This is a genomic window from Anaerobiospirillum sp. NML120511, from assembly GCF_023050955.1.
Taxonomy (GTDB): Bacteria; Pseudomonadota; Gammaproteobacteria; order Enterobacterales; family Succinivibrionaceae; genus Anaerobiospirillum.
In genome coordinates this window covers 57,672-150,168 of record NZ_JALKIK010000006.1, presented here as the reverse complement: position 1 = coordinate 150,168, position 92,497 = coordinate 57,672, and the positions used below count along the sequence as shown (strand labels likewise).

Here is a 92,497-nt window from a genome sequence, read left to right as displayed (position 1 = left end):
GTAGAAGTTTTATAAAGAAGATACGATTTCGTGGAGGGAGTAATCACTACTTTATATATAAGGTAGGTCGTTTGGTTGCTATTAGCTAATATAAGTAGTGATTACTTGGAAGTGATGATTAGTGTGAGAGGGGAACCACCCCTACTCGATTTCAGGCATCTGCAGCATTCATGTGAAGCATGACTGAAGCTGTCATGTGCAAGATGCTTTATAAGCTGGTTTATACAATGCCAAGATCGTGCTTGAGATCCTTGATGGCGGCCTGCAGAGTAATGGACAGGGCGCGCAGATAGGCAATACGCTCAGGGTCAGAGTTTGGAGCCTCAATAATGATGGCATTTTTTAATGATGCCAGGTGAGCAAGTGAGCGCTTGTAGCAGAAGATTTTGGCGCGCATCAGACGACGTTCACGCTTCTTGCGGGCAATCTTGATACCCAGAAGACCGAGAATGGCAATAGGGGCTGCCAGCACAAAAATACCGGTTGTGGCGCCGCCGCCTACAATAGCGCCGGCAGTACTCAGAGCACTGGCAACACCGGCTGCGCTGACGCCAATAACGCTGCCGCTCAAATATAGAGCAGCAAAGCTCAGCGCACTTCCTGAGCCAATACCAAGTGCTGTTGCCAGAACCTCAGGCATGGATGAGGTATCAATGGTACGGCTCTTATTGCCCAGACCCTGGTCTATTTCAGCAATAACGTGTTCAACAGTCTTAAGTGCATTAACATTTTGAAAGAGCATGTCTTTCTTGCGGGTGATATAGGTTTTTCTGAGCATATGTACCCTCCTGACTGTGAACATGTGGTGTGCCCAAGGCACTGAAAAAGGAATATAACTGAGGTCATCATGTCTTATGCAGTTCTCTGGCTCAGGGGCAGGGTGGTTCAACCGACCTTCAACCTAACAGATGGTATTTGCTGCAGACATGGCTGTCCTTAACCCATGAACACGAAGATACACTAATCCTGGTGAACTTGAGATAGAACATCTGGACACAAAGTTATGGGGAAAAATGACCCGGAGCGGGCGTTTGAAAGGCGACAGGGCAGGAGCAGGGCAACAGATAATGCAAAAAGCTGAAATTGCCTGCAGCGGTGGCTTCAGACTGAACTACTGAGCCGGAAATAAGAGAACTGCCTTGCGCTGTATCTTATTAATCTTAACAAAGCTGATCCCCTGCAACAATAAGAAAAAGCTGCTGAGATGCAAAAAAATATATCACCTGTCAAGTGTGCCCATTAAACCTCTCAACCCCGCTGCCTGTGCAGTTGCTGATGCAGCATCAGGTGTACATGAAAGAGTCTGAAATGACAGACACTATGACATCAGCCTGAGCCAGCACCGGTACTGTGGTGCATCTTCGCTACATATTAGGATTATGGATTATGCCCAGTGGACTGTCCTGGTCAGGCACAAACAGAAAGGGGCGCAGCTGTAATTGAGCTGCGCCCCTTTCAATATTCAGTACTGCAGGAGCTGCCTGACCGTGGTTATGGTCTGAGCATTATGCAGTACTGCTGTGCAACAGATAATGACCTGCCTATACAGTGTCCTGATGCTTGCTGACAAAGTCAGGATCGGACATCAGTTTGGTAGCAAGCTTTAGGGCCTCATCGAAATTGGTAGTAAAGGCCACTTCCTTGTCACGGGACAGACCGGCGCGATAGAGCATATCCATTGGCTGCTTGCGCATGCCGGCAAAGATGATATAGCTGTGGTGCTGATGACAGATTTTCAGAATTTCCTCAATTGAGGCCTCACCTGAGGCATCAAGGTAAGGCATGAAGCGCATACGCAGAATCAGAATACGAGGAATGGTGATGAGGTTCTGCATGCGATCGCACAGCTCGCTTGCTACACCAAAGAACAGAGGTCCGTTAATCTGGAAAGCAGCTACACCCTCAGGAACCTCGACCTCATTGCGTACGGCGCGGGCTGAGGCAGCGGCATCGTCACCATCGCCATCATCAGCATCATACTGGGTAAGACGCATATGAGGCTGAATCTCGATGGACTTGGACATGTGGCGCATGAACAGCAGGGAGGCCAGAGTAACACCAATACCAATGGCTACAGTAAGGTCTACCAGAACAGTAAGACCAAAGGTCATAAAGAGAATGGTGCGGTCAGATGGTGATATACGGGAAATCTGCAGGAAGTGCTTAATATCACTCATGCCCCAGGCAACCATGAAGAGCACGGCTGCAAGTCCGGCCATAGGGATATAGGCCAGAATATCCATAATGGTATAGAGGAATACCAGCAGGAAAAGGGCATGGAAAATACCTGACATAGGAGTTTTACCACCAGACTTGATGTTGGTTGCTGTACGGGCAATAGCACCTGTAGCTGGCAGACCGCCGAAAAAGCCTGAAGCGATATTGGCAACACCCTGACCTACCAGCTCCTGGTTTAAGGAGTGCTTAGTACCGATCATGGAGTCGGCAACCACGGCAGAGAGCAGAGCTTCAATACCGGCAAGGAAAGCAATGGTAAAGGCTGAAGGAATCAGATCACGAACTTCCTCAAGGGTAAGGGCCGGCAGTGTAGGGACAGGCAGACCTGTAGGCATGTCCGGGAAGCGTGAGCCTATAGTCTCCACTGGCATGTTCATGACCCATGAGAGCAGAGATACCAGAGCGATGGAAACAAGGTAGGCCGGGATTTTGGCGCTGATCTTCTTACAGATCAGGATAATTGCCAGAGCCAGCAGTCCAAGGCCTACAGCATAAACTGAGGTGGTATTGAGATTGGTAAAGTAGGCCATCCATTTTTCGATGAATTCGGCCGGTACGTTATCAATCTCCATACCAAGGAAGTCCTTGACCTGAGATGAGGCAATAATTACGGCAATACCGGTAGTAAAGCCTGTAATTACCGGATAAGGAATATATTTGATGAGCTTGCCCATATGAGCATAGCCGGCAATGATAAGAATAATACCGGCCATTACCGATGCCACAATCAGACCATCAAGACCATAGCGGGCAATAACGTCAAAGATTACTACAACAAAAGCGCCGGTAGGGCCACCGATCTGTACACGTGATCCGCCCAGGAAAGAGATAAAAAAGCCTGCAACCACTGAAGTTACCAGACCTTTATCAGGTGAGGCACCTGAGGCTACGGCCATGGCCATGGCAAGCGGGAGGGCCACAATTGCTACTGTGAGACCTGCAATCATGTCAGAGCGCAGGGTGCTCAGTGAGTAGCCTTCTTTAAAGCACATAAACAGTGCCGGGATCAGACGATCGGAGTTTGGCTTTTGCATGGTGTTTGTCAAAAAGGTTTAATGCCCGGGGGCTCATACACAGGAAAATGCATAGTGCAGCATATTATGTCCGGTACCAGAATAAGACCACTTCAGGCGGACACGAAGGTGCTGTTATGCTCTTAATCCGGGATCCGCTCAGCAGCTCCCTGAAACTTGCAGCCTGAGCTGCAGCGCAGTTCCAGGTGCCTTGCTGCACGGGGCTGCAGCACAGTTCCAAGTGCCTTGCTGCACGGGGCTGCAGCACAGTTCCAAGTGCCTTGCTGCACGAAGCTGCAGCGCAGCTCCGGGTGCCTTGCTGCACGAAGCTGCAGCGCTGTTCCAGGTGCCTTGTTGCACGAAGCTGCAGCGCAGCTCCAAAGGATTTTGCGACCAGATGCTGCTGGGCAGGACCAGGTGCCTGATAAAGACTTATAAAAACCAAATGGGCAATGCACCAGCTGATTTCAGTGGTGACATAGTCATTGGCTAAAGGAAAGTCTTGAAGAGGCAGCCATACACAGTAATGGTGCCGGAGGAAATGACTGCTTAATGTGCAGGTCAGATCGGCTTTGCAGCTCAGAGGATCTTACCGTCAGGCGGGGCTGCGTTAAGTTTCAAATGGGGGTGAAAAGACGCAGGCAGCGGGTGAGGAAGTGTCAATTGCACAAAAAGATGAAACAGTCACTGCAAAGTGCAGGCAAATTATAGGGCGAACCCGACTGTGATTCAAGAAAAACCGATTGAACATCCCATAAATCAGCCACTCTCCCCAAATCGGTGATGTATCAATCACTGACAGACTGACAATGGGGTAATTTCGCTTTATAAATTATTATGTTGAAGCTGCCAAATCTGTACCCAGCACAGCTTACAGACATACAGAATGCTGGCTCCGAAGCTCTGGTTGGCGGTACTCATAGCAGGTATCGGACGCTGGTGTCCAGGCAGGGGCGTGCTGCTGTTCAGAGTCAGTCTAACGCTGCGATTCAATGTCAGTTTTTAACAATGGTGACTAAAGGCAGACTCAACGCTGTGGCAAATCATGTGTTCAACGGCAGTGTCTTAAGATGGGGGCAACGCTTGGGGTAATACAGGTGTTCAAATCATGTGTTCAATGGTGGGGGCAATGCTGGAGGAAACGCTTGGGGTAAAACAGGTGCTCAAATCATGTGTTCAATGGTGGGGGCAATGCTGGAGGAAACGCGTGGGGTAATACAGGTGTTCAAATCATGTGTTCAATGGTGGGGGCAATGCTGGAGGAAACGCTTGGGGTAATACAGGTGTTCAAATCATGTGTTCAACGGTGGGGGGCAATGCTGAGGAAACGCCGGGACAACGTTAGTTTTCAACATCAATATTCATTGCAGAGCTCAACGCTGATACAGGGCGCAGCTGGTCAACGCTGGTGTCTGACGCTGGTACTGGACAGTGTAGCCGGGGCGGTCCTGGATGCCCGGTCAGCTTAATGCGCGCTCAGGTCAATGCGGATCTTTGCATAAAAAAGGGCCGGTCTGTGACCGGCCCCTGGTTCAAAAAAGTATGCAAGGAAAATTAGAAGTCTTTGTGCAGCCACTTGCCACGTAAGAGAACGCCTCTGAGATTGAGTTCTCTGTCGAGAACCAGTAAGGAGGCAATCTTGCCAGGCTCGATGGAGCCATAGTTGTCCAGAACCTTAATGGAGCGGGCAGGGTTGTAGGAAGCGCAGCGTACTGCATCCTCAAGCGGGATACCCATCTTCAGGTGGGCAATCTTCATGCAGTCAAAGAGATTGGTGGCAGAGCCTGCGATGGTGCCGGAAGCCAGGGTAGCACGACGATCCTTTACAAATACCTTCTGACCACCCAGCTCATAGGTGCCGTCAGCAAGGCCTACAGCCATCATGGAGTCAGAAATAAAAATCATGCGCTCAGCGCCAAGCAGACGGAAAGCGTTACGTACGGCAGCTGGGTGAATGTGGATGCCGTCACAGATAATTTCGGCCTCACACCACAGGGCATCAGCTGCAGCAGCGATTGGGCCCGGATCACGGTGGTGGAGAGGTGGCATGGCGTTGTAAAGGTGAGTCAGGTGAGTTGCACCGCTGTTAATAGCCTCCTTGGCCAGATTGTAGTTGGCGGTGGTGTGAGCAATGGAGCACAGAACCTCATCCTTAACAGCCTTGATGGTATCCATGGCGTTCTCAACCTCTGGGGAGATTGCCATAAGCTTAATCTTGTTGCCGGATGCCTTGTTGCAGCGACGGAAGAACTCGGCATCAGGTAAGTGCAGATACTCAGGGTTCTGAGCGCCTACCTTGTCAGGAGAAAGGAAAGGACCTTCCATGTTTATGCCTACAACATCAGCAGCATCGTCCTTTAATGGATAGTCACGAACGTTTTCACAGGCCTTGACTATGTCAGCCTCTGGCATGGTCATGGTGGCTGGACAGATAGCGGTTACACCAACAGAAGCCTGGTACTTGGCAATGGCGTCCAGAGCCTCTTCTGTACCCTCCATAAGGTCATGACCCATGGAGCCGTGGAAGTGCGTGTCAAGCAGACCTGGAATAACCATCAGGCCCTTGAGATCGACCCAGTCATCAGTTGGGCAGGCGTTCTGGCAGCACTCTGGCAGCGGCTGGCCACCCTCGAGAATGCGTTGAATACGATCACCTTCGATCTTGATCTTGCTGTCAGGAGCAAAACGAAAATCTTTGGTATACATGGTGACATTATTAAGGATCATAGCAATCTCCATAGACAGAGTTTGGGGCTGGCCCATATGACCTGCCGCATCAGCTGCTTAACGTGCTCAGACAGCCTGATGATTTCTTGGCTGGCAGGGTCAAAATAAACTGGTTTTTTTTCAGCTGCAGGTATCAATTATGGTCAGCTTATTTACTGCAGCTGTACTGAACGGCTGGAATGGTCAACAGCTGCAGTGCTCAGTGCAGCTCCTGTCAGCCGGTTACACGGCACAGGGCGAAGTATTCGGGAAGATGGAAGTTGGGAGCAGGGACATCGACTCTGTTATAGGCAATGTAGTGCTCTGTTTCTCTGCTTTCAGAAATCTTGTACAGATTAAAGGCCCATACATGGTCAGGACTGAAAGCATCATAGTGAGCAAGTTCCCTGATCAGGTGACGTGGCACGGTAAGTTCAACTGACCAGCGGTCACTTTCGCGTTCGGCCCTGATCTTCAGGGAGGCTATCTGCTCAGGGGTAAAAGCCGTACGGTTTTTGCGGCTGTGGCCATGCTTTGCATAACAGATACCCTGAGAGTTGATTTCTATATTCAGATACAGACAGTGCTCAAGCTCAGGTTTGAAGTTCTGATCATGCTCATCATCAGGAAAAGCAAGGAACAGTTCTACTGCGCTGTCCTGACATACCATGAGCATTGGCTCCTGCTGGGTCATGGCTGTGGTCAGAGGATTTGACTCCAGGACCTCAAAACGGACTTTGAGTCCTTCGTCATCAAGGGACATATCCGCATGGGTCTGTGGTTTTACCGTACAGTTCCAGAGGTAATTTTCCAGAGCCAGTCTGTGACCAGGACCACCTGAAGGTAAGCAAAGCATGGGGTTACTCCATTTGCCGTCCGGACAGTGAGCAGCAGGGATAAACATCTGCTCCGTACAGTCGGTATTCCGGCTTGAGTGTGTGGATATTATAGCGCTTTTTGTGGCGATTTAGAAAAATTCTCCAAATTTTCTCAATAATTTTGTAAAAATGTGAAATAAAATTCCAAATCGCATAAATAAGCGGTAAAACAGAAGAATGTTCACGAACACAGCCCGCCCTGGATAAAAGAAAGAAAAAGGTGACCGGGGGAGATACTGTCAGGTGAAAAGTATTGAAACAGTGATGAAATAAGAGCGCAAAATGAGGAGGGCAGCCGGTGCAAAAGAGCGCCATTAACAGCATCAGGCAGCTCAAGGCGAGCCTGATTACTGTTTATTATGAGCCCGCATTGCATATCACTGTCGGGCTGTGCATTTGATTTTACTGATGGGGCTGATTAAGACAGCTGATACACCACTGCGTAGAAAATGGTGTGTGCCATCAGCACCATGGACCATGGTGCGCAGCATACAGGTAATACTCATGCCGCCAGACAACTGCCGTGAGCCGGTCAGGCATGACCAGTGCTGTCATGAGCGGGCGCTGACAACAGACAAGGGCATGAATATCTGATGAGGCTCAACATGCAGGATACAGGTCCATTGAGGTCTCAAAGCGCTTATGCGCTGACTGCTCGAAGTACAAATAAACTGCAGCTGGAAGCTGCAGTCGGGATACCTTTCATTGAAAGCTATCACTTTCCTGACGGAGGGCAAACACTGGTCCTCAGGTAGGGCACATTGGCCTTTGGATCGGGCACAGTGGATTTTGTGTCGACCAGGATGCATGCATTCATGCGTGCATTGCCATCGTGGCCGGTATGCCGGTCAGGCATGCATTACTGCATTGCCGTCGTGGCCAGTATGCCGGTCAGGCATGCATTACTGCATGGCCGCCATGGGCTGTATGAGTGCCTGTCAGGTTGTGGGGAAGCAAAGGTAAACTTTGCATCACCTTATGGCCACTTCAACTGCCGGCGCGGGCTAACCATAATGTCAGGGCAACGTGTCTGCCCTGGCATGCAATGCGCCAGGTGGACGTGCAGCAGGGCTGGCAGCCATGCTGGTCGTGAGTGCCGCTGAAGCTGTGGTTTTCAGGGGCCATATATGAAAAACGGTACCCTGAGGTACCGTTTTAAAAGACCGGCTCCGGCATAGCCGGAGCGGCCTGAATCGGGGATTCAGCAAGAGGCTTACTTGAGAAGCTTCTTTAACTCGTCTACTACAAACTGAACCTGTGTACCTACAATTACCTGTACGGTGGTGTCAGATGGGTGGAGAACGCCCTTGGCACCGGCTGACTTCAGGATTTCATCATTAACCTTGGAGCGGTCAACAATGTCACAGCGGATACGGGTAATGCAGTTATCAACAGAAGCGATGTTTTCCTTGCCGCCCAGACCCTCAAGAACCTTCTCAGCGTAGGCAACGAAAGCAGAGTCACCCTTTAGGTCGGTGGTAACTGGAGTGTCGTCATCTTCACGACCTGGGGTCTTGAAGTTAAACTTGACGATGGCAATACGGAATACCAGGTAGTAAACAACAGCGGTAACCAGACCTACTACAATGATCAGCCATGGGTTCTGAGCCAGTGGAGTCTGAGAGGAGAAGAACAGGTCAAGGAAACCGGCGGAGAAAGAGAAGCCTGCACGGATTGGCAGCATTACGGTAATGGCGGCGGTAATACCGGTCATTACAGCGTAAAGCACGTAGAGGCCTGGGGCCAGGAACATGAAGGCGAACTCTAAAGGCTCGGTAACGCCAGTAAAGAAGGAACAGAAAGCAGCGGATGCCAGTAAGCCTAAAACGGCCTTCTTGCGCTCTGGACGGGCGCACTGGTACATGGCGAAAGCGGCAGCTGGCAGACCGAACATCATGACTGGGAAGAAGCCGGTCATGTACATACCGGTTACACCATACTCACCGGTACCGGACCAGAACTTGGTCAGGTCGGAGATGCCGGCTACGTCGAACCAGAATACTGCGTTCAGAGCGTGGTGCATGCCGATAGGGATTAATAAACGGTTTAAGAAAGCGTAGATACCGGCACCTACAGCACCAAGGGAAATGATGGACTCGCCAAGCAGAACCAGTGCATTGTAGATGAGAGGCCATACGAAGAAGAGGATGGCGGCCAGTACGATGGATACCAGAGCGGTAACGATAGCTACGGAACGCTTGCCAGAGAAGAAGGCAAGGAAGTCAGGCAGCTTGGTGCCGCTGAAGCGGTTATAACAGGTAGCACCCACAATACCGGACATAATACCGATAAACTGGTTATTTACCTTGTTAAAGGCAGCATCAACTTCACCACCTGTCAGTACACCTACGAAGCCAGGGCTTAACAGAGTCTGAATAACGAACCAGGCAACGATACCGGCAAGAGCTGGGGTACCGTCCTGCTCCTTGGCCATGCCTACAGCAACACCGATGGCAAAGAGCACTGACATATTGTCGATAATGGCAGCGCCGGCCTTAACGAAGAAAGTACCGAGAATTAAGACAGCTGAGGACTCGGCATCACCACCTTGCATGGTGGTAGGAGCCAGCAGATAACCTAAACCCATGAGAATGCCTGCTACAGGCAAACATGCGACAGGCAGCATCAGGGATTTGCCGAGTCGCTGAAGATATTTCATCATAGCGCGTTCATCCAACCAAAAGTGACATCCGAAAGCAGGGAGCTGTATTAGCTTTACTGCAGTACGGGTCCGGCCTTTTCCGGGAGGTCAGAAAATCAGAGCTGTCCTGAAGGGCAGGATTGATGTGTTCTGGCATCGGAAGTGCGCAGACGGGCATAATTTCAGAGGGTATCAGAGTAAGGCTGATATGCTCCGGCTGCACGAACAGCCCTGACCATACACGGCCTGCTCTTCTTTTGATGTCATTACCCTTTCTGAAAACCTGGAAGCATGTGAGATCTGATCTTTTAACCCGTGCCACTGGCAGACAGAACACGGCCTGATGACAGGTCTTGCTTGCTGGCAGACCACGTGTCAGGCAAAAAGAGCAGGTCTCAAATTGAGACTCTCTTTATAAGCATGTGACAACTGACAACTATCTGCAGGCTCTCTCAGGCCCATGACTTCGTAATGAAAATCAAGGTATTTAAATGGGACAAAGCCGATGTATGTGCCTGTGTTTACGTTTTCACGAACCCTGCAAATAAAAGGCAGCCCTGCTCAAAGCCAGGTGTGCCCCTGTACTGGAAATCTGAGAGCTTTCAGCTTCAGAGCTTTTCCTGTGAGTGTTTTGGGCGCATTGACAGCACCCTATCCACGTAAGTTGATTATCTAATAGCTGTGACCATGGGGCAAAACTTATGCTTTGAAAGTGTGCTCTACAGCACAAATTGAAATAAGTTTTCACAGCGGTAATATGCAGATCACAAAAAAGAATTTTTTTCATATTGATGCTACGTATGTAGCTCAGATCAAAAGGTTCCAAAAATCCCATAATAATGCGGAAATATTTATAAAACAGCCATAATACGGTCAAAAACGACCGACAGGAAATACCATAACAGTATGCCAGGACGGCATCGCACCAGTCACTCCATGAAATAAAGTTTCATCACTAGAATCGTCTCAAAAACGGCTGTTTTATACGCTTTTTCGGCTGCTAATCAGCGTAAATGCAGCTTGCTTCAGCCATGCCATGTAAAGATTTGCTCTTAACACGCTCTACATGAGTAATATCTATCATATGGCTGCCTTAAAGCACGCATTGAATTAACTTACAAAGCGAAATGTATAAATGATATGGCCTGGCAGCTGCCATCCCTCATGGCCAGAAGCGGTTCAGACATGGCCTGTGCGACGTGCCCGAAATAGCGCTATGGACACAGTCCACATCATTTGTCAGCTCTGTTGATGCAGCTGACTGTTACTTGCTCCTGAGCATGGGGCCTTGCTCAGCCCAAATCCATCCTCTTTGCCTTCCATAGTCCTGACCAGCAGGCATTCCGCAGTTCTGGCCTCCACAAGGGCAGATGCTGAGCTGTATGTCTTCGCCAAGGATAGCCAGCAGCTAAAAGCTCTGGTGATTGCAAACGACATTCGGCTTTTCATTTCAATGGCATAAGATCTTTAGCTGCATGACATGAAGCTCATGGATAGCGGGTAAGAAAGGGGACATTATAGGCTTCAGGGATAGCAGGAACAGAAAGGGCGGACGGGACAGCTGGGACAGAAAACACAGGGGATGTGCTGGGGGATGGACTATTAGTAGCGTAAAGTAGTGGAGCTCAGTCTGGGGATAAGAATGGCGTATCTGTAAGTGCGATGGTCAGTGCTTACGCCAGTATATGATGCAATGCTGATGGGGGCGAGCATCTGACAGGCAGTAGTGGGTGAGGGCGGTTATGTGGATGTTTATAATTTACAGATTATTTTATAAAGTATCGGTGCAGGAAAACTGTAATTCTATATGGTCATAAAATACAGAAGCGGGCTGCCCGCAGGGCAGTCCGCTTCCGTATAATCTTTTCTCAGGTAACTGAGAGCCCACAGGGCGTAAAAGATGAAGAACTAGAGGTTCTCCTTTAAGAACTGCTCGGTAGCAGATGCAGCCTGCTCTTCATCTTCACCTTCAAACTGCAGCACCATGGTGTCACCCTGCTGCATGGCCAGCTTCATAACAGCCAGAAGACGCTTGCCGTCGATGAGCTCGCCTTCCTTGCCAAGCTGACAGGCAGACTTGAAGCCTGAAACCAGCTTAACCAGCTGACCGGCTGGACGGGCGTGAATACCACGTGGATCGGTGATTACATACTCAATTTTCTTCATAGAACTTAGTCATCCTGAAGCATGATGCGGCCCATCATAGTGTCATGAAGCCTGTCAGTGCTTAACAGCAGTAGTGCTGTTTTCCTGGCGGCTGCTTTACAGCATGATGCAGCAATTTGAATCAGGACGCTCCTCCTGAAAAGTAAATAAGAAATGCCTTAGCATCCCAGGCAGATACTGTCCTGTCTATGGAGTTTGCGGTACAGATCCTGTCTGAGCTTGTTTTGGACGTATGTTTTCCAAATGCAGCTGTTTGCTTATAGCTCATGGTGCTTTGGACCATGGAGGCATAATGCAACGGATGTGTCCGGCTGCAAATTAACCTGACTGCAGATCAGATGCGGCTGACCTTGTCAAAGCTGGTACGGCTGTTCTTAAGTTCGTTCTTGCAGACAGCCTTTGAGTTGCGTACACGCTCACGAAGAGCAAGTACGGCACCTGGGGACACTGATAGCTCATCATAGCCCATTTCAATGAACAGATCGGTAAGCTCAGGGTCGGCAGCCAGCTCGCCACAGATACCGGCTGGAATGCCGGCCTTATGAGCGTTAACAGCAATGATACGCAATAACTCCAGTACAGCTTCATGATGAGGATCATAAAAGTCACCCAGATCCTGATTCTGACGGTCACAGGCTGTAGTGTACTGGTTGAGATCATTGGTTCCTACGGAGAAAAAGTCGACATGCTGAGCCAGGGATTCAGAGAGAATGGCTGCAGCTGGAGTCTCGATCATGACGCCCATCTTAGGTACTGAATATTCAGTTCCGGCGGCCTTAAGCTCATTTTCCACTTCTGTGCACAGAGCACGTGTCTGCTCTACTTCCTTTAGTCTGGTAACCATTGGAAGCATCATGGCAATGTTGCCACGGGCAGCAGCGCGGTAAATTGCACGCAGCTGAGTCTTGAACAGCTCAGGACGGGTAAGACAGATGCGCAGTGCTCTCATGCCCAGAGCAGGATTATCCTCCTCCGGCAGATTGAAGTAGCCTACCTTCTTGTCAGCGCCAATATCCATGGTGCGGATAATGACCAGACGACCGTTCATGGTAGAGGCTACCTTGGCATAGGCACGGTACTGCTCTTCCTCATCAGGCGGGGTGGTGCGGCCCAGATAGAGGAACTCGGAGCGGAACAGGCCAATGCCCTCACCGTCATTTTCCAGTACCTGTTCAACATCATCAGGCTGACCGATGTTGGCAAAGGTGTGGACACGGTGACCATCAGGAGTTACACCTGGCAGACCGCGCAGAGCCAGCTGACGCATGCGCTGCTGCTCAAATACATCTTTGTCCTGCTTGAGCTTTTCAAGGGTGGCTTCATCAGGATCAATATAGAACACGCCCTTAACAGCATTGAGAGCAATGTTGTGGCCATTAAGATCCATGGCCGGCTCACCATTACCGGCAGCACGTCCTTCGCCCTCAAGAGCTGCAGGCAGAGTGCTGTGAATGATGAGAGGGATGTTCATGGTGCGGGCCAGGATTGAGGCATGCGAGTTCTGGGTGCCCTTGCGCAGGACAAAGCCCAGAATCCTGGAGCGATCCATGGCCACGGTCTGAGATGGCTGGAGATCATCGGCGATGATAACGCAGCTTTCAGTCAGAGTAACTGACTGACCGCCTCGCAGAATGCGGGCCAGACGGCCGGTTACATCTCTGATGTCAGCTGAGCGCTCTTTCATGTAGTCATCATCAAGAGCCTCGAATGCCTGAGCCTGCTCTTCGCCTACATCAATACATGCCTGAGCTGCAGAAATTCCGCCTTTGCCAATGGCATCACGGATATTGTCCACAATATCCGGGTCTTCAAGCATCATGCGGTGAATTTCAAAAATTTCTGCCTGCTCATCACCAATTTCCTGGCGGGCCTTTTCAATAAGGCCGTCAAGCTCAATCTGAGCCTTGTTTAGAGCAAGATCAAAACGGGCCAGCTCTTTGTCAGCCGGCTGGATGGTGTCCTGAGCGGCAGCAGCCTGCTCAGACTTGATGTGCAGAATTTTGCCGAAAGTTATACCGGCGCAGGCGCAACGGCCGCTTCCCTGATACATGAACTACTGCTCCAGTGGCTGTACAGTGCAGATCTGGTCGCCAACAGCAACCTTGCCTGGCTGTGCGAAAGTTACATCTTTGAAATCAGAGGCATTACAGATAACTACAGGAATAAGGTTGGACAGGCCTGCATTGGCGATGATCTGCTGATCAAACTTGATTAATGGCTGACCGGCCTTGACCTCGTCGTCATCCTTTACAAAAGCCTGGAAGCCCTCACCCTTGAGGTCAACAGTGTTGATGCCGATATGAATAAGCAGCTCAACCTTGTCTTTAGAGGTAATGGTTACGGCATGAGCAGTTTTGAAAATCTGAGTAATGACGCCATCACATGGAGCGTAGACGGTGCCGTCCTCACCTGGGCGGAAAGCTGCGGTAGGGCCAAGAACACACTCGGCAAAGGTAGGGTCCGGAACTTCACTGAGCTCGATAATGTCGCCATTAACAGGGGACTTGATTACGATCTCCTCGGCCTTCTTGCCGCCGAATAACTTATCAAATAAACCCATTCGTAACTCCTGAAATCCTTCTTGTGCTGCACAGAGCCTGAACCATGGAATAGTTGCGCTGTTGTCATGTCTCTGTCAGGACGGCCATGTACAGAAGAGCTTCTGCACATGAATAAATGGTTCAGCATTCTGAACCGGTGTGAATACACAGACTGTCCAGTCCATAAGACATAACCAGACGCAAGTTTAATGAGAACAGAACCGATCTGTTAAGACCGATCCTTTCCCAGCCGAAGAACACTGAGGGGCTTTGCCATCAGCACAGGCGGCAGCTGCACCAAAAAACAATGTGTCATAACCCGTTACGCGGTTTTAACAAACCGTGCCGGGTGCCGGCACTGCAATTACCAACGCAAAATCCATAAAACAGCCCGGTAAAACGCTTACATGACTGTTTGCTCTATCGGCATGTCTGGCATGCCTGAAATTTAATTAATTAATTAGACAGAGATGAATAAGGAAAGTTGCGTAAAGCTGTCTGCAGGGGCATAAAAGTGGAGAGAAAACTGTACGATGCTGCCTGCTGGAATATGGTCTGACCCGTCAGTAATGACCGGAGAATCTACAGAGAATTAATGCATACCAGTGAAAAGCTGCGTCATACCGAAGCTTCTGTTGCTGCCAGGGGCATGTATCCGAGAGCAGGCACAATACAGAAGCTATCATTGATATATTGCGCCTAATGCAAAGAAAAATCACCAGCCAAAACAAAATAGCGTTAGCTGTATCACCAAAATAACCGCAAAAAGGTGAATGCACGGAAATACATTTCAGCCTGACAGCAGCTGTCGATGAGCCTTGCTCTCATCATTAACCATGCATCATGAACCATGAACCATGAACAACGAACCATGCATCATGCATCATGAACCACGTTGGGGGCAGTTCCATGGAATCTGGCCCTCGGCCTTTGGCACATGAACTATGCCCATGGTCCCGGCTCATAGCCAATGGCCCGTGAAACATGCCACTGTCAGCAGTGGCATTCAACATATCCTTGAGCCCATAGCACATGGCACACGTGCGTCAGCAGTGTATGCTCAGCACTTCAGTGTTGCTCTGCCTGCCTTTATGTCTGCCTTTCTGTCTGATAGCTTCTTACTGTTCCAGAGCATTTACTCCCTGCAGCTATGGTGTCTGGTGCATGTTTTGTCCAAGCATTAGTCTGTGATCGCAAAAGTGCACGTGAACAGCTCTGTCTGCTCATTCTGCTGTGACGTGTTTTAGTGCACTGGTTTAGGGCAGAATGCCAGCTTAAACATTTATAACGATTATGAATATAAATCTGTTCCAGTCACTTTGTATGTTTTATTGGGCAGCCATTAAATGACAATCTATGAACTGTATTATTTACGGTAAAAGGCTCGATGCATGTGCAGGCAGAGAAATATCTGACAAAATTATCCTTACGCTTTGGTGGGTTATGTATGTAAGTTGAACCAAAAATGAGCAAAATGTATCAGTTGCAAGGGGCTAACCAAAAAATAATACAGAGCTCATGAGGGCAAAACTGATGGCAAAGAACGTAGTATTACAAGCGTTTACGGAGGTGCCAATAAAGCACTAAAAGCTGAAATAAATCAGAAAAACAACAACACTTGTATGTTAGAGATGATGTTGTTTGCGAATTTGCCACAAACCGTTATCACTTTTGGGGATTTGGTCATATAATATGCGAACGTTTTTCGTTTGTGTTGCCACGTCTCTATAGCAGTGGCAACGGTTTTAAACGAAAACACCAGATTGTAGTTTCCTCCTGCCTCCTATTCATAGGGGCAGATAGAGCAGGCAGATAACATTTGCGCCATCTCAGCTGAAAATCACACACCACTGATTTGTGAGCAGATCAGTGTCTAAGGAGTAGCGGTATCAGTCCGCATATTTATCAGCAGAGCTTTTGGGCACTTTTCACCTTACTTAAGGTGGCTTCAACGAAAAACAAAGTAATCATCAATGTAAGGCATACAATGAAGTGATATACCTCGTCACTTCATTACCTTGAGCAGCATTGTTTTGAGGATAAAGTCCTTTATCTGCAGCCTGCTCATTACCTTATCTGTATGCAGGTGCTTCAGTGTTCTGCCGCTGAACGTGCCACCTCAAGGCAATATCATGGATCCTTCCGGCCTGTAAATTCATGTTGCAGGTCTGCTTCCCACAGCAAGTCTGTATTTCCATTCTTCCCTCGTGCTTAAAAAACAGCCTGTTTATGCCGTCAGATAACACCGTCCCCTGTTAAATTTAACAAATAGTTTTATTTTACAATACGGTAAAACCAGTATTATTAACTCTGTCCAGGCATTGTGTCTTATTCTTTTATATAGACTTGTAAATCTATAAGCTTCCTGTGGCTGAGCCCGTCATAATATTGCAGATGCATCAATCCTGTACAAAGCTGTATTCAGTGCTGAATCTGGCTGTGTTACGCGATGCTGCAACAGGACAGGTTCAGGCAGGTCCAGGTCAGCTCTGGTCGTGTATTGTTTCAGCTGCTTTTGGCGGCATAAGGCTCTTTTCGGGAATGATTCATAGTACTTCCCGGATGAGCCTCTGGATGAACAGGTGGTTTTGGCTGACATAGTTGCTGGAACCTGCAGCGTCTTTTACACAACTTTTGTGGCAATGAGCCCATTGCTGCAATCTTTCAGGTGCGCAGCATGGCGGGTGCTGGTATTATTGCGTTGCTCTTAACTGTCTCCTGAAAGCAGGGCAAAGATAATTGCACTGTCAGTTAATGCCATACCCTTTACCTGTGCATTTGATGTAATTCTGGCTGAAAATTTGCATCATATGACAAGGGTCAAGGGAGTCAAAATCCTAACTGTCTCCGGTACAAACAGCCGGGATTAAGATGCTATAAGCACCGTAATTTATGGTGATCTGACGGCCTGACAAGATTAAGAATTACTATTTGCTCCGTTTAGGCTCACTGTTCTTGAAGTCAGTCACAGCCATACGGATCCGGTCTGCAGCTGGTGCTGCAGGGCGCTATAATATACGTGCTTTACCGGGCACATTTCCGGTAGCAGCCTGAGATGTCAGCTGAATAAAAGCAGCTGGCGCCGCCTATATAAAGCATTCAGTCTGCCTGTTTCATGTCGTTTACATGCAGGCCGGAACGGCCATGGTAAAACAACCATGCCGTTATCAGGAAAAATGGAGAGATATCAGATATGCGTAAAGCTGGTTTATTGGGCATGGGCCTGGCTGCCGTTGCAGCAGCTGCACTTTTTGCCATGCCTGTGCAGGCCCAGGTGCGCTATGAGGCAAGTCTGAGCGATACCACAGCCAAGGACTGGTCATCAAAGTCCTCCAGGATTGCCTGCATTCTCTCTTCTCACATTAAGGGATATGGACGTGCCGACTTTACTTTGCTGTCTGGTGCACAGCGCCGTCTGAGCCTTGAGATTTTCCCTTCAGTTGATGTCAACTCCAAGAGCCTGATGCGTATCATCTCAGCTCCACCAGAGTGGCGTCCACAGGGTATTGAGACTGATATCGGTCAGATTCAGCTCTATCGCGGCTTCGATCCTTTCATTGGTGACTCCGTATCATGGGCTGTATTACGTGCATTGCATAACGGTAATCGTGTGCTCTTCCCATATGTAAGTGAGCACCCTAACTATGCTGAAAGTATTGTTCCTGTATTAAGCCCTATGGGCTTCTCCGCTCCATACAAGGAGTTCGTTGACTGCTCAGCACAGCTGCTGCCATTTGGCTTTAGCGATGTAGGCCTGGTTGCTCTGATGTTCTACGAGACAGAAAACCGTATGACTCCATCATCTGATGCCCGCTTAAGACAGCAGATCGAGTACGCCAAGATCGATAACTCCATTAATAAGATCATCATTTCATCCTTCGGTTCTGGTCATGTTGACAATCTGGACAATATCGAGCTGGCCAAGCGTCGTGCTGAGACTATTTCCAAGGTATTCACCGATGCCGGTATCAAGAAGGATATTATTGAAATTCGTACCTACGGTGATGAGCAGCTGGCCACAACAGGTTATACCATGACAGACCGTCAGCAGTCATCCAAGGCCATTGTTGAGCTCCAGCGCGATCCATTCAAGGTTGACCGCCGTCAGGAGGTGGACATGCCTGATGTAGGTGTACCAGATTCATGGGAGCAGCAGTAATCTGACTCCCCAAGAGGCCGCAGGTGTATTACTGCAGGCTCCTTTAAGCCGGTCATAAACATACATACTCAATCTCAGGTATGTGGCCGGTCACCGGGTGCAAAGCATAAGTCCGGTACGGTGGTGCCTGCAATGCAGGCCTCTAGGACAGCAGTGATCCTGGCCCTTAGCGTGAGCCTGGGCGCTGCTGTTTTGTTTTTCAGCCTCTGCATCTCTACGCTGGCAGAGTCGCAGCTGCCGCAGACCTGCTCAGGTCTGCTCATTTATAAAGTGCCTTTATAAAAAGTGCCTTTCGCAGGCTTTCGGGTGTGCATCAGTGCATGCCGATCGTATGCAGTATGCTGTCTGCATCGTAGATGCCTGCTGCAAACAACTTGTTGTCAAATATGAGCGCTTGCTGACTTCAGTCCCAATGTTGTCTGCCAGCGTTTTACCAGCCAGAAAGTAGAGATGTATGAGCTCAGGAGAGCTTTCACAGCACAGCCATGTAAGCTGTGCAGTTACACGGCATAAGGTGTCCTGCAGCAGCCGGACCTGTGTCAGCTGTGTTGTCAGTAAAGCTGTATATGGCCAGACCTGATAAGCAGTGCGTGTGCAAGAGGTGCGGCTTTCCTGTCTGAGCAGATCAGGATTTTTTTGCAGAAGAAAGAGTAGTTGCTTATGGCTAACATGTTAAAAAAGATTAAGGAAATGGAGAGGCGCGAGCAAAACCGCAATCGTCAGCGTCTGACGATGGTTGCTATGGGCTTCCTGTTTTTCAGTGCTATCTTTTTCGGCGCAATATGGGCTTACATCATGACGGCAGAAAATGCCCGTCAGGAGTTATGTGAGCAGGGCATCAAGTCCATGTCTTACTCGGACTTTGCCAGGGCCCGTGCTTACTTTGAAGAGGCTGATGCCTCTGATGAGCCTTATGCCGCAGAATTTTTAGCATGGCTTAATATCAGCTCAGGCGACTATAAGGCAGCAGCAGCTGCTGCTGAGCGTGCAGTACAGTTCAGACGTCATTCTGCATATGAGGTTCTGGGCAACCTGGCTCTGATTGGTTTTGGTAAGGCTCAGGGCACTGCAGCAGCCATTTCCTACTTTGAGCAGGGTGCTATCCGCATTGCCAATGATGAGGCAGCTCAGATTAAGGCTGGCACCATGGTTACCGACAACTGGTACGATGGTGATCCTATGAACATGCAGCCTGCCGACATTCGCAAGCGTGCCTCTCAGCTTTTCTCCGCCATGATTCATCGCGCTCTGCCTGTTATTGAAAACAATGAAGAGTTTGTTGATTTCGTACTGAGAGCAAATCAGAAAGGCGCAGATAATCTTGAGCTCATCCTTGGTGACATGTTCTTTGTCGGTAACAAACGTCTGGCATCCAATGCAGAATCGGCTGTAAAGAACTGGCAGGCTGCCATGGACAAGGGTGATGAGAATGCCCTGACCCGTCTTGCCGGTGCCAACTGGCATGGTTATGCCCTCAAGCGTGATCCTCAGACCGCCTTTGATCTGTACTCCAATGCCGCCGGAAAGAACAATCCTGTGGCTCTTTATGCTCTTGGCCTTATTGCCCTGCGCAGCAACTCAACCAATAACAGCAATGTAGCGGTAAAGTTCTTCAGCAGCGCAGCTGCTAACGGTTATGGACCAGCCAGTACTGCTTTAGGTGTTTTTGCCTTTACTGAGACCAGAGCAGCCGGTTCTCTGGGCACTGCAGCTCAGTGGCTGCGAATCGCCGCCCAGGAACAGCAGGATCTGGCAGGCCGCGTAATGTATGACCTGATGCTTATGTCCGGTAAGGGTGTAGGCAAGAACTTCTCACGGGGCTTTGATGATATGCTTCAGGTAGCTGAGGTATACCGCCCGGCACAGGACATTATCGATTTGCTGCAGAAGAGAATTCCAGCCGAGCAGATTCTGAGTCAGGTTATGATCCTTGCAAACCAGGTCCTGCGTGGACGTGTAGCCTACATGGAAGGTGATCCTGTTTTCGAACTTGAAATTCTGGATCCTACTACCAAGGAGCCAATGTACCGTCCATTTACTTACTACAAGTCAGTAACCACTCTGAGCAAGTCATTTACCGATCATTTCGGTCCTCTGAACTTCACCCGTGTTACCGACTTTAACAAGGTAGACATCGACGGCAAGCATCTGCTCCATCCTTCTCTGGCCCGAGTAATTATTCAGTGCGCTCCGTCAACTGGTGTAACCGGCGGTTTCGGTGGTGACCCACGTATGCCACGACCAGAGCCACCTAAGGTTCCTTCTGTTTATAACATTGGCGACTTTGTACCACCTGTAGCTCTGGTCGAGTCACGTCCTTTACGTGACGACCATGGTCTGTTTACCCGAGTCATGTAATTTAAAAGCACAGCCTCATAACAAGGCTCAAATACATACTCAATAAAACTTCGAGGCCCGCCAGCGACCTGTTTAAATCAGGAAGCTGACGGGCCTCTTTTTTTCTCAGCTATCCAGATCAGGAAAGCAGCTCTCAGGTAAAATACTCTATAAAACGTTTTACAGATAAACATCAGTTCTGGCACAGTATCCATTGCAACTAAGTAAGTAAGTAAGTAAGTAAGTAAGATAAAATACTTTATAAAGTATAATCTGTCATCATGTACTTATGTTGTTCAGGCAGCAGTGTCAGTTGTTATGGATCTTAAATGGATCTAAGCAGGGGCATAACGATCAGCTATGAGTAACAGGCAGAGTGCCGTGGCAGCTGGTGCTGGAGCTGGAACTGGCGCTGGGGCAGGTCAGCAGCGGCCTGGGTGCCAGGAGTTAGCGCTCATAAACAAAAAGCCAGCTCTGTTTTGCAGAGCTGGCTTTATTGAACAGGCCTGGCCTAGTAGTGCGGCGCCATGGCTGTGCCCTATTGGACGTGCATAGTCATGGCTGTGCCCTATAGGCTGTTCAGGACTGAGGTCAGTCGTCAGTGTCGGCCTGAGTAATAACGTGAGTTCCGCTGACAATCGCCTGATCAAAGCGCTGAGAACCACGGATAAAGTCGGCAAGTTCTTTAAGGGCAGGCTTGTCGTTCATCTCAGAAAACTCAAGGAAGCGGGCCTTGTCCTGATCGCTCATTTTGTGCAGTCCAGTACGGGTCAGCAGGTTGAAGTTGTCATACTTGAGAATCATGGCAAAGGCTGAGCCAAAGAGCTCGCGGGCCTGATTGAGGTGGGCTGTATTGATCTCCTCGGTGCTCTTGCCCTGGTAGATAAGAGGCAGAGTAATCTCAGCAAGGGTGGACAGCATAGGCTGAACCATAGGGTTTACGGCATGTCCGGTTACATGAGGGGCAAGTCCGGTACGGCCGTGGAACTTGTTGAGATAGAGGTAATGGCAGATACGTTTGCCATCGTTAACCGGGTAGTTGTCCCAGATAAATGGCTTTCTGCCGAGTAAGCGGGTTACCTTTTCAAGATGCTCAGGGGTAATGTCTTCAGAAAGCACCATAGGTCCGGTCCAGAAGACCTCAACGCGTTGTGGCAGATCTTTCATGAGCTCATCGAAGTAATGCTCAGGGCGGGCACCGAAAATCTTGTCGAGCACAGGATCGTCAGTATAGTAGGAAGGGCAGATGATAAAGTGCTTTACATGCTCAGGCAGGTGCTTTTCCACTTCAGCGATAATGGCATTCTGAACGGCGCCTACATGTTCAGAGTCCTTAAACATGTCATCAAAGAGCAGACAGAAGATTTCACACTGGGAAATTCGGCACAGAGAGCTTACGCGCTCAAGCAGCTTTGCTTTGTCTTCACCCCATGTTGATGTCAGATTCAGCGGTGACAGAGCTACGCCAAAGTCCAGTCCTGCCTTGTGGGCGTCAGCTGCAAAGGAGGAGAGACTGGTTTCGTATTCTCCTGTGATTTCATTGCGCCAGTCATCTCGCAGCTGCAGATCAGCCTTGGGAGCATATATGTAGAATGAGTAACCACTCTTCTTTGCAAAATCGTAAAGGTATCTACGCTCATCATCACTGTATGGGCGGCCGTAGAAGCCCTCGATAATTCCCAGATATGTACTGTCCATCACAGATTAAACTCCATCCTAAAAGCTAACCCTCGAGCCCTTTGAGGCCCACCTCTGATACATATTTCCAGCAAAGATCATTGCAGGAAAACTCATCTTATGACTGCAGACGCAGCAGGAAATCATTGTGTCGACATATGCACAGTTACAGGTGCTGCAGTGTTCTGCCATGGCGTTACCGTCTATATGACAGAGTGCTGTTAAGGCGTTACCGCCGGTATGGCAGTGTGCTGTTAAGGCATTACCGCCGGTAGGGCAGTGCGCTGTTAAGGCGTAACAACCGGTATGGCAGTGCGCTGCTGAGGCGTTACCACCGGTAGGGCAGTGCGCTGTTAAGGCGTTACCGCCGGCATGGCAGTGCGCTGTTAAGGCGTAACCACCGGTATGGCAGTGCGCTGCTGAGGCACATTTTGCCAGTCTGGCAGATCTGCCTTGACAGCCGTGCTGGGCACCGTCTGCTGCCGGGCATTGGTTGCATTATTACTGGTTGTTATCTTGACCCGTTGTTCCGGACCTGTGGTAATAATGCTCCGGTATGAGGTGTTGTTGCCGGTGAGTGCTCTGCTCTGGCATGTCTGAGCAAAGGCAGACATGTTAAGGCGGCCCACTGAAACAGGGTTTTGCGCGGTTTCAATGTCCAGGCAGGCGTATCAGATGCTAATTTTTTTCATGGTCATTTTGTTATGGCACCGTGCAATTGTCAATCGCTAACAGGTACAAGCATGAGCCACTGCACAATGTCTTCTGGCTGTGCCCTCATGTAAGGCACCGATCATCAGCATGTTATGGAATATCACTTGTGGGTCCGACACGCAAAACATTAAAGGCGTGCTCTACCATCATGTGGGCCCGTCATGGATCCTTATAACTACTATGCCATGGCACCGCCACTGGCCTCAGCATTCCCTCCCTTTTTATCCGCGCGCCAGATACTGGCGTATCTGCACATCAGGATCCTTTTTTCGGCATTTAATCCATGAGCATTGTTATGGCTTTGTATGCCGCGAGCATAGTGCAGGCGTTCGAACGGTAAGTGTCTCTCTGTCTTATGGTCAGGAGGTTGTGCCATATCATGCATATCCATATGCAGCTCCATATGCATGGGTATGGGGCCATTACGACCTTTCAGGCCGACTTTGTGCCCCTCAGGACCATTCTGGCCGGTCATGACATTCAAGGCGTGTTGTGGACTCATATGGGCATCTGGCATGGGGACAGAGCTCGCTCATAAAGTGCTTATGAGGGCTGTATGTGCCATTATTGACCGGGCCGGGCCGCAGATTGCGGTGCTGTATTTTGATGGGCGGGCTAAGGCACTGTTGTTCTGGGGGTGTCATGGCTGGGCAGATTATGGCAGGACTGTTCGATTGTGGCAGGGCTGGGCTGGGCAGGGCGGGGCACGTAAAATCTGACGGCATATGGTGCCGGGAAACGGCGCGCAAGGGAGGTATGGGGCTGCTTTATGAGGTGCAGGTCAGCTGCTGACAAATAAGGGGGTGATGCTGTGCAGTATGGGATTCAGGCATCAGGTGTCAGGGGCCTTTTGTATGTTATATGTGGCTTTTGGCTGGCTATACTATTATAATCTGTTGGTTTTATGGCCTGGCAATGCCAGCTTAAAAATAAGACGTTCACTCAGCATTGTGCTGGGAACTTGGTGCACCAAGTGGCAGTTTTTTGGGCAAAACAGCATTTTTTCAGTTAAACACTTTAAATATGCCTGGTCCAGCCCCATATAAACTATGGTTAGCCCAGTCTGACAGTACTCTTTTCAGGGAGTGGCTGTGTCAGAAGTACTTAATCTGTTTGACTGTATGGCACTTTTAGGCCTTATGGCGTGACAGTGATGTCAAATCTTACAGATAAGGGCAAGAACTGCGACTTGGTGCGGCAAGTGGTCTTATGACCAGTTTGCAATTGCATAAAACCGGCTCACACCATAACCACGAGGCAGTGAGTCTGTCACCAGGACCATACGGAATTAGCTGCATGATGCCTCATGCTTTTTAAGCTTAAATCCGTACAATAAGTCCCCGTCAGCTATGACCGGGTAATGAACATAATTCTGCACTCTTAATTTTGAGGTTTAACAATGCAGGTTACAATCGAGAATTTATCCTCTATTGAAGTTAAGGCTTCTGTTGTAGTCCCAGGTGAGAAGACCAAGGCAGCTTTTGATAAGGCCTTCAAGGAAGTTTCCTCCAAGGCCCGCTTCGACGGTTTCCGTAAGGGCAAGGTACCAAGAGATACCATTCTGTCCATGTACGGTCAGACAATCGTTTCAAAGACCGTTGACCAGCTGATCAATGATGGTATTTATTCTGTCTATAACCAGTTAGGCCGTCGTGTTGTCTCTGATCAGACCCCACGCCTGAGCTTTACAAACAAGGCCTTCAAGCAGGGCGAAGATTTTACTTTCGAGGTTTGCCTTGATGTTATCCCTGCTTTCGATGACTATGATTACAAGAGTGTAAATGTCGATTTCTACAATGTTAACGTTGAAGAGTCTGATATTGATACCGTAGTTGAGCAGCTGCGCAAGCAGCAGTCCAGACTGGAAGTTGTTGATGGTGCCGAGATTGCTGAAGGTACTGTTGCCAACATTGACTTCCTGGGCAAGAAGGACGGTGTTCCATTTGCCGGTGGCGATGCCAAGGGCTTCAACCTCGACATCGACAATGCTCAGATGATCCCTGGCTTTGTTGAGCAGATTAAGGGTCACAAGGCTGGTGAGGAGTTTGTTATCAACTGCAAGTTCCCTGAGGACTATCATGCAGCTGAGCTGGCTGGTGCTGATGCCACCTTTGATATCAAGGTCAACACTGTTTCTGCCCGCAAGCTTCCAGAAATCAATGATGACTTCCTTAAGGCCTACGGCTTTGAGGGCAAGAGCGTAGAAGAGTTCCGCAAGAACCTGCGCCAGAACCTCGAGCACCAGGCTGAAGGCCGTACTGTTCACTTCAATGTAAAGAACGCCCTGAAAGCCATTATTGACGTGCACGGTGAGTTTGAAATTCCTGAGTCCATGATCACTGAGCTTGCTAACCGTCTTGTCAAGTCTCAGTTTGGCAATCAGTTTGACTCCAAGCCTGATGTCAAGGAGAAGTTTGTAGAGTCCTACAAGATCTTGGCTGTTGATGAGGCTCGTGAGCAGTGCGTATTGCGCGACCTTATGGAGAAGGGCAAGCTCGATATCAATGTGACCGATGACGATGTTCAGGCTGTAATCAACAAGATGGCCAGCGACTACGAGGATCCTGAGGAGTTCAAGAAGGAAGCCCGCAAGAACGAGAAGATGCACTCCAATATGGCAAGCATTGCCGGTGAGAAGAAGCTTGAGACCAAGCTGAGCGAGCTGTTAAACGTTAACAACGTAACCAGGAACTTCAGCGACTTCCAGAAGATGCTTATCGAGTCTGAGCAGGCTGAGCAGGAAAAGATGAATGAGCGCATGCTTAAGTTTGTCCAAAATAACAAGAAGGAAGACTAATTCAGGCCCATGCAGTATCACTCTGCTTTAATCCTGATACCTGAATGAACAGACCCGGCATTGCCGTAAGGCTAAATCAGCTGGTAATTTCACAGGCACAGTCTTGCGTAACAGGTCCGTTACGCCACGGGTTAATATCCCGTCCATAATACTTTCAAAGGCTGTCACGCTTTCCGGCGCGACGGCCTTTATGTTTTGTGACCACTCAATTTGCAACCCTGGCCTGCCTCCACTCATCTCCCGGCCGTAATGGCAGCAGGCAGCAGCCTGGCATGCCATCGGCCGCAAACCGGCAGTCTGCCGTCTGGCATGCCATCGGCCGCAAACTGGTTGCCGCTGCATGCATGCCGTTGCCGTGCGTTCGCGCCTTGGAGATTGATGTGCAGAATGCGTCCCGATATGCTCTGTTGCGTTGCCTGGTAACAGTGGCTTACCGGGCTCAGGCAGGCTGTGGGCACGTGACGATCGGGGTGCTTTGCCATACAGGGCTTGTGGGGACAGGGGCTTGCATGGCATGCATGGTGCCCTGGGGACACTTTATTGCCAGTGCGGGTACGCCTGTTTGCTATGCCGCTACTGTTTCCTGCAAACCTTGCCTTAAATAAGCTATAATCTCTATCTTGCAGTCCATGCGACTGCACCGGCATCATCATTAAGTGCCGGTGGTATATTGGAGTATCAGCAGTAAGCTGTGTGCTCCTGCAAGGCACAGACGGCAGGACCGTCTTTGTAAAATGCACATGATGACGGAGATCTCCTTTGTTATGTGCCAGTATCCACAGTCTGCAATCTGTGGTCGTGCATGCAGGAGTTGCGCTGTGTTCTGCGCTGCCGGTTCAGACCGTCAGTTTATTTTTCGGGTAATTTTGGGAGTTGAGCGCTTCATGTCCGGTATAGACCTGCAAACAAGAATGTCCAGTCTCGTTCCGATGGTAATTGAGCAAACGGGACGCGGCGAGCGTTCTTTTGATATCTACTCGCGCATGCTGAAGGATCGCGTGATCTTTTTAACCGGCGAAGTACAGGATCACATGGCTGATCTCATCATTGCTCAGCTGCTCTTCCTCGAATCCGATGATCCAAACAAGGATATCTACCTTTATATCAACAGCCCGGGCGGCGTAGTAACCGCCGGTATGGCCATTTACGACACCATGCAGTACATCAAGCCTGATGTCTGCACTCTGTGTATCGGTCAGGCCTGCTCCATGGGTTCTTTCCTGCTGGCCGGTGGCGCCAAAGGCAAGCGTATTGCTCTGCCCCACTCACGCATCATGATTCACCAGCCGCTGGGCGGCTTTAAGGGTCAGGCCACTGACATCATGATTCATGCCCGTGAGACCGAGCGTATCAAGCAGACTCTTACTTCCATTCTGGCCGAGAACACTGGTCAGCCACTGGACAAGGTCATGGCTGACTGTGAGCGTGACAACTTCATGTCCGCAGAGGAGGCTCTGGCCTACGGTCTTATTGACCGTGTTATTACCCGTCGTGGTGAAGAGGGGACCGAGCGTAAGGATCCTCCTCCATCAGGTCCATCAGGCCGTTCCGGCAAGAAGTCCGGTGGCGATCCTGAGGGCGACGGCCCAGGCCCTGCAGGTCCTGGCGGTGGTGGCAGTGGCAGCGGCCGCAAGGGTCGTTCCCGCTCCTCAACAAAGATGTCAGCTCCAATGGCCCAGATTTTCAACTCTCTGGTCAATGCCGCACCAGCTGCAGGTCAGAGCGGTGCTGAGGCATCATCAGACAGCACTGTTAACAGTGCCGCACCAGAGAGCGTTGTAAACAGCGCTGAGGGTCCACTGACCATTGAGCCTGCTGCAGGTGTACAGATGCAGGATAACCCATCTGCCAATATGAGTGCCGCTGCCGCAATTCTGGCAGGCAACATGGGTAATGCTGCTGCACTTATGCCAACAACTCCAGGCGGTGCCATGGGCGTGCAGGGTGCCATTGCATCTGGCATGTCATCCGTTCCTTTTGCCGCTGCCCTGAGCAGTGGTTCTGGCGCAGAGAATGCGCTGATGTCAGCATCCGGATCTCTGACCAGTGTCATGCAGGCTTTCCTGCAAAATGCAGCACTGCATCAGGGTATTGCCGGAACTGCCTCCCTTGATGCTCAGAGCGCTGCCGCCTCAGGTGCAGCCGCCGCAGCTGGTGCTGCCGCAAATAAAGGCGTAACTGGCGGTCAGGGACAGAAATAAGGATAGAGCAGTTTATGTCAACCAAGAAAAAGAATTTCTGTGCTTTCTGCGGTGAGTCTGCTACAGATACACGCTCACTGATTCAGTCCTCTTCCGGCTACTGCATCTGTACCGAATGTATCACCCGCTGCTACGAGATTATCAAGCGCAAGAACAAGACCAGCGCCAATCCTGTCCCTGGCGATCCTGGCTATATCGATCTGGACAATATTCCAACTCCACACGATATTGCCGCTCACCTTGACCAGTATGTTATCGGTCAGGAAGATGCCAAGAAGGTTCTGGCTGTAGCCGTTTACAATCACTACAAGCGTCTGCTGCAGACTGAAAGTGAGACCGATGTTGAGCTGGGCAAATCAAACATTCTGATGATTGGTCCTACCGGCTCAGGCAAGACTCTGCTGGTACAGTCTCTGGCCCGCTATCTTAACGTTCCTTTTGCCATGTCTGATGCCACTACTCTGACCGAAGCCGGCTATGTAGGTGAAGACGTGGAGAACGTTATCGTACGTCTGCTCAACTCATGCGACGGCAACGTTCAGAAGGCTCAGAAGGGCATTATCTACATCGACGAAATCGACAAGATTGCCCGCAAGAGTGAAAACCCATCAATTACCCGTGACGTATCAGGTGAGGGCGTACAGCAGGCTCTGCTCAAGCTTATCGAAGGTACCGTAGCTTCCGTTCCTCCAACTGGTGGCCGTAAGCACCCTAATCAGGCCATGATTGAAGTTGATACCTCTCAGATTCTCTTTATCTGTGGCGGTGCTTTTGACGGCCTTGAGAAGATTGTGGACAAGCGTCTGTCCAGCAACAGCGGCATTGGTTTTGGTGCTGACGTCAAGACCAAAGATGAGCAGATGAGCCTTACTGAAAAGTATCGCAAGGTCGAGCCTGATGATCTGGTCAAGTTCGGTATCATCCCTGAGTTCGTCGGCCGTCTGCCTGTTATTACCGCTCTTGAGGAGCTCAACCGTGAGCAGCTGGTACGTGTGCTTACCGAGCCAAAGAATGCCGTAATCAAGCAGTATCAGGCTATCTTCCGCTATGAGGGCGTTGAGCTTGAGTTTACTGACGAGGCTCTGGGTGCCATTGCCGACACCTCCATCGAGCGTCACACCGGTGCCCGTGGTCTGCGCTCAGTAGTAGAAAATCTCCTGCTCAATACCATGTATGACATTCCATCCGTGGACAATGTCAAAAAGGTTATTGTTGAGGAAGACACTGTCCGCAACGGTACCGAACCTGTTATTGTCAAAGACACTCCGGCAACAGGACGTCGCTCCCGCTCCAGCAGCCAGTCCTGATGCAGGTCATTCATAAGACAGGCCTGGCCCCTCAGCCCTGCCGGGCATGAGGGTTACAGGACCTGTCAAAATGAATTTGCAGCTGATTAATCTTATCCCTGTGCCCCGTATGGCGCTAAAACAGTTAAGATATGTTCTGGCCACCTTTCAGTGGTGAGGCCAGGCGGAAAACATGGGGGTTGCAGCGCCTGGTTTGCCCGACAATCCAGGCTTTTTTGTTCCTGGACACTCAGGTGCTTTTCAGCCAGTGCCTGTCGCATTGATCCAGCGCCTGTCGCGCCGGCCTGGCCTGGCGATCCAGTTTTGGACCGTCATGGCAGGTGTCTGGCGCACAGGCTGCAGCCCTGTGCAGGCCACGGCCATGCCCCGGGCATGACCTGGGCATGCTCATGGATCTGCCCCCAAACCTGGGATTTACGCTGCGGCCTTACAGCCGGCCCGGGGACAGCTGCATAATCAGAGAATACTCAATTAATCACAGTAACGGCATCTTAATGCCGGTATAAGAAGAGAAAATGGTAAAAGCTAAGACTGCCTCACAGGAAAAAAACTCCAGGGATACAGAGAAGGAGGTCAACAAGGCCTCTGAATCTGCTGTCAGTAAGACCAGCCGCTCCAGGAGCACTGCTTCTACCAGGAGTCAGGCCGCTTCCGGTAAGGAAGACACTTCCACACGCAGAGCTTCGACCTCAGGTTCCGGCTCAAAGGGCGGTGATGGTGCCTCTTCAGGCAAGCCAGTTGACGCTGTTGTAGTTGATGAAAGCGGTAACACCTATCCTCTGGTAATTCTGCGTTCCATCATCAGCCCTGGCGCCAATGTCTCTTTAATTGCCGGCCGTGACTCTACTGTAATGGCCATGTATGAGGCTCTGGACAAAAACAGCCGAGTGGCCGTATTTACCCAGACTACTGATACTGAACTGCGTCCTGAAAAGGAAGATTTAAGCCGTATTGGCGTACTGGCCACAGTGCTTGACGGTGACTTCAACGAAAAGGATCAGTTCCGTGCCACCATTCGCGGTGAAAAGCGTATCACCATCAAGCGCATCATTGATGATCCTACCGACAACGTCCGTCATGTTGAGGTTGAGATTCTCAAGATTCCTGAGATCGACGAGTTTGTCGAGAAGCGCTATATCAACGCTCTGCATGCAGCACTGGATTCAGCTCTGGAGCAGCAGACCAGTGGCGGCCGCTCCATTCTGGACAAGGGCACTCCAGCTGAGATGCTCAACAAGGCCCGTCGTCTGTCTTCACTGAGCGCCATGTGTGATGCTCTGGCTCAGATTCTCACCCTGTCCTATTTTGACAAGCGCTTTGTGCTCGATACCTTAAATCCGGTAGCCCGTGCCAAGTCCATCATCGCCTTCCTGAACAATTACAGCTACAAGGCTGAAACTGACAAGAAGATTGCCGAAGAAGCCCGCGCTGCCATGGACAAGACCCAGCGTGACTTCTATCTGCACGAGCAGCTCAAGGCAATCAAGCGTGAGCTCAACCTCAATGTTGATGACAGCTCCGATATTGACGAGTACCGCAACAAGGTAGAGGCTCTGGACGCTCCTTACGAGGTTATTGCCCGTCTTAAGAAGGAAATCAACCGTCTGGCCTCCATGTCACCAAATTCCGGGGAGAACTCCACTATCCGCAATTACATCGAGACCGTGCTCTCGATCCCATGGCGTACCCGTACTCCATTAAACCGCGATCTGGCCAAGGCCCGTGACATTCTTGAGCAGGACCACTATGGTCTTGACAAGGTCAAGGATCGTATCCTCGAGTTCCTGGCCGTACAGAGCCGCCGCGAGAACATTGATACTCACGGTCAGATTCTCTGTCTGATGGGCCCTCCAGGTATTGGTAAGACCTCTCTTGCCAACTCCATTGCCAAGGCTACCGGCCGTAAGTATGTACGTATTGCCCTTGGCGGTATGTACGATGAGTCTGAAATCCGTGGTCACCGTCGTACTTATGTGGGTGCCATGCCTGGCCGTATTATCCAGAGCATGATCAAGTGTGAGGTTAACAACCCTCTGTTCCTGCTTGACGAGATTGACAAGGTATCTACCAATACCTATCACGGCGACATTTCTGCTGCACTGCTGGAAGTTCTTGATCCTGAGCAGAACCGCAGCTTCAGCGACAACTATCTGGATCTGGAGTATGACCTGTCTCATACTCTGTTCATCGCTACTGCCAACAGCTATAACATTCCGCCAGCTCTGCGCGATCGTATGGAAATCATCGATCTCTCCAGCTACACAGCTGAGGAGAAGTTCCATATTGCCCGCGAGCATCTGCTGCCAAAGCAGATTGAAAAGAATGGTCTTACTGATGACGAGTTCGACATTTCTGATGCCGGCCTCAAGCAGCTCATCACCCACTACACTCTGGAAGCCGGTGTTCGTTCACTTGAGCGTATCATCGCCGAGCTGTGCCGCAAGACCGTCAAGGAGCTGATGATCAATCCTCCAAAGAAGCCTAAGAAGTCTGTTCTGGGCGTCAAGGAGATTGAGAAGATGATTGGCCCTAAGCGCTATGACTTCACCTCCAAGCTCAAGGAGAACCGTGTCGGCATCGTTAACGGTCTGTCCGTAAGCTCTGTTGGTGGCGACATGCTGCAGGTTGAGGTTATTGCCAATGAGGGTAAGGGCTCTCATGTACTGACCGGCCAGCTCGGTTCAGTAATGAAGGAGTCGGTATTTGCCGGTATCGCATGGATTCGTTCACACGCCCGTGCTTTCCGTCTGGCCCCTGATTTCTATCAGATGGTTGACCTTAACGTACACTTCCCTGAGGGCGCTATCCGCAAGGACGGTCCGTCAGCAGGCTGTGCTACCGTTACCTCAATCATTTCAGCTCTGACCGGCAATCCTGTACGTGCTGATGTGGCCATGACAGGTGAAATCACTCTGCGTGGTGATGTGCTCTCCATTGGCGGCCTTAAGGAGAAACTCCTTGCTGCCCTGCGTGGTGGCGTCAAGACTGTCTGCATTCCTTTTGATAACAAGAAGGATCTGTGGGACATGCCTGAGGTTGTGCTCAAGAGCCTGACCATCAAGCCGGTTAAGACCATAGATGAGGTTCTGGACATTGCTCTGGAGCACAAGCCTCATGAGTTTGAGCCTGACACCCTTGATGACTGGAAGCTCAGCTCCTACCTCAAGCGTGAAGAGCAGCGCCGTCGCAAGGAAGCTGCCGAAGAGCGCAAGATCTCCATGGAGATCAAGGACAGCTCTGAGACCTCCATCAAGGAGATTAAGAACTCTGATCCTGAGGCTGAGTCTGAGGACACTCCTCCAGCCCGTAAGGCTCCACGACGTCGCCGTCGTCAGGATGACGATGTCTCCGAGGAGAGCAGCAACAGGGACAGCAGAGGCGAGGAAGGCTCTGATGAGGTCAAACGCCGCGCTCCAAAGACCCGCCGTACCCGCCGTCAGCTCATAACCGAAACTGACGCCTGAAACGGCACCGGCCCCGACCGGCAGCTCCTGCCATGGTGCTCATGATTGCCATGAGCCACCATGGAAGTGGCCACCAGTCCTAGGCCATATCAGTGCTCAAAAAAAACACTCAGGCCCTGATTCTGCTGTAGCAGTTTCAGGGCCTGAGTGCTTATTGGTATCTGAATTTCGGCACAGCACAACGCAGCACAACACAATGCGGCACAACACAACGTGACACAACGCAGCGCAACACAACGCGGCACATGACTGTGCCGTGCCGCCCCGCCGTCACCTGCGGCCTGCTGCAATGCGGCTGTCCGGCAGGGAGGCAGGTCAGACGGGCAGCCTGGCCTCAGGCTGGCGTGCATGCGCCGTAGCCTGGCGCCAGAGCTCTATCCCATATAAGGAGGATTCTGAGCGTTGTCTGCCTCTTCTTCACGTTTGTTCTTGCGGTACTGCAGGAAGTATATTCCGCCCAGCAGGGCCAAAATCGCAGCTCCAATGCCCCACAGCCAGCGTACATGGTTCATGCGGGAGCTGATATAGGACTTTGCATCCATTTCAGGGCTTACAGTAATGTACTTGCGCTCGGCCGGTATGGACAGAACACGGCGCTGCACCGGCTTGCGTGCTCTTAGGACATCGGCACCTTCAGCGCGGGAGCCTACTTTCATTTTATAGCGCCACTGATTGCGGCCATTAGGGCGGTGATATACGTAGTAAACAGTTTTTGTTGCCTGAGAATGTCTGAGCCTGCCTGTAGCTGTATTGGCCTCGGAGTGAGGCAGAACGCGGTAGGGATGAAAAGCAAAAACGCCACGGTCAGTGTACTCTGAGGGATCCCTTATGGTTTTGGACTCCTGCCAGCCGGCTACAAAAAGGCCGATAGCCAGGATAAGCAACATAACCTGAAAAACAGTTTTGAATTTGGCAAAGAAAGACATGGTGTGACTTCCTGAATCATGACGGTGGCGGCCAAAAAGCGCGCTGTCATTAATTATGGCACCAGCCCCGGCAATTAACCGCGACTTCAGTCAGGTTTTGGCCAATTGCACAGCACCAGAACAGCCCAGCCCATCATCAGGGCACCCCAACCCATAACCAGGCCAGCCCATAACCAGAGCACCCAATCCCATAACCAGGGCACCCCATCCCATAACCAGGGCAGCCCATCCCATAACCAGAGCCAGCCCAGTCCGTCATCATGGCTGCCAGCAGTTGCAGCTCTGCGTACTCGTGCTTGCACACTATGGCACACAGCACCGTAGCATGATGACGAACAGGTGCCTGCAAGGCTGCATCATCCCTCTCATTGCGTGCGGTGAATGAATAGCCCGGCTCATGTGCCAAATCATGAGATGCAGGCTTATGACAGGGCAGGCTGCCAAGCAGGACTGAGATATTTATGGGCTATTGTGAGCCTCAAAGGATAAAAGTTCTGTGTTCAGCTCAATATAAAAGCCCCCGTAAACTGCTGTAGTGAGCTTACGGGGGCTTTTGCTTAATCAGCTTCTGCGACCATGAGGCTGCAGGCTGAAATTATAAGGGCTGAGTGATGATCAGAGCTCAGGTGAGGTAACTGGAGAGATAGCCATCATCTGAGGGCGTTCAGCCCTTGTCATACGGGAGATCTGACGCATTTTGACCAGAGAGTAGGTCACCTCGTCAGGCAACCAGGCCTGAGCGGCGCCAAACATAATGCTGTCAAAAGCACCCATGCCGCTGCCAGAGCCTGGTGCAATGTGGTCAATCTCAATGCCATCAGGGCGGATGCGGGCCTGAGAGGCTGCATAGCTGATGGCATCAGAAAGGTTACCTACAGCATCAACAAGACCAATGGAAAGGGCATCGTCGGCAAGGAAGATCTGTCCCTCGGCATAGATCTCATAGTCATTTGGCTTAATGCCACGGTTGCGGGCTACCAGTTCAATAAAGGTCTTATAGGTGTCCTCTACTGACATGTTGAGCATAGCCTGCTGTGAATATGGCATTTCACGGGCAATGGCTGTCAGGGCCAGCTCATTGGTGACCACACCGTCCTGATAGGCGCCATAGCGGTTAAGCAGGCGGTGGGCGCCAAAGCCAATACCGAACACGCCAATGGAGCCGGTAATGGTAGTAGGGGTGGCGTAGATCTTTTCAGCCTGAGAAGCAATCCAGTAGGCACCGGATGCAGCTGTTCCGTTCATGGAGACAATCAGCGGCTTGAGGCTGTGCTTCTGGAAAGTCTCAAGGGCACGTCTGATACGCTCTGAGGCAGTAACACTGCCGCCTGGACTGTTGAGGTACAGAACTACAGCGTTTACATTGCTGTCATTCTGGGCCTGCTCAATGAGCGGAATGATATTGTCAGGCGTAAAGTCAGTAGGTCTTTCACCAACATCCATGATTTCGCCAATGCCGTAGATAACAGCAACACGGCCACTGCCACGGACATTTTTGTTGCCCTGCTGCATACGGCGCTCAATCTGACGGGCGGCCTCACTGATAGTCTTGATCTCATCGAACTGCAGGATATTGGAAGAGTCAGCGGCGGCAATTTTATCAGCATGGCCTGCAGTTCCGACAGGGGCCGCAGTGCCGACGGCTGCTGCTCTGGCGGCTGGGCCACCTGCTGCAACATCAACACGGCCAGTTATGCTGGCTGCATTACCTGAGGCACTGGCAACAGCCGCAGTATCGGCCGCGCCAGCTGCAGAGGCGGCTGAGCCTGCTGCAGAGACTGCAGATGCAGCCGGCAGTGAGGCACGGGTGCTGGATGCAGCTGCCTGAGCAGCCTCAGGGGACAGTCCCTTGAGTACGGCAGCGGCGATACGGCCTGCAGCGCTGGACATGATGCTGCTTTCGGCGCCGCCAGGAGTATTTACTGTTTTGACATCAATCTGAGAAAGGGCGCCTACACGGGTATTGCCATTGGTGCGCATATGATGACGCATCAGATAGTCCTGGTAGGTAATGATGGCCGGACGGTAAGGGGCGTCCAGATCAACATTGACCTCCTGAGCAAGGCGCTGGAAGTAGGTATCAATAGGAGTGATTTCATCAACAAGCCCCTGAGCCAGCTGCAGCTCACCACGGCTGCCACCGACGCGCTGAATCATCTGCACATAGGTGTTGGCCTCAGGCAGGATATTGGCACGGGTGGTCTGAGGACGGGCGGCCAGAGCCTGCTTGTACAGCTCCCAGGACTTGAATGCCAGAGCCTGATACTCACGGCGGACATCATAGGACATGCCGTTGAGCATAAATGGCTCCACAGCACTCTTGAAGTGACCGGCACGGAAGATATAAGGGGTGACATTGGCCTTTTCCAGCATGTCCTTAAAGTACAGGCTGGTCATGGCAATACCACGAAAGTCGATTTCGCCCAGAGGGTCCATGACCACACGGTCAGCATGGGCAGCAATAGCGTAGGAGGCCTGATTGTATCCGTAACCTACGGTAACCACCTCACGCTTGAACTCGGGGTCAGAGCTGCGACGCTTAAGAGCACGGGCATTATCCATGGCAGTACCAATACGCTGGGCCATGGACATGTTGATTGGGCCCATGTTATCGACACTGATGATGACCTTCTTAATCTTTTCGTCATTTGCTACCAGATTAAGGGCCTTTTCAATGGCGATGATTTCATGGCTCTGGCGGCCGTAGAGGGCCTGTTCCAGTTCACGCTGAAGATTGTCAAGGCTTGATGAGCTGAATGGAACTTCGCTTACAGGACCGCTCAGGTCAAAGTACAGCACCTCGGCTCCGACAGCCTGAGTATTGATCTGCTCTACTGTATTGGATGACAGGGAAATGCCGTTTTCTGTAAGGCTCTTGACTGCCATATAGCCGCCAAAGAGCACGAAGATCATCAACAGGAAGATTATGTTGAAGACAAAATTGCGGGCAAAGGTAATCCATGAGCCTACCTTGAGCAGGAAGGCACAGACAGCACCATGCTCGTCACGGCGGCGCAGCTCATACTGATCCCATGGCACATTGACTACATTGGTTCCGCCATTGCCACCAACACCACCAGGAGCTCCATAGCCGGCACCGCCCTGACGGGCATAGCCGCCCTGAGCTGCTCCCTGACCTCCCTGAGAGTAGGAGCGCTGATAATTCTGTCCTCCAGCGCCTCCGTTCTGTCCATGGGAGCCCTGCCATGAGGAAGAGCCGTATGACTGTCCCTGACCATAGGAGCCACGGTCACGTCCATATTCATTGTTATTCTGGCCGGGTCCGCCTCGTCCATAATTCTGGTAATTACCCTGAGCGCCATTGCGTCCCTGGTTGTAATTGCCTCTCTGATCACTCATCTTTTTGAAGATCTTCCCGTTGTTGTGGAAGCTTCCCAGGTCAGGGCACTTCCATGCAGTTAAAAGGTTCTATGCTCAGTACTGTGCCTGGCACGAAAACAGGGCCAATTTTAGCACGCTGCAGTGAATAATCTGTGCTTTTGGTGCACCACAGACCAATCAAAAAATGCTAACTGGCAAAAAGCACGGACAGCACAGGATTACAATCAACAGAGCTGTGTAAATGGTTAAATAACCATATGTCATTGCTTTTCTGTCCGAATTGCCAGTGGGTGTACTGTCTTACTGATCCCGTCGATAATAAAGACCCTGACAGGGGGCCTTTTATTAGCTGAATCACCTGATAAAAATGCGCCCTGAACCACTATGTGGGCTATTACCAGTCCTCAATTACAGTCTATGGCCATAAGCCCAACCCCTGGACAAATCGCAACTGAGCAAATACAGCATTGCAAAAAAAGCTGTACTGTCAACAGTAACTTTCGTTGCATCTTAAAAGCACAATTTGATAGAAATGGCCAAAAACAGCTTTCCCTGCCAGTATTATAGATATAATTGCAAGGGCACAGCAAAGCAAGGCTGCCCGTCCGCAGAGCAGGCATCAGCCTGGTTGCACAATTGCGCGCCGCTCGCCTGCGTACCGCACACCAGAGCAGCCGCAAACCTGCGGGCCGCACGCCTGTGCGCCTCACTACTGCGCGGCGCACAGGTGCCATGATGCCTCTTTGCCAGTATCATGGCCATACAGCAATGGCCTCCGGCTGCTGCCGCCGCTGCAGCAGCCGGAGGCAGATGCCATGCACACTGTCCCAGGCATGTCTTACTTACATAAGTATGACCAGCATGCCTCTGCAGTAATCGTCATCACATAACAGCACCATAAGTCTTAAGCAAAAGACATGTGGACCATGACCGGAGCAGGCTTCCTGCACCTGCAACTGCATATGGCATCACGGGAACAGCTGGCAAAATGTCATGGTTTCGTCTCGATGCAGGTATTTGAATCGCTTTTTCGTGGTGTTGTTTTGCACTAATCAGGAGCTTTAAGAGCATTTTGCCCTTGCTGTTTTCTGGAGTAAGAAGTTCCGTTCACAGGCACGTAAACGTATGTTCAAGTGTTGATATAAGTGGACAAACAGCGCTGAAAATAAGGCATAAATTCAATCAGAGGTTTTCCGTAAACGATTGAAATTGGCCTTTTTACAGTGTCTGGCGCGGGATATAAAATGGTGGTGCCGCGTATTTTTAACGTGCATAAGGCTTGAAATGTGCATAACATATACAGGTTCAGGGCAGTGCCAGTGTGCTTTGGCGTGCTGATGCTGCAGGGATTAGTCCAGTCTGAGAACTTTCCCGTACCCAGTAGAGAAATCAATGTCCTGATACATAAGGATTAGCGAACCTGAGTCATCACAGGCATTGAAGCAGTAAAAATCAGATCGCGGATGTATGTCTGCGTTTTTTGCTGACTTGAATCACATGCTGTTTGAGAGAGAACATTCAGCACAGCTCTCCCGTCAGGGAATGGAGCTTCACAGTACAACTGAAAAGGAATTACCCTGAATGACAGGGCTTCTGTCAATGCATCATCAGGGTGTGTTTAGGACAATTTAGTGTAATTTTGGACGTCCGGTATGAGAAGTTTCGGCATTATCAAACGCCTGTACATGGGCTTTGGCTTTATCTGTGGCCTTATGATCCTGCTGGGTCTGGTGGCAGGTATCCTGGTAACCTTCGTTGACAACACCTTAAGTGATGTTAATGACGATCTTGCAGTAAAGCAGCGTCACGCTATCGATATGCGTGGTGCAGTTCATGACAGTGCCATTGCAATTCGTGATGCCGTACTGGCCCCAAACAAGTCCGATCAGCAGAAGCACCTGACAACCATCAATGCGCTGCTCAGCGACTATGCACGTGCCAGCTCCGCACTGGAGAAGATTTATTCAGCCGGTGGCGATGAGCAGCAGATGGCTCTTTACAGAGACATTAAGAATGTTGCCAACCAGCTTCCTAAGACCAGTGCCCTTCTGGACATGGTGCGCAATGATCGCGTTGATGATGCACAGAAAATGCTCATCAGCGAGGTAGGTCCTATCTATACCGAGTGGCTGGTAGTGATTAATGCCTTTATCAACAAGATTGAGGCTACCTCTCAAAGCGAAGTGGTTTCAGTACGTTCCGCCTCAAGCAATCTGTTCTATTTCATTATCTTTGGTGCCACCATTTCCATTGCCCTGAGCATTTTCATTGCCTTTACCTCTGTAGGCAGCATCAAGCGCATTGTAGGTGGTAATCCTGAAGAGGCTGTGGAGCTCATCAAGCTCTTTGCTCATGGTGACCTTACTGTTCGTAACAAGACTCAGTACCCTGAGTCCATTGCCGGTTATCTCAACCGCATGGCCGAGCAGCTGTCCAATACTATTGGCAAGATTTCCACTCTTACTGATCACCTCAATGATTCAGCTCAGTCCTTCTCCAACATTGCTAACAAGAATGCTACCTTTACTGTGCAGCAGCGTGAGGAGACCCAGAACGGTAACACCTATATTGATGACCTCATTGCCGGCGTTAACAATGTGGCCCACCTTGCTAACAGTGGTGTGAGCACTGCCAAGAATGCTACTGTAGAAACCCGCAGTGGCGATGAGGAAGTTCAGCTGACCATTTCCAGTATCAGCGGTCTGGCCCATCAGGTGGAAGAGGTTGTGGGCATTATGAATCAGCTCAACAACAACTCTCAGGAAATTGGCAAGGTTGTTCAGATCATTGCTGAGATTGCTGAGCAGACCAACCTGCTGGCTCTTAACGCTGCTATTGAGGCAGCCCGTGCCGGAGAGCATGGCCGTGGCTTTGCCGTGGTAGCTGATGAAGTACGTGCTCTTGCTGGTCGCACCAAGGAGTCCACCAACGGCATTATCGATCTGATTAAGACCAATCAGGATCAGACTCAGCACGCCGCCACCGCCATGGAGAAGTCCAATGAGCAGGCTAACAGCGTAGTAGAGCAGGCACAAAAAGCTGGTGTATCTCTCAACTCCATTAATGCCGGTGTTAACGAGATTCAGGATATGAGCACTCAGATTGCTCAGGCTGCCAGCGATCAGAACAGCATTCTGGTAAAGGTAAGCTCAGCCTTTGAGCGCATCAGCAATATGGCTGACAGCGGCAATGAGGCCTCTCAGCAGATTGCCGAGCTTTCCAACAAGCTCATCGAGCAGTCCAATGAGTTAAAGCACCTGACCTCATCCTTCAAGTACTAATACCGCCAGGCTGCCCCCCATGGCAACAGATGATGCTGTTGCCATGGGGCAGCCATGTACAGGGCCACCCAGCCAAAGCGGTGGCCACCACCAGAGCCCGCCCGGCCCCATGCCCGGCGGGCTTTGTTGTTCCTGAACCATCATACTTACACGGCAATGACTCCCCCGAAAGAATACTGATGCAGGTAACAAGGTGACACAAAACTCAGTAACCTGCTGATATATTTCACAAAGTATTTTATAAACTGTATTGCATGAATACATATGACAGACCGCAACATCATGGCAGGCTCACCAGCAGTAAACTGTAACTGTAACTGTAACTGTAACTGTAACTGGTACTGATACTTGTTATCTTTTAGCTTTGTATTTATAAAATATTTTATATAAATAATTTACCAGGTGAGAGGACCAGTATGTTTTTCCCAGGAAGTGAGGCTGCAGGCATGAAAAAAGGCCCATCCTTTAAAGGGATGGGCCTTTTTCAGCTAACACTGGTCGCAGGCACATTAATAAATGCGCGTATGACCAGATGTATTAGCCGAGCAGAGACAGACCAAGCTGTGGACGGGTGTTGGCCTGCATGAGCATAGAGGTGGCAGCCTGCTGAATAATGGACTGCTGGCTCAGGTTGGCGGACTCTTCGGCGAAGTCTGCGTCACGAATTCTGCTGCGGGCATCAGCCTGGTTGGCAGAGACGTTAGCCTGGTTGCGGATGGAACTTTCCAATCTGTTCTGGATTGCACCTAGTCCAGCGCGCTGACCGTCTACTGCACCAATCATCTTGTCCATTGCAACAATGATATTGTCAATCTGGTCTGCAGTTGCCAGCTTAATCTGACCTGTTGCCTTATCATACATCTTGTCAAAGTCGGCAACCTGACCCAGATCTGCAATCTTGGACATTTTCATTGAGTTAACAGTGAACTCAATAGTATCACCCTTGTTAGCGCCTACCTGAAGAGTCATCTTGCCAGTATCCTTGGCACCACCGGTGCTGTAGATATCAGCATCGGTACCGCCACCGTCCAGAACGGTCTTTCCACCAAAGGTGGTCTTCTGGGCAATACGGTTAATTTCAGCTGACAGGGCAGTAGCTTCCTTTTCCAGAGCGGTACGGTCTTCAGCGGTGTTGGTACCGTTCTTGGCCTGAACAGCCAGGGTACGGATCTTCTGCAGCATGCCGGTGATTTCGTTCATGCCGCCTTCAATGGTCTGAGCAAGAGCAATACCGTCAGAGGCATTGCGGTTACCCTGGTTGAGACCATTAATCTGAGTGGTCAGACGGGAGCTGATCTGTAAACCGGCAGCGTCGTCCTTGGCAGAATTAATTCTCAGACCTGAACTGAGTCTCTGGTAGGTGGTGGTCAGCTGATTCTGAACATTATTCAGATATCTACGGCCATTGAGTGATGACACGTTTGTATTTACATAAACTGCCATTCTTATCTCCTTATTTCTCTGAATTAAAGCAAGGTACTTTACAAAATAACTTATACAGAAACCGTTTTTAGTTGCTGCATTTGCTTTACAAATACTTATGTATTCTCAGCAATGTACCTTGCTGGTACCAGAATCTATGACAGTTAAATTCTGTCAGATCTGGTGGCGCAATATAAATGCGCAAATGGCGTTATGGATTAGCCGAGGAGGGACAGACCAAGCTGTGGACGGGTGTTGGCCTGCATGAGCATAGAGGTGGCAGCCTGCTGAATAATGGACTGCTGGCTCAGGTTGGCAGACTCTTCGGCGAAGTCAGCGTCACGAATTCTGCTGCGGGCATCAGCCTGATTGGCAGAGACGTTAGCCTGGTTGCGAATGGAGCTCTCCAGTCTGTTCTGCATTGCACCTAGTCCGGCGCGCTGACCATCTACAGCTGCGATCATCTTATCCATGGCCTCGATGACCTTGTCAATCTGATCTGGAGTAGCAATCTTAATCTGGCCGGTGCCCTTATCATACATATTGCCAAAGTCCTGTACACCGCCTAAATCAGCGATCTTGGACATCTTCATGGAGTTAACGGAAAACTCAATAGTATCGCCCTTGTTGGCGCCTACCTGAAGGACCATTTTGCCCTTATCACCAGGATTTGCGCTGCTGTAGATGTCGTTGGCAGTGCCGCCGCCGTCCAGAACAGTTTTGCCACCGAAAGTGGTCTGTGAAGCAATACGGTTGATTTCAGCTGACAGTGCAGTAGCTTCCTTCTCCAGAGCGGTACGGTCTTCAGCGGTGTTGGTACCGTTCTTGGACTGAACAGCCAGAGTACGGATCTTCTGCAGCATGCCGGTGATTTCGTTCATGCCGCCTTCAATGGTCTGAGCAAGAGCAATACCGTCAGAGGCATTGCGGTTACCCTGGTTAAGACCATTAATCTGAGTGGTCAGACGGGAGCTGATCTGTAAACCAGCAGCATCGTCCTTGGCAGAATTAATTCTCAGACCTGAACTGAGTCTCTGGTAGGTTGTAGTCAGCTGATTCTGAACATTATTCAGATATCTGCGGCCATTGAGCGATGACACGTTTGTATTTACATAAACTGCCATTGTTATCTCCTAAGTTCTCATATCTCTCAAGGTACTTTATAAAGTAAATTGTGCAGTATTCATGCAAAACTGCACTTTCTTTAAATGAACTTATATGTTTCCAGAAGTGTACCTTGCAGGTACCAGACAGTGTTACAGGGCAATGCTGTAAGGTCTGGTGGCGCAATCTTGCATGCGCAAATGGCGTTATTAATTAGCCGAGCAGGGAAAGACCAAGCTGTGGACGGGTGTTGGCCTGCATGAGCATAGAGGTGGCAGCCTGCTGAATAATGGACTGCTGGCTCAGGTTGGCAGACTCTTCGGCGAAGTCAGCGTCACGAATTCTGCTGCGGGCATCAGCCTGATTGGCAGAGACGTTAGCCTGGTTGCGAATGGAGCTCTCCAGTCTGTTTTGTAAAGCGCCAAGACCGGCACGCTGACCATCAACAGCACCAATCATCTTATCCATGGCGTCAATAATGCTGTCAATCTTGGTTGCGTCGCTAAGCTTGATCTGGCCGTCAGTCTTGTTATAGAGCTGGTCAAAGCCCTGTACGCCGCCTAAGTCTGCGATATTAGACATCTTCATAGCGTTGACTTTGAAATCAATGCTATCGCCTTTGTTTGCGCCAACCTGAAGAGTCATGGTGCCGACCTTATTAGCGCCACCACCACCAGTGCTGTAGATATCGTTGGCGGTACCGCCGCCGTCCAGAACGGTCTTGCCACCAAAGGTGGTCTTCTGGGCAATACGATTGATTTCAGCTGACAGGGCAGTAGCTTCTTTTTCCAGAGCGGTGCGGTCTTCAGCAGTGTTGGTGCCGTTCTTGGCCTGAACAGCCAGAGTGCGGATCTTCTGCAGCATGCCGGTGATTTCGTTCATGCCGCCTTCAATGGTCTGGGCAAGAGCGATACCGTCAGAGGTATTGCGGTTACCCTGGTTCAGACCATTAATCTGAGTGGTCAGACGTGAGCTGATCTGTAAACCGGCTGCGTCATCCTTGGCAGAATTAATTCTCATACCAGAACTGAGTCTCTGGTAGGTTGTGGTCAGCTGATTCTGTACATTATTAAGATATCTACGGCCATTGAGCGATGACACGTTTGTATTTACATAAACTGCCATTTTATTTCCTTATTCTCATTCTCAGGCAAGATACTTTACAAATGACTATATACAGGATTCCTTTGCGGAAACCTGCATCTACTCCAGACCTGCTGAACAGTTGTCAGTAAGGTATCTTGCGCTTACCAGCAGCTTTCTGCAGTGAAAAGCTGTTTGTGCTGGTTGCAATACACATAATATCGGGGCACATATTTCCATCTTTACCCACGATTTTTAATCCGAGCCGATAAATTGGCACATTGGTGCTGTTCAGTGGGATTATTTTCTGTGTAAACCATCTTGCCTTAATTTAAGTATGTAGATACATGTTTTCGGTCTGTGATATCTATGCGGTTTCCATGACATAACAAGCGTTTGCGACTGCTTTGTGCTGGCTTATTTATGGTCCATGTGCTTGTATGGAAGTGTGCAAAAACGTGCCTTTCCTAGATACATAAAATATGGTATATTAGATATCAGAAACAGTCAGAAAACACAGCTTTTTTGTTTTCCCCAACAGTATGGCTATATCGATACTCTGACTTGCCTGTTTCAATCATCATTCATAAGGTGCAGCGGGATGATCTGGCGTGGGCTTGTTTGCCTTGCGTGGCTTTGTCCTGGTTGTTCAGAACATCATTCATAAGGTGCAGCGGGATGATCTGGCGTGGGCTTGTTTGCCTTGCGTGGCTTTGTCCTGGTTGCTTCAATCATCTTTCGTAAGGAGTGGCATGCTCTCTTTGTGTGCTTTACCTGCTGTCAGGCAGTGCTACGGGAGAGGGCTGCACATTTGCATTTACCAACTTCTTATTCGTCTTTCTGAGTTTTTAACATTGCGCAGCAGTTCATACTGGTACTGGCCTGATGGGCATCAATCGTGCATGCATGTTATAGCCTGTCATCAATTACGACTGTTACAGGAAACAGCATATACAGCTGCAAGAAGACCTTCCCCGGCATGTGGGGCTCATAAAGAGGCGTGCCTGTTCTCTTTTTCAGTCCTTGCCTCAGTGGGAAAGGGAGAGTTTTTTCTCTTTTGTGAGCATTTAAAGTAGACACTGTGTCCCAAGGCAAATTCTTGCTGTAAATTTTGCCGTCAGGGCAACAGTTATGTTCGCAAATCTATTCTTCAGTAAGGGATGCTGTGCTCAGGAGACGCAGGGACGTTGTCTGCGAAAAACACATATTGGGGTAAGCATATGGGTGAGTGTCTCAAGTCCTGTGTGGAAGAGCTCTACAGTGAAGAGCTGGATGCTTTGCGCGCCTGCTGTCAGGGGGTTAGACCTGATGGCTGGATGCTTACGCCTGCTGCTGTCAGAGATTTCATTCTGGGACGCACGCAGCCTCTTGTTTATCAGGGCAAAAGGGTGCGTGTCAGCACCAAGTTCTTTGGCAATGACGAGCTGGTTAGCAACTGTATCAGTACCCTTGCCTCAGGACGTAATGTCCTGCTTGCCGGACTTCCTGGTACAGGTAAGTCATGGCTCTCAGAGCTGCTGGCCGCAGCCGTGAGCAATAACAGCCGTAATATCATCCAGGGCACAGCCGCCCTTAAACCCTCAGTACTGCGTTACTCCTGGAACTGCGCTGTAACAGCAGCAGTCGGTCACGTGCCTGACGCTCTTATTCCTGCTCCTTTGTTCCGTGGCATGCAGGAAGGCATTATTACCCGCTTTGAGGAAATATCCCGCACCTGTCAGGAAGTTCAGGACACCTTGCTGTCCATACTTTCCAGGCGCCATATCACCATCCATGAATTTGCCCAGCCTCTGTGTCTGAGAGCATCAGGGGGCTTTGCTGTTATTGCCACAGCCAACACAGCTGATCCGGGAACCTTCCCAGGTCAGGCATTGCAGGCCTTGTTTGATGTTTACACAGTAGAGCCGGTCAGGGATACACAGGTAAAGCTGCGTATGATGGAAAGCGAGGTCATTAACAGCTCAAAGGACAGAATGGAGCTTACAGCTGACAGATCAATGCTTGATCTGGTGATGTCCGTTTATGACGACATCAGAAGCGGCCGTGCCTTTAATGAGCTGCAAGGGCATCAATATCCTGGCTTTGGAGCCTCTGATTTATCGGCTGTGGCTGCCTTTGCCTCGGTTTCTTCAGCAGCGCCCGCCCTGTCACCGCATCAGGCTGTTTCCTGTCCGGTAAAGAATCTGGTAACGGAAAAGTCAGCAGAACCAGACACGCACGCCTCCGACAGTGGCGTACCGAATGACTCAAGGCGCGAGGACAGTCTTACAGATTCAAAACCTTAGCAGCTCATAATACTGGGGCAGAAACATATACATGGGCATGGTAAAGGACCGGTGCTGGGACAGCAGGCAGAAAGAAAAGCTCATGACCATGGTATAGGCCCGGTGCTGGAACAGCAGGCAGTAAGAAAAGCTCATGACCATGGGCCTGTCAGCAAGTCCTGGTCATGGTCCGGGACGGCGTCAGATAGCAGATTAAGTTTGTTTTCATACATCACACACCGCAGATATGGGAGTGCACAATGGCTTCGCGTCATGGTTTATTTGAGCAGTCAGCTGAGCACAGCTCATTTGCTGCGGCCGGCGCACGCCCTGAAGACAGACAGAGCAGCAGTGCTGACCATGACCGCCACTTCAGACATAAGCCCTTTACTGACATTTCCTCTGCCAGCTCCTGTGGCAGTGACACTGATATCACCAGACCTGAGGCTGCTCAGCTGGGACCTGGTGATGCTGACCTGAATCTGCTTTGCTCCCTCAAAGAAAACAGCATCCATACCCATACCCAGCAGCAGTGGTGTGAGCTCATGAAAACTCCTATGAGCAACGGCCTTCCTGCCTGGCTGTCTCCTGAGTTCATGTCTGAGCATGCTGCAAAAGCTCTTGATTTTGACAGCGACGTCCTGCTGGTTCCTGTGCGCCACAGCTCCATGGCTGTTTCTCTTCATCTGCCACGTATCATTGAAGCTTACCGGCCTGATCTGGTTGCCATGGAGTTTGGCCCTGCTCTCAAAGAGCACTTCAAAGATCTCACCCACCCTGAGCTCAAACCACCAGTAGCCATTGTGATGTCCTCTGATGTAGGAGCCGCATGCTACAGGAATGTGTCACCAGTGGCGGAGTCTGCAGGGGGAGCTTCAGGCTCATCAGACGGGGCATCTTCAAGCGCATCAGACAACTCATCCCCAGGCTCATCAGAAAGCCCATCAGCTTCAGGCCGTGATCTGCTGACAGAGCACTGCTACTGTAATTCATCTGTCACAGGTAGTGATGACAGCTCATCTGAGATGTCTGAGATGTCTGAGATGTCTGAGATGTCTGAGATGAAAGTTATAGGATCCTATCCGGTGCTGAGCTGCTCGCCTGAGTACACCATGCTGGTTGAGGCCCGTCGCCGCAATATTGATATTGAACTTATCGATCTTGATGCTGATGAAATGCTCTGGCTTGAGGAGCGTTATGGAGGCGCCGGATCAATTGATGGTGACGTCATGGCGGCCCATGGCGGCAGTGTCTTTGATGCTGTGAGCAGCCTTGAATTCAGCAGGGTACTGCTCAATGCTGACGGATCACATGAGCGCAGCCTGTTCTGGAATAAGCGCTTTGAAGCCAATGCTCTTGGCATGAGCAGCATGCAGTATCTGCATGAGTTCTATATCCATCTGTACAGCCTGTACCGCTTTGCCCGTGATGAGATCAGCTCCGTTGTTATTCAGCAGCGCGAGCGCAACATGCTTGCTCACATCGCCCGCGCCCGTCGAGCCCATAAACGCATCATGGTGCTGACAGGAGGCTTTCATACCATCTCTCTTTGTGACTGCCTGCACTTTAACAAGCCTGCAGCTGCACCTGTCTTCATTCCATCTTTCAGGAAAAAAGCCTGTATTATTCCGTATTCTTTTGATTACGCTCATAAGTGTGGTCAAAGCGGCCCTGGCATAGAGTTCCCTTATTACTATCACAGGCTTCATCAGGCCATAACCAGCACTACAGCCTTTTATCCACGCCCGCACATAAGCCATGATGTCCTTGCCAGCACATCCTCCTGCACCAGCACCACAGACTGTGCTACGGCCGCTCCGGTGAATCATGAGGCGCCTGCTGCTCCTGCTGCTCAGTCACACTTACCCGTCGTGCAGGCCCGGCCACTGGCTGGTGCTGCAAACAGCACTGCAGCTCAGGTATGCGGTGAGCGCGAAGGAGCCGTGCCTGAAGGAGCTGTACCTGAATGTGCCGTACCTGAAGGTACAGCCGAAAGAAGTGTTCAACACACTAAGCCATCGGCCAGGCAGCGTGATGCCTGGCTGCATTACCGTGCTGATATCAGGGAAATTGAGCGCGCGGTGCGCTCGGTAAACTTCCACTTTATGTCTGCAATCAGGGATGAGCGCGGTGATGAGGTGGGCGTTGCTACCTTGCTGGAGTGTGAAAAGATTATGCGTGGCCTGGCAGCCTTGCGCGGGCTGACTGTGCCTTCGGTATATGACCTTATTGATGCCGTGATCTCCACCTTTATCAAGGAAGAGCTTACTGAGGATAACGCCGTAGTTAAAAACACCATGGCAGCTCTTAATGCTCTGCATATGGGATCAGTACCGACTGATATCAGCGTACCTGCCCTGTGGCGTGACTTTATGCAGCAGGCTGTGCGCTTTGGTATCAGTCTTAAGGACAAGCATGAGCATTCAGCCCAGATAGATATCTGTGCCGGGCGCGAGCAGCTGCTCTTCAGTCAGTTTATTGCCCGCAGTGGCTTTATAGCACCGTCTTTTCTGACATCTTTTCCTCAGATGCGCAGCCGCTCCGGAACAGTGTCCTCATATGAGCAGGTCAGCTGGAGTTTTAATGAAGATGCCATACGTACTCTGATTGGCCTCAGTCATACAGGTAGCAGTGTGGAGCATGCCTGTATTACCAGGATCTCAGGTCAGCTTGAGCATTACACTCACGATATAAGACAGCTGTGCGCCCTTTTCATAAGTTCACTTAATATGGGCCTTACTGAACATTTCATGAGTCATAAAGACCGTATAGCCCAACTGATATCAGAGTCCTCATGCATAAGTGATATTGGAGAGTCTCTTGATGAGCTTAACAGCTACAGCGTGCTGGTAAAGACGGGAATTTGCGGATCTGACAGCTGGCAGTACCTTATCGACGCTCTTTTGCGCCGCTATCTTGAGGTGCTTGGTGAGACCGGCATGGTTGCCGGGGAGAGCAGGCAGGACTTTATTGCCTGTGCACTGCGTATTGACTGGTACTTCTCCCGCAATGAGCATCTGTATGATGAGTACCTGAGGGCACTTGAAACTGTGGTGTCTGACAGCAGGCTCAGACCTTTCATTACCGGTACTGCCCTGGCTTTACTGCAGATCAATGGACACCTCAAGGTACAGCTAAATGGACAGCTCAATGATCGTTCCTCTAGTGAAAGTTCAGGTCATATGACACTGAGCATAGCCGATGCTGTCAGTGATGCCTGTCTGCGTGAGGAGCTGCTCTATGCCCCGGCTCATATAGCCATGACCTCGGCATATCACAGAGACGGCCTTAATATGCTCATAAACGACCTCAGTCAGGTTCTGTCATGATCCCTGATGTAATCTCCACCAGGTGAAATCATAAGAGTTTGCACACAAATAATGGACACAGTGAGTAATGGGCACAATGCTTTTCATTGCAATGCCATTACTTTTGATGCAATGCCCCCAGGCGTAGTACATCCCACCAAATGCCCTGACCCGGGCAGTCTGGTCCTGTCATACCTGAGCACCTGCTTAAAAGGAGTGACAGTGCCGGTCAGGGCAGGGTAATGCAATGGCCATGGCATCAGCCATGAATCTGGTCGGGGCTCAAAGAAGCGGTCAGGAAATGTAGTGACATAAAATGGGCCTGGTCCATGGCTATAGCCATAGTCCGTGCTCAAATAAGCGGTCAGGAAGTGTAGTTACAGGGCAATTCCCATGGCGATGCCCATATCAAAGGCCATGGTCGGGTCTCAAAGAAGCGGTCAGGAAGTGTAGTGACAGGGAATGGGCCATGTCCATGGTCACAGCCATGAATCTGGTCGGGGCTCAAAGAAGCGGTCAGGAAGTATAGTGACAGGGAATGAGCCTCGTCCGTGGCTATGGTTGTGGTTCCGGGAGGCCATAAGGAAATGTAATTACAGGGCAATGCCCATATCAATGGTCCTGGTCGGGACTGAAGAAGCGATCAAGAAAGGCAAAGTGGGGCATGAGCAGCTGGACTACCGGTCCTGTTATCACTGATCCTGTAATCGAGCCCTCATGTACTCCCGTAATCACACTCATGTCTGACTGCCATAGAGATACTGCTACGGCAATGAGAACGAAAGACAGGTCAAAGATCAGCTTTACCGTTCCTAAACGGTAATTACGGCTGCGGGCATAGAGCACCACAAGCCCGTCGCTGGGAAGCATGACCACACTGGCGCGCGTTTTCAGGGTAATACACAGTCCAATGTTGTTATTTATATTCTGTTTTAGAAAGTATCTGTACAGAACATGGTATTTGAACATGGATGAAGTGTATGAAGGCGACAGGCTGCGTCCCTGTGCCTTTCAGTAACTTAAATACTGCAAAGTCGCAAGTGGCGGGCTCACTCAGAAAGCATGTGGGCAGGGAATTCTGCATTTAGCCGGAGCTGTCAGGCAGCACATGGGATCTGTAATTTGATCATGGTACGGAGCTGTCAGGATAACAGCGGGCATGGGGATTGTTAGAGTGGCAGGCTTAGTCAGGAGGCATTGCGGTCATGGAGATGTCGCCCTCAGCGGTGCCGAGGCGGTCAGGAGGCAAGTGGAAATACCTGATATGGCACTTAACGGTAATGCAGGCGCGTATGAAAGACAGTCATGCCCTTGTTGCCTTGAGCGTATATGCTGCGTACATGCCTTGAAGTGATATTAGGGTCTGACCGGGCAGAACCTGACATGGTGACATGTTGACATCAGGGTACTGTAAAAAGCATCAGGGGACAGAGTGTATGGCACTTGTGTCCCCTGATTGATGTTCGGGCAGTCTGGTACAGGCGGCTGTCCGTGACTGCTGTCTCCTGCCGGAGGCTGGATGGTCAGACTGTGTTATTTGGCGGTGCCGGCGGAGGCGGCCTCAGCTGCGTGAGCCTTGAGGTCATCGGAGATGTCGTAGCCGAACCACTTGTTGGAGATCTTTGCGAACTCACCATTTTCAATGATACGGTCCAGACCTTCGTTGATGAGGCTGAGCAGTTCTTTGTTGCCCTTGCGTACGGCAATGCCATAGTACTCGTTCTGAGCGGAGGTAATATCGCGTGATACTACGATTTCCTGGTTCTTTGGATTCTGGGCAAGGAAGAAGTCGTTAACAGGACGGTCGTTTACTACTACGTCACAGCCACCGTTCTGCAGCTCAAGATAGGTCTCAGGTGGGGAGTTGAACTGCTTGAGCTGAGGGTTCTTGAGAGTCTTCTGCAGGTACAGAGCACCGGTGGTGCCAATCTGGGTGCAGATTTCTGCGCTGGAGATCGACTCAAAGGAGCTGTAGCGGGAGGCATCATCCTTCATAACCAGATAGGTCAGACCACAGCGGTAGTATGGGTCGGAGAAGTCAACGCGCTCGGCACGCTCAGGGGAAATGGTAAAGCCTGAGATGATGAGGTCAATGTTGTTGGTAATCAGGGTAGGGATAATGCCGTCAAAAGGATAACCCTTCATGTCTACGGTATAGCCCATTTCCTTTGCGATGGCATGAATAAGATCCACGTCAAAGCCGATAAGGTTACCCTTATCATCTGTGTAGGTAAAAGGGGCAAAGGCAGCATCACAGCCTACCTTGAGCACCTTGTTGCCGGCATTGCTTACACCGGTGTCACCGGCGGCGACAGCAGTACCTGCTACGCTAAGACTCATGGCCACACCCATGGCCATTGCGGATAATTTATTCACGGTACCCATTAAAGGTCTCCTGCTCAAAAGCGATACAGCACTGAATTTCCCGTCCGGCTGGGCCTGAGGGACTCAAAACAGTGGAGGTGAAATTCCAGATTCTATGGGGCCTTACGTCTGTCTGCCGGGCATTTCTAAATTAAAAGGATCCTTAGTGGGCAGGACCGTCAACAACCTGCAAAGACTTCAGGGCAGAGCCGGCAAAGCCTGTTGTGCTTCTCTCTGGAGCTGCAGGGGCAAAGACCTGAGGCCTGCGGTAACAGCATAGAGCTCAGACGTGGCATAAACAGGCATAATTTTATCCCAAAATCATTTTAAAGCCCTTTTATTGAGCAAAAAACACTGAGGGAGAAAAAAATGAGCGCAAACAGTGCGTCTTGCCCTTAAAGAGTTCAATATGACATTTCACATCGTGGCAGTGCCATTACTTTTCAGCTCATAACTGACTGCCAGTCTCTGCCATATAGTGCACCGCGCCGCCCCTGGCGCTCAGTCCGACCTGGCACGGCAGCTCCCCGCGCACTTATGACTCAGCCGTCCGGATGCCTGCACTACAGTATGGCAGCAGCTGTTAACCACCAAAATAACAGGAGCGGCCGGCATCCAGCGCCGGACAGGGATCCTGAGCACTGTTTAGATGAAAGCAGCCTGGCGCCATCAGTCCACTGCGCAGATACGCATGTATCTGACCTGAGCATACTGTACTGGGCACAAAGGACAATACAGTAGCCTGGTGAGCGGGCGCTGCCAGATACCGGGGGGACGGTACTGTCTATTTCTGTGTATTATCACGGCAGCATATACAACACCTGCTCAATGTGGGGGCCTGACTGTGCCCTGCTTTATGAGTGTGGGTGAGCAACTTTGCCTGGGGCAGATGTGCCGCGCATGGCAGTACTGACGCAGCACTGCCACTCATTGGAGGGCTTGCTGAGTGTGGAGAACAACTTTGTCAGGGGATGCAGTGCCGCGCTTGGCAGTGCTGACGCAGCGCTGCCACTAATTGGGAGCTTGCTGAGTGTGGGACCTCTCTTTGCTTTTCTTGATCAATGGAATGTTGTGGCCGACTGTGCTTGCCTGTTGAAGCGGCGTCTGCTGGTCTGTGGCTGGCTGAGCTTTCTTTTTGTCCACCTCGGGAAATGTGCTGTGTGTTGTGAGCTGTTGCCAGCTGATACTGGGGAGCTGGTGCGGGGGAATGCGCATTTTCATCACCTGGCGTCAGCATGATGAGCTGGCCCCTATAATGAGCATAGTATGCACAGAAACGGGGTTCTGCATTGTGCAGTCTTTATCCCTGCCTTGTGGACTCTCCATGGCCGGTGTCAGCCATTACTCTGTCTGCTGCAGTGCCAGTCTGGTCATACTGATACGGAGCGTATCGATCTTATGTGCCATGACTTACCCGTTGATTGCTCATTTGCCCTGATTTGCTGAGAGGATTGAACATGCCAGGATTTGCTCACTTTCTGTACTTTTTGCTTACCTCACATATTAACGATCCCTGTGGTGATGACAGAGAAGAGGGCCTTGATTACAGCAGCGAAAATGATGCGGCCGCTGATAGTCGTGATAAGGCCGCCGAGCTGCTGCGCACTTCCCTGAGAGCTGCCGTAGTGGCTGCTGCGGGCAAGGAGAGCACCTATGGCTGTTATCAGGCTGGTCTGGACATAGTCAATGGCATGAAGCCTGATGACAAGAACCGTGTGCTCTTTGATGACAGTGACCGTAAGAGCACCTGTGTGTTCATGATACGTGCGGCCTATGATCTGGCTGCCATGCTCGACGAATGCTGTACTGCCTCCCAGCGCCGTATCAGTGTGGGCGATGTTGATGCCAGAGACCTGCTTATTGTCATGATGGCTGCAGCCTTAACTGACCGTGACATGGTGCTCAGCGATGATGCCCAGGTAAAGGGCAGCACTGATGATACCTTCCTTGTAAGCTCACAGACCTTAAGCGGCAGTATTCAGAGCACTGTAGACAAGGTCTTTGCCGGTGGCGGCGGAGCTGTCAGCGTCAGCAGCTGCTCTATTAGCAAGGGCATCAGCTCAGGTCGTGGCACCTGTGCCGAGGAAGAAGAGGGCGCTGGTGAAAGCGCTGCTGCCATGTTTGATCTTCTGCACATAGGTGATCTGGCCAAAAAGGCAGTTAACTCTACCAGCAGTGTAATCATTGAGGGCTCAGCATCAGCAGGTGGCTCTGATGCATCTGCAGGCGGCCGCTGGAGCTTTGAGCAGCTGCTGCGTGAGATCTTCATGTTCCGTGAGCGTATTGATATGGAGACCAGAGGCGTACTGACAGCCTCTACTGTCAGCAGCCATTCTTTCCATGGTCTGTTTATGGGCGTGCTGCTGCCTGCCGTATCAGGCATGTACATTATCAGAACCCGGGTTAAGGATTTAAGTGCCCATGGTCAGCATGAGGACATCAGACATATGCTGGTAACCTCTCCTGCTTTCCTCAATGACGTTGATATGGATGATGATGCCCCTGATCTTGCCCTGACAGTGTCATCAGGCAAGGGCCTTGATGTGGATCTGGCAGCAGACGTTCATGACTGGAGTCAGGCACCTGTGCTCGATGTGCTGGTTAACAATATGGCAGGTATTGTTGCCATCAGGGAAAACCCTGAAAGCCGTAAGGACTTCAAGGCCTTTGCCGGTATCAGCATCACCTCCGAGGGCAGCCGCGCAACAGTACGCTGCTCCATGCACGAAGGTGAGATCACTCTGAGCGAAAATCTTGAGTTCATCGCCCCGGGCCGCTTTGTCATCAGCTGACAGCCCGACACGGTCCGGTAAGTCCAGGGTTCTCCTGGATTTTCAGCTCCCTTGAGGCATATGCCCCACATCCAGAGCCACAGTCATGGCATATGCCCCAGAGCCACAGTCATGGCATATGCCCCAAAGCCACAGCCATGACAAATGCCTTGTCATAGCCATACTTCAGTGACTGCACTTGCCTGTGATGACCTTTTAGTAATGACTTCTCAGAGCTTCAGGAACAGTTAACTGGGCTGAGACTTAAGGCGCATGTATCTGACAGAGCAGGCACTATTTCATACCTTTATGGTCATGGACGAGTGCCTGTTTTGCTTTGAGCCCAGGCAAAGGCTGAATAAAGACAAGACGGGCTTACAGTCGTACCTGTATGACGCGGCCATACTGACAGACAGGTAATGCAGCAAGGGCATGGCAGCAGGCAGGTCAGGCAGCAAGGGCATGGCAGCAGGCAGGTCAGGCAGCAAGGGCATTGGGGCAGTCAGGTCAGTGCATAAAAGAGCCGGGGATATATTTCAATCAGAGGGGCGCTGCATAAATGCTTTTGATGGCCTGATGACACTGGGAGCCTGCCTTATGGCAATTGACTGCAGTTATTATGTTGTCATGATGCTTGCCTGACAGTACGCTCTTTAAGCATAATGGCCCTTGAGTGTTATTTTCTGCATAATGCAGGGCCGTCATTAAGGATACGGCATTTGAGGTGCACAGTATTTAATAACATGCAGATCCGGGTACACGGTACTTTGCTTTTTTATCAGATGACATAAAGCCAGGAAGGTCAATGCACAATCAGACAACTAACAGCCAGTCCCCGGATCAGATCTCACCAGTTCCGCACTCTGCGCACTATGGGCATAATGAGGTCACTGACATCCTGAGCTCTGACGGAGACTTAACTGCAGGTATCAGTGAGTATGATGACCAGATAATTGAGCCTGAGGCCATTGATCCTGTGCCCTCATCTGCAGGCACTGGCCTTGCTGCCAGAGCCGCCCGCGCCTATCAGAGCACCATGAGTGCCCACAGCTCTTCCCGTCAGGGCAGCCATATCGATGCCTGGGATGATGACGCTCCGTCCTTTACTCAGACAAATCAGCACAGCGCTTTCACCGCCTCTGACAGCAACAGTGACCACTCCCGGTCCCACCATGCAGCCTCTGCCCATGGCTATGGCCATGGCAATGCCCGTGACAATGAATCTGTCCATGACTATGCCCATGACAATGAACCTGTCCATGGCAATGCCCGTAACAATGAGCCTGTCCGTGACCACGGACACTTATATGAAAATGACAGCGAAGCCAGCTATGAGTCTTATCAGGATGATTCAGGGCTGGCCATTCAGACATACGGCGCAGCCAGTGCCGACTATTCAGTCAGTGCAGACAGTTCGGCCAGCGCATCAGGTGCCGACCACTCATCCAGCGCATCCAGTGAAGTCAGTTCAGCCAGTGCAGAAGATTCGGCCAGCTCAGCAAGGGCCGATCATTTTGACAGCCGCATGCCCCTCAGGAATGAAAATGCTCCATCCTCAGTAAGTGACAGTATTGAGCGTGAACAGGAGTTTGGTGCGGGCGCTGCAGTATCAGCTGAAGCTGCTCAGGCGGCTGAGGCTGAGGATCAGGCCGGCGCTCAGGCAGCCGGGCTCGAGGCCTTATCTAATGACTCCGGGCCATCAGCTTCAGATGCTGGCAGTGAGCACCTGGCAACGGCAGCGGCAGCGGCTGCCGAAGGGGATGTCGGCCGTGAGGAAAATGCCGTTGTACAGCCGGCAGCTGATTTACAGAAGTCTTACGAATGCCTTTGCTCTGATGCCCAGGGCTCAGGTAATGACTCTGATTATGGCTCTGATGATGACAAGGCTGAGAGTGGTCATTTAGATGCCGGCGCCGGAGGGGATAAGCTGCAGAGGTTTTTTGATTCGGGCATAAGCCCGGTCAGCACTGCCGGGCAGGAAGTACAAAGTGATGCCCGGAGCAGTAAGAATAATCAACAGCCAGAAAGTGGCGGCAGTCAAAGCATCCGCCATGGGGAGAGCAATTTTATGAGTGAAGAACAGACAGCAGTCAGGCAGGATCAGGCGCAGCCTGATCTTTCTGGCGCTGCTGCAGATACCGCCAGCCCGCAGGGTGCCGCAGGTTCTGTCCCTCAGGGCAACTGGGCGTCCATGCCTGGCGGTGCCACTGTACCGCCATATCCATGGGGGGCCCGTCCTACGGTACAGGGCATGTATCAGGCCCCAGGTCAGGGCCAGATGCCTCAGGGCATGGTGCCGCCTGGCATGCCGCAGTCAGCCCAGCCGGGCATGCCACCTGGCATGATGCCAGGCATGCCTTTCCCGCCTGGCTTTTATGGCATGCCGGGCCCTCAGGGCTCTCAAATGCGCTTTGCGCCATGGCCTTATCCGCCTCAAATGGCCATGGCCATGGGCATGCCTTATGGCCAGCCTCACCCCGGTACTGGCGCTCAAGGTTCTGCTCTACAGGGAGCTGGCGCACAGGCAGCCCCCGTCAAGGGTAACGGGCACGATAATGCAGCCCCGGGAGATGTCGCTCATTTGGCTGATGATAATGCCTCTGCTCAGAGCAGGGGCGCAACAGGTGCTCAGGGCGCAATAGAGCAGGCTCAGTCCATGGCTCAGTCAATCGCGCACGCCCCTGGCCAGACTGCCCCTCAAACTCAGGTTCATGCACATGCCGACAGCCATGCCCAGCCTCAGCACAGAGCTGCAGTATCTGCTCCATTTAATGGCTCTGATCAGCCTCATGGCCCTCAGGGACAGACTGTCAGTGACTACAGCCAGCATCCAGGCATGCCCGGTCGCGATGAACTTGCCCGTGGTCCGGGAGCTCACAAAGGCGCTTATAACGCAGCGGGAGCTGCAGCTGTAGCCCCTGGCCCGGCTGGCACTGTAAGAGTCACTGTTTCACCTGGCAACGGATCAGGCAGAGGCCCTGGCAATTACGCCGGCAATGGCAACGCCGCATTCTCAGCAGGAGGATCAGGTGGCGCCGGCGGCGGCAATGGAGGACATGGCAGGGGATTGTGGGGACAGGATGACTGGAACACAGGAGGATCTGTGAATTCAAATAATGTTAATGATGGCGAGAAGTGGTTTGAAAATCTGGCTGTCCACATTTTCATGGTGGCCATTATTTCCCTCCTGCTGCTCATTCCGTCCATGTTTTTTGAAAATGTACTATCTGATCGTCAGTACACGGAAAACTCAGCTATTGAGTCCATTACCACCCCGTGGGGTGGCAGTCAGCTGGTCTCTGATCCTCAGCTGTACATTTCAGCTAATGTAGAAAAGCGCACAGTAAACACCTATGAGGAAGATGGTGAGCTCTACACCAGGCAGACACGCTCACAGGCTCTGGCCGAATGGTATTTCATTTCCGATTTTGCCCATTCCTCCAGCACCCTGACCTCCGAGGTGCGCAAGCGCGGCAATTACGAGGCTCTTTTGTACAAGGTAAGAGTAGAGCAGCAGGGCTCCTTTGATCTGGCCCACATTGCTGATCGTCTCAATACCATTGAATCTGATGTCTCGGTAAGAAAAGCTGATATCAAGCTGTATTTTGGTGTGCTTGATACCGGCGGTATCGATGAGGTTCACTACGTTAACGTTAACGGCCGTGACTTCCCGGCACAGCCATCAGCCCGTGACAGCGGCTTCTGTATCAGCCTGAGCTCACAGGATATCAGTGACATTATGTCCGCCCGTCCTCTGGGGGAGAGCTCTCCAACCGATGGCCGTCCGGCTCTGTACAATACCCTTGATGCCGATGCTGAGCGTGCCCGTGAGGACAATACAGCTGCAGCTCATGCAGGTCGTGCCGAAAGCTCATCGTACCGTCTGCTCCGTCCTGGTCAGATTGAGTACCGTGCTGCCTTTACCCTGCGCGGCTCCCAGCAGTTCAAGTATCAGCCTCTGGGCGTGGAGAGCACCACTGCCATATCAGGCAGCGGCATTGTGCCATCATTCCAGGGACGTTTCCTGCCATCGGAGCACAGCGTTGATGAGCAGAACAGGACCTTTGAGGCCCTGTACCGCCTGAGCAGCCTGGCTACAGGCACAGCCGATCACCTGAAGGTCGAAAAGTTCAGACTGTCTGAGTCCAGTGGCTATGTAGTAAGCCTTGCTGACCGCTCCATGTCCTACACCCTCATTGAGCGCCTGACCAAGTATGTACTGCTCTTTATTGCCATGACCTTTGTGACCGTACTGGCCTTTGAAATAGTCTCACGCCGCACTGTCTCCCTGGTCCAGTATGTGGTGGTAGGTTCTGCCCTGATTCTGTTCTACATGGTACTGCTGTCCATGTCTGAGCACTTCAGCTTTACCGTATCCTATGTCACCGCCGCCGTGCTCATGTCGGGCATGATTGCCCTGTACCTCAAGGCCGTACTCAACTCGGTCCGCAGCGCCGCATGCATACTGCTGATGCTGCTGGCCATGTACTCAGTACTCTTTGCCATTGTGCATATCCAGGCCTATGCTCTGCTGGTAGGCACCATATTGCTGGTAGTGATGCTGGGCGTAATCATGTATATCACCCGCCGCATCAACCACAAGGGCAGCAGCCTCCTGTCCCAGTATGCCCAGGCCTCCGGCCCGGGTCTGGCCAGTGCAGCCGCAGCTGCCGCCACCACGGCCGCCGCTCCGGCCGGCGCCTCGTCCGACAGTGGCAAGTCATGGTCTAATGCCAGACCACGCACCGCTCCGGTAAGCGTACCGGCCGCTGCTCCATTCCAGTCCCAGACTCATGAGCAGCACGCTGACGCGCCGGACGCAGCTGCAGCTGCAGCTGCAGCCAGCGGCGGCGCCGCTGCCACGGCCGATGACAGGGATAATGCCGCAGGCAGCGACAGTGCAACTGGCAACTCCAGCAAGTAAGCCGTCCATAAACCTGCAGGCCCAATAAAGAAGGCGGCAGGCCACAAAGCCATAAAGGCACCACGATCAGAGCTCATACTCAGGTCATGGTGCCTTTTTCATTATCAGCTCGCGCCGTCCTGTTATGCCTCCCTGAGGAGGGCAAGGGCGGTAAAGGGCGCAGTAAAGGGGCAACCAGGGATACAGCAGGCGTGCAATGTGAGGCCCGGCCCTGGCAGGTCAGATGCCGGGCGGGCTGGCGTGCAGCCGCACGGTATATGCCGCGGGCGGCAATGTATCAAGCGTACATTCATTATTGTGATATTAATGGCTTTTATGAACTGTCCGGAACAAAGCAGGGGCACAGCGCCGGGATGTATGAAACGGTATTGCGGCAAGCTTTAGCCGCATTTTTGCCGCCTTATGGTGCAAAAAGTCCTTTGAATGAGCAAAACAGGGGGATTTGAGTGCGGCCAGGGAGAAAAAAGCTTCATAAAACGATCAGAAAAGCTTTTATTGAAAAATCTTGATACAGAAACGGTCTTTGCTATAGATATGAAGATTTTCTATTTGACGGGCATATATAACACAATCTTAATCTGACAGTGGACAGAGTTAAAAAGAAAGGGCGTAGCAACTGGCACAGGCGTTGCTCATGTGAGCTTAGACAGGATGGCTCTGGAGAGAAAAACCGCCTGTTGTTTCAGGTCTTTTTATTCTTCGACTAGTGGGGTAGAACTCATGTTTGGTATTTCTGTCAGTGGCATTAAGAATTCTCAGAAGCATATCGATGTTACTTCCAATAACATCGCTAACTCGAATTCTTTTGGCTTTAAAAAATCCCGTGCTGAGTTTGCTGATGTTTATGCCAACAGCATTTTCAGTAATGGCAAAACTGCCTCAGGCATGGGTGTGGTCAATACAACTGTAGCCCAGCAGTTCGTACAGGGTAATCTCTCCGGCGACACCGGTAACCCTCTTGATATGGCCATTCAGGGCAACGGTTTCTTCGTACTGTCCGCTCCGGGCAGTGACGGTTTCACTTTCACCCGTAACGGTGCTTTCCAGACCGACAAGGATGGCTATATCGTAACCGCTACCGGTGACTATCTGCAGGGCTGGGACGTCAACGCTGACGGCACTTCCTCATCTCTGGATTTAAACAGCGCTCACAACATCAAGCTGCCATCTGACACTGGTGCTCCAAACCAGTCCAGCTCCATCGGCCTTGGTGTAAACCTGCCAGCCGACAAAGAGCCTGTAAAGTTTGAAGACCTCAAGGCCGACCCTTGGGGCAAGGTTAATAATGCTGCTGATCTTACTGCTGACAAGCTGCAGTACGGTATCCTTCGTAACAAGGATGGTTCTATTGCTCAGCAGGCTGGCCCAGATACTTTCAAACAGTACATTACCAATTTCGATCCAAAAGATTCCAAGACTTACCACGCATCTACCTCTCAGACCATTCATGACTCTCTGGGTACTGCCCATACTGTTACCTACTACATGATTAAGATGGGTCCTGAGAATGCAACTGATGGTAAGAACAATACCGTCTGGACTGTTATCCCATATGTAGACGGCAAACCTGTTGACGTGGCCAAGCAGGGCAATGAAAATCCTGTAGCTATTACTGTTCCAGGTTCCAGCACTTCATCTGTAGCCGGTTCCAACTTCTTTGGTTTCCAGATTACTTTTGAGCCAAATGGCGAAATGAAGGGCATGGTGCCAGGCAAGATTGATCTGGTAAACCCTGATGCTGCTGGTGGTCTTACCAATAGCCTGCGTGAACAGATCTTCGGTAAGCCTGGTGATGCAAACAGCCCTGGTACTGTAACAAACTACAAAGATCTGACTTTTGAAGAAGATAACGGTAAGAAGCCACACTACACCGGTAACGGCTCCCTGCATGGCGCTCTTGGTCAGGGTACTGATCCGCAGCAGATTATCAACATCAAGTTCAGCGCTACCCAGTACGGTTCTACCAATTTCCAGGTAACTGAAGCTCCTACCAATGACGGTTACTCCACCGGTATTCTCACCGGCATGTCCGTAGATGAGAACGGAATTATCCAGTGTGAGTACTCCAACGGCCAGCGTGAGGCCATTGGTAAGGTAGCTCTGGCAGACTTCGCCAATGCTCAGGGCCTCACAAAGATTGGTGACACCCAGTGGAAGCAGTCCAACAGCTCAGGCGAGGCTCAGGCCATGGAAGCTAACAGCGGTTCAGCCGGTTCCATTAAGGGCTCCAACCTGGAGCTGTCCAATGTGGACCTGACTGCCGAACTTGTTGAGCTGATTACCGCACAGCGTAACTATCAGGCCAATGCTCAGTCTCTGCAGACCAACAGCACAGTAATGGACGCCATTCTCAACGTCCGTTAAGGCCACGGTTTTGGGGATAAGACCTCATGGTACACAGGTTTGAGAGTTTAGTGTGCCAGCAGGTCAGACCATCCCCATCTCATAAAGCTATCCCAAAGAATACTTCGATATATCAAAGCCGGGCTCCTCACCCGGCTTTTTTAATGGGAAAAATCTGACCAGACCCGACGAGATCCGTCATCCTGGCCTGTGCAGGGCACCGGCAGAACCGGCTTTTGCCATGGCCTCATGGCTCATGGCCGCCGCCGCCGGGTCATGTAGCCTGAAGTCTGGCTGCAGGTGCGTGGAAGCGCGGATGTGGGCTGACTGAGCCATGGCTGTGGGCCATGGCTGCACCATAGCTGTGGGCCAAGGATGCGCCATTGCAGTAATGGCTGCAGTCATTGCATTCATGGCGGGCAGCGCGGGGGCATTTTGGGCAGGGCTTTGATTGTCTGTAGTCAGTCCAGGCTAAAAAAGCTATAATTGTGGGCTTAGCAAAGCCTGACGGTCAGCTGTTACTGACCGGGGCCGACTGCCGTGCCGCCCTTACGGCCCTGATGATTTTTCACGGGCTGCAGGCCGCCTGATGCAGTCATTTAAGTTGTCATGCTCCTTGAGGCCTGGTGCCCGGGGGCTTAATTTGCAAGGTTTTTCGATGCCATTTTATGAGTATCGCTGCTCAGGCTGCGGTCATACCCTGACAAAACTGCAGTCCATGAGCGCTCCAGCCCTTACTCACTGCCCTGCCTGTGAGCAGGAGACCCTGGTCAAGCTTATCAGCGCCTCCAATTGCGATCTGAAGGGTGTTGGTGTTTTTGGCAGTTCCAAATCACCTTTTAAGAACGAGAGCTGCTCTGCCGCCCCGGCAGGCGGTGGCTGCCCTGGCTGTCCTGCCGCAGCGGGCAATCAGTAAAGGTCACTGTGAGCTGTCAGTAACAGAGCACTGTAGGCTGTGAGCTCCGGGTACGGATTTTTGATTAATTTCATAGGCAATTTCATATGTCAATGCGTTCACATTACTGTGATCAGGTTGGTCTGAACGAAGCCGGTCAGACTGTAACCCTGTGCGGCTGGGTCAACAAGCGCCGCGATTTAGGCGGTCTTATCTTCATCGACCTGCGCGACAGAACCGGACTTGTTCAGGTGGTTTTCGAGCCTGATGTCAAGGATGTTCATGAGCTGGCTGCCACCTTACGCAACGAGTTCTGCATCAAGGTTACCGGTACCGTACGTGCCCGTCCTGAGTCCCAGGTCAACTCCGGCATGAAGAGCGGTGCCATCGAGGTTTATGCCTCAGGTCTTGAGATCCTCAACCGTGCTGCCGTTCTGCCTCTGGACTTTAATCAGGACAACACTGAAGAGCAGCGTCTGCGCTACCGTTATCTCGATCTGCGCCGTCCTGAAATGGTGGCCAGTTTCACAAAGCGTCACTCCATCACCCGCTTTGTCCGCTCCTTCCTTGATGACAACGGCTTTATCGATGTAGAGACCCCTATGCTCACCAAGGCAACCCCTGAAGGTGCCCGTGACTATCTGGTCCCATCCCGTATTCACCACGGCAAGTTCTACGCTCTGCCTCAGTCACCACAGCTGTTCAAGCAGCTGCTGATGGTAGCCGGCTTTGACCGTTACTATCAGATCACCAAGTGCTTCCGTGACGAAGACCTGCGTGCTGACCGTCAGCCTGAGTTCACCCAGATCGATATCGAGACCTCCTTCATGTCATCCCAGGATGTACGTGATGTCATGGAGCAGATGATGGTCGGTCTGTTCAAGCGTGAAGAGAATGTTGATCTGGGCAAATTCCCTGTGCTTTCCTGGTCTGAGGCCATGGAGCGCTTTGGTTCTGACAAGCCTGATCTGCGTATTGATTTTGAGCTGCACGGCCTTGATGAGATTGTTAAGGACAGCGAGTTCAAGGTACTGTCCGAGGCTGCCAATGACGCTGAGAGCGCTGTAGTTGCCTTTGCTCTGCCAGGCGGTGCTGCCTTAAGCCGCAAGAATATCGACGGCTATACCGATTACGTCAAGAAGCTCGGCGCCAGCGGCCTTATGTATATCAAGGTCAATGAGCTGGCCAAAGGTGCTGAGGGGCTGCAGTCTTCTGTAGCCAAACATGTAAGTCCTGAGCATCTTGTTGCCATGGTCAACGCCTGTCAGGGCCGTGATGGCGATATCGTCTTCATCGGCTGCGGCAAGCGCGTCAAGTGCCAGACTTTCATGGGTGCCCTGCGCTGCCAGACTGCCCGTGACCACAACCTCATCAACCCTGGCTTCAAGGCTCTGTGGGTAGTCAACTTCCCAATGTTTGAGATGACTGAGGAAGCCGGTCTGACCGCCATGCACCATCCATTCACCGCTCCGGCCGGTGTTACCCCTGAGCAGCTGATTGCCGATCCTATGAGCGTCTATGCTGATGCCTATGACATGGTAATCAACGGCTACGAAGTAGGCGGCGGCTCTGTACGTATCCACAACGATGACATGCAGAAGGCTGTATTTACCGTTCTGGGTATCAGTGAGGAAGAGGCCCGTGAGAAGTTTGGCTTCCTGCTCGACGCTCTTTCCTTTGGCGCCCCTCCACATGCCGGTCTGGCCTTCGGTCTTGACCGTCTGACCATGCTGCTTACCCACACTGAGAACATCCGTGACGTCATTGCCTTCCCTAAGACCACGGCTGCTTCCTGTTTAATGACTGAGGCCCCAAATCTGGCCTCACCAGCAGCTTTAAATGAGCTGGCAATTGCTGTAACCGACATTGAGAAATAATTAGGAGATAATCATGGCAGGTCACTCCAAATGGGCCAATATCCGCTTCCGTAAAGCTGCACAGGATGCCAAGCGCGGTAAGATCTTTACCAAGCTGATCCGTGAAATCACCTCTGCTGCCCGTCTGGGCGGCGGTGATGAGGCTGCCAATCCACGTCTGCGTTCAGCTGTGATTTCCGCTCTGGCTCAGAACATGACCCGTGACACCATCAAGCGCGCCATTGAGCGTGGTGTTGGTGGCGGTGAGGGCTCTGATCTCGAGTCCATTACCTATGAGGGCTATGGCGTAGGCGGCGTTGCCGTTATGGTTGAGTGCATGACCGATAACCGTAACCGTACCGCCTCTGACGTGCGTCACGGCTTTACCAAGTTTGGCGGCAACCTGGGTACTTCCGGTTCCGTTAACTATCTGTTCACCAGAAAGGGTATTATCAACTTCCTGCCTGATGAGGCCGGTAACATGCCAGTAGACGAAGAGACCGCCATGAACATCGGTCTTGAGGCCGGTGCTGAGGACATTATTGTCAACGACGACGGCTCTATCGACGTTTACACCACTCCTGAGACCTTTGCGCCTGTTGTAGACGCCTTTGCCGCTCAGAACATCAGCCCTTCCAATGCTCAGGTAACCATGACCGCCTCCACCGAGACCGCTCTTGATGCCGAGACTGCTGAGAAGTTTATCCGCATGATCGACTACCTTGAGGATCTCGACGACGTTCAGGAAGTGTTCCACAACGCCAACTTCCCTGATGATCTGGAGATCTGACAGTCAGGACTGGTAATACCGGATCCTGTGACTGGGGCGGTCTGCAGGACCCCGCAGTCATAGTCAGTGTCGGTGAGGCATAGGCGGCAAACTGCCGCCTCTGCCTGATCTGGCTCTGTCAGACCGCAGGCCCAGAACATGGGCAGCGGTCACTGTCTGCAGCCGGGCCTCAGGGCCAGGCGCAGATGATGATCTGCCAATGCCGCAGCGACTCCGGGCAGGGGCCGCTGCGGCATTGTCGTATCTGTTATCCACTTACTCAACAGCTGGCGGGCCCACAGACAGGCAGCTGCAGCGCATATAAATCTGTATCTCCTGCGGCCCCGGCCACAACATCAGGCCGCACCCGGGCACCAGTTCAGGCGTACAAAGCAGCAGCCGTGCATGTCTCAGCTACCTCTCAGGCATGCGCCCGCATGCCTGAGAGGCAGCTGCCCAAGTGCCCGCAGCGGCATGCTGCAGCTGACCTGGCTGCATACATGCGCTGCCTCAGACCGTCCAGGCACCAGACTGACTCAGTGCCGCACCGGGCTGTCACTGCCACAGCCGGGCTGGACCTTGTATTACTCAGGAAAGATTATGTTAGAGAAGCCTTTCAAGATTCTGTGGTATTCCCTGCCTTGTCTGATTGACACCTCCAATGGTGCTGCCATCAGCAACAAGTATATTCTCGAGTCACTGCGTGCCCGTGGAGTTGGAGTAATGGTGCTTAATGCCACCATTGCCGATGATGACAGTGGCATGAAGGAATTCAATTCCATGGTGGCCGAGCTGCCTGACAATGATCAGGGCTTTTACCGCTTCAGTCTTAACGGCCTTGAGTATGTAGTGGTCAAAACAGGCTCCAGCCGCCTCAATGAGATAGTGGCCAAGGAGCAGACCCTGGTATGGTCTATCTTTGTCAAGATTATCGAGGACTTCAAGCCTGATCTGGTCATGGGCTTCTGTCCTGATCTCTTCTCCCTCAGTCTGCGCCGTGAGGCCAAAGCCCGTGGTATTTCCACAGTCTATGCCGTGTGCAATGCCTCTCATGACAATTTCTCCTTCCCTGACTGCGATGCCGTAGTAACCAATTCCGTTGCGGCCTGCTCTTATTACAACCGTCGTAATGACCGTCATGTCAAAGTGCAGCCTTTTGGCATTGTTATCAATCAGGATAAGGTCCTGCCTCCTGATGCCCCACGCGATCCGCGCTATATCACCATGGTAAATCCTACCCCTTACAAAGGTATTGCGCTCTTTATCGGACTTATCAGGGCTTTCAGGAAGAAATATCCGCATTCTGACCAGCGCTTCCTCATTGTGCGCAGCCGTGGTGATTATGAAAACACAGTACGCTCCCTGCATTACAAGGACGGTACCTCTTTCCTGAGCACCCCTGAGGCCAATGACATACTCTCTCATGTGGATCTGGCCGAGCACACCAGTAATATCAGGGCTGTTTATCAGATTACCCGTGTCATGGTCTGCCCTTCTCTTTGCTATGAGGCCTGGGGCATGGTGGCCACTGAGGCCATTATGAGCGGCATTCCTGTGCTGGGCACCCGCTTTGGCGGCCTGCCTGAGGCCATGGGGGCCAGGGTAAGCACAGGTGAGGATGGCAGCTGGAACATTGATGAGTCCAACATTGGCGGTATTGTTCTTGATATACCGCGTAATACCTACGACGACAATCTGTGCGTACCATCAGATGAGGAAATTGCTCCTTACCTTGAGGCTCTTGAAAACCTCATGACCCAGGACTGGTCCGAGCGTGTACGCGCAGCAGCTGCAGTTAACGCCCCTGAGCGCAATCTTCAGCGCCTTATCGACATTATCGTGCCGCTGATGGAGCGCTCACGTCAGACCCGTACCCCATATACCAATTCCTTCTTCCTGTCTGACAGCTACATGAAGGAAAAGCGCGATCGCGAAAATGGCGTCAGCACCCAGCCGCAGCAGCCAGCCCATGATGCCGCACCGGCCGCCTCAGCGGCTGCCTCCTCAGCGCCATCAGCGGCTGCCGCCACTGGCGATAACAGCTGCGCTCTGGGCCAGGCTGATGCCGCTGCCGCTGCTGCAGGAGCTTCAGTAGAGACCTCAGGCACAGTAGTAACAGGTGCAAAGCAGGAAAATGACAATACTGTGAGCACCACTGCAGCTGCCCCGGCTGCCGGTGCGGCCAAAGGCAGCGGCACACGCAACAGCAAGGCCGGCAATAAGAGCACAGGCAAAGGCTCACGCCATGGCCAGCGCAAGAGCACTGCCCGCAAAAGCTGATAAAAAGCGGTGTCAGCACGAGCTGATCAAGCGCAGAGCCGCAGGCCCCGATCAGGGACCGGTCAGATGCAGATCAGAGACTGATCAGAGACTGATCTGAGACTAATCTGGGGCTGAGCCCAGGGCAGCTGATAAAGAGCCTGCAGTACTGCCAGCTGTAGGCAGTGCCGCAGCACTGCCTGCTGTGCATCGTGCAGGCCCTCATGCATACGCTGCGCGGCAGCGCAGCCAGATGTATGCCGCAGCTGCGCGTCCAGATGTACGCCGCGCGGTAACGCTGTCAGCTGTACGCAGTGCAGCGGGGCAGTTATCCGGGCGCCAGGCCGCAGCGCGGTACGGCACATATGCAGCCTTAAACTGATAGAATATCGGGCAGACACACAAATAAGGATTGAAAAGATGGCTTACAAGATTCTGTGGTATTCCATTCCGTCACTGCTGGACACCAGCTCAGGTGCCGCCATTCGTTGCAAGCTCATGCTGGAAAAGCTGCATCAGCGCGGCATTGACGTTATGGTTCTTAATGCTGCCAATGCCGATGATGAGCAGGGTATGGCCAATATCAACACCATTCGCCGTCAGCTGGAGCCTGCTGTAGCCATCAACGGTAACAAGTGTTTCTACCAGTTCAATCTCGATGGTATTGAGTACTTTATCCACAATACTCCGCACTATGATGTTGACCAGCTGCGTGCCCAGGATCAGACTGAGCTCTTTTTGCTCTATGCTCAGATGCTCGAGCAGTATGAGCCTGATCTGGTCATGACCTACAGTGCCGATATTTTCTCCTCAGTCATGCGCTCTGAGGCCCGTGCCCGTGGTATACCTGTGGTTTATGCCCTGTGCAATGGCTCTCACACCAGCTTTGGCTTTAATGACTGTGACATTGTCTTTACCACCTCCAAGGCAACTTCAGATTTCTACCGTGTTGAGACTGACATGGATGTGGCTCATGTAGGTAACTTCATCGAGCCCCGGCAGGTGGTAGCCAGCCCTGAAAGCCGTGACCCAAAGTACATAACCATGATCAATCCGTCCCATGCCAAGGGTATTGCCGTCTTTATCAAGCTGGCCCTGACATGGAATAAAAAGCATCCTGATCAGAAGTTCCTTATTGTTAAGAGCCGTGGCAATTACGAGCAGATTCTGTGCTCCCTGCACTGGCCGGACGGCAAGCCTCTGGTAGGACCTGATGGTGTTAATCCTGTGAGCATGATTGACGTGGCTGAGCATACCTCCAATATCTCAGCTGTTTATGCTCTGACCCGTGTGCTGGTTGCTCCATCACTGTGGCATGAGAGCTGGGGCCGTGTGGTTACCGAGGCCAATCTCAATTCCATTCCGGTACTGGCTACCAATAATGGCGGTCTTTATGAGGCCATGGGCGATGGCCGTGGCGGTATCTGCCTGCCACCTCCAGCATCTTCCATGGAAGATCAGTGCTGCCTGCCAACAGATGAGGAAATCGCTCCTTATGTTGAGGCCCTGGAAAAGCTCCTTACTGAAGACTACACCGCTGCCTGCGCTGAGGCTGCTGCCCTGACCGGCATCGAGGCTTCAGTAGATCGCCTCTATAATCTGATTGAGCCTCTGCTCAAACAGGGTACTGAGGGCAAGCATCCTTTTGATGGCTCTTATTACCACAACCATGTTTACATGGAAAAGCGCCGTGACAGCCTCAAGGCCGCCCGCGAAGCTCAGGCTGCCGCAGCAGCCAGTGCTGCCAAAGGTACTGCCACTCCTGGCGTAGTCAAAGTAACAGGTGTGCGCGCTCAGCCTAAAAACGGCTCACGCTCCTCCAGAAACACAAAGCGCAAGAAGCGCTAATCGCCCTAAGGATCGCCCGGCACCAGCCTGACAGCTGTACACCACAGGGCGCACAGCTGCCATGGCCGGCGCCCACGACGGCAGGGCCGCACTGGCCAGTGCTCATGGCGGCATGGCTGCCCGTCTGGTGCTCATGGCGGCATGGCTGCCACGGCAGGCGCGCCATGGCGCTGCGTTCAAGACAAGATAACTATCAGCCAGGAGAAATCATGGTTTGCAGAAAGGACAGCATTATTGGAGGCAAGAGCTCCATTTTTGATGCTCACAAAAACAGCAGCACCCCGGTGGAAGAGATTTTCCGCGAGTCCTGTGAGCTGCTTAATGCCCAGATTAAGGACAATATTGCCCTCAATAATCGCCTTATGACCATGATTGAGGAGCTTGAGCGCCGTCTTGAGCTCAATGACAGGGATTTTCTGCAGATTATCCCGGTCAACCGCGAGCTGCTTACCAAAGCGTCGTCTGATTACTCCGCACAGAGCGATCGCATGATGACCGAGCTCAACAGTCTGATACGCAAGCTTCCAAAGTCTGGCGGCAGCAGTGTGCGCATGCAGCAGCATGCCATTTATGCGCTTATTAGCGACTTGCGCAAGCAGTGCGACAGTTATGAGGACAAGGCCGGTTACTGGCTGCGTGAGGTCCAGATGGTGGTCAGAGCCACCCGCGACCGCCAGTCCATTCAGGCCTGCATAGACCGCGTAAACGGCTATATGCAGGAAAACGGGGGCAAGGTGGACCAGGCCAGTGCTGCCGAACACGACTTCATGGAGCGCATGTCCAGACTGCGCGATATCTGTCAGCGCCTGCTGGAAAAAGACAATTCCTAAAACCATAAACGCAGCACCACCAGGCCACTGCTACATCAGGGGTCTGGTGCCAGTGCCATGGCCCGTGCCATGCGTGCCCATGCAGGTCAGGCATGTGCCATCAGGCACATGCCATGCCCTCACACATTTGCCCAGGGCCATAGAGTCAGCGCTCTATGGCCTTTTGCATTTTGATGCACAAGGCCACTGCATCCCCACCTTATGCTTTAAAACCCCGCCTGCCGCTTTCCATCCCGGCCTGCATCTTTCCATTCCCACCTGCGTCCCGTCATTCCACAAGAAAACCATCCAGACAGCCAGCCTGTAATCAGGCAACAAACTGCAAGACATAAATGAGCTGCTTTTAATTATGTAGAGTATTATCTGTCAGACTGACAGGCAGTCGTATTACCCCAGGGAGCTTTCATTTCCGTACACTCGCAGTCGACTGACAGTCCATGCACCATAGCATAAAAGCGCTACCTTTTATTATGTAAAGTATTTTGCATGGCAATGCGCTGGCGCGCTCTGGCAGTTATCAGGGCACTGACGTGCTCAAAGAGCTGAGTGGTCAGCCATCAGATTTTAGTAACAGGGGAACCGAAATGAGGATCTGTCGGCCTGGCTGCAGGCAAAGCGCTGTGGCCATAAGAAGCAGCACTCAGCACGGCACTGAGCAGCTGAGCGCAGCTCAGTGACAGGCGCGGCGCATGGCGTTTGGAAAAGGAGTACAGGGCAGGGAACAGCTGCATGGAGCAATGCCATGCAGGGCAGTAGCGTCCGCCATGCTCATCTGCAGCAGCTGCACCAGCTGCACCAGTCAACGATGGGGCAGCGGCATTGGCTGTAGTAATGAGACGGGGCATTGCTCCTGTAAAGGACATTAACGCGAGCCAGGGCATGGGCAAGAGCATGAGCATAAGAATGAGCATGAGCATCTGGATGGCAATGGCATTGCCTGCAGGCAAGGTCATGTTCATGAGCCTGAGCAAGTGCATGGGCATGATCAAGTGCATGATCCTTTATATGGGAGAGGGACTTTTCTTAACCAAAGCGAGCGCAATGGTGTGGCAGGGCGCCTGGATTTTACGGGTGATGGGGCGTGCCGGCGGGATAAGTTAGCGTGCATTTGCCGTGGGCAGGGCACGGTAAAATACGGCAGGGAGGAGGGCTTTTCCTGATAAAAGACGGTGAAAAGTGGAGAAAAGTTGAGGCTGGGCGGGGGGTTTTGGGGTTTTAAGGATGTGCACGTGCTTTATGTTCGCAGGCACGGATAATATGTACACATATCACAAAATGGTTAAATCTCGATATTGTCTGTCATACAAGTTGCAAATGGCATTTATATCATGTTTTTATAGTGTACAAAGATACAGCCTGTAGAGCTGTCGTGGCAGTTTAAGGAAGAGTTTTTGCTCAGGATGTGATGCAGAACATACTTTTTATCAAAATTTTATATTTTTAACATGATCGACATCTAAAATTAAGGCCACTAAAGCAAGGCTGGATGCGAATTTCCTGACCTGCAATAAGCTGCTTTTAAGCAAGGTGCTTTTTATCAGCCAGCTGCATATATAAGCCGGGAGTTACTCCCATGATGTTGTGAGCTTTTATGTGCTTTTGCAGTATGTCAGTGTAGTTTTCTTCTACTTTTAGGGCTGTTAACAGGCTCTTTTCTGTTAAGTCCAATGTTTGCTGTTTTCTTTTCCATCAGTCTTGCCTGGTATTCCTGCCTGTCCCTGTGCTTTTGCCTGTCGCTCCACTGTGGGCGTGAACGAAGAGCGTATGGCTTTCAGGAGACCGATACTGTTTCTTTGTTTGCCGATACCGGCGCAGTGCCTCGTATGACTGCATGCTGCCATCATGCCCCCTTAGTGGCAGCAGCAAATCATACTCCGACCTGCACGGGCTAATCTTACATACAGATAAGCTTTATGCAGCGGAATCTGGCCCAGTCCAGCTGCCGTGCAGTGACCACGCATCTGCTGATGGGGCTGCATGTCAGGCCTTGCAGTGACCACGCATCTGCTGATGCCGCTGTATGTCAGGTCTGGCAGGGCGGTCAGTGCTGGTGCCGGTATCAATAATTAATACTTCCTACCTTGAGGTTGTTGTCATGAGTTTAATTAAGAGTGCCTTAACTGCAGCAGTTCTTGCTGCCACTGTAATGGGTTCTTCTGCCATGGTTAATAATGCTTATGCAGGTAATGTTCAGGATAAGATCATTGTTGCCCACCGTGGCGCCTCTGCATATCTGCCTGAGCACACCCTGGAGTCCAAGGCTCTGGCCTACAACATGGGCGTATCCTATGTTGAGCAGGACCTTGCCATGACCAAAGACAATCGTCTGGTTGTTGTTCACGATCACTACCTTGACCGTGTAACCGACGTAGCTGACAAGTTCCCTAAGCGTGCCCGTAAGGATGGCCGCTTCTATGTCATCGACTTTACTCTTGATGAGATCAGGACCCTTAACTTCACTGAGGGCTTTGAGATTGAAAACGGCAAGCGTGTTCAGGGCTACAAGGACCGCTTCCCAATCTTCAAGTCCACTTTCCGTATCCACACCCTGGAAGAGGAAATCGAGTTTGTTCAGGGCCTGAACAAGACCATGGGCAAGGACATCGGTCTGTATGTTGAGACCAAGGCTCCATGGTTCCACAAGCAGGAAGGCAAGGACATTTCCAAGGCTACCCTTGAGGTTCTCAAGAAGTATGGCTATACCTCCAGGGATTCCAACGTAATCTTCCAGACCTTTGACTATCCTGACCTCAAGTACGTCAAGACCGAGCTGATGCCAAAGATGGGCATGGACCTCAAGACTGTTATGCTCCTTGGCTACACCGACTGGAAGGAGACCTACGAGCTCAAGAACGGCAAGTGGGAAGTATTTGACTTCAACTACCTGCTCGATCCAAAGAACTTCAAGGAAGTTTCCAAGTACGCTACCGGTCTGGGCCCAACCTACGAAATGCTCTTTGACCTCAAGAAGACCAGTAAGGGCAACATTGTCGTAAATGACTTCGTCAAGAACGCTCACGCCAACGGCATGGTGGTTCACCCATACACAGTGCGTGCTGACAAGCTCCCAGAGTACTGCACTGACGTTGACCAGCTCTTCAAGGCCATCTTAATCGATGCCGACGCTGACGGCGTATTCACCGACTTCCCTGATCTGGGCACTGCTTTCTTACAGAAGCAGGGCAAGAAGTAATTTAATTCTGACCCCCTCAATTACTACAGCTCCCCTGACATCACCCTGATGTCACTGTCCCGGCTGTCGGCGCACGGCTCCGTCAGACCAGGCCAGCATAAGCCTGAGCATCAGTACGGCCCCCCGGTTCGGGGCTGCACTGATGCCCTGGCGCTGGCCAGGGCCAAAGCCTGCAGCCAAATCCTGCGGCAAAGCGCGGGGCGGGGAGCGCTTACAGAAAGTAACAGTTAAGTCTTTTCCTAATCAAAGGGCTGATCTGCATTATGCAGTTCAGCCCTTTTTAGTTAGTGGTGCTTTACAAAACATCAGGGCCCGCCCTCATGGTCAATGAGAGCGGGCCCTGTCCTTTGGCCGCAGCGTCCGGCGCTGGTGGTGCTGGCCGGCGCTGCTATCAGGCGCGGTCGTCGCGCAGCAGGACGGCAGTACGCAGGTCAAGCTGCTGATCGCAGGCCAGGGAGACATAGTAGCCGTCACCTGGAGCTACCTCACAAGGCTTATCGTGCTTGTCGAGCATGGTGCTGCCCTGCAGGGTTACCGGACCCTGTGGGGTGTAGACCATCAGGCCTGAGGTGGAGGTAAAGCGGTTTTTGACCTTGATGTAGATACGGCCGTTTTCCTGGCGCTCAATCTGGCCAACTACCTGCCACTGACCTGGAGCTGGAGCATTGGTCTCATAATCCTGCATCTCGTTGGCTGCATTGGCAGGCTCGAGCATGGCAGTGGTGTAGCCACGGGCCGGGATGGAGTTGACAATATCCCATGACTCCTGAGGAATCTCACCGCCCTGAGCCAGGGAGTCAACAGCCAGACGGTAGGCGCGAGACATGCCACCTGAGTAGAAAGGAGAGCGGGAGCGGCCTTCAATCTTGAGACTCTCAATGCCGATTTCCATAAGACGCTTAATGACTGGCAGAGCACAGAGATCCTTGGAGTTCATGAGGTAGGAGCCGTGCTCATCCTCTTCCATTGGCATCCATTCGCCCTGGCGGCGTGAGGTCTCCTCGATCTCGGAGCACAGAGCTGGAGCGTCGCGCAGATCAAGAGGATTGATGTCAGCAGGTGCTCTCATGCCGGTGATGCGCTGAACAGTAGCTGCGTCCTCAAGATGGAGATCCTTGACGCGATAGTTCCAGCGGCAGGCATTGTTGCAGGTGCCAACATTGGCGTCGCGGCGGGCCAGCATGCCGGATATCAGACAGCGGCCGGAAACAGCGATACACAGAGCGCCGTGCACGAAGACCTCAAGCTCCATGTCAGGGCACTCATTGCGAATCATTTCAATTTCGGTAAGAGAAAGTTCACGGGCCAGAATGCAGCGCTTGACACCAAGCTTCTGCCAGAACCTTACTGTGCCAGGATTAACTGTATTGGCCTGAACACTGAGGTGTACAGGAATATCAGGGTGACGCTCCAGAGCCTGGTCAATAAGACCTGGATCGGCCATGATGAAGGCATCAGGCTTTAAGGCGGCTACTTCATCAAGGGCAGGTACAAAGGAGCCGGAGCGGCGCACATGAGGGATAACATTGAGAACGGCAAAGAACTTCTTGCCCAGGGAGTGAGCGTAGTTGATGCCCTTTTCAAAGTCATCACGGGTAAAACCGTTGCCGCGTACACGTAAAGACCAGCGTGGAATACCGGCGTAGACGGCATCAGCACCGTAGTCACAGGCCATGTAAAGGTGCTGCAGGGAGCCGGCCGGGGCCAGAATCTCAGGCTTTTTGAGCAGAATGGAGCCGTTTTCGGACTTGCCGATTACGCCCATGCCCTTGCCTGTGCCTGGCATGGTACGAATGCCCTTGCCAGCTGCGCTGCCAGCAGCTGCAGCGCCAGCCTCGCCTGCACTGGTGGCATGAGCAAGGTAGCTTTCCTCACCTGCGGCAGGAGCTGACGATGAGCAGCCACACGATGAGCTGCAGTCACAGCCTGAGTTCATTGTTAAGCCGAAGATATGGGTATTAGGTCTAATCTTAATCATCACATTCAGGGCCGGCTGCAGCTGATCTGCACTTAAAAGTGCAGCCTCCGTACGGCCTTTCCCTGCCTCTATTGCTGATGCGGCTCAGCTGCCGCAGGTAGGTAAATTTAAGTCGGACACAGAGCAAAAACAGCTGATCTGCCAGACATAAAAAGCGCCCTATTGTACAAAAATAAGCCGCCCGTGAGGGCCCCTGGTCCGCTCATTTTTCGCACCCGTGCCCTCACTTTGATAACACAAGCCCGGCTGCAGCCCTCCGCAGCGACCTCACAGCATCCGGCCATACCATACAGCCATTAAACCTGCCTCGAGCCATTAACCAGGTGCGAAAGCCTTTTACCACCACCGCCACCATCACAGGCAGCAGCGCCGGGCGGCCAGGCTGCAGAGGCAGCTGCTGCAGCAGTCGCAGCCGGCCACTGCGGTCGCCATGCGCTGACGCAGGCGCGCTCAGCCGGGCGCTGTCTGAGTATGCGGGAGCATGCCCATGTCCTGCAGAAAACATCAGGGCCCGATATCCTGTGCAGATACCGGGCCCCGATGGAGGGTTCAGGCAGGTCGGTGTATCAGATGGAGGTCTGATGCAGTACTGCGCCAGGTCACGACTTATCCCTGGCTTGCGCAGTCAAAGGCCTGCATAACTGACTTGACCATGGACTTGATAACATCAGCCTCAACGAGCATGAAGCTCTGCATGTCAGCTACCTTGTCATCAGTCTTCTGAGGCAGGTTCTTTTCAAGGTACTGATCATCAAGGGTAATGCGCTTGAGGGTAAGCTCGGTATTGAGAACAAAGGTAGCCTGGTCAACCAGCTCCAGCTGCAGTTCGGTAATATGCTTGCCTGCCTCAATGTGACTGAGGATTTCCTTACAGGTCAGATCTTCTTTGGTAGCTTTTACGGTTGCGCCGGTATCATCATCGCTCTTGAGTACGCAGTCATATCCAAGATTAATACCCTCAGGGAGATCGTCTTTGGCGATGAAGTTGGTCATGCGATCCTCAACTACCACACGTGGCTGCAGAGTCTTGGCAGGGAAGGTGCCAAAGGCCTTGCGCAGCATGGTAATGGCATTGTCGGCGCGCTTGGCAGAGGTGGCGGAAATGGCGATAAAGCCCTCAACGGAGTTGACCATAATGAAGAGCTCACGGCGGCTGGCAAAAGCCTTGGACATCATTTCATCTACCAGAGCCTGCTTGAGAGCCTGCTTTTCATTCTTCTTGAGGCTGCGGCTGAGTTCGGCCTCCTTCTGGTCAATGATGTCAAGCAGGCGCTCATTAACTACAGAGGATGGCATCAGCTTGTTTTCCTCAGTAAAACGGAAGAAGTGGCTGCCGCTGCTGGTGAAAGTGTAGGAGTCAGTGTGACGGCCAAAAACAGGGGAGAAGCCGCAGGAGGACATTTCCTGAGCGCCGGCCGGTCTGAAACGTACTGAGGTAATACACTCCTCAAGGCGGGTTTCATTGCGGAAAATTTCCTGAAGCTCAGGGGTTATTTCTACTGAATAAATGCGGGCATTCTTAAAGGCCATAAAGACTCCTCCGGCAAAGAAAAGGTATGGGCAGCAGTCACAGTCTGCCGTTGTGCGTTTTTCAGTTTAGCAAAAATAGTGCCTTATGCCTGATTAAAATCGCATTGATAACCCCCAGTCTGCAGCTCTTTGGGCAGGTGCCCAGGCCACAGACAAAGGTCATTTACAGGACACAGCCACATGCTTTTTCAGTCCCATGCAGCTGCCGCCCTGCAGCTGCAGCATCCCGCCTGCGCGGCTGGAGCCAGCACGCTCAGGAACTTGCACGCTTATGCTTATGATGCTGCCATCCCTTGCATCTGCAACTGCGAGCAGCACAAAGAGATGCGCTGCGGCCGCGTCAGGCAGTGGCAGTTTATCCTGTAAGTTAAGCCGGGTAATCAGCCGGCAAACATGCCAGTAAATCAGCAGGCATTTAAGTCATATCCATGATAAAGCCATATAATGGGAACAGAGGCGGCACACTGCCTGCCAGCCCTGTCAGCAAGCTGTCTGCTCTGTCAGCAGCAAGTACACATCAGCAGCTCGGCCCATGGCCTTTCCACGAGACTGTGCTTTCCTTCCAGACCATACCTGCACGACAGGCATGACTGGGCATGCATGCGATCTTTAAAGCTGCCATGTTCGTTCATGTGAACGCGCTGCATACATGATGTCTTGACCATAAGCCCACTCATTAACATCAGTCACATCTGGACCATCATGCCCATAAATCATGTCGGCGTTGTCGGCATGTCCTGGTGTCTTAGTGTCATGAGAATACTGCCCGATGGGCCCTGATGGTGCCTGCTGGAGCTGAATGGGCCCGTATGGGCCGGATGGGCCATGAGGGAGCCTGCTGTCTGAAAAAGCCAACACTATAGAGGATGCTGATTTTATGGCCGATTCTAATCTGATTGATGCACCAAAAGCCGGTGATGACTAGGACCTGCTGGGTGTAAGCCGTTATATCAATGCTCTGGCCCACTTTCTTGAAAACGCCGCCATGCCAACTACCATTGCCATTCAGGGCGAATGGGGCAGTGGCAAGACTTCGGTAATCAACTCCCTGCGCTACAAGCTGTGCGATACCCTTGATGCCCCTGAGGATAACAAGCCATTCCACTCCATTTTCCTGAACATGTGGGAGCACTGTCTGCTCAAGGAGCCGGCCGATGCTGTTGAAAGCATTGTCCGTGGACTGCTCGATGACGTTACTCTGTTCCTTGAAAAGCACAACCATCAGTCTCCGGCACTGAGTACCATAAAGAAGATCTCCCAGAGCACCTTCTTTAAGGCTGCCATGAAGGGCGGTCGCATGGCCTCGGCCATTTATGGCGGCTCCATGGTGGAAAATGCCATAGACAAGCTTGAGTCTGCCATGAGTGGTGAAAAGGATGAGCGTCCATTCAAGCCTGAGGAATTCCGCAAGGCTGTATGTTCGGCAGTAGAGGAGTGCATCAGGCTCGATCATGAGGCCGGTGCCACCTCCCGTCGCGGCTTCATGGTTTTTGTTGACGATCTGGACCGTATCAATCCTGAAATGGCCGTGCAGATCCTTGAGGTTATCAAGAACTTCTTTGAGGTCAACAAGTGCATCTTCGTGCTGGCCATTGACTACAACGTAGTGGTCAAGGGACTTAAGGCCAAGCTGGGCAACAAGGACGAGAACGATGAGCGCGCTTACCGCTCCTTCTTCGACAAGATTATCCAGATGCCTTTTACCATGCCTACGGAGAAGTACCGTGTCGACCGTTACGTGGCCGATGCCCTGATGCGTATTGGTTACTGTGCTCAAAGCGATCTCAATGATCTGGTATTTGATGATGAGGGTGAAGAAAATGACCGCACCTTTATCCAGATGATTACCGATATCACCTCAAATACTACAGGAACCAACCCGCGCTCCATCAAGCGTCTGCTCAACAGTCTGTCTCTTCTGCAGTACATGTATGTTGAGGACAGTGCCGAGGATATGCAGGATGACAGGCCATCTGGTTCGTTGACCAACGTTCAGAAGGTCATCAACTACGCCATGGTATGTATTCAGATTGCCTACCCTGAGATCTACCGTATGCTCAGCCGTGAACCTGTATACCGCAACTGGAACAGCAACACAGCCGAAGCATTCAAGCTTCATAACTTCCCTGAGTACTTTGAAGAGTGGAAAAAAGAGCATGGTCTTGAGGGCGAATCGGCTGAAAAGGCTCCATGCTATCCTGCCATTATCGACTGTTTCTGCAGGCAGGGTACTCCATGGCTGCAAAACCGCGCCAGCTCCATTCAGACCGTACTGTACTCACTTGACCGTCTGTGTCAGCTCAACAAGCTCAAGTTTGAGCAGGAAATTCCTGCCATTCTGGACATGTCTGCTGTTACCGCTGTCAGCTCCGAGGAGGACAAGCGCGTTCAGGTCAAGCACACAGTTGGTGATGAGAAGCGTATTGGCTTCTGGGACGAGTTCCAGAATTATGCATTCAGGGATGAGGAATTTGCAGGCCTGTTCAGACGTATGAAGGCCTCGAAGAATAACTGGCTTAACTACGCTACCGGTAATGCCGGATGCAGGTTTACAGTTACCAATGCTATGAACAAGGGGCGTATTGCCATTGATCTTACTGGCAATGTACCTGAAATCTATGAGCTTCTTGAGTCTCATAAGGCAGAGATTGAGGCAGATTCCGGTCTGACCCTGACATGGTATCCAATTTGTGAGACCCGCAAGTATTACCTGATCAGCATTGAGATGACTTGCGACAGCAAGAACCCCGACAACTGGCCGGAGATTTCCCGCTGGGTAAGCACTACCATGGTCAAGCTGCGCAGAGCCATTGCCCCTTACATTGACAAAAAATAATGACCTTCAGCCATGAAGCTGAAGTTGACCGCACCTGCAGCCGGCACGCCAACCAGACCGGTCTGCAAGTGCTATCCATATTGTGGCCGTGAGTACCTGTGCCCAAAGCACAGTATCACGGCCCTTTTTGTCTGAACTGTCCGCACCGGGGTGCTCAAAACCGGCCCATGCCCCAGGCCAGCTGACCAGCCCCATGCCCCAGCCCAGCTGAGCAGCCCATGGTCCCATACCCTGCCCGTCCATGAGCCTTGCCGGCTCTGGGCCATGCCTGACCTTGAGACATGCCAAAGGGCATGCAAGGACAGGTGGAGTGCTCTGCCATGTGGGATTGCAGGCCTTGGAGCTGGGCTATGGGCAGATCCTTGAACAGGTCCTGGGGGCGGTTTTTAACAGGTGGTGATGAGTGGGCTTATGCGGACTTGCCGGGGCTATGCATGTCCGGGCGTATAGCATTGGGCGGGCATGGTGTTTTGCCGGGGAGGGAAAGGGACTGAATAGAGTTGATTTTTCCTGGATTTTACGGGTCATGCGGTCAAAGGGGCCCGAAAAATGATGCATACAGCAAAACAGGGGCTGTGATATGGGGGTGTATTGTCTGCAACCAGGACGCGGGAAAATTGAGAAAATAGCCACATTATGATAAAATGTGGCCTTGTGCATTTCTTTGTTCTGCACTGTGAGCAATGCTCAGGGACGGTGATTTTACCATGGCCGCAAGGGCGTCAGTAAATCAGGGTAAAACGCCCGGAGCATGACCATAACGTCAGGCTGTACAGACCGCTGTAAGGACATCTGTACGGATAGCTCTAAGAGCTGCTGAAAGTGAGTCAGCTCATACAGCCGCAGATGCGGATGCAGATGCGGATGCATGTGCGGCTGGATGGACAGCGGCAGCTGTAAGGGCCTGTGACGGATCTTTTGCTCAGGTGTCAGTTCTCTGTATTTTGCGGGGTTTTTCTGTCCCCGTCCTCATTTGACATATTTAAGCCCGGGGCTGTGGACATGGTCTTTGTCCTCCATAACCTGCGGGCCTTTTGTGTCATTATGCCCCAGGGCTTTTGCCTCTGACGGCATGACTGCACGAGTCAGCATATGTCAGCCTTAGCCAAAACCTGTCAGGCCAGAGCCTGGTTTTGCCTAAGGCGAGCAATGACTTTAGCCAGGGTTTCAGCACCTGTAACTGCACGAGTGGCGGGCCGGCTTACTTAAAGCCAGGTCGGCTTGCGTGCGCACTGCATATGGTGCAATGTTAGATTTTGTAAGGTAACTTTTCATGGTTGACAACCACGATAACAAAGATGAGAAGACCGCAGCCTCACAGGCTGAAGGCGCCACCCCTGTGGAAACAGCAGATCAGGTGGAACTGGAGCAGACTGCCGGACAGGCATCCGGTGAAAGCACTGCTGCAGTATCGTCTGATGAGCAGGGCCCTGACGGAACTGAACCGTCAGCATGGGCTGATAATGCCGTCACGGAAACCTCACCTCATGTAAAGCTCGAAGACGAGCTGCGTCAGTCCTTTATTGACTACGCCATGAGCGTTATCGTTGACCGTGCTCTTCCAGACGTACGTGACGGTCTCAAGCCGGTACACCGCCGTGTACTCTTTGACATGTACGATCTGAAGATCTGGCATAACGGTCCTACCAAGAAGTCTGCCCGTGTGGTAGGTGACGTAATCGGTCGTTTCCACCCTCATGGTGATGCTGCCGTATATGAAACCATTGTGCGTATGGCCCAGTGGTTCTCCATGCGTGCACCTTTAATCTTCGGTCAGGGCAACTTTGGTAACCTCGACGGTGACGGCGCAGCCGCCATGCGTTATACCGAAGTGCGCATGACCAGGATTGCCGAGATGATGCTCCAGGACATCGACAAGGAGACGGTTAACACCTATCCAAACTACGATGGCAATGAGCAGATTCCTGAGGTACTGCCTACCCGTTATCCAAACCTGCTGGTAAACGGCTCTGCCGGTATTGCCGTAGGTATGGCTACCAACATTCCGCCACACAATCTGGCTGAAGTTATCGACGGCACTCTGGCCATGCTGGAAAATCCGGACATTAGCCTTGATGAGCTCATGACTTACATTCCAGGTCCTGATTTCCCAACCGGCGGTCTGATTCTGCGTTCTCCAGAAATCCGCCGTGCCTATGAAACCGGCCGTGGCCGCATCATTATCCGCTCCCGTACCCACTCTGAAACTGACAAGCAGGGCCGTACCACCATTTACGTGGACGAGATTCCTTACATGGTCAATAAGAGCGCCATTGTCAAGGAAATTGCCGATCTGATCAGAGAGAAGAAGATTGAGGGCATTGCCGAGGTCAACGATCTGTCTGACAAGGACAATCAGGTGCGCATTGCCATCGATCTCAAGCGTGATGCCTACGAAGAGGCTGTGCTCAACAATCTCTTCCAGCACACCTCAATGCAGAGCTCCTTCTCCTGTAACGTCATTGCTCTGGTCAACAACAGACCTAAGCAGCTGTCCTTAATAGAGATTTTAAAAGAGTTCCTCAAGTTCCGCCGTGAGGTGGTAACCCGCCGTACTGTTTATCTGCTCCGTCAGGACCGCCGCAAGGCTTTCCTTGATGAGGGTCTGATTGTGGCCAAGAGCAATATTCAGCGCATTATTGATCTGGTTACCAGTGCCGAGAACTCAGAGGATGCCCGTATCAAGCTCATGTCCGAGCAGTGGAATGGCGCTCTGGTAAGCTCCATCATCGAGTATGACGAGCATGGCGTAAACATCTGTCTGCCTCTGGGTATTGAGCCAGGTACCGGCCTTGTAGACGGCAAGTACCATCTGTCTGACGCTCAGGCACGTGCCATTCTGGCTCTGCAGTTAAACCGTCTGACACACCTTGCTACTGAGGAAATCCAGAAGGATTACCAGGACCTCAAGGCCAACATCAGAAATTACCTTGAGATCCTCAACAGCACTGCCCGCATGAACAGCGTAATCCGCGAGGAGCTTCTCGAAGCCCGCAATACCTTCAAGGATTCGCGCCGCTCCAGCTTAATTGTGGTTGACGGCATGATTTCCAAGGCTGATCTCATTACCCGTAAGGCCGTACTCATTACCCTGTCACAGGAAGGCTATATCAAGCATCAGGATCTTTCCCTGTACGAGGCCTCCAGCCGTGGCACTATGGGCAAGGGAGCAGCCAAGCTCAAGGAAGAGGACTTTATCGTTACCTCTACCGTATGTAACAGCCATGACCGCATCATGTGCTTTACCAATATGGGCCGCTGCTTCATTACCAATGCTTATGACCTGCCTGCCTCCACAAACAAGAGCTGGCGTGGCCGTCCTATCCAGAATCTCTTCGATCTGGATGAGGGCGAGTCCGTACGCCGCATTCTGCCTTTGAGCGAAGAGCAGCTGCAAAAGCTCAATGAGGACAATGGCACTGAGAGCGCCTATATTGTCTTTGCCACTGCCATGGGCGGTGTCAAGCGTCTGGCCTTAAGCCAGTTCAGGAGCCACCTCAAGCGCTGCAACTCTTCAGGCATCAAGTCCATAAGCCTCGAAGAGGGTGATGAGCTCGTAGCTGTTGAGCTTACTCATGGTGAAGACGACATTATGCTCTTTGCCACCAATGGCCGCATGATGCGTTTCTGTGAGTATGTGGAGCTCAACAAGGGCGATGGAGCTGACGGTGCTGGTGATGGCGCTGACAGCGCCGCTGAGGCTGCTGCCGAGGCTGCCGACAATGCCGCTGCCGAGGGTGATGATGACGATGAGACCATTTCAGAGTCTGATCGCATTGCCCGTGAGCTCGAGGGTATCCGCCGCTATATTGGCGTTCGCAAGTCCGGCAACGGTGGCATCCGTCCTCGTGGCCGTACTGCCGGTACCACCCGTGGTATCAGACTGATGAAGGGTGCCCGCCTTGCTGCCATGATTGTGGTTCCTGCTGAACATCTTGAGGATGAAAAGCTCAACTACATCGTCATTACCGAAAGCGGTGTGGGCAAGCGTGGCCGCCTGATCTCCATGCCGGGCAAGGTACGCCGTGGCGGTATGGGTAACTTTGCCTGCTCCGCAGCTGCCCGCTCCGAGCGCATTGTTGGTGTAATCAGCGCCCATGAGGACAGCGATTACCTGGTATTCTCCAACAATGGCAGCGTACTGCGCTCCCGCGTCTCCGATCTCACCGTTCGCAGCCGTGGTGCCGGTTACTTAAGACTCAAGCGTACTGCCGAGGGCGAGCTCATTGTGGGTCTGCAGGAGATCTGCCCTGAGGTAGTAGCCGCCATTAACGAGTCAGCCGAGGCCCGTGCCGCTGAAAAGCGCCGTGCGGATGAGGCCGCCGAGGGCGTTATCTCCGGCTCTGATGATATTATGACCAATGACATTGACGGCGCCACCATGGACAGCAGCATTCTGGATAACGGCCACGAAAGCGGCCCAGGCGAGGACAATGGCAGTCTCGACATGGACCTGCCAGAGGGCGAGCCATCCCCTGGTGATAACAACGACGATATCTGATAATCGCTGAGTGCTGACCCGACAGTGCAGACTGAGCATCAGGCTGCAGGCCCTGGCCTGTGGCTGCAGCCCAGGTACCCGGCTGTCCAGCCAGTGACTAAATGCCCGCAGGAGCTCTTTAATACCGAGCCCTGCGGGCTTTTTACTTGCACCGGAGCCAGGGCCGGCGCTGCCGCGCTGCGCAGCTTGCAGCGCGTGGCCAGGCTGGCGAGCGTGGTCCGCGTGACTGCAGTGCGGCTTGCCTTTTGGTGGTGCGTTTTTGGGGGCCGGGGCGTTAAAAGCAGGCTCAAAGGGCTGCTTTTCAGGGAATTTGCACATATATGGTGCCCACAGACCCGGCTTTGCATATAATTGTGGCAGGGCGGCAGTGACAGCGTGTTTGCGCTATTATGTTTCACCCAAACTTAAGTCTTTTTTCTGTTGAGGTATAGAGTTCATGAGAGCATGGAATTACAGCGCTGGTCCCAGCATGATCCCACAGGAGGTTATGAGCAAGGCTCAGGCTGAGTTCTGCGATTTTGAAGGTCTGGGTCTGGGCATTGTTGAAATGTCTCACCGTTCTGCCGAATACATCAAGGTGGCTCAGGAAGCTGAGGCTCTGCTGCGCAGAGTCATGAATATTCCTGACAATTATGCTGTTCTTTTTGAGCAGGGTGGTGGTCGTGGCCAGTTTGCTGCCGTGCCGCTGAACATTCTGCCTGAAGACGGCTTTGCCGATTACTTCGTTACCGGCCACTGGTCCCGCAGTGCCTTCAAGGAGTGTTCTGAGCGCTATGGTGATGCCCGCCTGCATGAGTGCGTCTTTACCAACAGCGATGGCTACTACGAAGTAGACATGTCAAAGATGAAGGTCACCCCTGGTGCTGCCTATGCCTATCTGTGCATCAATGAGACCGTAAACGGTATTGAGCTCTTTGAGATGCCTGAAACTGGTGACACTCCTCTGATTGTTGATATCTCCTCCAATGTACTGACCCGTCCTATGGACGTCAGCCGTTTTGGTGCTCTGATTTTCGGTGCTCAGAAGAACATTGCTCCAGCCGGTCTTACCATTTCCATCGTGCGCCGTGACCTTATTGGCAAGGCCCGCAAGTACTGCCCGTCCATCTTTGACTGGGCTGTGCTCGACAAGTACGAGAGCATGTACAACACTCCAAACTCCTTTGCCTGGTATATGGCCGGTCTGGCTTTCAAGTGGATTGAGCAGCTGGGCGGAACTGAGGAGCTGGAGCGCCGTAACATTGCCAAGAGCTCCATGCTCTATGACTATATCGACAGCACTGACTTCTATCGCTGTCAGGTAGCCTCAAAGGATCGTTCCCGCGTTAACTGCGTATTTAATCTCGTGAACGAAGACTTAAACCAGGAGTTCCTTGCTGAGTCAAAGAAGCTCAACATGATTGGCCTCAAGGGTCACAAGGTTCTGGGCGGCATGCGCGCCAGCCTCTACAACGCCATGCCTGTAGAGGGTGCCGAAGTGCTGGTTGCCTTCATGAAGGACTTCGCTGCCCGCCACGGCAAATAACAGCTGCACGCTCATCCCCATCCCCTGAGCACGTGACAATGCCGTGCACATCGGGCAGGGCGGACTCCAGGGATAATGAGCTCGTCTGCCACAGGCAGCGCAGCCCTGAGCCCATAATGCAGAGCCTGATCTCAAGTTAGATCAGGCTCTGCTGTTTAATGCGCCTTACATGCAGCTGCCGCCGCCAGCCCCGCCGCCGCCGTTGCTGCCTCCGCAGCTGTCGTCGGCCGACCTGTATCCGCAGGCTCCAGGCAGCCGTCGGCCCATCTGCACCCGCAGGCTCCAGGCAGTCGTCGGCCGACCTGCATCCGCAGGCTCCATGCAGCCGCCGGTACATCTGCATCCGCAGGCTCCAGTCAGCCGTCGGTCCATCTGCATCCGCAGGCTCCATGCAGCCGCCGGTCCACCTGCATCCGCAGGCACCAGGCAGCCGTCGGCCGACCTGTATCCGCAGGCTTTCACTCAGGCGGGTACAGCCTGGCTCAAAGTCCATACCATCCCGGCATGGATCACAGGACGGCAGCTCTGTCAGCACCGTACTGGCCATCAGGAGCACCCTGTCAGGTCGACATTCATGAAAAAGTGAGCTTATGGGAAAAAAATCGTGCCAGAGGGGTGGGGAACCCGCTTTGTTGCGCAAATTTGGCAAAAAAGCAGGATCATGAATGTTGCATGATCACAAATTTTAGTGCATGTGCGCCCCGGGCAAAGCGCGCCCGTATAAAGCTTGCTACAATGACAATGTATCAGTAAAACTGCCCTTGCAGGGGCTGTCAGCCTCAAAGGAGGGCCCTCAGCTAAGACAGGGCAGCACAGGTGGCGCAGGCTGACCGGCTCTAAAGAGTCATAGCTGCCATGGCAGTACATCTCCAATGGCGCTTGCAGTTACCATGAACGTGCTGAGCCGGCTTTCACTTGAGCATTCAGGGCATAGCCTTTCAGGCCATACCCTGGCTTTTATCAGGCCATGTGCTCTTGCAGGATTAGTAAGCTGCCCTGCAATCATTTAGGAGCTGCAGCAGCTGTCAGCTGCAGGAACTGCGTTAGCTGAATTAGCAGCAGGAAGTGCTTAGCTGAGTTAGCTGCAGAAACGGCGTTAGCTGCGTTAGCTTCAGGAACTGCGTTAGCTGAATTAGCTGCAGGAACTGCAGTAACGGCCGGCGCAGCAGGCCGGGCATAAGATGACTGCCCTAAGTCAGGGCAGAGGGCTTAGTGAGCACGGATGTGCTCTGGCCACCTGGGAAAGAGGCGGTGGGGCCTACCGTTGCACACCGCAGATTGGGCAGTATGCCTGATCTTTTGAGAACAAGGAAAATTGAGGCGCCTGCTGTCGGTCAGCGGCGTTGGGTTAATGGCAATAGAGGTGAATCATGAGCATTGAGAACATTAAGACCTCCCTGGACAACAAGCCTGGTGGAACTGCTCACGACTGTAAGCCAGGCAGCCTGAAACCTGACGCGACCGTGGCTGCTGCAGCCTCCAGCCTTAATGTTGAAGCTGTGCGCTCCCCGGCTCAGTCCGCCGGTGTGTTACCGGCTGCGACAGGTGCAGCAGGCTCTGCAGCAGCGTCCGGCAGTGCCGGCTCTGAGGCAGCTGCAGGCAGCTGCGCTGGCGCAGGTGTGGCCGTGGCTGATACTGCAGGCGGACATGTGGTTTCTGGCTGGGCTGCCCGCAGAGCAGGCCTCGTGGAGTACAGCATTATTCACGGTGAGCGCAGCATGCACGGTGCCGTGCTTACCGGTATTGAGGCTGCCAAGGCTGCTCATGAGGCAGCTGTATCAGGTGCTATTGATCGTCGCTGCATGCGTGGGCGTCTGTCCAACTGTGGTGACTGCCCTAATGACATTGATCCGCACGACTGCCAAAACAGTCCTTTTTATGTGGGATCAGGCAGCCAGTGTGGTGGAAACTGTGACTGCACCTTAAATCATGGTGCCAGTCCGGGAGAGAGCTTCTATGGACGTGCTGCCCGCGCAGGTGAGGCTCAGTACATTGATCCAAATGGTGATTATTACAAGCCATGGCTGCAAAGCTATCCTGAGGGCGTGCCTGAGTTTGTAAATACCCACGAATTTGAAAGTCTGGTGGAGCTCTTTGAGTCATCGGTTGCAAAGTACCGTGATCACTGTGCTTTCATCAATATGGACTCTGAGCTGACCTATGGTCAGGTCGATGAGCTCTCCGACAGCTTTGCTGCCTTCCTGCAGGTTGAACTGGGCCTGAAGCAGGGCGAGAAAATTGCCATCATGATGCCTAATCTGATGCAGTTTCCTGTCGCCTTTTTCGGTGCTCTCAAGGCCGGTTTAACCGTAATCAATATCAATCCTCTCTACACTCCCCGTGAGCTGAGAAACCAGCTGGAAAACTCCGACGCCACAGCCATTGTGGTCATTGCCAACTATGCCGATGGCCTTGCCTCCATTGTTCATGAGACCCTGGTAAAGCATGTCATCATAACTGAGGTTGGTGATGCCTTTAATAACTGGCTGGGACTCAAGCGTCTTATCATCAATACTGCCGTCAAACTCAAGGGCATGGTACCGGCCATTGACCGCTCAAAGTTTGGCACCTGTCATGACTTTACTGATGCGCTTAAGCGCGGCGCAGCTGTGCGTGAGCGCTTTGTGGCTCCAGAGATTAAGTATGACGATATTGCGCTGCTGCAGTACACAGGCGGTACCACAGGACGCTCCAAGGGAGCCATGCTGTCTCATGGCAATATCCTGGCTAATATCGCTCAGGCATATGGCATGTACGGTCAGGTACTCAAAAAGGGTGAGGAGACCATTCTTACCGTCATCCCTCTGTACCATATATTTGCTCTGACCGTTAATCTGGTCCTTTTTACATATCTGGGCGCGCGCAATCTGCTCATTACTGATCCGCGCAATATTAAGGCCTTTGCCCGTGACCTGCACCGTCATCCGGAAATTACCGCCATGACGGGTGTAAACACACTGTTCAATATGCTCATCAACAACGATGAGTTTCAGGAGCTCAAGTGGGAAAATCTGCATCTGGTAGTAGGCGGTGGTGCCGCCTTACAGTCCGGTGTAGAGCAGCGTTTTTTTGAAAAGACCGGCTTTCATATTCTTGAAGGCTACGGCCTTACCGAGTGCTCTCCTCTGTGCTCGGTATGTCCTTTTGATGTGGACCATTACACTGGCTCTATCGGTCTGGTTGTGCCTTCTACCATTGCCCGTATTGTGGACAGTGAGGGCCGTGAAATCCGTGATATGGAGCAGGAGGGTGAGCTTGAAATCAAGGGCCCTCAGGTCATGCACGGCTATTACAAGTCAGAGCGTCACAATGACTTTATCTTTGATGATGGTTTTGTGCGTACCGGTGATATTGCCAAGTGGATGGAAGGCGGCTATATCAAGCTTATCGACCGTCTTAAGGACATGATCCTGGTATCAGGCTTTAATGTTTTCCCTAACGAAATTGAAGACGTGGTCAGCCGCTTTAACCGTGTTCTGGAGTGCGCTGTTATCGGCATTCCAAGCGATAACACAGGCGAGGCCGTCAAGCTCTTTGTGGTACGCAAGGATCAGGCTCTTACAGCCCAGGAAGTAAAACAGTACTGTCGTGCCTATCTCACCCCTTACAAGGTGCCGCGCATTATCCAGTTTGTTGATTCTCTGCCTAAATCGTCTCTGGGCAAGGTCTTAAGACGCAGCCTCAGAGACATGGAAGGTAAGGATCCTAAGACAGCCGAAGAGCAGATACTCATTCTCAAGGCTCAGCAGGAGGCTGAAGCTGCCGCTGCCGCCGCTGCAAAAGCTGCCGCTCATGACAGTGCCCACCAGGGCTCTGCCGCTGCCGCAGGCGAGCGCAGCAACGTTGACAGCCGCAGGGCCTGGCGCAAGGCAAGCTATGCCTCCGGCCCTCTTGGCGGACCTCAAGCCGCTCAGGGCATGGTCCATGGAGCTGACAACAGGGGCAGCACTGTACTAAATGCCTTTATGAGTGCCCTGGGGCGCCAGCAGGCCCCTGGCACCACCTCCATTGACAATGAGCACCATCTGTTTAAAAACTCCATGTCCGCTCATTCCGGTATCAGACATAAGAGTGTACCTGGCAGCACTGTGGCTCACCTCAAACTGACCGCATCGGCAGATGGCCGCACCTATGCTCCTCAGGCAAGCCTGAGCCCTGAGCAGCAAAGCCGCCTTGAGCAGGCTCTGCATGGCCGTGTCACCATGCATGTCGACAGCGCCGCCGCTCCGGCCGCGCCAGCTGCCGCCCAGCCATCCTCCGGCACTGGCTATGCTTCAGGCTCTGAACATGCCGCCAGCACCGCACCGGCTGCAGCCCATGCCGCAGCTGCTGCCGCCTCCTATGAGGGGGCATCAGGCGCCAGCTCCCTGCCTAAGACAGCTGGTGCTCTTGCTCTGGAGCGGTTGCTGTCCTCACATGGCGATACCATGGGCGCCGCCATCGAGACGCCAAATATCCATCGTCATCAGGAGCACCTGGCCCGCGTCGATGCCGCCCACGCGGCCCTGCACGGCGCTGCCGCGCATAAGGCCGCCGCCCCGGCTCCGGCACCGTCACCGTCACAGGATCCTGCTCCGGCAGATTCAGCCTCAAAAGCTGACTGAGCAGCCGGCCCATAAAGGCAAAATATCTGTTGTAAAAAAGGCCCCTGAACCGCAAGGTCCAGGGGCCTTTTTTCATGCAGCAATACCACCTGTCATTTTGTCTCTCGCTCCGGGTTCTGCCAGCAAATTATGAGCAAATGACGGTTATGGTCAGGTAAAAAAATATTTGAATGCAGATCACGTTTTGAGCAGGTGGCTGGAAGGGAGACAAAATGGGCTTTAAGCGGGGGATGGCTTGAATTTATGTATGACCTGAAGCTGTGTGTGCGCACATGGTCCTGTTGTATGGTGCTGTTTTATTTTTCCTGTATAAATCAGATTTTCTTAGTTAATGAGTATAAATGTGACTTTTGTATTCATGGAAAAAGCAGGGCCAGGCATGGTCCAACATAGTGTATCTAGAGAGCGCATCAGCATTGTGGGAAGCTGGTGAGCCAGGGGATCAGGCTATGACAAAAATCATAAATCAGCAAAATTGCTTAATGATAGATTTTCCGTCACTTAATTGAGCATAGCTCCTAAGGTGCCCGGGCATAAAGACTAAGGGGCTCAGGACTGTGCTTAAGAGAGGAAGGTGGCACGGCAGGACAGCTGCCTTATGCAGAACACAGCACTGGCTGTTGCTTCAGGCAGTTCAGTCATTCGGTCAGTATTGATGCGGTCGTCAGCTGGTCAGCTGGTCAGACGTCACTCAGCAAGACTGGCGGGCTTACAGCTGACAGGATGACAGTCAGCCTGGCAGGCAGGCATTCAAACTGGCAGGCCAGCAAACTTCCCGGCAGGCAAGCTGGCAGGCAGACTGTCTGACTGATGGAAGCCAGGAACAGGCTGGCGTATCAGTTCCTGCAGGTTGTGCCCTTAAATCCTTGTCTATGGAGTCAATTATGAGCTCATCAGTTCCTTTGAAAGAAAAGGCATCGTTTGGTATAGGTGCCCTTGGCAAATCAACCTCCTTCTGGTTTATGAATGCCTATCTTATGGTGTTCTTTACTGACGTGGTTGGTCTGAGTCCGGCCTACGTGGCTTTTCTCTTTCTTTTTGCCCGCCTCTGGGATGCTTTCAATGATCCGCTGATGGGTTTTATTGTTGATAACACCAAGACCCGCTGGGGCAAGTTCCGTCCATGGATTTTCATTGGCGCTGTTATCAATGCCGCCATCATTCCTTTTCTTTTCTTTGACCCATCCCAGATTCTTTCTCCAGTCGGGGTCATGATCTGGTGCGGCGTGTTCTACATTCTGTGGGGCATGACCTTCACTGTTATCGACATTCCTTTCTGGTCTCTTATTCCGGCTATCAGCTCTGATCCCCGCGAGCGTGATGTGATTGCCGTAATTCCCCGCACCTGCTCGATGATTGGCGGTCAGTGCGTGGTTATTTTCGGACTGCCGCTGATTACCTGGCTTGGTACCGGAATTGGTGCTACCGAGGCTGACGGTTACTGGCGCTTTGCCATGATTGTAGTGGCCTGTTTCCTGAGCGGCTCCATTGTCTGTGCCGTAAACGTTCGTGAGCACGTAACTCCACCAGTTCAGAAAAAGATCACTATCCGCGACATGCTGACTCTGCTGTTCAAAAACGATCAGCTGGTAGTGATTATTATCCTTACCGTCATTAATAACATGGCTCAGAACCTGGTTAATGGCACCATTATCTACTACTTCAAGTACATCCTGAACAATCAGGACATCTACCCTTACTTCATGGGTGCCGGTGCTATTGCCCAGTTTGTCGCTTTCCTTTCCTTCCCTTTAATTGTGCAGCGCACTTCCCGCAAGTTCGTCTTCATCGGCTCTGCCTGCATGGTGATAACCGGTTACTTCGGTCTGTTCGTGGCAGGCTCTCATGCCGACAGCAATATCTTTGTAGCAGGCGCCCTTTACTGCCTTGGTTCTGCAGGTTC

The 92,497-nt window shown here is 51.9% G+C and carries 45 protein-coding genes and 1 pseudogene (1 of these 46 running past the window's edge); 26 read left to right on the top strand and 20 right to left on the bottom strand.

Going from position 1 to position 92,497, the window contains the following annotated elements; all coding sequences use genetic code 11:
- Positions 1 to 220: 220 nt before the first annotated feature.
- From MXE39_RS03215 to MXE39_RS03180, 8 genes are all read right to left on the bottom strand, one after another.
- Complete coding sequence (locus MXE39_RS03215) at positions 221 to 778, bottom strand: hypothetical protein (protein WP_246979013.1); 558 nt, start codon at positions 776 to 778, stop codon at positions 221 to 223.
- 763 nt (positions 779 to 1,541) lie between these two features.
- A complete protein-coding gene (locus MXE39_RS03210; RefSeq protein WP_247073778.1) occupies positions 1,542 to 3,272 on the bottom strand; it encodes a SulP family inorganic anion transporter in 1,731 nt (576 codons plus the stop codon).
- A 1,533-nt stretch (positions 3,273 to 4,805) separates the two neighbouring features.
- Positions 4,806 to 5,978: an N-acetylglucosamine-6-phosphate deacetylase gene (nagA, locus tag MXE39_RS03205; RefSeq protein WP_246979011.1), complete on the bottom strand. Its 1,173-nt coding sequence runs from the start codon at positions 5,976 to 5,978 to the stop codon at positions 4,806 to 4,808.
- A gap of 214 nt (positions 5,979 to 6,192) precedes the next feature.
- On the bottom strand, positions 6,193 to 6,813 hold the full coding sequence (locus tag MXE39_RS03200) for a carbohydrate-binding family 9-like protein (RefSeq protein WP_246979010.1): 621 nt from the start codon (positions 6,811 to 6,813) through the stop codon (positions 6,193 to 6,195).
- A gap of 1,235 nt (positions 6,814 to 8,048) precedes the next feature.
- Positions 8,049 to 9,494 (bottom strand): N-acetylglucosamine-specific PTS transporter subunit IIBC, encoded by a 1,446-nt coding sequence (gene nagE / locus MXE39_RS03195; RefSeq protein ID WP_281503466.1) that lies wholly within the window; start codon positions 9,492 to 9,494, stop codon positions 8,049 to 8,051.
- Positions 9,495 to 11,384: 1,890 nt separating this feature from the next.
- Complete coding sequence (locus MXE39_RS03190) at positions 11,385 to 11,642, bottom strand: HPr family phosphocarrier protein (protein WP_246978268.1); 258 nt, start codon at positions 11,640 to 11,642, stop codon at positions 11,385 to 11,387.
- Between the two features lie 334 nt (positions 11,643 to 11,976).
- Entirely contained in the window at positions 11,977 to 13,692 is a 1,716-nt protein-coding gene (gene ptsP / locus MXE39_RS03185; RefSeq protein WP_246978269.1) for a phosphoenolpyruvate--protein phosphotransferase, read from the bottom strand.
- Between the two features lie 3 nt (positions 13,693 to 13,695).
- Positions 13,696 to 14,202 (bottom strand): PTS glucose transporter subunit IIA, encoded by a 507-nt coding sequence (locus tag MXE39_RS03180; protein WP_246978270.1) that lies wholly within the window; start codon positions 14,200 to 14,202, stop codon positions 13,696 to 13,698.
- Positions 14,203 to 17,375: 3,173 nt separating this feature from the next.
- On the opposite strand from MXE39_RS03180, the gene MXE39_RS03175 reads away from it, so the two are divergent.
- Together MXE39_RS03175 and MXE39_RS03170 are read left to right on the top strand one after the other, a co-directional pair.
- The gene (locus MXE39_RS03175) at positions 17,376 to 18,341 is read left to right on the top strand and encodes an OmpA family protein (RefSeq protein ID WP_246978271.1); all 966 of its coding nucleotides are present in this window, start codon (positions 17,376 to 17,378) and stop codon (positions 18,339 to 18,341) included.
- 660 nt (positions 18,342 to 19,001) lie between these two features.
- Positions 19,002 to 20,699, top strand: a complete 1,698-nt coding sequence (locus MXE39_RS03170) for a tetratricopeptide repeat protein (protein ID WP_246978272.1) — start codon at positions 19,002 to 19,004, stop codon at positions 20,697 to 20,699.
- A gap of 570 nt (positions 20,700 to 21,269) precedes the next feature.
- Here MXE39_RS03170 and MXE39_RS03165 read toward each other — a convergent pair.
- Together MXE39_RS03165 and MXE39_RS03160 are read right to left on the bottom strand one after the other, a co-directional pair.
- Positions 21,270 to 22,376: a beta-N-acetylglucosaminidase domain-containing protein gene (locus MXE39_RS03165; RefSeq protein ID WP_246978301.1), complete on the bottom strand. Its 1,107-nt coding sequence runs from the start codon at positions 22,374 to 22,376 to the stop codon at positions 21,270 to 21,272.
- 871 nt (positions 22,377 to 23,247) lie between these two features.
- Positions 23,248 to 23,586, bottom strand: a complete 339-nt coding sequence (locus tag MXE39_RS03160; protein ID WP_247073773.1) for a hypothetical protein — start codon at positions 23,584 to 23,586, stop codon at positions 23,248 to 23,250.
- A gap of 882 nt (positions 23,587 to 24,468) precedes the next feature.
- Here MXE39_RS03160 and tig point away from each other — a divergent pair.
- From tig to lon, 4 genes and pseudogenes are all read left to right on the top strand, one after another.
- Positions 24,469 to 25,866, top strand: a complete 1,398-nt coding sequence (gene tig, locus MXE39_RS03155) for a trigger factor (RefSeq protein WP_246978274.1) — start codon at positions 24,469 to 24,471, stop codon at positions 25,864 to 25,866.
- An 884-nt stretch (positions 25,867 to 26,750) separates the two neighbouring features.
- Positions 26,751 to 27,362: pseudogene (gene clpP, locus MXE39_RS03150) on the top strand (ATP-dependent Clp endopeptidase proteolytic subunit ClpP); the annotation flags it as partial.
- Positions 27,363 to 28,081: 719 nt separating this feature from the next.
- Positions 28,082 to 29,374, top strand: coding sequence for an ATP-dependent Clp protease ATP-binding subunit ClpX (gene clpX / locus MXE39_RS03145; RefSeq protein ID WP_246978275.1), 1,293 nt, complete (start codon positions 28,082 to 28,084; stop codon positions 29,372 to 29,374).
- A 515-nt stretch (positions 29,375 to 29,889) separates the two neighbouring features.
- Positions 29,890 to 32,838, top strand: coding sequence for an endopeptidase La (gene lon, locus MXE39_RS03140; protein ID WP_246978276.1), 2,949 nt, complete (start codon positions 29,890 to 29,892; stop codon positions 32,836 to 32,838).
- Between the two features lie 374 nt (positions 32,839 to 33,212).
- Here the strand turns inward: lon and MXE39_RS03135 are convergent, their stop codons facing one another.
- Both MXE39_RS03135 and MXE39_RS03130 read right to left on the bottom strand, forming a co-directional pair.
- On the bottom strand, positions 33,213 to 33,764 hold the full coding sequence (locus tag MXE39_RS03135; protein ID WP_246978277.1) for a hypothetical protein: 552 nt from the start codon (positions 33,762 to 33,764) through the stop codon (positions 33,213 to 33,215).
- 615 nt (positions 33,765 to 34,379) lie between these two features.
- Positions 34,380 to 37,124, bottom strand: coding sequence for a S49 family peptidase (locus MXE39_RS03130; RefSeq protein ID WP_246978278.1), 2,745 nt, complete (start codon positions 37,122 to 37,124; stop codon positions 34,380 to 34,382).
- A gap of 1,634 nt (positions 37,125 to 38,758) precedes the next feature.
- On the opposite strand from MXE39_RS03130, the gene MXE39_RS03125 reads away from it, so the two are divergent.
- Positions 38,759 to 40,387, top strand: a complete 1,629-nt coding sequence (locus MXE39_RS03125; RefSeq protein ID WP_246978279.1) for a methyl-accepting chemotaxis protein — start codon at positions 38,759 to 38,761, stop codon at positions 40,385 to 40,387.
- 537 nt (positions 40,388 to 40,924) lie between these two features.
- Here the strand turns inward: MXE39_RS03125 and MXE39_RS03120 are convergent.
- From MXE39_RS03120 to MXE39_RS03110, 3 genes are all read right to left on the bottom strand, one after another.
- Positions 40,925 to 41,830, bottom strand: a complete 906-nt coding sequence (locus MXE39_RS03120; protein WP_246978280.1) for a flagellin — start codon at positions 41,828 to 41,830, stop codon at positions 40,925 to 40,927.
- A gap of 197 nt (positions 41,831 to 42,027) precedes the next feature.
- Positions 42,028 to 42,933: a flagellin gene (locus tag MXE39_RS03115; protein WP_246978281.1), complete on the bottom strand. Its 906-nt coding sequence runs from the start codon at positions 42,931 to 42,933 to the stop codon at positions 42,028 to 42,030.
- A 193-nt stretch (positions 42,934 to 43,126) separates the two neighbouring features.
- On the bottom strand, positions 43,127 to 44,038 hold the full coding sequence (locus MXE39_RS03110) for a flagellin (RefSeq protein ID WP_246978282.1): 912 nt from the start codon (positions 44,036 to 44,038) through the stop codon (positions 43,127 to 43,129).
- 1,178 nt (positions 44,039 to 45,216) lie between these two features.
- On the opposite strand from MXE39_RS03110, the gene MXE39_RS03105 reads away from it, so the two are divergent.
- The gene (locus MXE39_RS03105; protein WP_246978283.1) at positions 45,217 to 46,281 is read left to right on the top strand and encodes an AAA family ATPase; all 1,065 of its coding nucleotides are present in this window, start codon (positions 45,217 to 45,219) and stop codon (positions 46,279 to 46,281) included.
- 239 nt (positions 46,282 to 46,520) lie between these two features.
- On the top strand, positions 46,521 to 49,589 hold the full coding sequence (locus MXE39_RS03100) for a DUF5682 family protein (RefSeq protein WP_246978284.1): 3,069 nt from the start codon (positions 46,521 to 46,523) through the stop codon (positions 49,587 to 49,589).
- A gap of 591 nt (positions 49,590 to 50,180) precedes the next feature.
- Here the strand turns inward: MXE39_RS03100 and MXE39_RS03095 are convergent.
- Both MXE39_RS03095 and MXE39_RS03090 read right to left on the bottom strand, forming a co-directional pair.
- Positions 50,181 to 50,537, bottom strand: coding sequence for a hypothetical protein (locus MXE39_RS03095; protein ID WP_246978285.1), 357 nt, complete (start codon positions 50,535 to 50,537; stop codon positions 50,181 to 50,183).
- A gap of 564 nt (positions 50,538 to 51,101) precedes the next feature.
- Positions 51,102 to 51,953 (bottom strand): basic amino acid ABC transporter substrate-binding protein, encoded by an 852-nt coding sequence (locus MXE39_RS03090; RefSeq protein WP_246978286.1) that lies wholly within the window; start codon positions 51,951 to 51,953, stop codon positions 51,102 to 51,104.
- A 1,436-nt stretch (positions 51,954 to 53,389) separates the two neighbouring features.
- On the opposite strand from MXE39_RS03090, the gene MXE39_RS03085 reads away from it, so the two are divergent.
- The 10 genes from MXE39_RS03085 (at position 53,390) to MXE39_RS03040 (ending at position 70,427) form a co-directional block, all read left to right on the top strand.
- A complete protein-coding gene (locus MXE39_RS03085) occupies positions 53,390 to 54,724 on the top strand; it encodes a hypothetical protein (RefSeq protein ID WP_246978287.1) in 1,335 nt (444 codons plus the stop codon).
- A 784-nt stretch (positions 54,725 to 55,508) separates the two neighbouring features.
- Positions 55,509 to 59,627: a cell envelope integrity protein CreD gene (gene creD, locus MXE39_RS03080; protein WP_246978288.1), complete on the top strand. Its 4,119-nt coding sequence runs from the start codon at positions 55,509 to 55,511 to the stop codon at positions 59,625 to 59,627.
- A 272-nt stretch (positions 59,628 to 59,899) separates the two neighbouring features.
- Positions 59,900 to 60,073, top strand: a complete 174-nt coding sequence (locus MXE39_RS03075; protein ID WP_247073771.1) for a hypothetical protein — start codon at positions 59,900 to 59,902, stop codon at positions 60,071 to 60,073.
- A gap of 274 nt (positions 60,074 to 60,347) precedes the next feature.
- Positions 60,348 to 61,991: a flagellar hook protein FlgE gene (locus MXE39_RS03070; RefSeq protein WP_247073769.1), complete on the top strand. Its 1,644-nt coding sequence runs from the start codon at positions 60,348 to 60,350 to the stop codon at positions 61,989 to 61,991.
- 637 nt (positions 61,992 to 62,628) lie between these two features.
- Positions 62,629 to 62,886 carry a zinc ribbon domain-containing protein gene (locus MXE39_RS03065; protein ID WP_246978290.1) on the top strand — a complete coding sequence of 86 codons (258 nt, stop codon included), beginning with the start codon at positions 62,629 to 62,631 and terminating at the stop codon, positions 62,884 to 62,886.
- A gap of 92 nt (positions 62,887 to 62,978) precedes the next feature.
- A complete protein-coding gene (gene aspS / locus MXE39_RS03060) occupies positions 62,979 to 64,742 on the top strand; it encodes an aspartate--tRNA ligase (RefSeq protein ID WP_246978302.1) in 1,764 nt (587 codons plus the stop codon).
- Between the two features lie 13 nt (positions 64,743 to 64,755).
- On the top strand, positions 64,756 to 65,511 hold the full coding sequence (locus MXE39_RS03055; RefSeq protein WP_246978291.1) for a YebC/PmpR family DNA-binding transcriptional regulator: 756 nt from the start codon (positions 64,756 to 64,758) through the stop codon (positions 65,509 to 65,511).
- A 579-nt stretch (positions 65,512 to 66,090) separates the two neighbouring features.
- Positions 66,091 to 67,770, top strand: a complete 1,680-nt coding sequence (locus MXE39_RS03050) for a glycosyltransferase (protein WP_246978292.1) — start codon at positions 66,091 to 66,093, stop codon at positions 67,768 to 67,770.
- Positions 67,771 to 68,169: 399 nt separating this feature from the next.
- Complete coding sequence (locus MXE39_RS03045) at positions 68,170 to 69,597, top strand: glycosyltransferase family 4 protein (protein ID WP_246978293.1); 1,428 nt, start codon at positions 68,170 to 68,172, stop codon at positions 69,595 to 69,597.
- A 209-nt stretch (positions 69,598 to 69,806) separates the two neighbouring features.
- A complete protein-coding gene (locus MXE39_RS03040) occupies positions 69,807 to 70,427 on the top strand; it encodes a hypothetical protein (protein WP_246978294.1) in 621 nt (206 codons plus the stop codon).
- Between the two features lie 557 nt (positions 70,428 to 70,984).
- Here MXE39_RS03040 and MXE39_RS03035 read toward each other — a convergent pair.
- Positions 70,985 to 71,272, bottom strand: coding sequence for a hypothetical protein (locus MXE39_RS03035; RefSeq protein WP_246978295.1), 288 nt, complete (start codon positions 71,270 to 71,272; stop codon positions 70,985 to 70,987).
- 34 nt (positions 71,273 to 71,306) lie between these two features.
- Here MXE39_RS03035 and MXE39_RS03030 point away from each other — a divergent pair, with 34 nt between their 5' ends.
- Together MXE39_RS03030 and glpQ are read left to right on the top strand one after the other, a co-directional pair.
- A complete protein-coding gene (locus MXE39_RS03030) occupies positions 71,307 to 71,528 on the top strand; it encodes a hypothetical protein (protein ID WP_247073767.1) in 222 nt (73 codons plus the stop codon).
- A gap of 994 nt (positions 71,529 to 72,522) precedes the next feature.
- A complete protein-coding gene (gene glpQ, locus MXE39_RS03025) occupies positions 72,523 to 73,620 on the top strand; it encodes a glycerophosphodiester phosphodiesterase (RefSeq protein WP_246978297.1) in 1,098 nt (365 codons plus the stop codon).
- Positions 73,621 to 74,011: 391 nt separating this feature from the next.
- On the opposite strand, the gene MXE39_RS03020 is transcribed toward glpQ, so the two are convergent.
- Entirely contained in the window at positions 74,012 to 75,598 is a 1,587-nt protein-coding gene (locus tag MXE39_RS03020; protein ID WP_246978298.1) for a U32 family peptidase C-terminal domain-containing protein, read from the bottom strand.
- Positions 75,599 to 76,204: 606 nt separating this feature from the next.
- Positions 76,205 to 77,128: a recombination-associated protein RdgC gene (gene rdgC, locus MXE39_RS03015; protein WP_246978299.1), complete on the bottom strand. Its 924-nt coding sequence runs from the start codon at positions 77,126 to 77,128 to the stop codon at positions 76,205 to 76,207.
- 928 nt (positions 77,129 to 78,056) lie between these two features.
- Between rdgC and MXE39_RS03010 the strand changes: the two genes are divergently transcribed.
- The 5 genes from MXE39_RS03010 to melB form a co-directional block, all read left to right on the top strand.
- Positions 78,057 to 79,964 carry a DUF4268 domain-containing protein gene (locus MXE39_RS03010; RefSeq protein WP_348647463.1) on the top strand — a complete coding sequence of 636 codons (1,908 nt, stop codon included), beginning with the start codon at positions 78,057 to 78,059 and terminating at the stop codon, positions 79,962 to 79,964.
- A 1,273-nt stretch (positions 79,965 to 81,237) separates the two neighbouring features.
- Positions 81,238 to 84,465: a DNA topoisomerase (ATP-hydrolyzing) gene (locus tag MXE39_RS03005; RefSeq protein WP_246978205.1), complete on the top strand. Its 3,228-nt coding sequence runs from the start codon at positions 81,238 to 81,240 to the stop codon at positions 84,463 to 84,465.
- Between the two features lie 436 nt (positions 84,466 to 84,901).
- Complete coding sequence (gene serC, locus MXE39_RS03000) at positions 84,902 to 85,990, top strand: 3-phosphoserine/phosphohydroxythreonine transaminase (RefSeq protein WP_281503423.1); 1,089 nt, start codon at positions 84,902 to 84,904, stop codon at positions 85,988 to 85,990.
- A gap of 1,370 nt (positions 85,991 to 87,360) precedes the next feature.
- Positions 87,361 to 90,594, top strand: coding sequence for an AMP-binding protein (locus MXE39_RS02995; RefSeq protein WP_246978203.1), 3,234 nt, complete (start codon positions 87,361 to 87,363; stop codon positions 90,592 to 90,594).
- An 884-nt stretch (positions 90,595 to 91,478) separates the two neighbouring features.
- Positions 91,479 to 92,497 carry the 5' portion of a melibiose:sodium transporter MelB gene (melB, locus tag MXE39_RS02990; RefSeq protein ID WP_246978202.1) on the top strand. The gene runs 577 nt beyond the window's last position, so only the first 1,019 of its 1,596 coding nucleotides appear in the window; the start codon lies at positions 91,479 to 91,481; its stop codon lies off the right edge, out of view.

Coding starts and splice junctions, on each gene's coding strand:
- MXE39_RS03135 (WP_246978277.1), bottom strand. CDS start 33,764: ATGTCTTTCTTTGCCAAATTCAAAACTGTTTTTCAGGTTATGTTGCTT.
- MXE39_RS03090 (WP_246978286.1), bottom strand. CDS start 51,953: ATGGGTACCGTGAATAAATTATCCGCAATGGCCATGGGTGTGGCCATG.
- rdgC (WP_246978299.1), bottom strand. CDS start 77,128: ATGGCCTTTAAGAATGCCCGCATTTATTCAGTAGAAATAACCCCTGAG.
- MXE39_RS03005 (WP_246978205.1), top strand. CDS start 81,238: ATGGTTGACAACCACGATAACAAAGATGAGAAGACCGCAGCCTCACAG.
- MXE39_RS03120 (WP_246978280.1), bottom strand. CDS start 41,830: ATGGCAGTTTATGTAAATACAAACGTGTCATCACTCAATGGCCGTAGA.
- MXE39_RS03215 (WP_246979013.1), bottom strand. CDS start 778: ATGCTCAGAAAAACCTATATCACCCGCAAGAAAGACATGCTCTTTCAA.
- MXE39_RS03075 (WP_247073771.1), top strand. CDS start 59,900: ATGTATCAAGCGTACATTCATTATTGTGATATTAATGGCTTTTATGAA.
- MXE39_RS03180 (WP_246978270.1), bottom strand. CDS start 14,202: ATGGGTTTATTTGATAAGTTATTCGGCGGCAAGAAGGCCGAGGAGATC.
- MXE39_RS03175 (WP_246978271.1), top strand. CDS start 17,376: ATGCGTAAAGCTGGTTTATTGGGCATGGGCCTGGCTGCCGTTGCAGCA.
- MXE39_RS02995 (WP_246978203.1), top strand. CDS start 87,361: ATGAGCATTGAGAACATTAAGACCTCCCTGGACAACAAGCCTGGTGGA.
- MXE39_RS03040 (WP_246978294.1), top strand. CDS start 69,807: ATGGTTTGCAGAAAGGACAGCATTATTGGAGGCAAGAGCTCCATTTTT.
- glpQ (WP_246978297.1), top strand. CDS start 72,523: ATGAGTTTAATTAAGAGTGCCTTAACTGCAGCAGTTCTTGCTGCCACT.
- lon (WP_246978276.1), top strand. CDS start 29,890: ATGGTAAAAGCTAAGACTGCCTCACAGGAAAAAAACTCCAGGGATACA.
- MXE39_RS03050 (WP_246978292.1), top strand. CDS start 66,091: ATGTTAGAGAAGCCTTTCAAGATTCTGTGGTATTCCCTGCCTTGTCTG.
- MXE39_RS03085 (WP_246978287.1), top strand. CDS start 53,390: ATGCCAGGATTTGCTCACTTTCTGTACTTTTTGCTTACCTCACATATT.
- ptsP (WP_246978269.1), bottom strand. CDS start 13,692: ATGTATCAGGGAAGCGGCCGTTGCGCCTGCGCCGGTATAACTTTCGGC.
- MXE39_RS03190 (WP_246978268.1), bottom strand. CDS start 11,642: ATGAAGAAAATTGAGTATGTAATCACCGATCCACGTGGTATTCACGCC.
- MXE39_RS03100 (WP_246978284.1), top strand. CDS start 46,521: ATGGCTTCGCGTCATGGTTTATTTGAGCAGTCAGCTGAGCACAGCTCA.
- creD (WP_246978288.1), top strand. CDS start 55,509: ATGCACAATCAGACAACTAACAGCCAGTCCCCGGATCAGATCTCACCA.
- nagA (WP_246979011.1), bottom strand. CDS start 5,978: ATGATCCTTAATAATGTCACCATGTATACCAAAGATTTTCGTTTTGCT.
- MXE39_RS03070 (WP_247073769.1), top strand. CDS start 60,348: ATGTTTGGTATTTCTGTCAGTGGCATTAAGAATTCTCAGAAGCATATC.
- MXE39_RS03210 (WP_247073778.1), bottom strand. CDS start 3,272: ATGCAAAAGCCAAACTCCGATCGTCTGATCCCGGCACTGTTTATGTGC.
- MXE39_RS03110 (WP_246978282.1), bottom strand. CDS start 44,038: ATGGCAGTTTATGTAAATACAAACGTGTCATCGCTCAATGGCCGTAGA.
- tig (WP_246978274.1), top strand. CDS start 24,469: ATGCAGGTTACAATCGAGAATTTATCCTCTATTGAAGTTAAGGCTTCT.
- MXE39_RS03200 (WP_246979010.1), bottom strand. CDS start 6,813: ATGCTTTGCTTACCTTCAGGTGGTCCTGGTCACAGACTGGCTCTGGAA.
- MXE39_RS03030 (WP_247073767.1), top strand. CDS start 71,307: ATGGGCAAGAGCATGAGCATAAGAATGAGCATGAGCATCTGGATGGCA.
- MXE39_RS03065 (WP_246978290.1), top strand. CDS start 62,629: ATGCCATTTTATGAGTATCGCTGCTCAGGCTGCGGTCATACCCTGACA.
- MXE39_RS03165 (WP_246978301.1), bottom strand. CDS start 22,376: ATGGACAGTACATATCTGGGAATTATCGAGGGCTTCTACGGCCGCCCA.
- MXE39_RS03125 (WP_246978279.1), top strand. CDS start 38,759: ATGAGAAGTTTCGGCATTATCAAACGCCTGTACATGGGCTTTGGCTTT.
- MXE39_RS03170 (WP_246978272.1), top strand. CDS start 19,002: ATGGCTAACATGTTAAAAAAGATTAAGGAAATGGAGAGGCGCGAGCAA.
- MXE39_RS03105 (WP_246978283.1), top strand. CDS start 45,217: ATGGGTGAGTGTCTCAAGTCCTGTGTGGAAGAGCTCTACAGTGAAGAG.
- MXE39_RS03045 (WP_246978293.1), top strand. CDS start 68,170: ATGGCTTACAAGATTCTGTGGTATTCCATTCCGTCACTGCTGGACACC.
- serC (WP_281503423.1), top strand. CDS start 84,902: ATGAGAGCATGGAATTACAGCGCTGGTCCCAGCATGATCCCACAGGAG.
- clpX (WP_246978275.1), top strand. CDS start 28,082: ATGTCAACCAAGAAAAAGAATTTCTGTGCTTTCTGCGGTGAGTCTGCT.
- MXE39_RS03130 (WP_246978278.1), bottom strand. CDS start 37,124: ATGAGTGATCAGAGAGGCAATTACAACCAGGGACGCAATGGCGCTCAG.
- nagE (WP_281503466.1), bottom strand. CDS start 9,494: ATGAAATATCTTCAGCGACTCGGCAAATCCCTGATGCTGCCTGTCGCA.
- MXE39_RS03035 (WP_246978295.1), bottom strand. CDS start 71,272: ATGCCCCGTCTCATTACTACAGCCAATGCCGCTGCCCCATCGTTGACT.
- MXE39_RS03095 (WP_246978285.1), bottom strand. CDS start 50,537: ATGTTCAAATACCATGTTCTGTACAGATACTTTCTAAAACAGAATATA.
- MXE39_RS03160 (WP_247073773.1), bottom strand. CDS start 23,586: ATGCCAGATGCCCATATGAGTCCACAACACGCCTTGAATGTCATGACC.
- aspS (WP_246978302.1), top strand. CDS start 62,979: ATGCGTTCACATTACTGTGATCAGGTTGGTCTGAACGAAGCCGGTCAG.
- MXE39_RS03115 (WP_246978281.1), bottom strand. CDS start 42,933: ATGGCAGTTTATGTAAATACAAACGTGTCATCGCTCAATGGCCGCAGA.
- MXE39_RS03055 (WP_246978291.1), top strand. CDS start 64,756: ATGGCAGGTCACTCCAAATGGGCCAATATCCGCTTCCGTAAAGCTGCA.
- MXE39_RS03020 (WP_246978298.1), bottom strand. CDS start 75,598: ATGATTAAGATTAGACCTAATACCCATATCTTCGGCTTAACAATGAAC.